The following is a 115343-nucleotide window of genomic DNA, read 5'->3' as shown; positions in this document are numbered from 1 at the left end:
TATATAATCCACAAGAAAATTTAATTGTTGTTCATGGATTAACTTCAAAACTAGGTAGTCGTGGATTAGGAGACTTTATGGCTAATCCTAGCAATGGTTTTAATATCAGCGACACAGCAATACCTATTGCAACAGAAAATTATAAAATCATACAGGTGTATAAAAGCCTGGATGATTATGAAAAAGAAATGCTTTAAACACATTAAATATGTTTAACGATAAGAAAGGTTCAAAAAAAGGACAAATGGAAGCAGGAAAATCGCAAAATAGAATAAGTCACGGTACGGTGATAGAAGGAGATATAACTAGTCAAGGTGGTTTTAGAATTGATGGTACCATCAATGGAACTTTACAAACACCTGCGAAAGTCGTTATCGGTAAAGATGGATCAATTAATGGATCTCTAGAATGTGGAAATGCAGATATAGAAGGAAATTTTAAAGGAAAACTATCAGTTACTGGTCTATTAACTTTAAAATCTAGTGCTGTAATTGACGGTGAAGTAGTAATTTCTAAATTAGCTGTAGAACCAGGCGCAACCTTTAATGCAACCTGTTCTATGAATACTGGAGTAAAAAACTTGAGCGACAGTAATAAAAAAGGTAAAACAGCATAGACTTATATAATAGTCACATCTCATTATAAATGAATTTTTACCTCAAGACCTTTTTGTTGCTGTTATTATTGTCACTTTCCATTTTTGGAATACATTATTTAATAGTAGATCATCCGACTATTCCGTTATGGAAAACTTATAGTTTTCTTGGTGTTGCAGCTTTTATTACAGTTAGCGCATTAAAATACGTCTTCGGATTAGTACCAGATAAGCTAGGATTTGCTTTTTTAGCACTAGTTTTTATAAAGTTTGGAATTGTCCTAATTATGTTTCCAGAATTGATAACTGGACCTAGCTTATCAAAAGTTGAGGTATTAGGCTTTTTAATTCCTTATTTTATCTTTTTGTTTTTAGAAGCGGCAATAGTTATTAAGTGGCTTAATCAGAATTAATTGGCAGCTTTAAAAAACTTTAAAAAGCAGTAAAAAATTAACTTTTAAAAGCTCGCTTTTTACACGTTTTTTTGTCATACATTTGCACCCGAATTAAGAGACCTAACTTTTTAAGGTGATTTACATGTATAGAGCGTACTTTAAAATAGCTTTTTTTGCTTTGATCTTTACGGCTTTTGCGACAGCACAAGCTCAAGAACATAATGGTGATTATGCCTTTGATGATGAAATAGAATCAGATGGCGGTAAAGTGAATACAAAAGAAGAAATCGATTCTTATATCGATCATCACTTAAAAGATTCACATGACTTCCATTTATTCTCATATTCAGATGATGCTGGAGTAAGAAAACATGTTGGTTTTTCTTTGCCTGTTATTGTTTGGTCTAGTGAAGGTTTAAAATTCTTTATGTCTTCAAAGTTTCATCACGATGATGATGGAAAAGTGTTAGTAAAAGCTGGCGACGCCACATTTACAAAACTGCACAGTAAGATATATGAGTTAGATAGTGGTGCTACTGCCATTAATTTTGACGCAGATCATCACCCTACTAATGCTCATAGAGTATTTGATATGTCTATTACGAAGTCTGTTTTTGGACTTCTATTAATAGGCCTGTTAATGCTACTAGTTTTTGGTGCATTAGCAAAGCAGTACAAGACTAAAAAGATCCCTACTGGATTCGGTCGTGTATTAGAGCCGTTAGTGTTATATGTAAGAGATGAGATTGCACGTCCTAATATAGGTGAGACTAAGTATAGAAAATTCATGGGGTATTTATTAACCGTGTTTTTCTTAATCTGGATCAGTAACCTTTTAGGGTTAACACCATTTGGGTTTAACATCACGGGACAAATAGCGGTAACCGTATGTCTTGCTTTATTTACATTTATTATTGTACAATTTAGTGGTAATAAAGATTACTGGATGCACATTTTCTGGATGCCAGGCGTTCCAGTATTAATGAAAATAGCTTTAATACCTATTGAGTTAATAGGTCTGCTTACAAAGCCGTTCTCGCTTCTTGTACGTTTATTTGCAAACATTACAGCTGGTCACGTTGTAGTTATGGGTCTTATTGCCTTAATGATTACGCTTAAAGCACAGTTCGGTATAGTAGGTTCGACAGGACTTTCTATATTCCTTACCTTGTTCTTATCAGTTATAGAATTATTAGTAGCCTTTTTACAGGCATTTATCTTTACAATGTTATCTGCCCTATTTATAGGGATGGCAGTTGCAGAGCATGATCATCACGAGCATGCTGGCACTGAAGAGGACGACATCGACGAGGTAAGAGAACGTTTTATTTAATTTTTTTTGTTTAATTTTTAATACCCATTATCATGGAAACAGCTTATAATTTAATTGGTGCAGGTCTTATCGTTATCGGTGGTGGTATCGGTCTTGGTCAAATTGGTGGAAAAGCAATGGAAGCTATTGCTCGTCAACCAGAAGCAGCTGGAAAGATCCAAACTGCGATGATTATTATCGGTGCACTTCTTGAAGGACTTGCATTTGGAGCTCTTTTATTAGGTAAAAACTAATAAGAGTTCAAAAAACAAACAGTTCTTGCAACGGTTGGTTGTAAGAACTGTTTAACTATTAAATTTTAAACACAACAACATTTTATTATGTTAGATTTAATTAATGATTTTTCGCCAGGCTTGTTTTTCATGCAAGCACTTATCCTTATCATCTTAATTGTATTGATGAGAAAATTTGCATGGAAACCTATTCTTAACGCTCTTTCTGAAAGAGAAGAAGGAATTGCTGAAGCACTAGCTGCTGCAGAAAATGCAAAAATAGAAATGGCTAATCTTGAAGCTTCTAATCAAGCTGCCGCACAAGAGGCTCGTGCTCAAAGAGACGAGATGCTTAAAGATGCACGTGAGATTAAAGAGAAGATGATTGCAGATGCTGCAGGTCAAGCTCAAGAAAAAGCAGATAAAATTATAGCTCAAGCTCAAGAAGCAATTGAAGCAGAGAAGAAAGCAGCACTTGCAGATATCAAATCTCAAGTAGCTGATCTATCTGTAGACATAGCAGAAAAAGTGACACGTAAAGAACTTTCTCAGAAAGATGCACAACATGCACTTATCGAGCAATTACTAGCCGAAGCAAATATCTAAGAACATGAAATTATCTAGAGCTGCATCCCGATACGCAAATGCTATTCTTAGTCTAGCAATAGATAAGAGTGAAGCTGTCGCTGTAAATGAAGAAATGAAGACTATTCTAGTTACTCTTAACGGTAATAAAGAATTACGTGACTTCATGAGCAGTCCGTTAATCAAATCAGAACAGAAACGTGGCGCATTACGTCAGGTTTTTAAAGATGCAGGTGCAATCACAATGGGATCTTTTGATCTATTAGTAGATAATAAGCGTGCAGATATATTAATGGATGTCGCTACAAAGTATATTTTACTTTTTGAAGAAATGAATAAGCGTGAGATTGCTACAGTAACAACTGCTGTTGAAATCACTGCTGATTTAGAACAAAAAGTGCTAGCAAAAGCAAAAGCGCTTGCTGGTAAAGACATTACATTAGAGAAAAAAGTTGATGAATCTATACTAGGAGGATTTATTCTTAGAGTAGGTGATCAAGAAATCAATGCTAGTGTAGCAAACAAATTAGGACAATTAAAAAGAACATTTGCTACTAGATAGTAAATGTGTTTTAAAATTCCGCTTTCGCGAAAGCGTATTTAATTAAGAATAAATGGTCATTACGACCTATTTGATAAGAATAAAAACAAGAACATGGCAGAAGTAAATCCAGCAGAAGTATCTGCAATACTTAAGCAACAATTATCAGGTTTTGATGCAACTGCATCACTTGATGAAGTGGGAACCGTACTTACAGTAGGTGATGGTATCGCACGTGTTTACGGTCTTTCTAACGCCCAATATGGTGAACTAGTTGCGTTTACATCTGGGATTGAAGGTATCGTTCTTAACCTAGAAGAAGATAATGTAGGTGTGGTACTTTTAGGCCCATCAACAGGTATCGCTGAAGGTGACACTGTGAAACGTACACAACGTATCGCATCTCTTAAAGTAGGTGAAGGTATTGTAGGTCGTGTAGTAAATACATTAGGTGAACCTATCGATGGTAAAGGTGCTATTGAAGGTGACTTATATGAAATGCCTCTAGAGCGCAAAGCTCCTGGAGTTGTTTTCCGTCAACCAGTAACTGAGCCATTACAGACAGGTATTAAGTCTATCGACGCGATGATTCCTGTAGGTCGTGGACAACGTGAACTTGTAATTGGTGACCGTCAAACTGGTAAAACTACTGTTTGTATTGACACGATTCTTAACCAAAAAGAATTTTACGATGCTGGTGAGCCAGTATATTGTATATATGTAGCTATCGGACAAAAAGCGTCTACAGTTGCAAACATTGCAAAAGTACTTGAAGAAAAAGGTGCTCTTGCTTATACTACAATTGTTGCAGCAAATGCATCTGATCCAGCAGCAATGCAGGTTTATGCACCATTTGCTGGAGCATCGATAGGTGAGTACTTCCGTGATACTGGTCGTCCTGCACTTATTATTTATGATGATTTATCTAAGCAAGCTGTTGCTTACCGTGAGATCTCTCTACTTTTACGTCGTCCACCAGGACGTGAGGCGTATCCTGGAGATGTATTCTTCCTTCACTCAAGATTGTTGGAGCGTGCAGCAAAGGTTATTGCAGATGATGAAATCGCAAAAAACATGAACGACCTGCCAGATAGTTTGAAACCTATCGTTAAAGGTGGTGGATCTCTTACTGCACTTCCTATTATTGAAACACAAGCTGGTGATGTATCGGCTTATATTCCTACTAACGTAATTTCGATTACAGATGGACAGATTTTCCTAGATGGTGATTTATTCAACTCTGGTGTACGTCCTGCTATTAACGTTGGTATTTCAGTATCACGTGTTGGTGGATCTGCACAGATTAAGTCTATGAAAAAAGTATCTGGTACTTTAAAATTAGACCAGGCAGCTTTCCGTGAACTTGAAGCATTTGCAAAGTTCGGTTCTGACCTTGATGCAACTACACTAGGTGTTATTGAAAAAGGAAAGAGAAACGTTGAGATATTAAAGCAAGCAGAAAATGATCCTTACACTGTTGAAGATCAGATTGCAATTATCTATGCAGGTTCTAAGAACTTGTTGAAAAACGTTCCTGTTGAAAAAGTAAAAGAATTTGAAAGAGACTTTATAGAATTACTTAATGCAAAGCATAGAGGAACTCTAGATACTCTTAAAGCTGGAAAACTTACTGATGAAGTGATTGATACACTTACAGCAGTAGCAAAAGATCTTTCTAGTAGATACTAAGAACTTAGAGATCAGAGATGAGAAACATAGTTTCTTATCTCTGACTTCTAACCTCTAACTTCTAACAAATTATGGCGAATCTTAAAGAAATAAGAAACAGAATTTCATCAGTATCTTCTACCATGCAGATTACATCTGCTATGAAGATGGTGAGTGCAGCAAAGCTTAAAAAAGCACAAGATGCTATTACAGCAATGCGTCCTTATTCTGATAAGCTTACTGAGATTTTACAGAGTCTAAGCTCTACCTTAGAAGGTGAAGCCGGAAGCAAATTTGCAGAGCAACGTGAAGTAAAAAAAGCCTTAGTTGTCGCTATTACTTCTAATCGTGGTCTTGCAGGTGCTTTTAACTCTAATATTATTAAAGAATTGATTCGTTTGAATCAAGAAGATTTGAAAGGTATCGCTGTTTCTTACATGACTATAGGTAAGAAGGCAAACGATTTTGCAAAGAAGACCGATAATATTATCTCAAACAAGAGTGATCTTTTTGATGACATATCCTTTGATAATGTTGCTCTAATTGCTGAAGAGTTGATGGAGCTGTTTGTAACAGGTGAATTTGATAAAATTGTTTTAGTATATAACAGTTTTAAAAATGCTGCTACTCAAATTATAATGACTGAAGATTTCTTGCCGCTTAAACCAGTAGCAAAGGATGAAGCAGCTATTGAAACTCAAAAAGAGCTAGATTACATTTTTGAGCCTTCTAAAGAAGAAATCATTGAAGAGTTAATACCTAAGTCTTTAAAAATGCAATTGTACAAAGGAGTGCGTGATTCTTGGGCTAGTGAGCACGGTGCACGTATGACTGCAATGCATAAAGCAACTGATAATGCAACGGAACTTAGAGATCAGTTGAAGTTAACTTATAATAAAGCACGTCAGGCTGCGATTACTAACGAGATCCTTGAAATCGTAGGTGGAGCAGAAGCGTTGAATAATTAAAATACTATTCAAAGCTGTCATGCTGAATTTATTTCAGCATCTCATTTTATAATATCTAAAAGCCTTTCAGAAATGAAAGGCTTTTTTCATGTGGTAAAGTTTTTTTATTTTAAGATGTAACATTTTTTGACTTCTGCATCTAAAGGGAAACTTTAAATTCTAAATCATGAAAAAAATTATTTCCCTATTTGTTGCACTTTGTCTTTCTATGTTAGTATTGGCTTGTGATGATCAAAAGGCAATTCAGGTAGAAGTATCTGGATCTGGACAGCCTATATTATTTCTTCCTGGTTTTACGGTTCCCGGTGAGATTTGGAATCCAACGGTAGATCAATTAAAAAATAAGTATCAATGTCACGTGGTGACTTTAGCCGGATTTGATTCAATGGAACCTATAGAGTTTCCATGGTTACCTAAAGTAAATGAATCTCTAGAAAACTATATTATTGATAATAAGTTAGAAGATGTCATCGTAATAGGTCATAGTTTAGGTGGTACTATCGCTACCTGGCTTGCTAGCAGAGAAAATTCTAAAATTAGTCAATTAATACTAGTAGATGCGTTGCCTGCAGCTGGTGCTCTTATGTTTCCAGATTTTAATCCAGATAATTTATCTTATGACAGTCCTTTTAATAAACAACAACTAGAGATGAGTCAAGAAAACTTTGAGCAAATGGCAACAGGAATGTCTATGGGAATGAGCACTAATTCTGAAGCTCAAACGCAAATCAAAAACTGGATACTTGCCGCAGACCGTAAAACCTATGTCTATGGATATACCGATTATCTTAAATTAGACATGCGAGAAGATCTTAGTAAAATTAATGTGCCTGTTACAATACTTGCAGCTGCACTACCTTATGGGGAAGACATGTCCAGAAACACCTATGAAACACAATATAAAAACCTTAAAGAGTATCATTTAATAATATCTAAGGATTCCGCTCACTTTATTATGTTAGATCAACCTGATTGGTTTAAGAGTCAAATTTTAAAAGCACTGGCTGAGTAATGATTCATATAGAAAGAGATTTTAAAGAAATTTACAATAAGCACTCAGATAAAGTGTATCGACTTTGTATAGGTTATGCGGCCGGAAATGAAGATCTAGCAAAAGACTGGCATCAAGAGACATTTATTAAAGTCTGGAATCACAGAAAATCATTTAAGGGTGATTCTTCCATCAGTACTTGGATTTATAGAATAGCGGTAAACACTTGTCTCAGTGATTTAAGAACTCCTAAAAGAAAAGTTACAACAGAAAGACTAGTCAGTGATCAAACAGATTCTAATGAGATATCTGAAGATCGTACAGGCATGATTCAAAAGATGTATCACTGCATCAATCAATTAACATCTCAAAATAAAACACTTATTTTAATGGAGTTAGAGGAAATCCCTCAATCTACCATTGCAAATACGACAGGTTTAGAACATGGAGCCCTTAGAACCAGATTAAGTCGTATTAGAAAATCACTTTTAAAATGTATAAAAAATGGATAACGATATATTAAATAAAGTATGGAATGAAAATAAATCATCTCATACGATTCCTGAACCTAGTTCTATTATAGCTATGGCAAATCAGCAGCGACGTAAACAGAATATAGGCTTAATTGTTATGGGAATTACCGTTTTAATTCTGATCACTTATGCTACACTATACTTACCAAATTCATTTAATAGCTTTAGCTTGGGACTTACTTTAATGGTTGCTTCTATGCTAGTGAGAATCATCATTGAGATGTATTCAAAACTTCAAAAGGCTTCAAAACTTGCTTCAATGGATGCCAAAACTTATAAACTATACCTAAAAAGATATTATAAGTGGCGTATGAAAATCAATTACATTCTTACACCAGTATGTTTTGCTATTTATTGCTATGGATTGTATTTATTATTTCCCTATTTTAAGAATGAGTTTTCTAACGGATTTTATATTTATCTAATTGTCTCAGCAGTAATTTCTCTAATCGTTATAGGGGCTATAATTATAAATCAGATTATTAAAGAAACACGTTTTTTAAAGCTATTACAACACTAAATTCATATACGTAATTTTCTATTGGCACCACATTTGGGAATTTTAATGATGTTAAGAGTTATATGTTATCTTTCGATTCATCACATCCTTTTTTTCAAGATTTAGGATTTTACGGAAAAGAAGTTCATACATTAATTCATGCTGGGTATAATTCTAACCCTTTAACTTCAACATTCAATTTATAATATGATAACTGGTTATTACGTAAGCTTACCTAAAAAAATAATATCTAAGGACTCTAGATTTAATCCTAAGAACGATTTGTATTCTATTTTCGCTTTTAAATTGATTAATGACAAAGAAGCTTGGTATACAAATAAAATCGAGCATAAACCATTTATTAGAGATTTTATCTGGGATGGAAATAATTTTGATACTAATAGTAGTTTGGAAAAAATAAAAATAGTGGATAAAAATAAGATGATTTGGATAAATGATTATAAAGGAGGCAAGAATCGAGTTTTCAACCTTTTTAGTTCTTTAACTGAAAATACTAGAATTTGTGAAAACTCTTTAATATTTATTTCTTTCGATAAATTAAAAAATTATTCCAATCATTCTTTTGAAAACACTTTAACTTATGATTTGTTTTTTAAAAATTAATTTTATCTAGGTAAATTCATCAATCAAAAAGCCTTTCAGAAATGAAAGGCTTTTTTGATGCTCAAACTTTTTTAGAATATACATGTAACATTTTTTGACTTCTGCATCTAAAGGGAAACTTTAAATTCAAAATCATAAAAAAAATTCTTTCCCTATTTGTTGCACTATGTCTTTCTATCGTTGTTATGGCTTGTGATGATCAAAAACCCCTTAAGGTAGAGGTATCTGGATCTGGACAACCTATATTATTTCTTATTATACTTCTACGGGATTATATAAATTCGTTGGTAGAAGCGGAAAACTAAGGAAAGCTTTAGGGATGGCGCCATTAGCTGTTGATCCTAGAAAAGCACATCATCTTATTCCACAAGCGAATGATTTTCTGATTCATCCTGTAATACAAAAAGCGGCAGGACAAGGTTTTCATATAGATGAAGCTTTAAATGGTATACCTGTAAGTGATGTTATTCATAATGCTCCGCATATACAATATAGCGCAAAAATCAAACAACTTCTTAATAACTGGAACATTCAATATCCAAATGCAACTGGTTTAGAAGTTTATAGTAAAGTGGTAGAACTAACTACGAATATTAAACATGTTATAGATACAAATCCGGGAGTTCCATTAGATAATTTAATACATTTAATAAACTAAACTAAATGGGGAATTACTTTATCATTTATGAAAATTGTAGAAGGAAAAACTTTGGAAGGTATCCTCAAATAAAAGATTATATATATAAATCAAAAATAAATTCAGGAAAATTTATTGATTTATGGATAGGAAAAGAGGTTCCAAATAATATTATATTGGAAAAAGCGGAGTTATTGCTGAATGATAATTCAAACTTAACTCATGGTTTGGTGCCTCTAGGAGCTATAGGTTTTACTGGAGCCTTAGTCATAAATAATGAATTAAAATTCTTATTTAAAGAGCATTATATTTACGGAATTAACTTTCTTCCATTAAATGTATACCACAAAGGCGTTCTTTTAGATAATTATAACATAAGTCATATTTCTAAATTTGATGATGATTTAATAGATTTTGAAAAAACACAATTTTCAAAAACTCATGGATCTTATCCTAATAGAGTAACCGAAATTATTGACATCAATTCCAAGGCTGAATTTTATAATGAAAAAGCAAAATATTCTAATCCAGCTGATAATACTTATATTCTAATTGATAAATTTAGAATTAATGAAAATTTCAATGATATTGATTTATTCGCTCTGCAACATGTATTTGGTGGTATTAAATTTATTATTTCAGAGAAATTGAAATCAGCTATGGATGAGTTAGGCGTAGTATGTTATAACTATAGACCCATCAACATTGGATATAACGAATGGGAATCAGATCCTAAAGTTAGGTTTGAACGTTATGGAACTAAGTAGATAAAAATTATGAAAAATTATTTTTTGACTTTTAGCATTGTGGCAATTGCAATCTCCTGCACGTCAAAAAAAGCGGTAAATGATTTAAAACCTGAGCCCAATTATTTTCTTTTTGAATATTATGACGAGGAATCAACGGAAGGAGATGTTGAATTTTTTAGATCATTAGCAACATCGATTGACTCTACAGGTTTAAAAGGGTTGGATTCTTTAGTTACAATTTATGAAAATAAAATAGCTCGGGATAGCGTAAAAACAAGGAAGTGGATTCAGAATGATATTGCATTGAAGGTGGAAGAGGACTCCATTTGGCGTTATGAAGAATATAAAGGTGATATGAGAGGAGACTATCAACTCATATCAAAAAGCAATGGAATTCTAAGGTATTATAACAAGGCTAGGAATATTAATTATAAAAATGACACGCTATTTAATACAAACGAAGGTGTTACTTTTAAAATAGATAAAAAAGATGTTAAAACCATTAAGGGTTATAAATGTTATAAAGTTATAATTGAAAAAGAAAATTTAGTACTACGAGATTACAATACGGGCAAAGCAACATATGAATTATATGTTACTGATGAAATTAAATTACCAACCCATTCCGTTTTAAATATACCTACTAATTCAATTGAAGTTTTTCCTTTAGAGGCTGTTGTATCTTTTGAGAATAAGGCATTTTCTAAGTCTTTTTATAACATTAAGGTTATTGAATAGCACTTTTCCTTTAAACGCTTATGGCACCACATTTGAACAACAATCCGTAAATTACACCTATGAAAGCAATCTATATTTTACTAGCCTTGACCATTAGCTCTTGTGGAGCCCAAAAAATGTCAGAAACCTATACCTCTGCAGACTTTCCGGTCTCTCAACAAGCATATGCACAAGCATGGAATGGTGGCGCACCTGGATCTGGTAGTGGGATCACTTTATATTTCCCTACAAAAGTTACTAGTGGTAAAGAGGTTGTTGCGATCTACTTTCGCAATAGCGTTAATAAAACAGTAAACTACACGGCAGATGACCGCATGATGATGGTGTCACGATTCCGCACAGATTTTAATAATCGTCAAGATCTGATCATGGATTTGGATTCTAAAAAAGAGGCGCAAAATGAAGCGCCTAATATTGAGAAATTCCCGTTTGAGTTGAAAGATAATGAAGCCGTTATTGCTTTAAAAGAAATTAATAGTGATTCCATAAGCTATGTAAAGCTGCTTGATATTCAAGAACGCTCGCAATTGGATATGCCTTCTATGCCTCAATAGGTCATTTCACTCAATCAAATATAGTAGGCGCTCATTATAGCTATGAGCGCCTTTTTTATGCGCTTAAGTTTGACTCATAAAATTTACAACTATGAAAAATCTATTGAGAATAACAATTATCGCTTTGACATTTTCGGGACTTGCAAATGCTCAAGGAGCAGAAATTGCTAGAGAAATCCGAAACTACATGAACGCAGAGACCAGTGACGAGATGATAGAAGTAAAAGATAAAGCAGGTAAAACACACTATGTGCGCAGTGCTGCAACGACTACGGCACATCATATAGGTGGACAGAATACTTCTACAAATACAGTCGTTTTTGACGCCTTTAATGCTCATCCAGAGTGGCAAAACATGAATGTAGTCGTAGACTGGACAGGCAGCATGTACAGTTATGTAGGTCAGGTAGTGCGATGGCACCATGTCAATAAAGACAAACAATTGATGAATAGCATGGTGCTTTTTAATGATGGCGATGATAAATTGAGACAAGGACGCAGTGGTAAAACAATAGGTAGTACAGGTGGTATTTATTTTCCTAACCATTTAGATATTGATAGTTTTTTAAATACTGTTGCAACAGCAGTAGATAATGGCGGCGGCGGCGATGGGCCAGAAAATGATGTTGAGGCCATCATAGCAGCACAAGCACATGACCAATCTGGTAGTGACTTTGTTCTCATTGCAGATGCTACTAGTATTAGAGATATTTCTCTAGTACATCAAATTAAGCGACCAGTACATGTCATTCTTTGTGACCATGTTTCACCAGATTACATCACGCTTGCCCGTACTACTGGCGGCAGCATTACATGGCCAGGTGGTTATACAGACTATAGCCAGGTGCAATGCACTACACATCATGTAACCGTTTGCAATCATCACCATAGTCACGATATGGCGTGTCATGTTCATGAATAAATTATAGTAATAAGCAATTATTTTAAATACGCTTTCGCGAAAGCGTTGCATTGTAGAACCTTGTGATTATAACTACCTTTGAGCGGTAATAATTACAAGGTTTTTTTGAGCGCAATTAATCGTCTTTTTAAGCACACATTTGTCTATGGTCTAGCGACCGTACTACCTCGATTATTAACCGTATTACTGACGCCCTTACTAACTAACTACTTACCTAATCCAGAAGATTTTGGGGAAGTCTCCATCATATTCTCTTGGATCATAATCTTTAATGTCTTGTTGACTTATGGTACAGAGACGGCGTTTTTTAGATATTTTACAGAGACTGATGATAAATCTAAGGTTCTAGGAACGGCTATAGGCACTTTGTTAGGTACTACGTTATTATTTGTGATTGTTTCTTACTTAAGTTTAGACCACATCGCTTCATGGACTGATAAATCTGCAAATTACTGGAGATGGGTGATAGGTGTACTGGCTTTTGATACTCTAGCAGTAGTGCCATTTGCATACATGAGAGCACAAGGCAAAGCGGTAAAGTATGCAGTAATTAAAATGATTAACGTAATCATTTCGGTAGGTTGCAGTGCGCTTTTCTTGATATGGCTGCAAGATATTCCAGGTTTACGAGATTGGTTGCCTGGTGATAAGATTGAATTGTATTTCATCGCATTTTTTGGGGCAAGTGCACTCACGTTTTTGGTGATTTGTAAACCATACTTCAGTAAGTGGAAGTTTGATGTCTTGTTATGGAAAAGAATGCTGCGCTATGGCTTTCCTATTTTAATAGCTGGATTAGCATTTGCTATTAATGAAACCTTTGATAAAATATTATTAGAATGGTTGTTGATTGATAATGCTACTGATCAAGTAGGAATCTATACGGCATGTTATAGACTTGCTGTAGGGATGACTTTGTTTTCAACAGCCTTTAAATTAGGAGTCGAACCTTTCTTTTTTAGTGAGGCAAAAAATGAAAAGGCACCACAGCTCTATGCTCAAATTACAAAGATGTTTGTAATCTTGGGCTCGATAGCATTGCTTGCTTATATAGTATTAGTAGATCTGATTAAAGTATTATTAATCAATGAAAAATATTATGATGCGATGGATATCGTACCTATGGTATTGATTGCCTATTTATTTTTTGGGATATATCAGTCCATATCTGTTTGGTATAAGGTAACTGATAAAACTAAATATGGAGCTTATATTTCAGTTCTCGGAGCTGCGTTAACTATAGGATTGAACATTCTATTGATTCCACAAATGGGTTATATAGCCAGCGCAATAACTACATGCGCTGCTTATGGATTAATGATGGTAACTTCTTATGTACTCAGTAGAAAGCATTTTGCAATACCATATGACCTTAAAAATATCTTATTGTATTTAATCGTTTCGATTAGTTTTTCCCTGATATTCTTTTATTTTTTCAGAGAAGAGTTGGGTATAGGCAGTTGGAGTCTTTATCTTGTGGGAATACTAATGACGGCTGTTCTAGCCGGATTAATCTGGATACGAGAGAAAACATTTATTAAAAATTTGATTAAAAAATAATGACCATAAAAATCATCAATAAATCGGCACATGCATTACCTCATTATGAAACTGAGGCTAGTGCAGGAATGGATTTAAGAGCAAACCTAGAAACAGCAGTGATTCTGGAACCTATGGAACGTGCCATTATTAAAACAGGTCTATTTATAGAACTACCTATAGGTTATGAAGCGCAAGTAAGACCTAGAAGTGGTCTCGCTGCAAAAAAAGGTATTACAGTTTTAAACGCACCAGGAACAGTCGATGCAGATTATCGTGGTGAAATAGGCGTGATTCTTGTAAATTTATCAAATGAAGCGTTTACTATTGAAAACGGTGAACGTATTGCACAACTTGTCATTGCAAAGCATGAGCGTGCACAATGGCAAAAAGTAGAAGAATTAAGCAGTACAGATCGCGGTGCAGGCGGTTTTGGAAGTACTGGAGTAAAATAAATTAAACATAACATTAACTGCATAAGCAGTATAATAACGTATCGCATACTATGAAAATAATTGTACCTATGGCTGGCCGTGGTTCTAGATTAAGACCACATACATTAACAGTTCCTAAGCCGTTAATTCCTATTGCAAATAAACCTATCGTTCACAGATTAGTGACAGATATTGCTCGCATATTAGAAGAGCCAGTTACTGAAGTGGCTTTTATATTGGGCGATCCGGCATTTTTTGGCGATGATGTAGTAAAAAGTTTAGAAGAGTTAGCTACCAGTCTAGGAGCAAAAGCTAGTATATACCGTCAAGGTGAACCATTAGGAACAGGACACGCTATTATGAGTGCGGCAGACTCACTTTCAGGACCTGCAGTAGTTGCTTATGCAGACACGTTAATAAGAGCAGATTTTAAACTGGATCCTACAGCAGACGCTGTTATATGGACAAAGCAAGTTGATCAACCAGAAGCATATGGTGTGGTAAAACTTAACGATAAAGAAGAAATTGTTGAGCTAGTTGAAAAGCCAGAAACTTTTGTGTCTGATCAAGCTGTAATAGGAATCTATTACTTTAAAGAAGTTGCAGACCTTAAAAATGAGTTACAGTTTGTATTAGAAAATAACATCATTAATGGTGGAGAATACCAAATTAATGATGGTATCAAACGCATGATGCAAAATGGGAAAGTTTTTAAAACAGGAACCGTAGATGAGTGGATGGACTGTGGTAATAAAGTGGTTACTGTAGAGACCAACACACGCATCATCGAGTTTATGAAAAAGGACGGAAGTGATGAAATCAACACAAATCCTACCTTAGAAAATGCTAAAATCATAGAACCTTGCGTTATAGACCCATCAGTAGTCATTAAAAACTCTACAGTAGGGCCACACGTTTCTATAGGAGCAGGAACTACTATAGAAAACTCAACTATTAAAAATTCATTAATACAGTGTCATTCTGTAATTAAGAACGCTATTTTAGATGAGGCTATGATAGGAAATCACGTAAAGTATAATGCAAACTATAACAAGGTAAGCATCGGTGATTATACAGTAATGGAATAATTATTGAACTTAAAACAGAATGAAAAAACACTTATCAATTATTTTGATAGCTACTGCCCTATCCTGGAGCACGACTACATATGCTCAAGAAGAAGTAGAAGCAGTAGAAGTGAATCAAGATGATCTAGGTGACGTTTCTAATGGTTTTAAAGATGCATTTTTTAACGCTCTTGCAGAAAAAGCTAAAGGGAATCATGATCGAGCCATAGTATTGTTAGAAAACTGTGCAAAAAATGAACCTACTTCTGGAGCAGTACAATTTGAACTAGCAAAAAATCATTTTGCAAATAAGGATTTTAATAAAGCAGAACAATCTGTTAGAAAAGGAATAGAACTATCTGGTAACAATGAGTGGATGCTCGATATGCTTTTTGACATATATGATGAGCAAAAGCAATATGATAAAGCAGTTCCCGTAATGGAACAACTAGTAAAAATCAATGATAACTATGTTGAGTTTTTACCAACCTTATATTACCGTACTGGCCAGTATGATAAAGCTTTAAAATCCCTTAATGATATAGATGCTCGACAAGGTAACGATGATCCACGCAGAAATGCTCTACGTCGCAGTCTCGAAAGTAGACAGCAACAAGAAGTACGTAATGAAAATAATATAGAGTCATTAGAGGCAGAAATCGCAAAGAATCCTAAAAATGAACAAGCCTATATAAACTTAATTTACATGCATAGTCGCAATGGAGATCAGGATGCTGTTTTTGAAGTAGCTCAAGATTTTGAGCGTAATTTACCAGATAGTGATGCTGCCCATTTGGCCCTTTATAAAATATACTTTAAAAACGATCGTATAGAAGAAGGCGAGGCTAGTTTAGAAAAAGTATTGACATCAAATAAGATTGATCGAGAAACTAAAATGAAGGTTCTACAAGACTTCATAAGTATGTCAGACGGTCGTGTAGAACTAGAGAAAGCAGTAAACCAAGCGATCGATTGGTTATCTGATGATATTGAAGACCCTAATGCTTATCGTGCCATGGGTGATTTTTATCTTAAGAAAAAGGACCCTATACAAGCCATTGCTTTTTATGAAAAAGGTCTTGAGCTAGATGGTAATGATATTGATATTATTAAGAGCATAGCTTTATTGAGTATTGATATTAAAGATTATAATAAAACGCTAGCGGTAACAAATACTGCCATAGAAAAATTCCCAGCACAGCCATTATTCTATTTATTAAATGGTGTGGCTCATAATAGTTTAAATACTCCAGATAAGGCTATTGAAATTATAGAATTGGGACAAAGCTATTTACTAGATGAATTTAAATTAGAGCAGGATATGTACCAGCAGCTCGCTATCTCTTATGATAAAAAAGGAGACACAGCTCGTGCTTCTAAAATGAGAGCCAAAGCTCAAGAACTTTCTAAAAAGTTATAAATGAAAGCATACAGAATTATATACATCTTTCTTGCGTTAGTTATTACAAGTTGTGGTAGTGTACAAAAAGCTGCAAATAACGCTAGTGCTACCGCAAAAAAGGCAAGTGTAGTAAAGGCTCATACAGCTGCTCGCACAGACTTTAAAACCATGCAGTCTAGACTTTCTGTAAGTTATAAAGACGAGAAGCAATCGCGTAATGTGACGGTAGATTTACGCATTGAAAAAGGAAAACAAATCTGGATGAGTGCAAAGTTCCTTGGCTTTACAGCAGCAAAAATTTATATTACTCCAGATCGTGTACAGTTTTATGAAAAACTAAAAGGAAGATCCTTTGATGGTGATTTTTCATTAATAAGTGACTTTTTAGGTGAGCCACTAGAATATCAACAGCTGGAGGATCTATTATTAGGCCAGGCAGTTGAATCGTTACAGCCTCATGATTTCTCTATCGTTGATAATCAGTATCAATTTAAACAAGGACAGCTTATTGAAAAGCTATTTAAATTACGTCCATCAGACTTTAAATTAAGCCAGCAATCTATAAGAAAACCTGCAGATGACAGTTTTCTAGTCATTACTTATCCAGACTATCAGATAGTGGACAAGCGCATTATTCCGCTAGAGGTAAAAGTCGATGCAAAACGTGGTAAACGTCTTTCTCAAGTCATATTAGAATTTAAAAATATAGAGTTCAATCAGGACCTATCATTTCCATTTTCAATTCCGTCTAATAGCAAACCCATGAATCTATAATGGGAAGAAAGAGTTTGTTATTTACGATTTTGTTTTTGAGTTTTGCTTTCGCGAAAGCGCAGTCAGAAAAAGCACAGCTTGAAGCTAAAAAGGCAAGGATACAGGCCGAAATCAATCAGTTCTCAAGGTTACTTTCTAATGTTAAGAAAGAAAGTAAAACGATGGTATTGCTCGTGGAGACTATCGACAAAAAAATAGCCAGCACCCAAGAATTAATAAACATTACAAATAAACAGGCTAATTTAATCACGCGCAGTATTAAGAAAAATACGGACGAGAATGCCAAGCTTAAAAAAGAAATCAAAACTCAAAAAGAAGAATATGCTCGCATGATTGTCAAAGCATATAAATCAAAAAATGAGCAAAGTAGATTAATGTTTTTACTATCATCTGAAGATTTTTTACAGGCGTACAAAAGAGTACAGTACTTAAAATCATATGCAGATTATCGTAAAAAGCAGGCAGATGAAATCACTGCTAAATCCATGCGGCTAGAGCAGATTAATAAAGACCTGCAAGAAGAAAAAAAGCAAAAGCAAGAGGTTTTAAAAATTAATAAACAACAACGTATTGCATTACAAAAAGATAAGCAAGAGCAAGAAAATTTACTAGCTGTTGTAAAACAAGACGAGAAGAAATACTCTAAAGAGATAAGAGAAGCCAGTAAAGAACGTGCGATAATTAATAGACAAATTCAAAAGCTGATTGAGGCCGATATCGCAGCGTCTAATAAAGGTAAAACCGGTGCGGTAAAAGGAAAGTTTTATTTATCACCAGAGGCAAAAGTACTCGCAAATAACTTTAAGTCTAACAAGGGAAAATTGCCCTATCCAGTAGATGAATTTATCATCTCAAGAAAATATGGTGATCAACCGCATCCTGTACTTGCCGGAATTAAAATTGCTTCCAATGGATTGCGATTTCAAGCGCCATCTAACTCACCAGCAAAAGCAATTTTTACTGGTGAAGTGGTAAGAGTGCAAAAGGCAGCAAACGGTATTTTATCTGTTTATATAAGACATGGTAATTACACGTCTGTCTATGGTAACTTAAAAAGTGTTGTCGTGCAAAAAGGTAATCAAATTAAAACGCAAGACATTATAGGAACTGTTTTTACAGACAATTCTGGTGTAACAGAGCTACGTTTCGTACTTATGGAAGATAGCCACACAGTTGATCCTGCTGGGTGGTTATTGAGGTTTTAATAACCTGATTTACTACTCAAACAATGCTTTCAATTCCGTAGCGTCTTTTGCCTTCATTTTACCTGCAAGAACTAGACTCAATTGCTTGCGACGCAATGCGGCATCGTATTTTGATTTCTCATCCTCGGTTTCTGGTAATATAGCTGGTACTTGTACTGGACGACCTGTTTCATCCACAGCAACAAAGGTGTATATAGCCTCGTTTGCTTGGGTTTTTTCACCACTCTCACGATCTTCTATCCATACGTTCATATGAACTTCCATAGATGATGTAAAAGCTCTTGAAACCTTAGCCTCTATTGTTACAACACTTCCTAATGGCACCATTCTATTAAACGCGACATGATTTACAGATGCTGTTACAACAATACGTCTAGAATGTCTTCTAGCGGCAATGCTGGCTGCACGGTCCATACGTGCTAGTAACTCACCACCAAATAGATTATTCAATGGGTTGGTCTCACTAGGTAAAACCATATCAGTAACTGTAGTAAATGATTGTGAAGGCGTTTTGGCTTCCATTTTAATAATTTTTTGCAAAGGTAAGGTGTACTATTTCTATTCTAACAAAATGTCACAAATGCTAAGGATAATTTAACGTGAGTGAGGTAATTGTGCTTTACATAGTAAGAATAAAAAATAGATGGAGCTTTATTTATAAACTATTTAATTCTGCTTGAAGATTTTTTTTCGCTTGTTTTTCGTACAATACTTTAAATGTAGATGTAGAATAAATAAAAGGCTTTTCTAAAAAGTGTTTGAGCATCTTTTTACGTCCTTTTTTATAAAGAAACGTGGGTACTTTGCTATATTCTTTTCTTATTAACTGAGAATAAAGATTGTATCGCGCTATTGGACTTCCTAGGATAGCTAGATCAAAATCTATTATCCATTGCGTGTCTTTTAAAAATGCGTTGTGTGTTTTAGTAGCTAATATATGTGACTCTATTGTCGTCAGGTCGTTAACAGAAAGAGCTGTTTTATTAAGTACGTTTAATGCTTTTTCTGCACTATCTTCTTCGTTCTTTTTATTCCAAATGCCGTAGATAATATCATGATAAAAGATAGCAAACGCCACTAAGTCTGGTTTTTCTAGCTCTTTTTTATGGGTGTCGTAATATTCAAATAATTCTTCGAGATGAGTCAGATTATGATAGGTTCTATGAGATTCTGTGTAGTGAGACTCAAGTTCATTCCAAAGAAGTTCAATGGATTGATTCTCGTTTATATATGAAGAAGTTAGATTTATGAATCGCGCTTTTAAAGTCATGATAACCTTATTTGGTTTTTAACCATTCTTTCCTAGATTGACTATAAACGTGAAAACGGTTATCGCCAAAATCAGTAAAAGTTTTTTCTAATGTCATTCCGTTTGCTATAGCTACTTTTTCCGATCCGTGATTATCTATATGAAGCATGGAAACAACAGTATGGTTAAAGTCTAGGTCCATTTTATGTTCAAAGGCATAATTTTTTGCAGCAACAGCAGCCTCAGTAGCATATCCTTTGTTGCGGTGACCTGGCAGTATCGAATAACCTACTTCTAGACGTGGTTCACCATCTATGTGTTGTACAAGAATGCCACACTGACCTATCATTTTACCTGTTGTTTTATCAATAAGCGCATTAAGTCCGCCACGATTTTCTTCATATCGCAACAAGCATTTCTCAAACCAAAATGCACATAATTCAAGTGCCGTTTTATCTGCATCTAAAAAAAGAAAATGCCGATTCAAGTCAGGACTGAAAAAGGGTAGCCATGTTTCAAAATCGCTTTTTGTAATCAAGCGAAATCTCAATCGGTCTGTTTCTAGATTTACAGGAATGTACTTCATGAGATGAAGTTAATGAAAATAGACTTAAGAATATGTTTTCATCTTAGTTCAAAGGATGTGCCTTTAATGCTAGATAAAGTGATGAGATATCAATCTGTGCACTATTTAAAATCATCTAAGATTTTAAAGTCAAACGTTATAAAATGAAATCTTATTTAGAAAGAGAACCAGTAAGTAACCAGGCACCTGTAAAGCCTTGCTTTCTTAAACGATACAATTCGTTAATCGCGTCATTACGATCTGCATGGCTAGAGAAAGCCACATTATGTAACCCATACTTGTTCACACCTATACGTTGTGAATCATAGCCATTGCGTTTAAGTTGTGCTACTTTTTTATCAGCATTTGCAGGATCTCTAAAAGCGCCAGCAACAATATGATAATTTTTAACTACAGGCGCAACTTCTAGCTCTATACTAGGCAACGGATTGCTTATCATAAAGGTAGCTTCTTGAATTTCGCGAGTAAATTCTTCATCTGCCATTTCTTGAACTGCAATATCGTTCTGAGCTTCTTGAGTGGTGTAGGTATCAAAACCTACATAGCTCAATCCTATTAATACTGCTCCTATCGCTGCATAACGCAACCATGGTGTTTTACTTGCCGCAGGAACGTGTAAAGGAACTACTGGAGTTTCTTCAATTTCTTCTTTTTGAACCGGTGGTAATTCTATAGTTGCCGCTGCAGGAACTGGAATCTTAGTTTCTACAGGTGTTCTATCTACTGCATAGGTTTCATGCGCAGTAAGCCCAAAAGCCTCTGGAAGATAATTCACTAAATACATAGGCGTAAACTGTAATGATTGTTCATCATTACGTGTAAAACGGCCTATTTTATGGATCGTTACTACTCCATTGGTATCTAGTTCGTGATCTAAAAATCGCACATAATTGCGCACTTCTTGTACCGCTTGTTGATATGGAATAGATTCTACAGTCGCTACATAATTTACTAATAATCCATCGTTTTGCTGGATTTGAGCATTAAAGCTCAGTCCTTTTTTAGGTGGATAGATGGTATGACTGCTCGCAAAATGTTGGGCTGGTACACGGCGCGATATAAACGCACCATAACCTGGCAGCACTACACACTCGTGGCGATATAATAAGTCTGATATGTAAGTAGCGATTTGCATATGACAAACCTAAAAAAATAATCAAAACCATCAAGCGCTACCGGCAACTAGTTATTAAGAAAATGAATCGTTGATGGCTAAGTGTATAATTTTGAGGAATTACGCTTTCGCGAAAGCGTGTTATTTAAAATCATTACAAATCTGTTAACGGCTATATTGCTGTTTCTACTGGTTAGTTTCCGTACTAAAATAACTAAATTTGCAACCATATAATATACACCATGCTGGACCGAGTTAAGGAACATATTGAGAAAGTAAAAAGTTTTAAGGCAGATTCTAAAGAAGCTATTGAGGCTTTTAGAATTGAATATCTAGGTAAAAAAGGTTTGTTAAATGACTTTTTTGCTGCATTTAGAGAAGTGCCTAATGAGCAAAAGAAAGATTTTGGCCAGGCGATTAATGAGCTCAAGCAAAAAGCGACTGATAAGGTAAATGCCCTAAAGGAATCTATAGAATCCAAGCAAGAAGAAGCTGGTATTTATGGAGACTTAACGCGCACAGGTTATCCTATGGAGATAGGTGCACGCCATCCTATATCGCTGGTTAAGAATCAAATTATAGAGGTGTTTTCACGTATAGGCTTTAATGTGAGTGAAGGTCCAGAAATTGAAGATGACTGGCACAATTTTACCGCATTAAACTTACCAGAACATCATCCAGCACGTGATATGCAAGACACGTTCTTTATACAGACTAATCCAGATGTGTTATTGAGAACGCACACCTCTAGTGTGCAAGTGCGTTATATGGAAAATAATAAACCGCCGATTAGAACGATATCACCAGGTCGCGTTTTCCGTAATGAGGCTATAAGTGCTCGTGCACACTGTATTTTTCATCAAGTAGAAGGTCTTTATATTGATAAGGATGTGAGTTTTGCAGACATGAAACAGACGCTTTTGCATTTTACTCAAGAGATGTTTGGTAAGTCTAAAATCAGATTGCGACCATCATATTTCCCGTTTACAGAGCCTAGTGCAGAGATTGACATTTATTGGGGTCTTGAAAACGAGACGGATTATAGAATTACTAAAGGTACTGGATGGTTAGAGATAGGTGGATGTGGTATGGTAGATCCTGCGGTGCTTACTAACTGTGGAATTGATCCAGAGGAATATAGTGGTTTTGCCTTTGGAATGGGTGTGGAACGTATTGCGATGTTGTTATACGGTATAGGTGATATTCGCATGTTTTTTGAAAACGATGTGCGTTTCTTAAAACAATTTTCTAGTACCATCTAAAAAGTGATTACTAAACTTATTTTTGTGTACAACGCAAACTCTGGTAAAATTAACTCGTTACTAGATGGTGCACATAAAATAGTGAGTCCAGACACCTATGATTGCAAACTGTGCGATCTCACTTATGGCGTTTTTAAAGAAAATGAGAAATGGTCACGCTTCCGCAAAAACTTGCTTGATACGAACCCTAATTTACAATTAGAATTTCTACATAAAGACGAGTTTTCAAAACAATACTGGTCTAAGTGGTTGCCTAAGTACAAGTTCCCGATTGTTTTAAGCATGAGTGATGCTGTGCAAGATTACAATGATGGATTTGGTACAAACTCTGGATTAGATATATTTATAAGTACAGCAGTTTTGAATGAGCAGGAAACTATAGATCAACTTATAGTAACGATTGAAAAACGATTAAAATAGTCATGAAAAAAGACATCATTATACCAGAAGTAAACGACGTTCACATTGCGATAATGAAAGAATGGAATGAGGACTTCTCTTCAAATGATTGGAATATTTACCTCATTAATAATAGTAAAGAAGCTATTGAATCTGTAATGGTCATGAGTCGTGGTAAGCATAGTGATGGGCGCAAGACGACTACCTTTAGGCAAGCTTTTCCTGTAGTGGCTGCAAAAAGCGCCATTAAAGTAGAGCTTATCATGGAAGAGGTTTTTTCATTTACAAATGAAATTATATTGACCTATTTTAAGGACAATAAACTTTATGATAAAACCTTTACCGCTGCACCGCATACTATTAAAGAAGATAATTTTGAAGATGTACCTATAATGGGGCAAAAAGGCATCTTGTTGAATTAAATTACATAGTTTAAAAGCTGGACCTTATCCAGTTGCCTAATTTTCACTGGTTTTCCCAAACTCTCTTAAAATGAGCTGTTTTAGGTTAATACTGAGTTAAAACGCGTTAGTTGAAAAACCAAATCGACACTAACGCAGTATATCAAGCAGTATAACACATTAACTAAAACAAAAAAACTATGAAAAAGTCAAAATTTTTGAGCCTTGCGCTCGTAGCTGTAGCCCTATTTATCGGTCAGAACTCTGTTGCCCAAGACGGAATGATGAAAAAAGAAAAAACGGTAATGGTAGGTGGAGCTGAGATGTATCCTTCTAAAAACATCGTAGAGAATGCAGTAAACTCAAAAGATCACACCACTCTTGTTGCAGCAGTTAAAGCGGCAGACCTTGTAGAAACATTATCTAGTGAAGGACCTTTCACGGTTTTTGCACCTACTAACGCAGCATTTGATGCTTTACCAGCAGGAACAGTAGATACGTTATTGAAGCCAGAAAATAAAAAAGCATTAACAGGCGTGCTTACTTACCATGTAATCGCTGGAAAATTTAGCGCTGCAGATGTAATCGCTTTAATCAAAAAGAATAACGGTAAAGCAGTAGTAACAACTGTAGCTGGAGCTGATCTAACTTTAACCATTAAAGATGGTAAAGTAGTAATCACAGACGCAAATGGTGGAATGGCTACCGTAACGATAGCAGACGTTAACCAATCTAATGGAGTAATCCACGTAGTGGACGCAGTACTACTTCCTAAAATGTAATCCCTAACTACATTTTAAGAATAAAAAACCCCAAGTGCGAGCTTGGGGTTTTTGTTGTTTTAAATATAGTCGCTGGAGATTACCCCACAAATCGCTCATCCATTTCCATAGTAGTGCCACAATTATCGCAAGTGCGCAACTCTTCACTAGTGTAAAACTCTTTAAAGCGTGGCAAGAAGTCCTTCTCTATGTTATCTAGTTTAAAGTATGTCTCATGTAGCTTGTTATTGCAGTTATCACAAAACCATAGTAATCCATCAACATCATCTTTACTAGTACGTTTGCGCTCAATAACTAGCCCTATAGAATTCTCGTGACGTACAGGAGAATGCGGTACTTTACCAGGATGCAAGTACATGTCACCAGGACCTAACTTCATGGTTTTTTTCTCGCCATCTTCTTGTATGTGAACTTCTATGTTTCCTTCTAGTTGATAGAAAAGTTCTTCAGTCTCGTTGTAGTGATAATCTTTGCGAGCATTAGGTCCAGCAACGATCATGACTATATAATCACCAGCATCTTTATATAAATTCTTATTCCCTACAGGTGGTTTTAAAGAGTCTCTATTTTCTTCAATCCACTGGTTAAGGTTAAAAGGTTTTGCAATTGCCATGTCAGTTTATTTTAAAGTATAAAGTTACAGTTTTAAGGTCGGCTTTACAATCAGTACCGGACTACATTCAACAAATTCTTAACTACCTACATCACGGCTTTTTCAGTAACTTGTAACTCAAATTATAAATCATGAAAAAAATCTTTTTTTTAATAGTAGCTATAGTTTTAATTGCCTGTCAAGAAACAGCAACAAAATCTGAAGAAGTTGCAATTCCTGAAACCCAAAAACAAACTAGTGAATTTGCCATAGTGATTCATGGTGGTGCAGGAACGATTAAAAAAGAGAACATGACACCAGAGCTGGAAAGACAGTATAACGATAAACTCACAGAAGCTGTAAAAGCAGGACATGATATTCTTAAAAATGGAGGCGATGCTATGGATGCTGTTGAGGCGAGCATACGTATCATGGAGGACTCGCCGTTATTCAACTCTGGAAAAGGAGCGGTATTTACGCACGATGGTATCAACTCACTTGACGCTAGTTTTATGGATGGAAAAACACTTAATGCTGGTGCGGTCGCAGGTATTACTACGGTTAAAAACCCTATTTCACTAGCCCGTAAAGTGATGACAGATTCTGAGCATGTGTTACTAAGTGGTAGTGGTGGAGACGCTTTCGCGAAAGCGTTACAAGATCCCAACATAGAGATTGTACCTAACAGTTATTTCTATACCGAGAACCGTTACCAGTCCTTGCAACGTGTTCTAAAAAGAGAAGCCGAAAAGGATGCGCAAAATGATAAAAAAGTAGCTCAGTTAGAACTAGAAGATCCATTTATCAAGGATTCTAAATACGGAACCGTAGGTTGTGTAGCGCTTGATAAAAATGGCAATATCGCTGCTGGAACTAGTACTGGCGGAATGACCAATAAGAAATATGGCCGCATAGGCGATTCACCCATTATAGGTAGTGGAACTTATGCAAATAATGCTACCTGTGGAGTCTCAAGCACTGGACATGGTGAGTATTTTATACGAGTGCAAGTCGCTTATGACATCAGCGCCATGATGGAATATAAAGGCATGACATTGAAAGAAGCAACTGATGCTGTGATCCAGAAAAAGCTTGTCGATTTAGGCGGTACTGGCGGAATCGTTGCCTTAGATCATCTTGGGAACGTATCCATGGAATTCAACACCGCAGGAATGTATCGTGCCACGATGAATGATCAGGACGAGCTTGTGGTTGGAATGTATAAGGAGTAAGGTTTTAGCCCTTTAGTCTGTTAGTCTTCAGTCCACAGTCCCAAATGATTTTTTTAATTGTCATTCCGCTGCAGAGCGGAATCGGCTGATAGTACTGCAATGCTTATCTTCGTGTTCTACTAAAATTACCCTATGAAAATCATATTTCTTGCTCTTTTCTTTTCTGGTATTTCTTTTGGGCAACAGATCATTACTGGAAAAGTGATTGACTTAACGGGTGAACCTATTTTAGGAGCTACTGTGCTAGAAAAAGGAACAGATAACTATACTGAGACGAATTTTGATGGTGAATTTAGTTTGACAACAAAAAGACCAAATACCACGATTGTAATATCTTATGCAGGATATGAAGCTATAGAAATCAATGTTGATATAAAAAAAACTAATCAAGGAGTTATCAAATTACAAGGGTATGGTTGCAATCTACCTATAAGACCACAATTCACAATTTTTTCAGATTATGGTGTTTTAAATAATCCTTACGGTATCAATCTAGATTTTTGGAATAACTTGAATCAACTTAAAAATACAACTAGGATAAATGCTAATTTGACTTATCAGACCAATTTAGATTCAGACTATTATTTTCGTGCAAGTGCACAATTATATGAGATTCAATCATACTCGAATTTTTCAATGAGTATTGATGGATCTTTTGAAAAAATAAATTTTCAGGAATCTTTTAAACCTACCATATATAGTGTAAAAGGAATTTTTAAAACCACCGATAATTTAGGAGTAATAGCAGGTGGTAAACTGATGCGTTTAAATACCACTAGTTTTTTAGCGCCTACTATTGGATTGACTTATGATGAATATTTGTGGACAGGTTTCAGTACTTCGACTACCGTATCTTTTTTCAATGGAAACACTCAATATGTCGGGAGAATCGCTAAGGATTTTGGTCGAATCGCTACCTTTATCAATTATTATAAATTGCATCAATTTGATGAGCTAAGCATTGGCTTAGGTTATAAATTCTATTATTAAATACCTATGAAAATCATATCCTATAACGTCAACGGAATCCGTGCGGCGATGAAAAAAGATTTTATCACTTGGCTTAAAGCTGCAAATCCAGACGTGTTATGCTTGCAAGAAATAAAAGCCAATGAGGATCAAGTAGATACGGAGGCTTTTAAAGAAGCTGGATATGAATATCAATACTATTATAGTGCTCAAAAAAAGGGTTATAGTGGTGTGGCTATTATTTCTAAAACAAAACCAGATCATGTGGAATATGGAACTGGTATAGAGTCTATGGACTTTGAAGGAAGAAATTTACGAGTAGATTTTGGCGATGTGTCTATCATGAGTATGTACTTACCTAGTGGTACAAATGATGATCGACTTAGTTTTAAGTTCAAGTACATGGAAGAGTTTCTAGAATATTCTAAAGAACTGCGTAAAGAACGACCGAACCTTATTGTTTGTGGCGATTATAATATCTGTCACAAAGCTATCGATATTCATAACCCAAAAGGACTTAAAAACACCTCTGGTTTCTTACCAGAAGAACGTGAGTGGATGGATCGATTTGTTGCTAGTGGTTTTATAGATACGTTTAGAATGTTCAACGATGAGCCAGATCAGTACAGTTGGTGGAGTTACCGTGGTGGTTCTCGCGCACGTAATAAAGGATGGCGATTAGACTATCACATGGCTAGTGAACCATTACGTGACCGTATTCAACGAGCAGTAATTCTTCAAAGTGCAGTGCATAGTGATCACTGTCCTGTTGTGGTGGAAGTTGATTAAAAGAGATTGTAGGTAATAAACGCAACCTTTTAAAGTAATGAGCATCTACTTTAAAAGCAATATTATGAAATCAATAAATACAATACTTTTAATTTTATGTGTGACTTTGTTGTCATGCGATGTAGGTGATGAAGATATTAATACTAATCAGCAGGTTTGTATTAATGCATCAGACGTGATTATAGATGCCAGTAGATACGGTAACCTTAATGAAAATGTATCTATTACAGGATTATCACTTTCAGGTGATTGTTTAACCATAATAATTAGTGGTAGTGGATGTGATGGATCGTCATGGACACTAGATCTTGTAGATTCTGATGTGGTCTCTTTTTCTAGTCCGCCAGAAAGAAATCTAATTCTTGAGTTTACTAATACAGAACTGTGTACCGCAGTTTTTGAGAAGAGTTTTACTTTTGATATTTCCAGTTTACAAGTTTCAGGAAATGAAGTCCAGTTGAATTTTAATAATTCTAGTACCTCATTAACGACCATAAATTACATGTATTAAAAAACGACCTCTTTTTCAAAAGGCCGTTTCCCAAACATCAAAACAGGCTTGTGCAACTGCATAAGCCTGTTTTGTTAGTTAATAAGATTAAGAATTAATAAAGCAACTGTTAAATAAAATAGTATTACAGAGGAACTAAATACGAGTCCTAGGATTGTATTAATAAGGAAAGTTCTTTGCTTTTTCTCGAGTTCATAAATGGTGAACGCAAGACATGTCATACTAATTACTAAGTGAACAGAGAAAGCGACAATCATATATGAATCGTCGATGATATTTAATAACCGCCAACCTCTTTCAAATTGTAGTAAAAGCCTCATTGCTAGTATCATCATAGGGCTTATGCATAGAATCCCTAATAATAATAAATAACCTTTTTTTTCAGTGAACCATTTCATAATTAAAAGTGTTTTTATTTAGAAATTCATCAATACTAGAGCAGATATAAAAGACAAAACAATTACACCTATACCATTTAGGATAAATAATTGAATCTCAATCTTTTTCCTAAAAAAGAACATTATTATGGCTAAGGTTAGTCCAGCTAACGATAAGGTTATTAGTTCTTTATCAAAAATGAGAGGTAAAATCGTGGGCAACACTATTTGACATGTAACTCCAATTATTATGGCAATTTTTATTCTTTTTATCTTCTCTATTCTGTTTAAAGTACTTGCTATAGCGGTCATCATAAAAGGAATAAATAGTATCAAAGTTAAAAGCGCATAAAAGGGCGCCATTCTTCCAATATCATAGGTAGTCTTGGTAATGAAAAGTTGAGATATAATTATTCCCACTATTAATATCCAGCCTATCCTTATATTTATTTTTATTAGATTTTTCAACTCCTTCTATTTTTCTTGATCATCTATAAATTTCACATCTCTGGTGTTTTTCTGTACCGCGATGGCAGCAAATAAACTAAGCGCAAAGGACATCCCGTAAAAACCTTTCTCACTCAATAGTAAGTCTGCATTCCATAGTCCTATGACTAGTAATACTAACGAGGCTATGGTTACAAACCATGCAATTCCATAATACATATCTGTTACAGCCACGCCTTCTTGCTTATCTCTCACAGCCTTTTGCACTGATATGACAGAGAATAGACCGAAGAGTAAGATGACAAAATAATAGCCTTTCTCATTAAGAAGCATGTCTGCGTTCCATAACCCTATACAATAGGATACCATTCCTATAAGCAATGCGCTCCACGATGCAGCAATAAATGCTGGTGTAGGTTTACCGTTAAAAACTTCTTTTTCTTTCTTTTCAGTCTTTACGTTTACTGGATTAAATGTTTGATTTTCCATATTGTTTGTTTTGATTGTTTGATGGTACAAATGTGCGATATATGTTCAATCGATATGAGTCAATATATTTTATTTTATTATGATTAAGAATATTAATTTAAAATATAATACATTTATTTACTGTATATTGGATTTATATATTCTTACGATATGAAAGAGCTTATTTTGCTAATTGATAGTATGACTAATGAAGAAAGGTTGGCTTTCTACGCTTTCGCGAAAGCGAGAAATAGAAGATCTGACGTTAAAAACATTAAGCTTTTTCAGCTTATAGAAAATGGCGTGACTACTGATCTGGCAACCCGATTATATGGTGACGAGAATCAAAATGCACTCTATGCATTAACTAAAAGACTGCGTGACAATCTGATAGATTTTACTGCGTCGCACGGTCTAGAAACAGAAAGCGATGAAGAGATGCAACTGTTAAAAAATCTACTAGCTTCAAGAATATTTTTTGAGAAAGGCCTGCATAAATTAGGCTTTAAAATTCTAAAAAAGGCAATTCAAAAGGCCCATAAACTTGAGCTATATGCGTTACTTAATGAAATGTATCACACCTTATTACAACATGCTCATAAGAATCCATCAGTCCAGTTAGATCTAGTGATTGAAGAGTACCAGAGTAACTTGAAAAACCAACTTGCAGAGGCGCATTTGATGACGGCCTATGCGTTTATAAAAGAAGATTTACAGACTGGTGATCAAGATGTAGAAGAAGTGATAGATCGTCATTTAAAAACCTATGGAATTAAGCTAAATGCCGCTTTTGGGTTTAAGTCTTTGTATACGTTAATGACCATCGCGGTAGAGACAGCTACTATAAAAAGTGATTATTACAGCGCAGCACACTTTATGGAAGAGGCCTATCATATTGTAAATACTAAGAAAGATCTCGCTACACGTCATTTGTATTATCACATAGCTATTTTAAAGTTGATGAGTATGACATATTTCAGAAACAAAAACTTTGACAAAGCACAAGAGTTTTTAAGTTTAATGGGATCGCAATTAAAATTAGAGAATGGGAAATACATGAAAACGATGGGTGATGATTATTATCATCTAAAAGCATTAATAGAGATTTATACTGGTGAGTTGGTAAATGGTATGAAGACTTTAAGTCATATCAATCACTCAACTCCAGAGAGCGAATTGACTTCTATAATGGCGTATTTTCAAAAAGAAGATTATGCGAAGTGCAGTTTAATCATGCGCGGCCTTTCTCATAGCGATGACTTTTATGAAAAACGAGCAGGATTCAATTGGGTGATAAAACGCAATATCATAGAAATTCTCATTCTTATAGAACGTAATCAGCCTGATTTAGTAGAATCCAGAATGCGTAGTTTCAATAAAAGATATCGCAAGAGATTAATAGAGAAGAAGGAAAAGCGAGTGCTTTCTTATCTCAAATTACTACGTTTATACTATGACACACCACATCAAGTAACTACAGAAGCTTTCTATAACAAGGTAGAGAAATCATTTGACTGGATAGGAGCAGACAGAGAAGATATTTTTGTCATGAGTTTCTATGCATGGCTCAAAGCAAAGATGCAATCCAGGCCGCTATATAAAGTCACACTAGAGTTGACTAATCTATAATTATTGTTCTACTAACACACTTTTATGCATATAGCCGCTTAAACCGGCTGAGGTTCTAACATGATACCAGTTTCCAGTATTACCTATTATGGTTACAGGTGCTGTTTTTAAATCTTGAAGAATGTCACTAGAGCTTGATGGTTCAGTACGTAGATTTGCGGCAAAACCGTTTGCACGTGGATTGATGAGTTGAGGTAAGGAAATCGCGTTTGCTGGAACTTGGGTTTTCCAAATAAATGGTTTTGGATCTACAGCACTACCGTTTTTATAGATCCCAAAATGTAGGTGTGGTGGTGTGTTTTTTGCATTTCCTGTATTCCCTACATATCCTAGTGTGTCGCCAGACCAGACCATGTCGCCTTCATTTACTATCCAATCGTCTAGGTGAGCATAATAATGTAAATAACCATTATCATAATCTTTAACCCAAACCTGTTTACCGCCTAATCCACGATTTCTGATACTAGAAATTGTTCCATAAGTAATAGCAACTACTGGATGACCTTTAGATGCAAAAATATCATTTCCTTCATGACTACGACTGCCGCCACCTCTTGAAGCACCCCAGAAACTTTGTATAGCAGTATTATCTTTTCCTGCTACTGGAAAATCATATTGTGGTAAAGTATAAATTTTAAAATCTGTTGTGGATTCTGTTTCTAGTTTTGCCTGAAGAATGATACGGACTTTAATATTTTTATTTGGTTTATAATTTAAGGACAGATGATTTTTTTTCAATTGAGCATCTTGAAGTAAATCACCGCTTAGATTTCTAGCTTCAAGTATCCAAGAGCTTTTTGAGGCGATAGTACTTACTAGTACTTCTCCCAATTGAAGGTCAATCAAATAACTAGCAGTAAATGATTTTTGAGGAGTGGTCACAACACGTTCTGCAGTAGACTCATTAATGGTTACTTGATCTTTTGAAGCAATAGATAAAAGATTATTCCAGCGTTTTAGTTTTTCCGGATTATCGTTAAAATTGCGCTCGTAAATAGTTCGTTGTGATGGTTTTAATATAAAATCAAACAATGCTGGCTTTACTGCATAGGTAATTATTAGAGCGATTATTGCAATAAGGATACTTGTATAAAGCCAGTATTTTTTAATGAACTGCAAACTATAAAGATAGTAAACCGTCTATTGCAGTTATAAGATTTGGCTGTACGGGACGCATAGCGTTATCATCTATCATACGGCCGTTTTTATCATATAACATATATCTAGGGATGCTACTTACATTTCTAAGTTGAAATATTTTTGCTTTAGGATAATTAGTAGCAATGTAACTATGCTCAGTAAATCCTTCTTCTTGATTTGCTTTTTCCCAGGCATTTCTTTTTGTGTCAATAGATATGTAAAGAAATACGACATCTTTACCTTTATAACGCTCTTTTAGTTTTACAGATGCTGGCATCATGACGCGACATGGTTTACACCAGCTAGCCCAATAGTCCACATAGACTACCTTTCCCTTATGCTCTTCTAGTAATGCAGCAAGATTAGTATAGGTCCCATCAGGTGACTCAAGATGTAAAATATCGTTGTCAGTTTTATCAACCTCGGTTGTTTTTACTGTTTCAACTTCCTTATCGGCAGATTTACAAGATGCAAAACTGACTAGTGTGATTAAACATAAAATTCTTAAAAACATATACTTATAATTAATTATGAAAATAAATATTTAATTAAATCTTCAATTTTTGAAAAAGCTTGTACATCGGTACCTACTTCTTTAAACTTTTGTTTTGCCGGTGCAATAAACACTTTCTCAAATCCTAGTTTTGCGGCTTCATTAACACGCTGTTCCATGCGTGAAACAGGTCTTATTTCTCCACCTAGACCTACCTCTGCACTGAAACAATGTTGTGAAGAAAGTTCAATGTCAAAGTTAGATGAAAGAATAGCGGCCACTACAGCAAGATCAATCGCTGGATCGTCTACAGTGATACCACCCGTTATATTTAAGAATACATCTTTTTGGCCTAGTTTAAAGCCAGCTCTTTTTTCTAATACGGCTAGAATCATGTTGAGACGCTTTAAGTTATATCCTGTAGCACTACGTTGAGGTGTTCCATATACAGCCGTACTCACTAATGCTTGAACTTCTATCATTAAAGGACGCATACCTTCCATAGTGGCAGCGATTGCAGTACCACTCAAACTAGTACCGCGTTGTGATATTAAGATTTCGCTAGGGTTGATAACTTCACGTAAACCGTGACCCAACATTTCATAAATACCGATTTCATGTGTGCTTCCAAAGCGGTTTTTTAACGCGCGTAAAATTCTATAAGTATGATTGCGATCGCCTTCAAATTGCAATACTGTATCTACCATGTGCTCTAGTATTTTAGGTCCAGCGATGTTACCATCTTTAGTAATATGACCTATCAAAAGCACTGGTGTATTGGTCTCTTTGGCAAATTTTATAAGCTCGCTAGTACATTCCCTGATTTGAGATACGCTACCAGCGGTACTTTCTATAATCTCGGTTTGCAGAGTTTGTATAGAATCTATAATAAGTACCTCAGGTTGCATTTCTGTAATCTGACGGAAAATATTTTGAGTCTTAGTTTCAGTTAAAATGTAGCAGTTGGTCGCATCTTGTTTGATACGATCTGCTCTCATTTTTATTTGCTGTGCACTTTCTTCTCCACTTACATATAACGTCTTGTAAGGTAAATTAAGGCAAACTTGAAGCAATAAAGTTGATTTACCTATTCCAGGTTCACCACCTAATAAGGTTACAGAGCCAGGTACTAGTCCACCACCTAATACTCTATTAAACTCTGCATTTGTTGTGTCTAAACGTGGCGTTTCAGTCACATCTATTTGAGTGATAAGTTGTGGTTGTGGAGTACGCTTTCGCGAAAGCGAATCGCCGCTAGCAGCATCCCAAGAAGGTTTCTTTTCTTTTTGAACAACCTCTTCAACTAGTGTGTTCCATTCCTTACACGTAGTACATTGTCCTTGCCAGCGTGCGTGTTGAGCGCCACAATTCTGGCAAAACCATGTTGTCTTTACTTTGGCCATTTATTTTTTTTCCTGAAGCATTTCTACCTTGTCCAGCACATCATCTTTTGTAATTCCTACAGCAGGTTCTAATGCATATGCTGCATTATATGATTTTATGGCGCGCTCTGGTCTACCTATTCCTTCATAACCGATTCCTTCTATAAATCGACCATAAAGTTTTTCTGGATATTCTTTCATAGCAAGGTCTGCTACATCTATTAGTTCATCGTACTTCTTGTTGTCTATAAGGTGTTCTGCTACAGTTACGATATCTATTAGTCTGACTCTCATGTCGATACCGTAGACTTCCTTAATGTATTTGTATTTTTCAATTAGTGTTTCTATAGCGTTTGCAGCGTCTTTATTTTCTTTACCTTCTGCAGCCATATCAGCCGCTACAGCTGTATTTACTAAGGCGTCTTCATCGATAAGTTTATACTCTTCAAAAATATAATTCAGCCCGCGTGGTATGGCATGTGCGCCTAGTCCGTATTTATCAACGCCTTCTATCTTCTCATATAGCAAATGCACGTTTTTACGGTTTTCTAGTAATGAGTCCACTTGTGTGGTAAACATATTATCAGTTGTGCTTAGCTTTTCTGGTGTGGCAACATAGTAGTAATTATAGCTTTCTAATTGTGAAATTTTACTCACCAGATTATCTGTTATTAAAGTTGAGTAATCTGGATCTATATTGAGGTAAGCGTCAAAAGCAACTTTTTTACGCATTAAAAAATAGGTAGCTAGATTTGCAGTGACATCTTTACCTATAATTACTGTAAATGGTGCGATACGATATTCTTCTTTCATAGTTTCAACAACCTCCATGATAAAGTCCATAAAGTCTGCGCTTTGTGATTCTGGCAAGCCGCTTTCACGATTGATTGAGGTTTCATCATAACGACTTTTACGCTGGTTAATTCCTAAAACAAAACTTTCTGGTATTTGATCCCAATAGGATAGGTAATCTACATTACCTGCAACAGGTTCAAAAAGATAATCACCATCTAGGACCACAATTAATGGATACGTTTTTTCAGGATTCTCAGCATAGTTACGTGGTTTAAGCACCTTAATATTGCGTTCCGTACCTAACACATCGCTAGGGTATGCTCTATAAAAAGCTTGTGAGAATAGAGTATTACAGGTAAATAATAATATGATGAAAGCGATAAAATGTTTCATTGTAAGAAAATTTTTGGAACGGAATTTACAATTATTTAGCCGAAACACTATTTTTTATAGAAAGCATTACAAATGATACTATACCGTAAACTAGAACTAGTACTGTTTGTGAGGTCCACAGGATCCAACCTAGTGACGTTCCTAAGGTGTCTGCCACGTCAAATAGCAAAAGGACCTGTGCTATAAAATAGGGATAAGCACCAAAACCGCCGTTTGTAAACGCGACGGCAAAACTACCTGCTACAAATGCACTTAAAATTCCGCTAATAGGTATAGAGGTTGTGCCTGGAATGGCAAAAATACTGACGTAAAACATTAATAAATACATGGTCCATATAAATAATGTATGAGCTAGGTAAAGCCATTTTTGCTGCATGGTCCATATCGTATTAAAACCATCTTTAAGACCGCTGATAAAGTTTTTTAGTTTTTGAAATGGTTTTATGTATCTAAATAATACAACTGCAATAACGGTAAAGATTAGCGCAATTATTCCATAGATAATAATTGTTGAAGAATCTGCTTTCGCGAAAGCAGTATTTAAACGTTCTTTAAAGAAGTCAATGATAACAGTGCCTGACACTAATAAAGCGGTAGCTGTGATGATTAATAGAATAATAAAATCGAGAACACGCTCTGCTATTATAGTACCTATAGCTTTATCTACTGGTACGTTATCTACTCTGTTTACAACAACTGCACGAGCTACTTCACCACTGCGAGGTATTATTAAATTCATAGCATAGCCTGTGCCAATAGCCATCACATTAGTAAGAAAAGCTGGTTGATGCCCTATTGCTTTAAGCATATAGTTCCATCGCCATGCTCTAGAAAGGTGACTCAAAAAGGACAGTGAAACTCCTAGAACAATCCAGCTATAGTTTGCATCAATCAAATAAGATTTTATCTCTTCAATTTGATTTTCAGTAAACTGAGTGTAAGAGATATAAATTAAAAATATACCTAGCGCAAGCGGTAATACTATTTTTAATGCTTTGAGAGATGCTTTTTTCAAGCTGATTTATGATAAGGTGTTATCCTCTTCATTAGGGAAAAGTAGTGTTGGTTTAAAAGCACGAGCTTCTTCCATCGTCATTTGAGCATAACAGATAAGGATAAGCACATCACCAGGAGCTACTTTTCTTGCTGCTGCTCCATTAAGAGTGATTTCTCCGCTACCTCTCGGCCCAGGAATGGCATAGGTCTCTAAGCGGTTACCGTTATTATTATTAACAATTTGAACTTTTTCACCTTCAACTATATTTGCACCATCCATTAGATCTTCATCAATGGTGATACTGCCTATGTAATTTAGGTCTGCACCGGTTACTTTAACTCGGTGAATTTTGGATTTTACTACTGTAATTAACATGTTGCAAAGATACGATTTGTAATTATTTAAAAATCATTATTATGATAAACGCATATTATCAATTAATCTTACACCTTCTAAATGGGCAACTATAAAAGCTCTATAGGTGTGTTTATGGTATTTACGTTTTACAGGGACTAGAGTTTCTTCACTTGCGATAGTAAAATATTCTAATTCTAGATTTTCATTTTCTGTATACAACTTTTGTACCATTTCAACAGTATCATTAATACTGTGGTTTTTGAAATGTTCTTTAGCTTTTTCTAGAGATTGTATAATGAAAATTGCTTCTTTTCTGGCTTTAGGACTTAATCTTTCATTGCGAGAACTCATTGCTAGTCCGTTCATTTCTCTTTTTATGGGGCAGCCTATGATTTGAATAGGTAAATGGAGTTTTTCTACTAGTTTCTTGACTATTTGTAACTGTTGAAAGTCTTTCTCGCCAAAATAAGCATGATCTGGTTGTACTTTTTGAAATAAGAATTCTAGAATAGTTCCTACTCCATCAAAATGACCTGGTCTATTAGCACCTTCCATTACCTGCTCTAATCCATCATATTTATAAGATTTTGCGACTGTGCTATTACCATATATATCCTCAACGTGAGGAGTGTATATAATTACCTTGGATTTATCAAAATGTTTATAGATTAGATCGATATCATTATCTACCGTTCTAGGATACTTACTTAAATCGCTGGCATTATCAAACTGGGTAGGGTTTACAAAAATAGACACAACGAGAACGTCGTTAGATTTCATTGCTTCCTGCATTAAAGAAATATGTCCAGCATGAAGAGCTCCCATGGTAGGAACAAATCCGATTCTAAGACTTTCATTTTTAAGGCTTTCAATCTGTAAGCTTAATTCTTTATGGGTTTGAAGTACCATAGGGATATAGGTTTGGGCAATGCTACAAACATAAGGTTAAACCATGAAAGTGCAAGAAATTGTGTATTTTTGCAACTTGCTAAAAGTTAGGCATCAATAAAACAATTTATGAAGGAAAAAAGAGTCCTGTACGTATCCTCAGAAGTTATCCCTTATTTACCAGAAACTGAAGCATCCTCGATGTCCTATTTTAGTCCTAAAATGGTGAATGATCGTGGAGGTCAGATCAGAATATTTACGCCTCGTTTCGGGAATATTAACGAGCGCAGACACCAATTGCATGAAGTAATCCGTTTAAGTGGAATGAATCTAATCATTAATGATTTAGATATGCCACTAATCATTAAAGTGGCTTCTATTCCTAAGGAAAGAATGCAGGTTTACTTTATAGATAATGAAGATTATTTTAAGCGTAAGGCGACGCTTACAGATGAGGATGGTAACATGTTTGATGATAATGATGAGCGCGCTATCTTTTTTGCCAAAGGAGTCATTGAAACAGTTAAGAAATTAAATTGGGCGCCAGATATTATTCATGTGCACGGATGGTTGGCTGGACTACTGCCATTGTACATAAAGAATTATTATGGTAATGATCCATTATTTGAAGATAGTAAAATAGTTACCTCGGTATATAATCAATCCTTTGAAGGAACGTTAGATACTGAAATGATAGATAAACTAAGATTTGATGCATTAGATGATGATGCTGTAACTGAGTTTGAGGAGCCTTCATATGTTAATTTAATGAAGAATGCTGTTAGGTTTAGTGATGGGATTATTAAAGCTAGTGAGGATTTAGGCGAGGAGTTAGATTCTTATATCGACTCTGTTGATAAGCCTGTTTTGGAATTCCATTCTCATGAAGAATTTGCAGATGCTTATGAAGGATTCTATCTTAACGATATTTTAAATGAAAAAGAAAATGATGAGTAAAATGAAACGTGTTGCTATGAACGTTTCAATTGTTGCAGGTTTAATTTTAGGATTAGCTGCGTGTGATAATGAGTTAAATACAATCGGGAGTGACATCCTAGGAGCAGATCAGTTAAATGATCGAATCAAAAAACAAGAATTTGATGTAGTTGCATTTAATGAGTTATTAGGTCCTGTACAGACTAATAATTTTAATTCGATGCCATTAGGGTCGTATACTGATCCAGTATATGGCAGGACTGATTATGGATTTGTGAGTCAATTAAGTCTAGCAACAACTGATCCTGATTTTGGAATTAATCCTGTGTTGGATAGTGTCGTCATAACTATACCATATTTCTCAACTCCAATTGATTTTGAAGATGAAACTACTATCTATGAGTTAGATTCTATTTATGGTAATGGAAGTTATGATTTACAAATTTATCGAAATAATTATTTTTTAAATGACTTTGATCCCGATAATATAGAAGATCCGGCGATTTATTATTCAGATTTAGCAGCCACCATAGATTCTCAAAAAGGAGCTTTGATTTTTGAGAAAGTTAGTTTTAAGCCCAGTGAGAAGGAAGTGGTTCTAACTGATTTTGATACTGATGAAAGCGAAACGGTTGTTTTAGATAGATTAACTCCCAGGTTTAGAGAAACGATAGGTAAAAGAACAGGTACTACAGAACAAGTGGCTCAAATCAACTTTTGGGAAAACTTAATAGTTTCACAGGAGGGGACAATTAACCTGGAAAGCAATAATAACTTTAGAAATTACTTTAGAGGATTGTTTTTTAATGTTAGTAATGCTAATGGCACGGATAATCTCGTTCATCTAGATCTTGCGGATGCAACTATTGAGCTCTTTTTATCTATTAATATTACGGATACAAGTGATTTAGACGAGGATGGAGATACGACAGATTTAATACCGCTGAATAGTACTTTTACAATTAATTTTGGGGAAAACTCGGTAGGGTTGATTGATACGACAGGTTATAATCAATCTATATTTACAGATATACAGATGGCTAATAATGATGTGGTAGGAGAAGAGCGTTTGTATTTAAAAGGTGGTCCTGGATCAATGGTGTTGTTAGATTTGTTTGGGCCAGACTTGGACATGAATGGAGAAGCAGATGATTTAACTCAATTGATATCAAACAACTGGTTAATTAATGAAGCTTCAATTACATTTTTTGTAGATCAAGCTGCAGTAGTAGCAGGAGAAACAGAACCAGAAAGAATTATTATTTATAATTTTGATGATAATACCATTTTAGCGGATTTTGCAATTGGGTCAACGGGCACAGGTTTGTCTTCTAATTTAACTCATTTAGGCAGGTTAGAAAGGGTTGATGATGAAGATGAGAGTAGTCAAGGAATAAAGTATAAAATGATTTTGACCAATCATGTCAATAGTATTGTCAATGGTGATATAGAGAACGTTAGGTTAGGCTTATCCGTTACCCAAAATGTCAATATAATTTCTAACGCTCAAATTAAAAATCCTAATATAACGAGTCAAATTACAACAGGCTCAGCCGTATCTCATGAAGGGACAATTCTACACGGTAATCGCTCGACAGATCTTGAGAAACGATTGAAGCTAGAGATTTTTTATACAGAGGTAAACTAATAATAAATTATGTGTGGAATCGTAGGTTACATAGGACATCGTGACGCTTATCCTATTGTTTTAAATGGTCTTAAAAGACTTGAATATAGAGGTTATGATAGTGCTGGGATTGCTATTTATGATGGTACAGATCTTAAGTTTTCAAAAACCAAAGGTAAAGTTGCTGATCTAGAGGCAAAGTTAGAATCAGAGGTTAGTACTAATGGTACTATCGCAATAGGTCATACACGATGGGCTACACATGGTGTGCCTAATGATGTCAATTCTCATCCTCATTTTTCTAATAGTGGTGACCTTGTAATTATACACAATGGTATAATTGAAAACTATCAACCTCTTAAGACAGAGTTGATGAATAGAGGATTTACTTTTCAATCAGATACAGATACAGAGGTATTAGTAAATCTAATAGAGGATGTAAAGACTAAAGAAAAAGTAAAATTAGGTAAGGCGGTTCAAATAGCTTTAAATCAGACTATAGGAGCTTATGCAATTGCCGTGTTTGATCGTAATAAGCCTAATGAGATTGTAGTAGCTCGCTTAGGGTCTCCTCTTGCAATAGGAGTCGGTGAAAACGAATTCTTCATAGCTAGTGACGCGTCTCCTTTTATTGAGTTTACTAAAGAAGCTATTTATTTAGAAGACGGTGAGATGGCTGTTGTGCGTACTCACAAGGATATGAAAATCCGTAAAATACATGATGACTCATTAGTAGATCCGTACATACAGGAATTACAAATGAATCTTGAGCAGATTGAAAAAGGTGGTTACGATCACTTTATGCTTAAAGAAATTTATGAGCAACCTCAGGCTATTAGAGATACCTTCAGAGGTAGAATGTTAGTAGATCAAGGCCTAATTAAGATGGCTGGTATTGATGATCATATAGATAAGTTTTTAAATGCTAGGCGTGTATTGATTGTAGCTTGTGGTACATCATGGCACGCAGGTCTTGTGGCAGAATATATCTTTGAAGATCTTGCAAGAATACCTGTAGAAGTAGAATACGCGTCAGAGTTTAGGTATAGGAATCCTGTTATTGATAAGGATGATATATTAATTGCTATTTCTCAAAGTGGAGAAACAGCAGATACAATGGCTGCTATAAAGATGGCTAAAGATAAGGGAGCTTTCGTTTTTGGAGTTTGTAATGTGGTAGGTAGTTCCATCTCTCGTGAGGCGCATGCAGGAGCTTATACTCATGCAGGACCAGAAATAGGTGTTGCTTCTACTAAGGCTTTTACAACTCAAATTACTGTCCTAACACTTATCGCATTACAGTTAGCAAAGAAAAAAGGTAAGATTTCGACTAGTGACTTCCATAGATATCTACAAGAATTAGATACAATTCCTGAAAAAGTAGAAAAAGCTCTCGGTTCTAACGATCACATCGAGAAAATAGCTGCGATATATAAAGATGCACCTAATTGTTTATACTTAGGACGTGGATTTAACTTTCCAGTTGCGCTAGAAGGAGCTCTTAAGCTTAAAGAGATCAGTTATATTCATGCAGAAGGTTATCCAGCTGCAGAGATGAAACATGGGCCTATTGCTTTGATTGATGAGCAAATGCCAGTTGTTGTAATCGCGACCCGTAAAGGGCATTATGAAAAGGTGGTCAGTAATATTCAGGAAATTAAATCTCGTAGCGGTAAGATAATAGGTATCGTTACAGAAGGAGATGTTGATGTGCGTGATCTTGCAGATCACGTAATAGAGGTACCTGATACTATAGAGTTTATGACACCTTTATTAACCACTATACCATTACAGTTATTATCTTATCATATAGCAGTAATGTTAGATAAAAACGTGGATCAACCGCGTAATCTAGCAAAATCTGTTACGGTAGAGTAGTAGGTAGATGACCAAAGATATAAGTAGAAACCACCTAGGAGATTAGGTGGTTTTTTATTACGCTTTCGCGTAAGCGTGATTCAACAATCCTAGTTGTAATCCAATAGATTTTTGAGCTTATAAAAAAATTGAAAATTCTGATGTCTATATAATTAGGAAAGCAGTATCTTTGCGCCACTGAAAAAAGGCTTTTTGAAGCCGTATCTTTTTAAGTTTAAAAACATTATATAATGTCTCAAATTACAGGTAGCGTTTCACAAATCATCGGTCCGGTGGTTGACGTAACATTTGACAGTGCACAAGGGGCACTTCCTAAAATTTATGATTCTCTTGAAGTAGAACTTAATGGTAACCTTCTAGTTTTAGAAGTGCAGTCTCATATCGGTGAGAATACTGTAAGAACCATTTCTATGGATTCAACAGATGGTCTTTCACGTGGAACCGCTGTTAAATCTACAGGGAACCCTATTAAAATGCCTATTGGAGATGACGTTTATGGTCGTCTTTTTAATGTTATCGGTGATGCGATTGATGGTTTAGGTAACCTTCCTAAAACAGGAGATGATGGTTTATCTATCCACAGATCAGCGCCAGCATTTGAGGATCTTTCAACATCTACAGAAGTACTTTTTACTGGTATTAAAGTAATCGATCTTATTGAGCCTTATGCAAAAGGTGGTAAAATTGGACTGTTCGGTGGAGCTGGAGTAGGTAAAACAGTATTGATTCAAGAATTGATTAATAACATTGCAAAAGGTCACGGTGGACTTTCAGTATTTGCTGGAGTTGGTGAGCGTACACGTGAAGGGAATGACCTTCTACGTGAGATGTTAGAATCTGGAATTATAAAATATGGAGATGCATTCATGCACTCTATGGAAGAAGGTGGATGGGATTTACAAAAGGTAGATAAGGAAATCATGAAAGATTCAAAAGCGACATTCGTTTTTGGTCAGATGAATGAGCCGCCAGGAGCACGTGCACGTGTTGCACTTTCTGGACTTACTATTGCTGAGTATTTCCGTGATGGAGCTGGAGATGGACAAGGGAAAGACGTACTTTTCTTCGTTGATAACATTTTCCGTTTTACTCAAGCAGGTTCTGAGGTATCTGCACTTCTAGGTCGTATGCCATCTGCGGTAGGATATCAGCCTACACTAGCAACTGAGATGGGAGCGATGCAAGAACGTATTACTTCAACAAAGAAAGGATCTATTACATCTGTACAAGCGGTATACGTACCTGCAGATGACCTTACAGATCCAGCACCAGCAACAACATTTGCTCACCTTGATGCGACTACAGTATTATCACGTAAAATTGCAGAATTAGGTATTTACCCAGCGGTAGATCCACTAGACTCTACATCTCGTATTCTTACTGCAGACATCTTAGGAAAAGAGCACTATGAGTGCGCACAAAACGTAAAAGAATTATTACAGCGTTATAAAGAACTTCAAGATATCATTGCTATCTTAGGTATGGAAGAGTTATCTGAAGAAGATAAACTTGCAGTAAGCCGTGCACGTCGTGTACAACGTTTCTTATCTCAGCCATTCCACGTAGCAGAGCAGTTTACTGGTCTTAAAGGTGTGTTAGTTGACATTAAAGATACTATCAAAGGATTTAATATGATTATGGACGGTGAGTTAGATCACTTACCAGAAAGTGCATTTAACCTTAAAGGTACTATTGAAGAAGCAATTGAAGCAGGAGAAAAAATGCTTGCTGAGGTATCATAAATCAAACAATGGCAGTCGCGGTAATTAAAGGATTATCGCGACTGTTTTATTGTAATTGAAAAGTAAACAAAGATGATTTTAGAAATAGTAACACCAGAGCAAACTCTTTTTAGCGGTACTGTTGAATCTGTATCGGTTCCTGGTATAAGTGGACAATTCCAAATGCTGGATAATCACGCACCTGTTGTTTCATTATTAGTAAAAGGAGCTGTAAAGATTTTTGGTAAAGTAGAACTAGAAGAGACGGTTGCGTCTTTATTTACCAAAGAAGATGGAACTACTAATTTTCACATCACTGGTGGAGTTATAGAAATGAAAGATAATAAAGCAATCGTATTAGCCGACTAATATACTTTACTTTATAAGATATTAAAAAAGCCTCGATTCTTATGAATCGAGGCTTTTTTTAGTTTAACACCAGTAAGTAAGTATTAAACTTTTTATTTCAAAAGCTTTTGTATAGCTGCTGCGTTATTTCCAGTTGCATAATCCATTGCAGTTTTTCCGTCTAATTTTAAAGACTTATCAGCTCCAGCGTCTAATAACATAGACACTAAGTGTGGACGTCCCATTTGAACAGCGGTCATTAAGGGCGTCATATTATTACATGTATTGTTAATATCGATATTCTTTTGAGTAATTAAAAACTGTAAAACATCTGCACTGTCCATTTGAATGGCTAGTTGAGCAAGTGAAGAAGTGGATTTACCAACCTCATAACAAGTATCCTTGTTACTGTCTGTAACTAAGCTATTAATGGCTGTGGTGTCGTCGTTCTTAAGAGCTTTGGTAAGATCCATGCTCAATGTTTGTGCACTTGCTAGAGTTCCTAAACATAATGCCACTATAAATATTGCTTTTTTCATCGTGTTGTTATTAATGTGATGCTAATATAAGATTTTTTTAAAGGACACAAAATCAATTAGCTCTGTACTCAAGATTATCAATAGGTTCAAATGTATAGCATTGAATAGCTAGACTAGTGCAGTTAAGTAATGTCTAGAAAAAAGATGGACTGTCTATAGTTCATATTCCATAATAACTATGATTCGATAACAGATTACTCCTTACTTTTGCCACATGCTACCAGATAAACTCTTACGCAAACTAGGCATGCGACACTTCTCAGGAAATATGCGCAGACTTAAATCGCACAACAATCTTATAGATTTTGCATCTAATGATTACCTGGGTTTTTCAAAAATCCCTATGGTTGAGGAGTCTACCTTACTACATGGCGCCACCGGTTCTAGATTGTTATCTGGACATAGTAAAGCATTTGATACATTAGAAAATCGTATCGCTCATTTTCATAAATCAGAAAATGCACTCATTTTTAACTCTGGTTATGACGCAAATCTAGGTTTAATAAGTAGTGTTGCGCAGCGTGGCGATTTAATTTTATATGATGAGTTAGTACATGCCAGTATTAGGGATGGTATTCAACTTTCGATGGCACGTTCCCTTAAATTTCGACATAATGATATTGATCACTTAAAAATATTACTAGATAAATTCGGAAAAGGTGAACAACTAGAGGTTTATGTGATCACTGAATCTGTTTTTTCAATGGATGGTGATCAAGCACCACTAGTAGAATTAGCTCAGCTTACTACAAAAATGAATAATGCTTATCTTATTGTTGATGAGGCACACGCTTTAGGTGTTATAGGTCATAATGGTGAAGGTCTCGTACAGTATTTAGGATTAGAAGATCAAGTTTTTGCTAGGGTTGTAACATATGGTAAGGCGTTAGGTTGTCATGGTGCTTCCATATTAGGTAGTAGTGATTTAGTACAATACTTGATTAATTTTTGTCGCACATTCATTTATACCACAGCATTACCGCCACATGCTCTTTTAACTATTAATGCTGGTTATGAGCATCTCGAGAATCAGCATGTACATATAAAAAAATTACAAATTTTAATACAGCAGTTCAATAAACTAGTGGTGCAAAGTGGATTGCGATTACGCTTTCGCGAAAGCGAGACCGCCATACAAGTTTGTATTATACCAGGTAACAAGAATGTAAGAAAAGTGGCTGGTCAATTGCAACACAAAGGATATGATGTAAGAGCCATTTTATCACCTACTGTACCAGAAGGTCAAGAGCGATTAAGGTTATGTCTACATAGTTATAACACTATTGATGACTGTGAATTTGTCCTTCAAACCATTGCAAAATCTCTGAAAAAGAAATGAGCAAATTTAGAACAATAGCTGTATTTGCTTATCCTGCAGAGGCTGCAGTCATTAAATCTAAACTAGAAAGCGAAAATATCTCAGTTTTTTTAAGAGATGAGTTTACCATTGCTACAGATCCGTTTGCCACTAATGCGATAGGTGGTGTAAAAATGGATGTATACAAAGAAGATTATATTAAAGCTATAGGGCTTATTGAGAAATCAAACCCTGAAATTACACAACGTATTACTCATCTGGTAATATGTCCTAAATGTAAAAAAAGAGCCGTAAGAGAACAAGGTGATGTGATGACAGCAACTACCTTTGCAGAACGATTAAAAGCAGTACTCTTAAGCATTTTTCCTTTCTCAAGCGATAAGCATTATAAATGTATGAACTGCTCCCATAAATTTGATCTTAATGAATAGTTATTTTATAACAGGAATAAGTACAGATGTAGGTAAAACGCTGGCGGCGGCTGCAATTACTCAAGCGTTAGAGGCAGACTACTGGAAACCTATACAAAGCGGTGGAATAGAGCATTCGGACCGTATGGAAGTGCAGCGATTGATCTCAAATAATGATACTGTGTTTCATAAAGAGCGGTATTTTTTAGAAACACCTATGAGTCCGCATGAAGCTGCTGCTATTGATGGGATAACGATAGAATTAGAAGAGATTAAAAGACCGCAAACGGAAAACAATCTGGTCATAGAAGGCGCTGGCGGACTGTTAGTTCCTTTAAATGATAAACACACGATTATAGATTTAATTCAGCCAACGGATAAGGTAATTCTAGTTAGTTCTGGTTATCTAGGTAGTATCAATCATACCTTATTGAGTATTGAAGTCTTAAGGTCTCGTGGTCTATCGTGTGCTGGTATGATTTATAATCAGGTTGAGTTATCAGGAACTATAGAGATTATTGAAAAAATGACTGGTGTTCCTACTATAGCTCATTTATCTTATATAGACTCATTAAATAATGATAGTGTTGCAGCAGTTGCCCGTACGATGAGAGAAAAGCTATTAGCAATATGACATTAAAAGAGCTTCAAAAACTAGATGCCCAGCATATATGGCATCCATTAACACAGCACAAAACTGCAAATAGTCCTCTTGCGATAAAAAAGGCGCAAGGGAACTATCTGTTTGATATGGCTGGTAAGACCTATTTTGATGCGATTTCAAGTTGGTATACTTGTAGCTATGGTCATACTAATCCGGTGCTAACTCAAGCAATTAAAAAACAAGTTGATGAATTACATCATGTTGTATTTGCAGGAATGACTCACGAACCTGCTGCGCGGTTATCTAAGAAACTGATCGGTATCTTGCCGGATAACCAACAGAAATTATTCTTTTCAGAGAATGGTTCTACTAGTGTAGAGATTGCTCTAAAGATGGCTTTTCAATATCATTTCAACCGTGGAGAAAAACGTAATGTAGTAATTGCCTTAGAAAATGGCTTTCACGGCGATACTTTTGGAGCTATGAGTGCCAGTGGCCTATCTGTTTATAATGGACCATTTGAAGATTTTTTTATAGATGTTAAACGCATTCCTGTTCCTACAGAGGAAAATTTAAGCGAAGTTCTCTACCTAATTGATGAACTGACAACTCAAAATCAAGTGGCCTCTTTTATATATGAACCATTAGTACAAGGTGCTGCTGCCATGCAAATGCACCGGCCAGAACATCTTTGTCAAGTCTTAAAATGTTTCCAAGAAAAAGGAGTTTTAACAATTGCAGATGAAGTGATGACTGGTTTTGGTAAAACAGGCTACAATTTTGCAAGTGAAGCGATGCTTAACAAGCCAGACATGATGTGCCTTTCAAAAGCACTAACTGGCGGTATTATGCCTATGGCTATTACCACTTGTACAAAAAAGGTTTATGATGCCTTTTATGATGATGAGCTAGCGCGTGGTTTTTTTCATGGGCATACCTATTCAGGGAATCCTCTGGGATGTGCTGTTGCAGCCGCCGCTATCGACCTCTTAACATCTGATGCTATTCAAGAGAACATTCAATTAATCACTCAATCTCATAAAAAACATATTAAGGTTTATCAATCACATAACGCAGTTGATTCAGTACGTTCATGTGGTGTTATTTTAGCAATTGATCTTGCTATAGAAATGGAACGTTATGGGAGTAAACGTAATGAGATTTTTCAATGGTTTATGAATCATGGAGTTTTTTTGAGGCCATTAGGGAAGACCATTTACATTGTGCCTCCATTTACAACATCACCGCAAGAGTTAGAGTTACTTTATAAAGCCCTACTGGTATTCCTGGATGAAATGACTTCAAAAAAAGCCCAATTTTTATAGCCTTTTACTCGGTTTTAAACTTAAGTATGGGCATTTTTGCAATAGAATAAAATAAGATTGAAAAACCCAATTTATATTAACGGATCTGGTGTGGTATCACCATTATCTTCCGCAGGTTTTAGTAGTGATTCTTCTGCTATTTTAGTTTCCGGTAATGATCTTGTTGCGCCCATTAGCGATTTACATGATGTTAGAATAAAAGAACTTCAGGCAGAATCTAAATGGTATAGTCAATTAGATCGATCTGTTTTATTGGCCATTTTAGCCGCTAGAGAAATTAAAGTTCCTGCAGGTAAGACAGGAATCAATATAGGTTCTTCTCGCGGTGCTACTCGTGTCTGGGAAGAAAGTTATACACGCTTTCGCGAAAGCGGAATAGCAACAACACAATCCTCTCCATTAACCACATTAGGCAATATATCTACATGGATAGCACAGGACCTAGGAGTGGACGCTACTGCGTTTTCACATTCTATAACCTGTGCTACGGCATCACATGCAGTACTTAATGCTATCGCATGGATAGAAAGTGATATGGTAGATCAATTTATAGTAGGTGGATCAGAAGCTCCTTTAACGCCGTTTACCATAGCGCAAATGAAAGCGTTACGTATTTATGCCACTCAAGAAAGTACTTATCCTTGTAAAGCATTAGATTTAGACAAGACTGGTAATACTATGGTATTGGGAGAAGCTGCTGCTTGTTATTTGCTTTCTGGAAAAGTTACTGAAAATACACAGGCAAAAATAATAGGTTATGGGGCTGCTATTGAAAAATTGAGTAGTGCAACATCAGTTTCTATGAATGGTCAGTGTTTACAAGAGTCCATGAAACGAGCGATGGGTGATATAGCATTAGAAGAAGTTGATGCAATTGTCACGCACTCACCAGGTACCATAAAGGGTGATATGGCTGAGTTTGCTGCAATACAAGAGGTTTTTGGAGATGATTATCCAACATTGTGTAATAATAAATGGCAGTTAGGTCATTCACTAGGTGCTAGTAGTGCTTTAAGTATAGCTATGGCGCTTGAAATGTTTGATAAATCAACCTTATTTACTATTCCTTACTTAGAATCTACCTTTACAAATCCTAGAGGCAAAGAGGTGAATCCACAAAAAATATTGATTAATGCAACAGGTTTTGGCGGTAATGCAGTGAGCCTATTGTTAGAAAAACATATATAAATAAAAGGCGTTGAGTAGGTAAGTAAGATTGACTTTTCTATTTTTACGCTGTATATAGAACGATTATGAGACACGACTGGACTAAAGAAGAAGTTTTAGAAATATATAACAAGCCATTAATGCACCTTTTATATGAGGCGGCAACAATTCATAGGGAATCACATAACCCTAACCAGGTACAGGTCTCTACATTATTATCTATAAAAACGGGTGGATGTCCTGAAGATTGTGGTTATTGCCCACAAGCAGCTCGTTATCATACTGATGTAGAGGGAAATGACTTGATGTCTGTTCAACAGGTAAAAGCACAAGCTTTACGCGCTAAATCTAGTGGTAGTTCTCGTGTATGTATGGGAGCAGCATGGAGAAATGTAAAGGATGGACCAGAATTTGACCAAGTATTGGAAATGGTGCGTACAATTAACAAACTAGACATGGAAGTTTGTTGTACACTAGGAATGATTACAGAAAATCAAGCTCACAGACTTGCTGAGGCTGGATTATATGCATATAATCACAACTTAGATAGTAGTGAAGAGTATTATAAAGAAGTGATCTCTACACGCGGTTATCAAGATCGTCTAGATACTATCGATAACGTGCGTAAAACTAACGTAACGGTTTGTAGTGGTGGAATTATAGGGATGGGAGAAAGTGCTGAAGATCGTGCAGGAATGTTAGTGGCATTAGCAAGCTTAAGTCCGCAACCAGAAAGTACTCCTATCAATGCATTAGTCGCTGTAGAAGGAACGCCGCTAGAAGAACAACAACCAGTTTCTATATGGGATATGGTACGCATGGTAGCTACTACTCGTATTGTAATGCCGCAAACGCAGGTTCGTTTAAGCGCTGGACGTACACAAATGACTAGAGAAGGACAGGCAATGTGTTTCTTTGCAGGTGCTAACTCCATATTTGCTGGTGATAAATTATTAACGACGCCTAATCCTGATGTAAATGAGGATATGGAAATGTTTAAGCTTCTAGGTTTAGAACCTATGAAACCTTTTGTGAAAAAAGCACAACCAGAAACAGTGGAAGCTCAATATTCTGAATATAAAGCATTAGGTGAAAAGCCTAAATGGACGCGCCCAGATCATAAAATAGAGCGTAATGAAGAGGCAAAACTCGCTGCAAAAGCAGCAAAAAGCTAGTTCTGCCAGTATTTTAAGTGCTATTTCCATAAACTGGATAGATTAATTTTACGTTATATCTTCTATGCAGCAATTGAATTTGAAAGACATACCTCGAGTTAGGACAATGAGTAAAGAAGATTTTGTTAAAAATCATCTCAAGCCTCAGCGTCCTGTTGTCATAGAAAAACTAACAGAAGACTGGCCAGCTTATCAAAAATGGAATCTAGAATATATCAAGGAAGTTGCAGGAGATAAAACAGTGCCGCTGTATGATGACAGACCAGTAAAGCATGATGAAGGTTTTAATCAGGCTCATGCAGAAATGAAAATGGCAGATTATGTGGACCTGCTTAAAAGCAAGCCTACTAACTTCAGGATTTTCTTGTATAATATATTAAGTGAGGTTCCTATTCTTCAAGGTGATTTTAAGTTCCCAAAACTAGGCATGAGGTTAATTAAAGGCTTGCCTATGATGTTCTTTGGTGGTACAGATTCAAGAGTCTTTATGCACTATGATATTGATTTTACTAACATATTGCATTTTCACTTTCATGGTAAAAAGCGCTGTATCATTTTTCCACCAGATCAGAGTAAGTTTCTTTATCGAGTGCCACACTCATTAATAGCACGAGAAGATATAAATTTTACTAATCCAGATTTTGAAAAGTGGCCTGCTTTAAAACAAGCACAAGGTTATGTATGTGAATTAAATCATGGTGAAATGCTCTATATGCCAGAAGGTTACTGGCATTTTATGCATTATCTAACGCCAGGTTTTTCTATAAGTTTGCGCAGCTATCCACGCAAGTTAAAAAATCTAGGGAAGGCATTATATAATTTAGGATTCATGAGGTATTATGATAACTACATGCGTCGTAAAAAAGGACAAGACTGGATTGATTATAAAAATCAGCAAGCTGTAACACGTACTCATAAAAAGCTAAATATTAAGAAATAAGCTCTTTTACCTTATCATACACTAAATCTCCTTCCCAACCTCTGTATAAAAGATAGTCGGCTAGTTTCTTACGTTTGCGATATTTATCTTTTTCACTATGTAGTTGTTCATACCGCTTTCGCGAAAGCGTATCAAATGAAACCTCATATTCTTCAGGAGTGATTTCTTGTAAAGCAATTTTGATGTTACGTTCTCCTATTTTGCGCAATTTGAGTTCGCGTATAATTCTATTACGTCCCCAATGTTTATAGCGAAATTTTCCTCTCGCATAGCTTTGAGAGAAACGAGTTTCGTTTAAAAAATTATGCTGTATCAGATGTGGTATGATTTCATCTATCGCGAGTTGAATCATTCCCATCTTACGCAATTTATCTTCTACCTCTTTATGACAGCGTTCTTGATAGACACAATAGCGTTCTATAGCACGAGTAGCTTGTTCAACGGTAAAAGTTTCTTGTTGCATATTGCAAAGATAGTATTATGTAAATAGTATCTAAGTAGCTGTGTTATATAAAAAAACGCCTATAAACTTGCGTCTATAGGCGTTTTCAAAAGGTTTAGAGTACTTTACCATCCTTATCTGTGAAATTGTATTCTAGATAAGTGTAAGCATCTCTAGGCGATACTTTAATCCATTTTTTGTGATTCATAAACCACTTAGAACGTATGGAAGGATAGCCTTTAGTTATAAATGCCGCAACAAAAGGATGCGCATTAAGCGTCACTTTTTTGTGTCCATTTTTTAAATGTTTTTCTAACTCTTCTTTTATCTTATCGATAACAAGAATGGGAGCTTGAATTTCATTTCCATTGCCATCAGGATTCTCTTCACGAGTCTTGATATTCATTTCTTGCCTTACACGTTGTCTAGTGATTTGAATTAATCCAAATTTACTAGGAGGAAGTATTTTGTGTTTAGCACGATCTTCAGACATTTCATCTCGCATGTGTTCATAGAGTTTTTTTCTATTTTCTGCCTGGCGCATGTCTATAAAGTCAACAACTATAATACCACCCATGTCTCTTAATCTTAATTGTCGCGCTATTTCACTAGCGGCGATAAGATTAGTTTCTAGAGCAGTGTCTTCTTGACTATTTGCTTTGTTAGATCTATTTCCAGAGTTAACATCAATAACGTGCATAGCCTCAGTATGTTCAATGATAAGGTAAGCACCTTTGCTCATTGAAACCGTACGGCCAAATGACGTTTTTATTTGTCTCTCAATACCATATTTTTCAAAAACAGGTGTGCGAGGATTGTGATATTTAACGATGGACTCCTTGTGAGGAGCGATAGTTTTAAGGTAATCTTTGATTTCAGAACATACTTCTTCATCGTCTACAACAATAGACGTGTAGGTGTCATTAAAAACATCTCTCATAATTGAATTAGTACGACTGACTTCAGTCATTACTTTAGAAGGAAAATTTGCTTTGTGCAATTTAGCACACATATTTTCCCATTTTGTGATAAGGTTCTGTAAGTCCTGATCCAGTTCTGCTACTAGTTTACCTTTTGCAACGGTACGTACTATTACGCCGAAGCCTGCAGGCTTAATACTTTTAACAAGTCTTTTAAGTCGGCTCTTTTCTTCACGATCTTCTATTTTTTGAGAAATAGAAATACGATCTGAGAAAGGAACGAGAACTACATATCTACCAGGGATAGAAAGCTCTGCGCTTAGTCTAGGTCCTTTTGTGGAGATAGGTTCTTTAACTACTTGTACTAGAATAGGTTGGTTAGGTGCAACTACATCTGTAATGCTGCCTGATTTTTCTAATTCCTTTTCTAGTTTAATATCTTTTAATGCATAATTCTTGCGTCTACCGCTCAGAATTTGCTTCGTGAATTTAAATTGGGTAAGGTATTGTGGTCCTAGATCATGATAGTGTAAAAAACCATCTTTTTCATAACCTACATTTACAAATGAGGCATTAAGACCAGATAAGACCTTGCGAGATTTGGCAATAAATATATCGCTTACCGCAAATTTATTTTCATCTTCATCTTGGTGTAGCTCGACTAACCTACCATTTTTAGTAAGTGCATAGTCGACCTTAGTAGAACCGGAACGGATAATAATTTCTTTATCCATGATTCCAATTGTTAGTTCTATAATCACGTAAGGATTATAGAAAAAGTTATACTTTAAATAATGTTATAGATATCATACCTATAACGATACGAGTTATATCCCTATAACTCTATGTCAATGAACTTAAGGTTGTGTTTATATCAAAAGGTAAAGTGGCTCCTCATATAGTACAAGGTACCAACACGACTTTTCTTAAAGTGTGCAATTTAAAAGGTGACAACTGTACCAGACTTTGATATAAAAAGAAAAAGTAGTGAAATACTACTTTTTCTTCTTGTGACGGTTAGCGCGACGACGCTTTTTACGTTTGTGGGTTGCTACCTTATGTCTTTTTCTTTTTTTACCGCTTGGCATATCTCTTATATTTTTACTTAACTTTTACTCTTGTTTTCACACCTTCTACAAATACTTTAGCAGGTTTAAATGCTGGTATATTGTGAGCTGGTATTTTAATCGTTGTATTCTTGGAAATATTACGTCCAGTTTTCTCAGCTCTTGTCTTAACGATAAAGCTTCCGAAACCACGTAGATATACATTCTCTCCAGATTCTAAGGAACCTTTTACTTCATTCATGAAAGATTCTACAGCTGCCTGTACATCAGTCTTTTCCATTCCCAACTTATCTGAAATTTTAGATACGATATCTGCTTTAGTCATGTTTAAATTGAATAATTAATTAATAGGGTTTGTTAAACAGGGCGCAAATATACGGTAATAATACAAATACAATTCTCTAATTGATTAAAATTTAAGAAGATATATCTTGCGCTCTCTTAAATAAATATGCAATGAGTTTTCACCAACTACTTATAAAATGGTATGAAATACATAAAAGAGACTTACCATGGCGCGCTACTCAAGACCCTTATCGCATCTGGCTTAGCGAGGTTATATTACAGCAAACTCGTGTAAATCAAGGCTTACCATATTACGATAATTTTGTTAATACCTATCCTACGGTTTATCAATTAGCCGCTGCTCCACAAGAAAATGTACTTAAATTATGGCAAGGATTGGGCTATTATTCTCGGGCTAGGAATTTACATATGGCAGCTCAACAGGTAGTTGATATGGGTGGTTTGTTCCCAGATTCTTATAAAGAGCTATTGAAATTAAAAGGTGTGGGCGATTATACAGCAGCAGCTATTGCAAGTTTTGCATATAAAGAGGTCGTCCCAGTGGTAGATGGTAATGTGTATAGGGTCTTATCTAGAATATATGGTATAAGTACTCCTATTAATGAGAGTGCTGGTATAAAAGAGTTTAAAAAACTAGCGTCTCAGTTGATAGATCATAATCAGCCAGATGTATATAATCAGGCAATTATGGAATTTGGTGCATTACAATGTTTACCTAGAAATCCTGACTGTGCTACTTGTCCATTTAGCGATGATTGTATCGCTTTAAGTGATAATCGTATTGATGAATTGCCTGTAAAAATTAAAAAGGCAAAAGTAAAAAATTTACATCACCATTATATAGTACTACAAACACCTCAGGATAATACGATGCTTCAAGAGCGTCCGCAATCCGGTATCTGGGCAGGTTTGTTTGAGTTTCCCTTTATAGAAAGCGATGGAGCTCTATTATCAGTAGAATTTAGAGATAAACTACAACAACAGGAATGGTGGTCAGGATTCCGCTTTCGCGAAAGCGTATATAATCAAGATCCCATTATCCACAAGCTATCGCATCGCAAGATTCATGCTTATTTCTGGATTGTTGAAATAGATCAAGAAATTGAAAATGGGATTACTATTCAACAAGCATTTCAAAAACCACTACATATTTTAATGCATCGTTTTATAAGTTCGTTCTGGAATTCTTATCTTTAAGATTAATTATCTTTACACGCTTGATATTAATCAAAAAAGTATAAAATGGCAGGAACAGTAAACAAAGTGATTCTTATAGGACACACCGGTGATGAAGTGAAAATGAAGTATTTTGAAGGTGGTAACTGTATAGGTCGTTTCCCGCTGGCAACTAATGAAGAGTATGTTAATAGAAATACTGGTGAGCGTGTTTCTAACACAGAGTGGCACAATTGCGTAGTACGTAACAAAGCTGCCGAAGTTTGTGAAAAATACCTCAAAAAAGGAGATAAGGTCTATATTGAAGGTCGCATTAAAAACAGACAGTGGACTGGCGAGGATGGACAACAACGTTACACGACTGAAATACAAGTTCAAGAATTCACGTTTTTAACTCCTAAAGGTGAGAACGCAGCACCTACTCAACAACAATCACAAAGACCAGTTCAACCACAACAGGTTAGTCGCCCAGCACAGCCACAACAGCAAGCTAACCAGAGTTATCAAGGTGCGCCAGCTCCTGCATCTAGCGATGACGATGATGATTTACCATTTTAATTACAAATAGTGGATCCCGACTCATCGCATTTATTGTTTGCAATACTTTCTGGCTCTAGTGAGCTGGTTTATTTTTTAGTCTTTATAATATTATTAATCTTAAGCGCCATGGTCAGTGGTGCAGAGGTTGCTTTATTCTCGCTAGAAACTATAGATTTAGAAGATGAACATGTAGATTTCCCTAGACGTGAATTAGTAGCAAAACTTCTTGCTAGACCTAAAAAATTGCTTGCAACCATACTGATCGCAAATAATGCAATCAATATTACGACAGTTCTTATTTTTAGTATACTAGCAGATAGTTGGTTAGACTCTATAGATACAGAGTGGTTAAGATTTGTTCTAGAGGTTGTTATTGCAACGTTTTTGATATTGTTGTTTGGTGAGATTTTACCTAAGGTTTATGCAAACCGTAATGCCATGCAGTTTGCAAATTTTATGGCTATACCACTTAATATACTAGATAAGATATTCAGCTTTTTAAGTCTACCCATGCGTTATGTGACCATTCAAATCCATGAACGATTAGGAAATAAAAAATCAAGTATTACAGTATCTCAATTATCACAGGCATTAGAGCTAACAGATCATCATGATACTACTGATGAAGAACAGCAATTGCTTCAAGGTATTGTAAGTTTTGGTAATACAGACACTAAAACGGTGATGCGCAATAGAACAGATGTTTTTGCGCTCGATGAAAGCCTGTCGTTTAAAGATATTATTACAGAGGTTATATCTAATGGTTATTCTAGAATACCTGTTTTTAAAGAAAGTATAGATCAGATTACAGGTGTGCTTTATGTAAAAGACTTACTACCTTACATAGAACGTAAAAATTTTGAATGGACTAAACTTTTGCGCGAGGTTTACTTTGTGCCAGAGAATAAAAAACTTGATGACTTACTTCAAGAATTTCAAGAGCAAAAAAAGCATCTTGCTATTGTAGTAGATGAATATGGAGGTACCAGTGGTTTAATCTCACTTGAAGATATTATTGAGGAGATTGTAGGTGATATTAGTGATGAGTTTGATGATGAGAACCTAGTGTATTCAAAATTAGATGATAAGAATTTTGTTTTTGAGGGAAAAACACCTTTAAAAGATTTTTATCGCATAACAGAATTAGAAGAGTCAGAACAAGAGCTATTTGATAATTCAAAAGGAGAATCAGAAACCGTTGCTGGATTTTTATTAGAGCAAACGGGATACTTTCCTCGCAAATTAGATAAAATAACCTTTGAAGGGTTTACGTTTGTAGTAGAGTCCATGGATAAGAAACGCATTAAACAAGTCAAATGTACCAAGCCTTAAAATTCCTTTTTATATTAATTACAATTATTGCTCTTGCTAGTTGTGGTAATGATGCGCTCCAGCCCAAGCCAGAAGCAAAGCTAGCTCTACAGTATCCATCACCTGAATATCAAAGACTTGATAAGGGTAATTGCCCTTTTACTTTTGAGGTGAATTCTTTTGCAAGAGTACTTTCTAAAGGCGATTGTGCTATGAAAATAGAATATCCTTTTATGGATGCTACGGTATATATGGACTATGCGCCAGTTAAGGATAATATTAGAGAGTTATTAATAGATGGTCAGAAGCTATCATTCTCCCATAATCGTATGGCAGATGTTATAGACGATAAAATTTATCTTAATCCAGATAAATCTGTTTACGGAATGATGTATGCCATTGAAGGTAATGCTGCTTCAAACGTTCAATTCTACTTAACAGACAGCGTTCAAAACTTTATAACAGCATCTCTTTATTTTGACCGTACACCTAATTATGATTCTATTTATCCAGCCGTTGATTATATCAAACTTGATATGCGTAAGATGATGGAGTCCATGGATTGGAAATAGTATAAACACATAATTGTATTCCATTTAAGAAATAACTTTGATTTAGTTTCTTAAAAAGAATGACCTTTGAGCTTTCAGCAATCACATGGATAATTCTAAGCTCAAGTACGTTTACCTCATCATTCTTAGTTTAATATGGGGAACCTCATTTATACTTATAAAAAAAGCATTAGGAGATGACGGAACCGGTAATCTAGTACTACAACCGTTGCAACTAGGTGCTGGTAGAACTATTATATCTGGATGTATTTTAATAGCTATAGGTTGGAAATCATTTGCAGCTACAGATCGCAAGGATTGGAAATGGCTTTTTATCTCAGGACTTTTAGGTACTTTTTTTCCAGCGTTTCTTTTTGCATATGCACAGACAGAAATAGATAGTGCTATAAGTGCGATTCTCAATTCTACAGTACCGTTAATTACTTTAATTATGGGTGCGGTTATATTTGGTATTGCTTTTTCTCGCACCCAATTATTAGGCGTTATCATCGGGCTTGCTGGAGCGATTGCTCTTGTCTTCTCAGGAATGAAAAATAATCCAGAACAGAACTACCTTTTTGCTGGGCTAGTCTTTATAGCATGTACTTGTTATGCAAGTAATGTGAATATTATTAAAAGATATTTACAAAACATAAAGCCGCTCGCTATTGCAACAGGGAATTTTATCTTTATACTGCCTCTAGCGATAATCGTATTTTTTAGTGCAGATGGCGCTTCTCTAGAGTTTACTAGTGAGCCAGTACTTAAAAGTCTAGGCTACATAATTGTGCTTTGTATTTTTGGTACTGTTGCTGCAAAAATTATGTTCAACAAACTTGTTCAGATCACTTCTCCTGTATTTGCTAGTTCTGTCACGTACCTAATGCCTGTGGTAGGATTAACATGGGGAATGATGGATGGAGAGACTTTTAGTATCTGGCAAGTACTAGCCACTATGGTCATCATATTTGCTGTTGTACTTGTTACTAGAGATAAAAAAAAACCAGCAACTAAATAGTTACTGGTTTTTATAATAAAATTTATGTTTTACACGCTTTCGCGAAAGCGTAGTAATCATACTCTTTCTAGAAATCAGAATCTTTTAATCCTGGATTTACTTTAAGGTCTTTTAATTCAAATGTGATTTCCTGTCCCATCATAGGAATTACCATAGAAGTAGGGAATTTTACACCTGAATAATCTTTATAATCTGAAAACTGTGTCACTGACATAGTAGGTCCTTGTGGTGTCATAGTCATTCTCTCTAAACCTACAAGAAGACCAGTTTCTGTGTCATAGAATGATTTTCTCATATCAGTCCATTTAATAACAAAAACATTATGATTACCAAGACGCTCAGCGCCTACTAGTTCAGCCATGTCTGCATGATATAATTCTGGAAAGAACAACGCTTCAGATTTGACCGCTTCAAGTTGCTCACCACTTAATTCTTGTGATTGCCCTTGAGCTTTTACCATTCCTTTACCATCTTTATAGACTTGCTTGCTCATCTCACGTCCACCCATTTTCATAGTTAGCGCCCAGCTGTCACCTTTTTGGATTTTAGTGGCCATAATTATCTCACCCATAGGAGAAGTAAACACAGAGAATTGAGAGATGTCATTAATTTTCATAACAGCATCTTTTCCACCTATAGCTTTGATATAGTTATCTAATACTGTTTGAGCTGTTAGACCTGCTGGGATTTCAATAGTAGAAGGACGCTCAGTTTCATTTGCATTTTTATCATAGAATTTGATAGGTACTGGTTGCCCGTTAAGAGTCATTTTTTCAAGCGGTTCAAGAATATCTCCAGCTTTACCTACAACAACTATACGTATGTTATCTGGGCTCAAAAATCTGTTTGCAACACGTTTTATGTCTTCTTTAGTTACTTTATTGATATTAGCAATAAAATTCTTGTAGAAGTCATTGTCTAGTTCATTTTTCTGAATTCTTATAGAGCGATCTGCAACTACAGATTTATCTTCTGAAGACATAATAAAGTTTCCTAAGAATTTAGCCTTGGCAGTTGCTAGCATCTCATCTTCTACAAACTCAGTACGTATTCTATTTAACTCTTTAAAAGTTTCTACAATGGCGCTATCAGTTACTTCATTACGGATTTTTGCACTTGCGGTAAAAGTACCTTTGTAATTTCTACCAGTACCTATATTTGAGCGTGCTCCATAAGTGTATCCATTCTTTTCACGCAAGTTCATATTTAAATAAGAGCCAAAAGAACCACCGAAAACATAGTTTGTTACTAAAGCCGCATAGTAATCTGGATCACTCATCTTCAAATCTGAAAGGCTGTAAATTGCCAGTTCTGTTTGAACCGCGTTAGGTACGTCAACTAAGTTAATTTGAGTTTGATCTACGTCGCTTAAAGTAGGTAATGTAGCTTTTGGAGCCATTCCTTTTTCCCATTTGCCAAAGTATTTCTTAACCAGCTTTTTTGCTTCTTTTTTCTCAATATCTCCTGTGATTATTAAGTACCCGTTTGAAGGTTTGAAGTAAGCGGCATAGAAATTCTTAACATCATCAAGTGTTACGTTGTTTACTGTTTCTTCGGTTGCAAATTCACCTGCTGGGTGATCTTTTCCATAAACTAATGCGCTACGTACTTTACCGGCTATAGCAGCAGCACTGTTCTCACCAGATTTTAATCCTTCTAATAATTGAGATTTTTCAAAATCTAATTCTTCTTGAGTAAAATTAGGTTTAAAAGCAGCCTCTGCAAAAAGTCCAAAAACGTCGTTCTTATACTTAGATAAACTAGCGGCAAAACCACCACCAGTTCCCACACTAATTCTTGCGCCTAAGAAATCTACTTGCTCGTTAAATTTCTCTTTAGCAGTTTCAGTAGATCCTTTTCCCATGATAGCTCCGGTTAAGGACTGTACACCAGCCTTATCACCTTCAAACACTGGTGGATTATTTAGGTCTAAACTCATACTGAAAGTAGGTAGCTTCTTGTCAGTTACTACAAGTACTTTTAAACCGTTTTTAAGTTCAAATGTATATGGCTTACCTAGGTTTATTTCTGGTGTTGGGCCAGAAGTAGGCATTTGAGATCGGTCTATTTGTGCAATGGCACCTGCTCCTGTAAGGAGTAATACCATTAAAAATATAAATTGCTTTTTCATTGTTATATTATTTTTTAGTAATGGTAAATTCAGTTCTTCTAGACTGCTCATATTCTTCATCAGAACATGTTTTGCTTTCGCAATCTACTACTGGGTTTTCTTCTCCACGTCCTACAGCCTTTACTCTATTAGCAGTAACACCTTTTGAGATTAAGTATCCTTTAACTGCATCTGCACGTTTTTGAGATAAGGTTTTGTTGTAACTATCGCTGCCTCTTGTGTCAGTGTAAGTTTCTGCAAGAATTTCCATGGTAGAATTCTTCATCATCATATTAACGATGCGATCTAGCTCTTTTGCAGCACTTTCAGTAATTGCTGCTTTATCGTTGTCAAAATAGATTTTGTTGATTTGTAGTTTATTGTCTACAACCTTTACCTCATCTGTTGCGGCAGCCATTTCTTCTTCTGTCGGTGCGCTACCAGCTAGATAATCTAACTCTAGTCTTTGATTAGGTTTCAAATACTTATTTGCAACTCTCTTAATGTCTTCACGTGTAATGCTTCTATAGATGTCTAATTCTTTATTGATTAAACCAGTATCGCCTTTTAACATATTGTAAGTGGCAAGTGAAGCTGCAATTCCTTCTACTCTAGAGTTTGAGCTTACAAATCTAGTTTCGAATTGATTTTGAAGTTTTTGATATTCTCTTTCAGAGATTAATTCTGTCTGAAGTTTTACGATTTCTTCATCCATCACTTTTGCAAGTTGGTCTAAAGAAACATCACCTTTAGAAAGAGCTCCCATTGTATAAGTACCATAATCTTGGTTAGACTGTGCAAATGCTAATACTTGTAAAGCTATTTGCTCTTCTTCAACCATTCTTTTTTGCATTCTTGAGCTCGCTCCACCAGTTAAAACAGAAGAGATGTAATCAAGTACATATGCATCACGATCTATAGATTTAGGAGTAATGTAAGAGAAGATTTTTACCGGAATCTGAATGTTAGCATCATACTCAGTTGCATAACGAGTTTCAGTTATAGGTGCCTCAACGATTGTCTTACGGACATTTCTTGGTGCTTTATTAGGAATAGGACCAAAATAGTCCTCAATCATTTTCTTAGTTTGATCGATATTGATATCACCAGCAACTACAAGAGTAGCATTATTAGGGTTATAGTATTTATCATTAAAATCTTGAAATTCAGAAAGCTTTGCAGCATTTAAATCTTTCATAGATCCTATAACACTTTGTCCATATGGGTGTGTTTTGAATAAGTGCTTATCAATACCAGTTCTATAAAGAATTGCTCCATATGGTGCATTATCGATACGCTGGCGCTTCTCTTCTTTCACGACTTCATTTTGAGTATCTACACCTATTTGCTCAATTTTAGGATGCAACATACGCTCGCTTTCCATCCATAGACCCATTTCTAAATTGTTAGAAGGGAACGTCTCGTAGTAGTAAGTACGATCTTGAGTTGTGTTAGCATTATTGCTTCCACCATTTGCGCTTACAATGTCAAACCATTTCCCACGCTCAATGTTCTCTGTTCCTTCAAATAAAAGGTGTTCAAAAAAGTGAGCAAATCCTGTTCTACCTGGGTCCTCGTCTTTTGCACCTACTTGATACATAACTCCAGTTGTTACAACTGGCGCACTATTTTCTTGATGCAAGATTACATGCAATCCGTTAGGTAGATCATACTCAACGTACTCCACTTCTTGTGCAAATCCCGACACAGCCATAAAAGCTGCTGCAAGACTTAAAACAATTTTTTTCATTTTGTGATTTTTACGATTGTTACTTTTAGTTAGTGTTTTTTCTATATGAAACGTTACAGGTTTCTTATAGAATTCTCAAAATTAGCCGTTAACTACCTATTTATGAGTTAAAGAAAGGTCAAATAGGCTGAGATATCTATGGAGTAGCCGTAATTTAAAATCAATCAAAATTTAATAACATGTTATTTTCAAAAAACACACTCAAAATATCCCTCAGTATTATCTTTCTTTTAATTGCATATTTCTTACTCATCGCCTCTATAGGTGTTGCAGATAAGGTCTATTTAAGTTTCCTTAACGCGCCCATCATGGCGATAGGTTTGTATTTTATAATAAGGAGCGTTTTTAAGTCACAGCCAAATGATTTTAAATACATGGATGGTTTTTTATCTGGTCTAGCAAGTGGTTTTTTAATTTCTGTTGTATTCACAGTTTTTATGGCGATTTATCTTTTTGAGATTAATCCAGATTTAGTTCAAGAGATGAGCGCTTCAATACCTTTAGCTTCAGGAACTGATGAAGTGGGATTGTTACTATTTATCTTTTTATCAGGCGTCTCTACCGCTATTGTGAGTTCTTTACTTATTATACCTATTTTTAAGCAATCGTGGAATACAAGAGGAATGAGGAATTCTCAAAAGCCTCTAAATCAGAATTCTTAGTTAAATACTTGTGAGATTTACGCTTTCGCGAAAGCGAATTTTAAAAAAGTTTGCTAATTACCAGAATAGCAGTATATTTGCGTCCATTTTTTAACAAAGTTAAATTACAATTATGTACGCAATCGTAGAGATAGCAGGGCAACAATTCAAGATCGAGAAAGATCAGAAGTTGTTTGTACATCGTTTACAAGAAGACGAAGGAGCAACAGTTTCCATCGATAAAGTTCTTCTTTTAGGCAATGACAACGACATCACTCTCGGCGCCCCAGCTATAGAAGGAGCATTTGCTGAAGCAAAAGTTCTGGGACACCTTAAAGGTGACAAAGTAATCGTTTTTAAGAAAAAACGTAGAAAAGGATACCGTAAGAAAAACGGACACCGTCAATCATTAACTGAAATTCAGATCTCTAGCATTTCTGCTACAGGTGGTAAGAAATCTGCTCCAAAAGCAGAAAAGAAAGCACCTGCAAAGAAAGCAGCTCCTGCAAAAGAAGCGGCTCCTGCAGCAGCTCCTAAGGCAGCAAAGAAGGCAACTTCTAAAGCAGATGATCTTAAGAAAGTTGAAGGTATTGGACCTAAGATTGCAAGCACTCTTAATGAGGCAGGTATAACAACCTTTGCAGAACTTGCAAAAACTGACGCTGCAAAGATTTCTGAAATCATAGCAGATGTACGTGGTAATCATATCACAGACTCATGGCCTATGCAGGCTCAAATGGCTGCAGATGGTAAGTGGGACGAATTAAAAAAATGGCAAGACGAAGCTAACGGCGGAGTTATGCCAAGCTAATTAAAGTAGAACACGATATTTTTATAAATATCCTTAAAATTTATAACCATGGCTCACAAAAAAGGAGTAGGTAGTTCGAAAAACGGAAGAGAATCTCATTCAAAACGCTTAGGTGTTAAGATTTTTGGTGGACAAGCAGCAATTGCTGGTAACATTCTTATTCGTCAGCGCGGTATGGAGCACCATCCAGGTGAAAACGTATATGCTGGTAAGGACTTTACATTACATGCAAAAGTAGACGGATTAGTGAAGTTTACTAAGAAAAGAAATAATAGATCTTACGTTTCTATCGTTCAGGCAGAAGCTTAAAAACTATTTTTTTTACATTAAAAAATCCCAAGTTGCTTAAAGTGACTTGGGATTTTTATGTTCAATAAGTTTTTAAAAACCGTTGCTTCGTCTATTTTATTAAGTCTTGTTTATTTAAAACAACAACTAATGAGTCGATAAATTCACGTTGTTTTAATAATCCTTTATTTTCAATTTGTATGGTGTAAAAATCAGTAAGACTAGTTTTGTCTATCAAAGTAGTGTCTAATAAAGCATTAAGGCTCGTGGTTAATCTAGATACAGGCCAGTCTGTCATTTGTATGGAGTCCTTAGTGATTTTAAGTCCGGCATCTCCATATATTCCGCCAGCATTACCACCTTCTATAAAGCCCGATAGATTTGCCGTTTCAATCTCCTGACGCGGAAAATCTGTTGAACATGAAGTTACAACTATTGATATAAGCAATATTGATAAATAGATACTTAAGTTTTTCATAAGTAAAAGAGTTTAAATATAAACGATATGATTAATGGTAAAGTGTTTAATGAAAACAGCCAGTAAAAACACACTCTTTAAGGAGTATACTTTACTGGCTGCTATTTTATTGTCTAATAGGCCTTATGGTCTACCTTTCAATCTTTTCTCAATCTTCTGCTTTTTGGCAGTGAGACGTTTCATAAGATCCATGATCTCTTCGTCTTTGTTTTCCTTGTAAATATCATTTAAACCTAAGATTAGATCCTTTGCTCTTCTTGATGCGTGGACTCTATCGCTGGTTGACATATTACTCATTGTTTCAGTTTCAAAAGCTAATGCTTCTTCGATAATCTTCATAAATTGTTATTAATACGCTTTCGCAAAAGCGTAGTTACAATATCCGCGCCATTTGCAAAAAGTGTTAAGTTAAAAAATAAAACTTAATACCCAAGCAAAAGGTTAAATATTAATATCTGTAATATTCTGGCTTGAAAGGTCCTTCAACCTCTACTCCTATATAATCTGCCTGATCTTTCTTAAGAACTGTAAGCTCTGCGCCCATTCTTGATAGGTGTAATGCTGCTACTTTTTCATCAAGATGTTTAGGTAACATATAAACTTCATTTTTATATGCATCTGCGTTAGTCCATAATTCGATTTGAGCAAGAGTCTGATTTGTAAAAGAGTTGCTCATTACAAAACTAGGGTGACCTGTTGCACAACCTAAGTTTACCAAACGACCTTCAGCTAGTAAGATGATATCTTTACCATCAATCGTATACTTATCAACTTGTGGTTTGATTTCTACCTTAGAACTACCGTAGTTCTCATTTAAGAAAGCAACGTCTATTTCATTATCAAAGTGACCGATGTTACAAACGATTACTTTATCACGCATGCTTTTGAAATGCTCACCGCGTATAATATCTTTATTTCCTGTAGTTGTGATAACGATATCTGCGTTTCCTACTACATTCTCTAATTGTTTTACTTCAAAACCATCCATTACGGCTTGTAATGCACAAATAGGATCGATTTCAGTTACTGTTACAATAGATCCTGCACCACGGAAAGAAGCTGCGGTACCTTTACCTACATCACCATATCCACAAACTACAACGCGCTTTCCAGCAAGCATCGTATCAGTTGCACGTCGTACAGCGTCTACAGCACTCTCGCGACAACCGTATTTATTATCAAACTTAGACTTCGTTACAGAGTCATTTACATTGATAGCAGGCATAACCAGAGTACCATTCTTCATACGCTCATATAGTCTATGAACTCCAGTGGTTGTTTCCTCAGATAAACCATTAATTCCAGCTGCTAGTTCTGGGAATTCATCAAATACCATATTAGTTAAATCGCCACCATCATCTAGTATCATGTTTAGTGGCTTTCTATCTTCACCAAAGAATAGCGTTTGTTCAATACACCAGTTGAATTCTTCTTCACTCATTCCTTTCCAAGCATATACTGGTATACCAGCAGCAGCAATTGCAGCAGCAGCATGATCTTGAGTTGAGAATATGTTACATGATGACCATGTTACGTCTGCGCCTAATGCAACTAGAGTCTCAATTAGTACAGCAGTCTGTATAGTCATGTGTAAACATCCAGCGATACGTGACCCTTTAAGTGGTTGTGATTCTTTATACTCTTCACGTAATGCCATAAGACCTGGCATTTCAGCTTCTGCAAGCTCTATTTCTAATCTTCCGTACTCAGCAAGAGTGATATCTTTTACTTTGTATGGAACGTATGGAATTGTGTTTGTACTCATAATGAATTTTAATATGTTAGCTTTATGTCGTTGATATGTTTAAAAATCAACAAATTAAAAGCTGTTATTTGCTTAAATTGCGGCTGCAAATTTACAAAAAACTAATCGATTCTCGTGCCTCTTTACAAAACCCTAACAAATAGAGAAAATACTACCGTATATGTCTGGAAGATAACTGAGTCTGAGGCGTGGTTGCGTACTGGACTGGAACTCTCTGAGAACTCTATTAATAGATTATTTACTATGAGTTCTGAGTTGCACAGGCGTGGCTTCTTGAGTATAAGACATCTTTTGAGAGAAGCTGGTTACACAGATCAAAATCTGTATTACAATGTAGATGGTAAACCACACCTAGATGACGGTATGAATATATCCATCACGCATAGTTATGAATTCACGGCAATTATCATAAGTAATGAACTTGTAGGGATAGATATTGAGAAGTTACGAGATAAAATTAAGCGTATCGCTCCAAAGTTTATAGGCTATGAAAAAGAGTTTGTTACAGAACTAGAGGACGCTATAGAACCATTAACGGTAATTTGGGGTGCAAAAGAATCAATGTATAAACTTTATGGGACAAAAGGTCTTGGTTTTAAAGCGCATTGTTATGTAGAGCCCTTTGAAATGGATTTAAACCACACGATATCTAGAATAGTCTATAACGGAGATAATTTTAAGTATGATGTATATTTCCAACGATTAGAAAACTTTATGATGGCATATATACTTCCTGCTCATAATGCATAATGTTTTAAGAACGATAAAGGAAAGCCAGCGTACTATGGCGTTCTTGTTAGATCCAGAAAAAACAAGGATTGAAGATTTAATAGAGACTTTTGATCACATTAATAATCTCAGAATTCTAATACAGACAGAGTTAAGTGTAGAGTACTTTGTACTTTTTGTAGGTGGTAGCACGATGATAAATGTAGATCTCGATAAATGGATACTCGCCGCAAAGGAAATTATAAAGATACCGATTGTTATCTTTCCTGGTTCACATCACCAACTCACCGAAAATGCTGATGGCTTGTTGTTTCTCAATTTAATTTCTGGAGACAATCCTGATTATTTAATAAGACAACAACGGCAGGCTGCTGCCCAATTATTAAGAAGTCAGTTGGAAATCGTGCCCACAGGATATTTGTTAATCGATGGCGGTCATGAAAGTGCAGTACAACGCGTTTCTCAAACTCTGCCATTATCTCAACATGATGCTGATTCTATAACTCATACAGCATTTGCTGGCCAGTTAATGGGTAATCAATTAATTTATTTAGAAGCCGGTAGTGGTGCTATTACACCAGTAAATCCAGAAATCATAAAATCTGTAAAAAATCAGCTGGAGATTCCTTTAATAGTTGGCGGTGGCTTGCGATCTTTACAACAATTAGAATCTAGCTATTTAGCTGGCGCTGATATGCTCGTTATCGGTACAGCAATTGAGCAAAAAATTAATTGGAATTAAAAACAAATCATGAAAGCATCTATTGAATTAACTATGTCGCCATTACAAGACGATTATGAACAGCACATCATTGATTTCATAAAAACCCTACGCGAGTCTGAATTTACGGTATTAGAAAATCCGCTGGCGACTCAAATTTATGGGGATTTTGTGCCATTAATGCAGTTTTTAACTCGAGAAATGTCGAAAAGTATGGAACAAACTAAAGCTGTTTTATTCTATATGAAAGTAGTAAAGACAGATCGTAGTGATTATGAACCGTTTTTTTAGATGAGTGAGGTTATAGAATTTCTTTTTGGTCAGTATAGGGACTATAAAGTTTCTCATATACTGTTAGAGGTAGTTGCCATAATAGCTTCTATTATCAGTGTGATTTATTCTTTTAAGAATAAAATATGGGTGTTTCCTTTTGGTATTTTAAGCACTTTAATTTTTGTCTATTTATTGCTTCAATGGAATTTATTAGGCGATATGCTTATCAATGCTTACTATTTTATCATGAGTGTTTATGGCTGGTACATTTGGACACGCAAGATAGATGCGACTCATGAAACACCTATAACTATTACTAGTGATAAAGAATGGATTCATAGCTTTCTATTATTACTGTCTACGGCTGTAGGTGTTTATGTGTTATATTTTGTAACGAATCGTTTAGAAAGTATAGTATCCTACATCGATATGTTGACCACTGGGATATTTTTTGCTGGTATGTGGTTGATGGCTCGTCGTAAACTAGAACATTGGCTAGTTTTAATGGTAGGTAACGTTATTTCAGTACCGTTATATTTTTATAAAGGATACAGTTTCAGTGCACTACTTTATTTATTTCTCGCTATTATTGCTTACTACGGTTATTTAGAATGGAAAAAATACCTCAACAAGCAGCCTATTCTGGGAAAAGAATAGTTTTATATGGACCAGAAAGCACTGGTAAGAGTACGCTTTCGCGAAAGCTAGCTCAACATTACAATACTGTCTTAATAGAAGAATTTGCTAGAGAATATCTGCAGGATAAATTTAACCATACTGGAGAAGTTTGCAGTTATGACGATATCTTACCTATTGCAATAGGTCAAAGAAATCTAGAAAACAATGCAGTAAATAAAGCTCAGGATTATCTTTTTTGTGATACAGATGTGTTAGAAACCTATGTGTATTGCATGGCATATTTCAATCAGGCGCCGCAAGAACTTATAAATGCTGTGGAAGAATCATCATATGAGTTATATTTACTATTACAAGTAGACGTTCCATGGACTCCAGATGATTTGCGAGACCGGCCAGAACGTCGAGAAGAAATGTTTGAGTTGTTTCTAGCGGCACTCAATAAGTTTAATAAGCCTTATAAAATCGTGGATGGGTTAGATTCTCAAAGATTTGAAAATGCAATAAAGGCGATAGAAAATGAGTCTAAATGATCAAGTTTACTAAACAACAACTAGCGCAACTGGAAAGTAAAAATATCACTACAGATACGATCTTAAAGCAAATTGAGCGTTTTAAGATAGGATTTCCCGTTGTAAAGTTAGATCGACCAGCAGTGGTGTCAGATGGTATATTAAAACTTCATAATTCAGATCACTCTCGATATCAACGTTTGTATGAAGAAAGGCTTGATCATTTACAAATTCTCAAATTTGTTCCAGCTAGTGGTGCAGCAACTAGAATGTTTAAGTTTTTACACGAGTTTTTAAAGGATTTTGATCCGTGTGAGGATTCTATCAATTCTTTCATTAATAAAAATAGAGCACAAGAATTATTTACATTTTTTATTGCTATAGAAAAATTCCCGTTTTATGATGAGGTAATGGCTTCATTAAGAACAACCTATAATGAGTGGCATGCAAAAGCAGATCGAGAGAAGAAAATTTTGTTTGTGAAACAAATGCTAGAAATAGATGGCCTTAATTATGGGAACATGCCTAAAGGTCTCGTACCATTTCACAGATACAAGGACCACAACACAACTGCATTTGAAGAGCATTTGTTTGAAGCTAGTATCTATGCATCAACAAATAAACAGGCAAGACTGCACTTTACAATTGCCGAGGACTTTAAAGACCATTTCAACGCCGAATTTGACCGGATTGAAAAAATAGTAGAATCTAAAACAGGTACAGAATTTGAAATTGAGTTTTCGCATCAAAAGTCCTCTACAGATACCATAGCTGTAGATTATAATAATCAACCTATAGTTACTGAAACTGGTGATCTTTTCTTCAGGCCGTCTGGGCATGGAGCTTTATTAATGAACCTCAATGAACTTGATGCTGACATTATTTTTATAAAGAATATAGATAATGTTACTGTGTCATCGCTGGAGCAAGAGGTAGGCGATTATAAGAAATCACTAGCTGGTCTTTTATTAACCTTACAAGAGCAATGTTTTAAATATTTAAGACTAATCGATGAGAATAAAGTCGATGAAATTCTTAAAGCTGAGATAGAAGAGTTTTTAATGATACAATTAAGTGCTGTATTACCACCAGATTATAAAAAATATGCTAGAGAGTTTCAGCTTGAATATTTATTTAATCGTCTTAATCGACCATTAAGGGTTTGTGGGATGGTAAAAAATGAAGGTGAGCCTGGTGGTGGGCCTTTTTGGGTATATAATCAGAAAGGCGAACTTTCTATAGAGATTATAGAAGGTGCGCAAATAGACAAAAGCAATACGCAGCAAGTAGTCATAGTAAATAAAAGTACGCACTTTAATCCAGTAGATTTAGTATGTGCCGTACGTGATTATAAAGGAGAGAAATTTAATCTGTTAGATTTTTGTGATGAGCAGACTGGCTTTATAACACATAAATCTAGATTAGGTATGGATATTAAAGCACAAGAACTTCCTGGTTTATGGAATGGAGGAATGGCTTATTGGAACAGTGTTTTTGTTGAAGTTCCTTTAATTACTTTCAATCCCGTTAAAACAGTTAATGACTTATTGAAACCGGCACACCAAAATTAGATGGATCTAGGTCAGCTACATAGAGAAGTAAATTACAAAGCTGTGGCGAGCAGTGGACCTGGTGGGCAACACGCTAATAAGGTTGCGACTAAAGTCTTGCTAGAATGGGATGCTGGTAAAAGCATTGCATTTACAGATGTAGAACATGAGCGTGTTTTATTAAAATTACAAAACCGATTGACAAAGGATGGTATATTGCAATTGAGTTGTCAAGATTCTAGAAGTCAATCTAGTAACAAAGAATTAGTTTTTAAACGTTTTATCGGGTTGCTTAATGGAGCTTTAGTAGTGCAAAAACTAAGAAAGAAAAGAACCACACCTAAATCCGTAAAGCGTAAGCGTTTAAACGATAAGAAAAAGCATAGTGAAAAGAAAGAAAGTAGACGCTTTAAATATTAGGGAATAATTTCACATAACCAGTGACATTTGTCATTTTATAGACCTTGTAAGCTGACTTACATTTGTATTATGGAATTACAACAGATAATAAAAGATGCCGCAGATAAGTCTATATCTTATGAGCAGTATAGAGCCTTTGTAGAGGCGCATACAGTTAATGGAACCAATAGTGGTAGTGAGGTAACTGAAGCGCTCGCAGAGTATACTAAGCTTAACAACCAGCGTATGAAACGGTTGGATAAGACTTTAAAAATCTTACCAGAAAATCAAGAGTTGCTAAATTCTTTTGATAAAGATGTTTACTTTTTAATTATCACCGAAAGCTGGTGTGGTGATGCAGCCCAAACTATGCCCATGATGAATAAGGTAGCGCAAACTGCTGGTGTGGATTTTAAGGTGGTATTGCGTGACGAAAACCCGTTATTAATGGATCAGTTTTTAACAAATGGTGGTCGTGCTATTGCAAAACTTATTCTTGTAGATAAAAATACTGGCCTACCGGTGACAACCTGGGGTCCTAGACCTACTAAAGCGACTCAACTTGTTGCAGATGAAAAAGCTGCAAAAGGGGCACTTTCTCCTGAGTTTAAACAGGAACTTCAAAACTGGTATAATAAAGACAAAGGAAAGGATACTGAGAACGACTTGATAAACATGTTAAGAGAAGTGTTGTAGTCCTGCCTTTTTATTATAAACCTATCTAAATTCTCATTATTTTAACAACTTAGCTGTTTACCTTTGAGTAAAACCAGCTACATGTTTATTAAACACTTTTATTTATTACTGTTATTTCCAGTTTTTTTATGGGGTCAACAATATGATGATGAAAAAATAACGAGCCTCATAGATACTTATAGGAATTTAGATCGTGGTCCCTATAAAGAGATTAATTGGTTTTGCGAAGACGGAACAATTAGAGATGCAAAAGATCCATGTCCTGATGCCATAGGTGGTGGAATTCAACATGCTAGTTATAAATCAGATATCATAAACCTAGCCAAAACTAGACACCTTTATTTAGGTGAAATACTAGCCTCAAACGATGTATGGGACTTTTGGGATGCTCCTTTCAACCACAGTAGAATAAAGCAATATCAATTACAGCGTTATTTAGAAAGCGTAGATAATGGATGGATTCAAGAAAAATCAAAATTTTATCGTGGTGCCAGGCAAATCGAAGACGAAGAAGAATGGGGACGCAAGTTTTACTATACTATTCTCTCTAGTAACCAGATTTTAGATCAAGATTTTTTTTTAATTAGAGAAAGCCTAAGAGATATACCACATGATGGAGATACTAATCTAGCTCAAGAGATCAGAAGCACTAGTAAAGTAATAGCAGACAAGTATCCTAAATTTATGGATATCAGGATTAAAATACATGGTAATCCAGAGTCTAGAGATATCCAACAGGTTCAAGAGTGGTATGATGCTAATAAATCTGACTTGAATGAGCAAACGCTGGCTGATTTCCAAAAACTTATAACTGACATGAAAGAGTTTTTTGAACCAGTAAGCATTAGTGAACTTGCACAAATGGTTTCTGATTGGGATAATGACAGTTATATTAAAATGCAAACAGATTGGTTCTCTATGACCTATGCCCAAGAGACAGATCCTTCTATAATCATACCAGCAGCATCAGGATTGATGTGCGATATACGCTATAATATTCAAGAAGATAGAAGAGGAACCAGACGTACCAGTGCATTAGAACTTAGTTTACGACTAGAAGAATTGATATTTCAGAAGTCATCACAATGGATTCCTGCAACGATAAGAGAACATATAGATAAAGTACATGCGCTCAGCGAGGCATTGGCTAGCTCTGGTTATGTAGAGAAATGGGAATGGGATGCCGTTGAGGATCAGTTACTGTTAAGTACTGATGCAACTATGACAGCAAACCAGTTGATGGATTTCATAAACGTAGCTCGCAATCAGGTCGCTTGGGGAACAGGTATGGTCAACAGTATTTATGGAGATGTTGTAGAGGAATATACCGGTTTTGAACCATTATCTTATGGATTTTATGATGACCGTATACGTAGTTCATTACTATTACCTCTAGGTTCCTCAATAGGTGAGTTTTCTGGTTTAATCTCAAGACAGTTAGGTAGTTCAACTTACATTCCAGTACTGAGTAATATTAGTACTGTAAGAGGTCTTAATCCAGGATATACTCAAGGAGAATTAGTAGTCGTAACAGGTAATGCAGAAGGAATGACTGTAGACCCTAAAAAAATATATGTGTTTGACCATCCACCTAGCGACTTAAAACCAGTTGCTGGTATCGCTACAGTATCAGAAGGTAATCTAGTTTCTCACGTTCAATTACTAGCGCGCAACTTGGGAATTCCTAATAGTGCCATCAGTGCAGATAATCTTTCAGACCTTAAGGATTATAATGGTAAACAGGTGTTTTATGCCGTAAGTGATCGTGGTGCAGTGGTTATAAAACCTGCAAACGAGATGGATAACGAAGAGCAATCATTATTCAATAAGAATCAACAGAAAGAGAAGAAAACCATCCGCATCTCTGAAGAAAAATTGAAGCTGGACATCGTTGAGCCCGTAGATATGGCTAGTGTTAATAGCGCAGACAGTGGAGTTTTATGTGGTCCTAAAGCTGCTAATCTTGGTCAATTGAAGCAGTTATTTCCTGACCATGTCGTAAATGGTGTTATAATTCCTTTTGGAGTTTTTAGAAATCACATGTCTCAAAATATGCCTGAAACAGATGGTAGTTATTGGGCTTTTCTGGAGTCCGCTTTCGCGAAAGCGAGACAATTAAAAGATAGTGGGTCCTCTACAGCAGATGTAGAAAAGTATCAATTGGATCAACTTGCGATTCTGAGGGAAGCCATAGCTAGAATGCCTATTAAAGCAGAATTTATAAAAGAGTTAAAAAAGGATTTCAAAGGAATTCTAGGGAACGATATGGGTAAAGTTCCAGTTTTTTTAAGGAGTGATACAAACATGGAGGATCTCGAGGAATTTACTGGTGCAGGTTTAAACCTGACCGTTTTTAATGTGGTGAGCGAAGAAAAAATATTAAAAGGAATAAGAGATGTGTGGGCTAGTCCTTATACAGATCGTAGTTTTAAATGGCGACAGGCATATCTAGAAAATCCAGAAAATGTATATCCATCTATTTTAATAATCCCTACAGTAGATGTGGATTATAGTGGTGTGTTGATTACGAAAGATTTTGTTCATCAAAATGCTGATGGTGTCACGATTGCAATGAGTCGTGGTGCTGGTGGAGCAGTAGATGGTCAAAGTGCAGAAACTTTTATAGTCGATGGACAAGGAAATAGTCAACTAGTTGCACCGGCAAGAGAACGCTTGCAGCGTAAATTACCGGTTCAAGGTGGTTCTAAAATGGAATTTGTCAACTTTAATAATCCTATTATTACTGAAGATAATCTTAAGGAAATACGGCAGTTTGCTTTAAAGGCACATCAAACCATGCCTAGTTCTAAAGATGGGTCCTATAATGGGGCATGGGATATTGAGTTAGGCTTTAAGGATAATAAATTATACCTATTTCAAATACGTCCATTTGTGGAGAATAGTAATGCTATAACTAACTCTTATTTATTGAAATTGGATCAGAAAACAGACTATAATACTGAGTTACTTATTAATAAACAAATCGCATTATAATGGATATTCTTAGGTATAGTATTTCAGTGTCTGCAGTATTAGTTTTAGCGATGTTTTATCCTATTGATGGTTATCAATCTACAGGGATTAAACGTCTTAAACGATTAGAGAAAACCATAGACAGTACTCTGGTAGAACGGTATTTAAAACCTGGCTCTTTTAAAAAAAGTGATGAAGTGAATTTATGGCTTTGTGAGGACACAAAATCAGTAGATTCTTTAATGGTTGTAGATAAAGATTTTCAATCTAAAATGCGCAAACTATTTCCTAATAGTTCAGGTTACGGTATTGCGGTTATGGATATCAGTAATCTTAATAACCCCAAGTATGCACAGCTTAATGAGAATTCAGGTTTTCAACCAGGTAGTGTAGGTAAAATAGCTGTAGCGACTGCTTTTTTTAATGAATTACGCAATTTATGTCCTGAGGATTGGTCTGTGAGGCAACGATTATTAAAAAATAAAGTAGTGAAATCTGGTAATTGGGGTCTCTATGATCACCATACTATACCAGTAGTAAATCTCGAAAATGATAAGCTAGTAAAACGTACTGTAGTATTTAATGATCAGTTTAGTCTTTATGAATGGTTAGATCATATGTTGAGCGTTAGTAATAATGGTGCAGCAAGTATCGTCTGGCGTGAGGCTTTATTGATGCATGTTTTTGGAGACGCATATTTTGGTTTAACTCAAGAAGAGGCAGATGCCTATTTTAATAATGCTGACAAATCTGAATTAACCGATATCGCTATTAACTTAGTAAATCAACCATTAAGAAATATAGGTATTACCCATGATGAATGGCGATTAGGTAGCTTTTTTACTAATGGGCCTGATCAATATGTAGGCAGTAAAGGTGGTAGTATAGGTACACCTAAAGGTCTCATGAAATTTATGGTACAATTAGAACAAGGTTGTGTTATTGATGAGGTGAGTAGTCTAGAAATAAAAAAACTACTCTATATGACCGATCGAAGAATAAGATACGCCTACAGTCCACAACTAGATACTGCAGCCGTATACTTTAAATCAGGTAGTTTATATAGTTGTGATCAATCTAAGTCTACACCTTGCGGTAAATACATGGGCAACAGGTATAATTACATGAATAGTATTATAACCGTAGAACATGAAGATGGGACTAATTATATGGTCTGTTTAATGAGTAATATACTTAGTAAAAACTCTGCTGGTGATCATATGTATTTAGCTAGTGCTATAGATAAAACTATCAGATCTATCAATAATACTAACCATGATTCCCAAGCAGTAACTACTGATAATTCAGATGATATTTGATTAAGCAGTTTTAGTTTTACCATTGTCCTTAGAAAGTAAAATATTTTTGATTTCTAAAGCTTTTGATGTAGGCAGATGTGATAATATACTGGTGATTAAATGCTCACCCTGCAAGTCGAGTAATTTAATACTCGTTGAATGCACTTTTTTTTCTTGAATAAGAAGAAGTTTTTCTAGCATTTTACTGCGATCATATAGTTGTATTCGTTCTTGAAATTCAAAAGTTTCGCTGGATAAGGTATGTGATTCTAATTCAAATAGTGGAAAGAGCATATTTTTTAAGTCCCTACTCAATATACCATTAAGATATTCCATAGAATGAAGCCTTGAAACAGTTTCTTTACTTATCATTCCCTTATAGGCTACATAGACATCCTCTGGATTATAACGTTGTGATAACAGGTTAAAAATGATTTCTAGTTGATCAGAAATGCACTGATCAACATTAGTGATAAGTTGCTCTATTGTATTCTTTTCAAGTAAAGAGATAACACCATTAGTTCTTTTATCAGAGCGCTGGCTTATTTTTAATGACCAATATAATCTTACTAATTCTTTATACTTAGCAGACTCTTTATCTATAAATCTTATCAATTCCTTCTTTTTTAAAATTGATTTTCCTCCATCTATCCTAGATTTAAATAATAGTTCAAAAGCTCTTTTCTTAACAGAAATGTCGCTTCGATGGGTTAGTTGAATAATTAAACGGTGTGATTTTTTAGTTTTTATATGATATAATACATGAAGCAATTTTTTTCTGAAATCATTCTCTGTTTTTTTTCTAGAATAAATCTGACTTATGATTTTTAAAGATTTATTACCCATTTTTTGAATGGAAGAAATAATCGATTTTTTTAATTCATCGTCTATGAGTCCTTCAAGAAGAGTGTTTAAGAAATAAACATCCTTAGTATGACCAGTAGCTTTAATCGCTGCAATTCTTAAAGTTTTATTATTGTGATTCAAATAGTTGTCAATTATTGAATAGTAGTTAGTCGTAGCAGCATATCCCAATGTTTCTATAAGTCGAGCAAGTTCTGCTATTTGCATGTTCTGGTCACCTATTTCACTAGAGAATAGTTCTATACGTAACTTCAGATTATACTTTTCGGCTAGTAAAGGGTTTTCTTGAGAAATCGCAGCTAGAGCTAGCAGTGCAGCTGTTGCTATCATATCATCTTCGTCATCTAGATAATTTTCATAGAATTGATAAGAAATATGCTCGTGGCTCAATAAATAATTCATTGCTGCATTAATCAATTCACTGTCATCTGTATATATAAAATCTTGTACCTGTGCGACTGGTTCATTGATTACATAATCTAAATTATTAATTACCGCTGTAACGACCTTATTATTTTCATGATTAAGAAGTTGCAGAACTGGATCTCTTAAACTGGAATGACTTATTTCTGGTAGTTTTTGCAGCATCAATAATATATCTTCAGTTCCACCATTTTCAAAAATGATTTTCATATTACCGATAAGAGTTCCAACATTATTTTTTTCTTTTCTTAACTTTTCTCTTTTTACAATACTTTGTTTAAAGATACTTAGATAGCTGTCTTTAACTTTAAAAATTAAATAAATCCAGAAAATAGAAAGAATTGCAATCGATGCGGTAATAATGTGATTGGGAAGATTCAGTCCTTTTACAACAAAAATTATAACTAATCCAGCTAGTCCGGTAGCAACACTGTCCACAACCACATCTATAAAGGTTTTTGTTTTATTTTTTATGTCACTAGGTATAGGTATCGCAAGAAGTTCTAATGCACTTTTATGTAAGGACTGTTTAAGGCTACCATCAAAGCCTTTTAAGATAATTACAAGCCATAATTCTGGCATTACAAAAAGTAATAGAGCACAAGCAATTACCGCAGCTGGCAGAAAAAATAAATTGGTCTCAATATTAAAGTTTTCTAATAATCGCTTTGTAATCAATAATTGTAAAATCAAAGAGATTATATTAAAAGTACTAAACCAAAACCCAAAAAAGGACGCGAGTTCCATCGGGTCTGCTATCTGCTGGCTGGCGAGATAGCTAAATTCATAGTCTACAAGTTTTGCTACTAAGACACCTATACCTATGACACCTGCTAGATGAGTTAAATGTCTAGAATTAAATATTAATTTGATAGAAGGTTCTTTAGAAACACTTTCTCTTTTTTTGAATTCTAATTTCATTTTACCCTTATAACTATGGGATTTAATTCTTTGATAGATATATGGGCAGCAAGCAATCATTAAACTTGCTAAGATGATTAAAGCACCATTACCTGTAAATGGTACTAGGATGGAAGTAACATATCCACCAGCAATTCCACCAGCAATTCCGCCAGCTCCTATAAATCCAAATAACCTTTTAGCTTCTCTAATATTAAAAATAACGTTTGCCAAAACCCAAAACTGAGAAGTAACCAATAAGGCATATATTCCTACAAATAGGTAAAAAGCATAAACTAAAAAAAGGTTGGTTACTTCAAACATCACGAGCAGTCCGATAATAAAGAATGCAGCCGAAAATATCCACAGCGTAGATTTAATAATATATCTAAGATTAAATCGCTCTAATAGTTTGTGATATGAAAAAGAGATCACTACTGCAATGATAGCTGTTAGTATAAACGCTATCGAAAGAGAATCTGCACCAGCTGTAGATAAAAAAAGTGCATTGATAGTAGGTTTAACTACTAGCAATGCACCTATAATAAGAAAAAGATATAACTGCATCCATAAGGCTATGGAGAGTTCCTTTTTCTTAATATCAAATAGATTAGATATGAGCTGGTTTAATGGTTTCACCTGATTGGATGTCTTGAAGCAAGATAGGTGTTTTGTTTAATGCAGCTTCTGCAGGTCGTACTAAACTTCTAATAATTTTTTCTCCATCTGGCGACTCTACCATAGCAACAAGAATATAATGCTTCTTGCGCTCATCATCCCATACGATTACACTATCGCAGTGCCAGTTTTTCCAAGATCCACTTTTTCTATAGACATCTGCTTCAGGAGCAATTTGATCTAGAGTATTTACAAACTTGTGATGTAAACTTGGGTCTTTTAGATATTGTAGCATTTCACTACTACGTTCATTGTTAATTAGCTGGCCGGTAGCTAATTGATAATATAGTTTTGCTACAGCTTCCGTTGTAGCAGCATGACTTAAACCTTTAATAGGTTCAGGATGACGTCTTCCTTGTGCGGCATATCTTTTACCTACCCATAAACCACCATTACTATATTGATCATAAAAAGGATTTGCTGGATTGCACATCACGTCTTCTATACGTTGAAAACCTACACGATCAATCATTCTAGTAGAAGCAGCATTATTAGATTTTGAAATCATCAACCACATATCAGTCTTTACTTCATCAGTATATTCTAAATCACCTTTCTCAATAGCATCCATAGCAGTATATAAAACAGCAATTTTAGGCATGCTAGCAGCATACATCATATTATCACCATTAACACTAGCATATCGAACACCATCGTTTGATAAATCAACAAGACTTACAGACAGCCTTTTGTTATTGATTAAACTTTGCCATCGCTTGTTTGAGTATAATTGTTCTTGTAAACTTAATTGTAATGTAGCGTCTTGATAAGCACTAACCTCTTGATTTGCATTTTCCAGCAGCAATAAAGGTTTGTCAGTGGCGTGAACTAGACTAGTAAACATCACTAATAATAAAGCAGACACTTTTAATAACATATAATTTTTAATTTTTTAAGTTCAGAATAATATGAACAAATACAACGCCGAAACTACATATTTTATTGTCTTTAACAATTTAAAACCAGTACTTTAACAGTTTTTCACTTACTGTTAATATTGCATCAAGATTTTAGTGCTCTAAGTCAATTATTATAGCTGAAAACGAATTTCAAAAGACTGTTTTTTTTGAAGATTAACGTTTGTTTTTACTTAGACAATCCTTTCTTCAACACCTCTTTAATACCTTCTAGATTCTCGGTAAAATCCATCATTTGACTCAAGACTTGAGACATCTGATTTTGTCCGCCTAGACCACTAAGCTTATTGTTTTTGGCAAAAATTCCTTTGATGTCTTCCCATCGTTGTTGCTCTTCTGGAGTGATGGTGTTGATGAGTTCTTTATACTTCAACAGGTTGGCTTCAGCAGCACTAGTTAAGGTTTGTGATTCACTTTCATAGTGCGATAATAAGAGCGTTTGCAACTCTTTATCGTCCATTATAGGAACTACCTTAGCGACCAGTTTATTCATATCACGGTAAGAACCTTGTAGTTTAAAACTAGGCTCAGTACGGTAAGTGTCTTCCATTCCTGCGCTTGCGATGTAGGTCTGGTTCACTTTAAGAACGGTATCACGTATTTTTAATACTTTCTCAAGCACAGCAACATAATCGGCTATTTCTTGATTGCTGTGATTTCCTTTTAACTCATTATCACTTGCTCCGTTTTGAACACGATCAATCAATGCATAAACATCATCAAAATGCTTGTTACTTAACTGTTGCAATACGGGATTACTAGTCAGTGCATTTTCTACCAGACTCAATTCAAATAAATGAGCTGTATCACCTATAATATCACCTAGATTATAAATATCGGCACGGTTGGCAAGCATGTCTGGAATCTGGAACTTATCTCCACTTTCAGTATATGGGTTACCAGCCATAATCACGCAAAACTTCTTGCTGCGTAAATCATAGGTCTTCGGCTTTCCATTATAGACTCCTTCTATTTTACGAGTACCATCAGACAGGCTGATGAACTTCTGTAAAAACTCAGGATTACAGTGCTGGATATCATCTAGATATAACATCACATTATCACCCATTTCAAAAGCAAGATTCAGCTTTTTAAGCTCTTCTCTCGTTGCTGCATTAGTTGCTGCTTCAGGATCCACTGATGTAATCTCATGACCTATCGCTGGACCATTTATTTTCATAAATATCAAGCCTAATCGGTTTGCCACATATTCCATCAAGGTTGTTTTACCATAACCTGGTGGTGATATAAGTAGCAATAATCCCATGCGATCGGTACGTTTTGTATCACCTACCGTACCTAATTGTTTGGCAAGATTATCACCTATTAGTGGGAAATATACTTGATCGATCAACTTGTTACGGACAAAAGAACTCAATACACGTGGTTTAAATTCTTCTAATCGCAAGGACTCTTTTAACTCTTCAGTTACCTCTTGCTTTGCTTTTCTAAAGGTTTCATAAGCAGGTACTTTTATCGTTGTAAAGTGCTCTAGTGTATGTACAAACTCATGGTAATTAAACACAAACACACCTTCTTCAATCGTCTGGTGCGACCCTTTTAATCCATTGATGTTTTCACTAGGTGAGATGGCAACTGTTTTATCAGCTGTCAGCTCTCCATAAAGTATGTTTGCCACACATTCGTTTACATATGTCAGTAAAGATTGTTTTGAGTCCGCTTTCGCGAAAGCGGAAACCCAATGTCTCACCAGTTCCACTTTAGACTTCTCGTCCTCACAAGCTTCTAGACTTTTCTTAAATTTCAAATCGGCATTTTGAGATTTTATTTTCTTTTCAAAAGCTTCTTTTAATTGAATAGCGCTCGTGCTTACTGTGAAATGATCATTGTCTTTAAGTTCATTGAATAAGTAACTTGCGATAGATAAACTATTAGCAGACTCAGAAGTTTTAAAAATATCATCAGCCAGTTCTTCTATTATAAAGTCGTACTCCTTACTATCTGGAAAAACAGATAATACCTCACCAGCACTTTTCAAAATACGGTTGAGGTTGGATTGATGTTTGGTATCTAGTGCATTCCAGTAAAACTGTGCTTGCGCTCTCGTATTTGGGTCATAAGTGAGTAAGCCCAGATCATGGTGTTTATGTAATAAAACACTTAAATATTGAGCAGCGTCATGGTCATGAACACCTTTTACATAACCACCAGAATAGTTACCACTCGCGATTTCTTGAACGGTTGTCAGCAAATCTGCCGGACTCATTATTCTTAAAGCTTCTTTATCTCCAGATTTAAAAATAGAGTAGGCGAGGTAGGCAGATCTATAGACTTGGTTATTTTCAGACACCAAATCTTGATTCCATATTCCTTGAGATTGTGTGAGAATCTCATTATGCAATTCTTGATAAAAGTCAGTTCCTGTTAAATGATAGAACAGCCCATTATCCTTAAATACAATGGTCAGGTCTAGCTGCTGTTTATTAACACCGAATTTATGTTTCCCTAGCTTGATGATGTTATCACCATCTTCATACAACTCGTTCTTATCCTTGAGTTTTCTCAAAGCATCTTCACGAGCCACTTTAAGCGCTGTTTCAATTGCTTCGGCTTTTCCGGCATCATCGAGATCTTTTAATTGCACGACAATGTCGCGCACTTTATTGATCATTAAATCACTAGCAAAATAACCGTTGATTTCGGTAACGCTATCTAATGATTGTGCTCTTTTTTGAACACCTTTTAGAATACGCTCGGCAGCATTTTGAAATGCCATCGCCTTTTTATTGCGCGCTTCTACCAGACTACTTTTACGATTATCAAAAGCAGCGTAAACCTCTTCACGCTTGCCTATAATCTCTGTAATGTACTCCTCATAATCGGCAAATTTCCCTTCCAACTCTTCTAGTTGTATAGAAACTTTGGTAAGAAACTCATCACACTTTTCTGGTGTGTTTGCAATGTCCAGATAATTGATAATACTCTGGTCAATCAGCTTTAACTGTGCGGCAAAATCTGCTTGCGCTTCTTTTTTACCTACGGTTTTCACTTTATTCTTGATCGCCGCTTTTACCTGATTTATGGTAGCAAAAATCAACGATATGTTCTCAATAATCTTAGTAGAGTGAGAAGTGTCTTCTATCTCTAGATTAGAAACGATGTCTATTAAAAGCTCGAGATCTTCAGCAATTTGATTCACTTCTTTCTCAAGATTTTTAATCTCGATCACTTTTTTTGTGTCGTCTAGTGCTTTTTGTTTTTCGGCAACAGCATCGTGATAAGGAGCGAGTGCTTTATCATCGAGTAAAAAAGTAACCGCACGACGTGAGATCACTTCATTTTGTTCTACGATTTGCTCCTCGATTCCTTTGATGAAATCGGTATCTACATAACGTATTTCATAAAGACCTATGGCTTCACCTCGCAAACTGCGCAGCTGAGTCAGTAGCTCTACAAAATCATTGATAGACTTAAATGAGGTGCTTTTAATTTTACTAAAAAGCTCATCTGCCTTTTTAGAAATATCTCTAGTATCTGCAGCTGCTTGTTTGCGCAGCTGTTTTACTTTCTCAAACTCGTCAATTGCTGCGTTAGACGCTTTGTTGATCTCGTTAAGAGGTAGATTAATTTGTTTAGTTTCTTCTTCAGGCAACCAGTAATAGGCATCTAGAATATCTTTTGAAGAACGTGCAATGTCATCATATAAACCACCATAACTATCTTCTTTATTAAGAAGCGTGAGCAGCTCATTTGCTTGCGCCATGGCTTTAACAATATCCTTGTTACCTATCTTAAATAACATCGTGTCTTGATGCTCAGACGGCATGATATTACCTTTTAAATAAGGTGTTTGCCATATTTGCATCATGTGATGCTTGGTCTGTTCATCTTCGGTGCGGAAATAACACAACTCACCTTGTTCTAAAATCGTAAATCCATTACAAACGATAGGTGTTTTTACCGTTTGATCAATCACATTGTAAGACATCAAAACATACAATCCCTGCGCAGCATTATAAAACACATACAAATGATCTTCACCATTAGGTGATGCGATTCTTTGCTGAAATTTTAATTTACCAGCATCGCTAGGGAATACGTTATACTCTCCAGTTTGCAAGTAATAACCACTCGGGAAAATAATACCTTGATCATCTGGTAGCAATACTGCAGCCTCTGCAATACTATTGATGCGTTCTACTTCCTTAATCTTGTGGTTGTACACAAAATAACGAGGCTCTTCTTGAAACGGTTTTATTTCTAGAACAATCAGATTGCCTAAATCGGCATAACGATATTGCCCGTCGTCTAGTGTCTGGTCGCGGTGTTCTACATCTTCACGGTAAATTCCCTGACCATCGTCGGTATTATCTTCAACCTTTATGGTTAAATCACCACCTATAGTTTCTACAAAAACCTTGTCTAGAATCGATACATGTCCATGCACACCAGCACGTTGATTATCGCGTCCAGCTTCTTTCCACTGGAAACCATATTGCGCTGGAAAACGATATTCATGCTCACTACGATTGTCTACATATTGTAAACCATCATCAGTTATCAACCACTTAAAAGTCTTGATATCCGTAACAGAATCACTAAGTTGAAATACCATATGCAGGTAATTCCCCATAATCGCAAACTTGGAAAAAATCGTGTTGCGATAGTATTTGTACAGATTTTCAAAATCAGTCTGAAAAATAGGATCTGTGATGAGGTTTAATTTGTTCCCGCTTTCGCGAAAGCGTAACGCATCACCATCCACACCATCACGATCAAACTCATAGATACTAAAAACATCACTCAATTGCATCTCAGTGCGCAATCCTAGATGCACGTTGTAACCAAAGATGCTGTATTTACCGATGGTCACAATATCACGGGCGATACAGTTATTTTCTGTATTCACGCGGTCGTTTGCAATCAGTCGTGTTTCTAGAGAACCGAAGACCTTTTTACGTTCTTCATTAAGCTCATTAAGTCGTTGCTGCAAGTCATTCTTTTGCTTGAGCAAACGGCTCTGGATGATCTCGTAAGTTCCTGAGTCTAGTTGTGTAGTGTTATTGGTGTTTTTTTCTGCCATTGAAAGTAAAGTCGAGGTTGATGGTTAATAATACCTCACAGATTTTCAAAATCCGTGAGGTATTCAATAGGTATTGCGAATAGTCCTTTACTATTATTTACTGAGAAAGAATAGAGTAGCATTCAAAAAATATCCTTAGATATCTCCCAGCTTTTTACCAGAAAGTCCCATACCTTTTGCCATGTTCAACAAGTTGCTCAGCATGTTTTTCTCATCACCATCATTTGATTTACCGTGTAGGTTGTTCAAAATGTTTGCGATACTCAGGTTCTTGATGTCCTCAGAGCTGATGTTATACTTGTCTGCAAAGTCCTTTACTTTATCCAACAAATTACCTTTTACGTCATCACTTCCTAGAATGGCATCTTTTACTTCAGATACAGTTTCAGAATGATTTACGAGTCTGTCATAACCTTTGGCCTTAGTGATCTGACCAATGATTTGTTCAAAGAACATAGTCTCACCACCTACGATATCAATCTTAGCAGCTTTTAATGCATCTCCTATTACTTGTGCTTGCGCATCGGCAATATCTTTTTGGATATTGATTTGTGCTAGATCTACTTGAAGTTCCTTATCTAGACGTAGTTTGAACTCTTCATGTTCTTTACCTACACCATCAAGTTTCTTCATTGCTTCAGCTTTCTCTTCGATACCGGCAGCATCTGCAAGGGCTTTTTCTTTGATTACCTCAGCCTCTGCAAGTCCGTCCTTACGTTTAGCCTCAGCTTTTGCAGCGATACCGCTTGCTTCAGCCTCAGCCTTTTTCTGGATGATTAGAGCATCTACGATTCCTTGACGTTCGCTAGCCTCAGCTTTTGCATGCATTACTTGTGCTTCAGATAAACCTACAGTTGCTTCTTCTTTAGCTTGTGCTTCAGCAAGAATCTTACGAGCGTCTGCTTCTTTTTCACTAGCTTCTTTATGAGCAAGTGCTTCTATGTTGATTTCTTCAGCTTTTTGAACTGCAGCTTGTTTAGAAGCCTCGGCAGCCTTAGTTACCTTAATTAAATCATCTTGAGCTTTTGCTTCAGCATTTGTGATAGCAACTTGTTTAGCACGATCTGCAGTTTTGAAAGCCTCGATGTCCTTCATGTTTTCTTGTTCTTCCACCACGCCTTTTTCAAGCACCACGCGATCTCTAATCACATCCTGAATGTTCTTTTTCTCAACCTCTACTACTTTTTCTTTCTCGATTTGAGCTAGAGTCACGACTCTTTCTCTCTCGGTAAGTTCCAGCATGCGGTCTTTTTCCACACGTTCTGTTTCTACAGCGTTAGTACGTTGCTTATTTTTCTCTGCAATGATGATCTGACGTTGCATGTTTTCTTCAGCAACCTGAACTTTTTCTGTAGTAGCGATACGAGCTGTTTCTGACTTAAGTCTTTCTTCTTCAGCTACTTTTAGTGTTTCAGCATCTTCACGAGACTTGATGTTTGCAATCTCACGTTTTTGTTGCTCTTCTTTTTCGGCCAGTTGCTTATCTAGTTCTAGAATCGCTTCACGAGCTTCAACATCTTGCTTGCGTATTACCTTTTCCTCATCACGCTTAATCAGGTTTGCTTTAATGTTTTGTGCAGCAGTAAGATCTGTAATCTTCTTGATACCTTCAGCATCTAAGATGTTGTCAGCTTTTAAATGAGAAACGCTGGTTTGCTCTAAGAAGTCAATCGCACAATCCTCAAGCGTATAACCATTTAAGTCTGTACCGATAATATCTACGATCTCATCACGAAACTCGCGACGTGCTTCATACAAATCGATAAATTCAAATTTCTTACCTACGGTTTTTAATGCTTCAGAGAACTTTGCTTCAAAAAGATCTTCTAGTGTCTCTTTACGAGATGCACGAGCTACACCTATGGTTTGAGCTACTTTTTTAATGTATTCTACTTCATTATTGACACGCACGAAAAACGCTACTTTAATATCGGCTCTCATGTTGTCTTTACAAATAAGACCTTCTACGCCCATACGCTCAATTTGGATTTTCTTTACAGAAATATCCATAGTTTCTACACGGTGAAATACCGGTACGACATAAAGTCCTTTATCCGTAGCGACTTTTGTACCTCCAAAACCAGTACGCACTAGTGCCTGTCCTTGATGTACTTTCTTGTAAAACATCGCAATGATTGCGAAGTAAACAATTACAAGGAATAGAAAGATTCCTACTCCTGTTACAATGATTCCTAATGTTCCGTCCATAGTTTTTGTTTGGTTTATTGTTTTTGGTTTATTGTTTTTTCTATATAATCAATGGCGCAATCTGATAATATAAAGCCATGTAAGTCTGTTCCTGTAATGTCTATAACATTATCGCGGAACTCACTGCGAGAGTCTAATAATTCTTTAAACTCATATTTTCTTGCCACTGTTTTAAGAGCTTCTGAAAATTTAGCTGAAAATAATTCTTTTAAATGTTCTTCATTTGAAGCATTTGTAACTCCTATAGTTTCACTTACTCGTTTAATTTGTTTTAGTTCATTATTAACGTGCATCATAAAAGAAGCTTTGATATCAATTCTTACATTGTCTTTTGTTATCAGGTTATTATCATCTAATAGTTCTACTCTTATACTTTTTGAAGAGAGGTCTAGAATCTCATAAGTATGAAATGATGGAATCACATACATACCTTTAGAAATAGCAACTTTGGTACCGCCAAATCCATTGCGAACGATAGCTTTTGCAGTTGGTACTTTTTTGTAAAATATGAAAATCAACAAAAAATTGATTATCATCAAAAATGTTATGAATGCTATAGCGGTAATGACAATGGGTAACATTCCTTCCATAATTCCTTTTTAATTGATAGTGTGCTCTATAGTTATGCTTTACTCACTAAAAAATAGTTCTTATCATCTGATTGTTTGATGATGAGCACGCTTTCGCGAAAGCGTAATTCTGATCCATCTAAGGATTTTACATAGATACTCATTAAGTTACCATCTGCCATGACCTCTGCATTTCCTAATTTATCTCCAGAAATGGAAGATAAAAGTAAGGCTTCACGACCTAAAAAGTCTACTGCTTTGTCTCCATCTTTATTCAAATTTTTGAAAAATGATTTGAAAGGCGTGGTGATTACTTTAGTCAGAATTAATGCTGGTATAAACGCTGCAAGTACGATTACAAATCCGAATGTGTTGTCATAACTGCCAGTGATTGATGTTGTAAGAACAGAAATCATCCACCAAAGGAAAATCCAAAATGTAAACGTGAACATGAATGGCAGCCCTACAAAGTTGAAATAGATCAAAAAGACTTGCCACCACTTGAGTTTACGAGTGCGTTTGTTCACTACGTGTTCACGATCAACTTCAGCATTTGCAACGTCCTGGAAATCCATATTTCCTCCTTCAATACCAGTGTCTAGATCAACATCTGCATCGATATCTACGTCTATGTCTACATCCACGTCTAGGTCAAAATCTATTCCCGTAATCATCGTGGCAAGCCAGTAGAGTATAAGAATGATTAACAACACGGTAAGTGTGATGTTTACTTCAGAGAATAATATGTTGAAATAGTTTTCCAAGGTTGGTTAGTGTTTAATGGTTAAAAGCTAATGTCACACTGAGCTTGTCGAAGTGGGACGCTAACAAAGTCAATTAACGATAAATCGTCTTCGACAGGCTCAGACTGACAATTTAACTCGTAAAAAAGTCAAAGATGTTACTCAATGCTCCTGTGCTGGCTTTATAAAACTCTGTGTATTTGCAACGAGTGCAAGCTACGTAAGAGAATTTCTTGTTCTGTACGTCAAAAATTTTTGAAAGCGTGCCGCCAGTAGCTCGCATTTCTCCAGTTTCATAATCGTGATGACCGCATTTGACACATTTATAATTTATGTTGCTCATCCTTATGCTTCATCTTTTTTGATTCCCAACTGCTCTTTGAGCTTTGCTAGATCATCGTCAAGTTTAGATTCCGTCATATCTGCAGCAGCATCGATTTCATCGTCTACAGATTTTGTCGTCTTTGCTAGATCTCCATAAGCCTCTGCAAGAGCTTCGTCTTGTGCGACTTTTTCTTTCATACGCTCGAGCATGCTTACTGTTCCTGCGCTATCAAGTTCTGCCATTTGTTTATTGACATTTTTAGTGGCATCACTTACTTTAACACGTGCTTTCAACGTTTTAAGTTCGTTTTCCCAGTTGGTGATGTTTCCTTTGATGGTCTCAATGGTATCTTTTAATTGAGAAACATTTTTATCAAACTTTTCTGTGTCTGCAGCGGCGCGATTTGCGTGTTGTTGTGCTTCTTCCTTTTTTGCAAGTGCTTCTTTAGCCAGACGATCTGCTTCTTCTACTGCCATGTCGCCAGAATGTGCTTTTTTGAGAATCAACATAGCTTTGGATTCATAGTCTTTAGCTTTGGATTCGTGTTCATCTCGCTCATTTTTAGAACGTATGGCTAGTGCTTTTACTTGGGCCATAGCCTCTACACTTTTATTAAGATCTGCTTTCATGTCACGTATACCTTGCTCGGTCATGGTGATAGGATCTTCTAGGTTGTCAACTGCTTTGTTAGCTTGTGCTTCTCCTATTTTGAAAATTCTTTTAAATATGTTCATGATATTAGTTTTTTATGGCAGATGCAATCTGCCGTTACTTTTAGATGCATTGTATGCATCTAGTATTTTGAAAATTTGATAATTTGGTCAGAGTACTCACTCATTAATAAACTTAATGAGTTAAGAGTACCTTCTAACTCGTTAAGGTCTAGGTTTTCTATTTGTAAGGTATCTCTAAAGATGACTTTAGATCCACTTTCGTCTAGCACAAATGCGCCGTGAATGATATCGCGGTTTTTTTGTAAAAGACTTTTGAAAACTTCTTCATTCTTGTTATTGATTTTAAAAATGTATTGCTCCATGATTAAAATGGGTGGTGCTATTCCTAAAATCATATTTTTAACACCAGCGCTTTCTTTTTCAATCACTAGGATTCCGTCTTGCGGATTTTCTCTAATGATGTCAAAATCTAGCTGTAATAGGTATTCTTTAATAGTGCTGAAGTAATTATTCATAGGTTTTTATTGGTAGGTTTAATATTACGAAAAAGGAACTTCTTATCCCACTAAAATATGCAGTGCGATATCTGCAACGTAAATCATTAAGAGTATCATAATTAAAAGTTTTTATAGTTATTGGTTTTAAATGGTCTTGATACATTATATGACAACGGCCTACTGTTTTATAATGCTCAAATTTTGAGTAAACTAGGTTATAACTGGTTAGATTACTGAAGTATTACTCAAAATATTAGCTTAATAGAAACTATTTTGCTAATATTGTTAGTGTAAATATACATAATTATTTTTAATTGCAAATAAAATTAGCAAAATAATGTCGTTTTTCGGTAAAAACATCAAAAAGATACGTGGAATTAAAAGCTTAAGTCAGCAGGCTTTTGCAGACCTATTCGACTTAAAAAGAGGTACTTTAGGTGCTTATGAAGAAGGTCGTAGCGAACCAAAAATAGAAACCATAATTAAGATTGCTAATTATTTTAGCATTTCTATAGATGATATACTTACTGCAGAGTTAACGGTTAATCAGTTATTAAAATTTAATGATCGCTTAACCTTAACGCCAGAAGAATTAGAGCGAGAGCAATTTGCTCAAGTGCCATGTATTACCGAAAAGTTAGCTGATGATTATCTTGAATATTACGATAATCAATCTTTTATAGATGATATGCCTCGTCTGACCTTGCCTATCAATACTGAGAAAGACTTTAGAGCTTATACGGTTACTAATTTAGAAATGACCAGTCACGATAAAGGTTTGTATCCCAAAGATGTTATAGTTGGGGAAAAAGTACCTCATAAAGTGGTGAAGAAGCTTAATAATGGTACTATAGTTCTTGCGGTTACTGAAAACGAACTTATATTAAGAAGGTTATACGTCACTGCCGATGGTCTTGTGCTCAGAGCTGATCATAAAAATATAGACGATCAGACTATTACTGTTAATGATCTCAAAGAGTTATGGCGTGTACGTTACGTGTTTTTCCGTCGTATTCCAGATTTTTCAGATAGTATGGAAGATAAAATGGCATTTTTAGAAGCACAGATGAAAGAGTTGAGGAATTCAATATAGTTTCAATTAAAAAAGCCAAGTGTTCTACTTGGCTTTTTTATTATCAGTTAAGTTACGTCGGTTACTCCTTTATCCACTTAAAAGTTTTGCTAGCTCCATTTTGAGAAACGGTTACCATATATAAACCATTTGCTATAGTAGGTTGAATGGTTTGAGAATCGTTTAATGAAGCCGATAATAATTCCTTGCCAGATATAGTATAAATAGAAATAACAGCTTCTTGATCAATCGCTCCTTTAAAGCTTAAGAATTGTGATGGGTTTTGAGATAATACTAGATTATTTAATTGAAATGACTCTTCACCTAAAGTAGTTACTTCCACACATTCAGAAACCTGTGTACACCCATTAAATGTAATTTCACCAGCATAAAATCCTGTTGCCGTAGGTGTAAAAGTCATAGCAGTTTCACCAGAAATAACAACGCCATCTGAACATCTAATCCATCTGTAACTAGCACCTGACTGCTGAGCAGTTAAAACTCCATTACTTTCAGTTACTTCATCATCTAAAATAGCAGTTACCATAGATGGTCCTGCTACCCAATTTGAGCTAGTTCCTGATAAAGCAAAATTAGTCAAAGTCCCATCTGTAGAAGCAACTATATTAGGAAGAGTGGTGACTGAAGTGTTTGTTCCTCCAGCAGCTCCTTCATTAAATTGATAATAACCCAATAACCCAGTTGCATCAGGACAAAGTTCAGTATTCATATTGGCACCTATTTCAGTTGTAGATAATGCTCTGTTCCAAATTCTAACTTCGTCAATTTCTCCTGAAAAATATAAATTTCCTCCAGGAACACGTCTACCTATTCTTACACTGTTCCCTGTTGATGGAGTATTAACACCAGATAAATTTCCAGTACCAACTTGAACACCGTCTACGTAAAGAAAACCTGTGCCACTAGATAAAACAAAGGCAACATGAACCCATTGCCCTGCTGTTATGACTCCAGTAGTTGAAGATAAATTACCATTAGTTCCGCCTGAAAAGAAAGATAAACCTTGATTGGTATTAACCATAAAGGTATTTCTAGATCCAGAGGCGCCAGTACCGTAATCTAAAATACATAAATTGTTACTGGGAGCACTAGTGCTAACTTTAATATGAGCTTCAAAAGTCCTGTCAGCAGTAATAGCTACACCTGCGAATGTGGTTTGGACAAAGTCGTTAGTTCCGTCAAAACTAAGTGCATTTTGCGTTTGTGCAAATAGAGTTGTTGATCCGATAAGTAAAAAGGATAAGAGTAGAGTTTTTTTCATGATGGTTGGGTTAAGTTTTTACAAGTTAGAAAGTTAGCAAAAAATATGTTGTTTCAATACGCTTTCGCGAAAGCATAACTACTACTATCTTTACCACAAATTCAATGCTATGCGTGCTTTACTGCTCTTATGTTCTATTCTTATTGCGATGACGTCGTGTCAAGATGCTTATGAAGAGGTCGTTTTTATAGAGATAAAAAATGTAAAAATCAACAATGCTACATCAGATAATGTGCAGCTTAGTGGTGATTGTGTACTTTTTAATCCTAATCCTGTAGGGCTAGACTTGACTAAAGCAAAGTTTGATGTCTATGTAAATGGTCGTAAAACGGCAGAGATTAATCAGGATTTAGATGTTGAGATGCCTGCAAGTGACGAGTTTATCTTACCATTAAAGGCTACCATGTCGCCTAAGGATTTTTATGGAGAAAAAGGGCGAGGTTTGCTGGATGCCACATTGCAAATATTAGTAAATCAAAAGGTGGATATTAAATACAATGGTAGTATACGTGCTGGAAAAGGCATGGTTAATTTTGAAGTACCTATTATAGACAGTCTAGAGGTTCCTGTAAAGGTGTTTTAAGATTCTATATTCTTAAAATCTGCTTCAAATTCTTCTAGAGTCATGGAGTTTTCCACTCGGTAATTACCTATTGCGGTGCGTCTCAATGCGCTTAAATGGCCGCCATTATTTAATGCTTTACCATAATCATGTGCCATGGATCTAATATAGGTTCCTTTACTACACTCAATTCTAAAGTCAACTTTAGGCAGCTTAATTTTAGTCAATTCAAATGCCTGAACATTTACCTGACGTTCTTTGATTTCTGTAGTTTCACCTGCACGTGCTAGTTCATATAGTCTTTTGCCATCCTTCTTAATGGCTGAATATATAGGTGGTTTTTGCATAATATCACCAGTAAATTGTGAAGTTGTCTTTACTAATAATTCTTCTGTAATATCATTCAACGGGAAACGGTTGTCTATTTCAGTTTCTAGATCATAGCTAGGTGTAGTGGCTCCTAGAGTTATGGTGCCTGTATATTCTTTTTCTTGCGCTTGATACACATGAATATTCTTAGTCTCTTTACCTGTACATATGATAAGAAGGCCACTAGCTAATGGATCTAGAGTTCCTGCGTGGCCAACTTTAATTTTCTTAATTCCATATTCTTGTTTGATCAACCATCTTATTTTATTCACCACTTGAAAAGATGACCAACCTAGAGGTTTATCAATTAAAAGTACCTGACCTATTTGATAAGGATTAGTAACGGGTTTTTGATTAGGATCCATATTAATTTAACCGTTAAAAACTCCAGCTGCGATTGCTATGAGACCTACTGCAAAACAATAGTATGAGAAGTAATGCAGTTTTGCTTTGCGTACTAAAGAAATCATCCAGGTACAAGCAATTAATCCAGTAATAAATGCTGCTATAAATCCTATAAGAAGTGGCATGCTCGCACTGCTTTCCATCGATATGTCGCCACTCATAATGTCTTTGGCTATCTTACCAAAGATCAACGGCACAACCATTAGAAAAGAGAAACGAGCAGCCTTTGTACGATCATTACCTAATAGGACACTAGTTGAAATGGTAGCACCACTACGTGATATACCAGGCAACATAGCGATTGCTTGAGAAACACCTATTAGTAAAGCGTCTTTCCACCCTATGTTTTTACCAGTATTTTTGGCTCTACCGGCTAGAAATAATAATAAACCTGTTACAATAAGCATACAGCCTACTAAAACAATATTACCATTAAACAAGGCCTCTAATTGTTCTTCAAAAAATAGCCCTACGATTACCGCTGGAATCATGGATAAGATAATCTTACCCGCAAAAATCATATCGTCCATCTGACCAGAAAAAATACCAGCAATCAAATTGAAAATATCTTTTCTAAAAACAATAATAGTGCTCAATGCGGTAGCAAAGTGAAGTACGACCGTAAAGAGAAGACTCTCTTCAGGAACAGAGTTGTCACCTAAAATGGCTTTACCTAATTCTAAATGACCGCTTGATGAAACAGGTAGAAATTCTGTAAGGCCTTGTATAACTCCTAAAATTAATGCGTCTAACCACTCCATTATTTATCTGGATTTAATAGTATAGCATACATCTCTATACCGAATCCTATAAGAACTAATGTAGGAGCAAGTCTTATTCTGCGCCATGAAAAAATGGCTTCATTAAACACCTCTGGATTATCACTGCCACCACCTGCCATCAAAGCAAATCCAGTAACAATAACTATTAGACCTATAATCATCCACATGTAATTTTTCTTTTTAAAGATAAATTCAAAACGTGGTTTTATATTTTCATTGTCATATTCTTCACCGCGATGTAATGGTTCTCCTTTAGATTCTTTTATTGTTCCTTTTTTCATGTTTATTTCTTTATGGTCACACTATCTTGACGAAGTGCGACTAAACTATATTTTATAAACTGTTCTCGACTGCGCTCGAACTGACATTTTTTAATTTCAACTACAACTTCCTAGATAACCAATCACCCCAAAATCCAACAACCTAATTTAATAATAAAGCTCATCAGTCCTTAGGTTCAAGTAACGCGTTGTTGCAAAAAATGTACTTAATAAACTAATTAAAACTCCAAACACTAATACACCTACAAAAAGGATTGCAAGCATTTCATAATTTTTTAATATTTCTAATTCTGGAATCAATCCATTCATCCAGTAAACCACACCTGCCAGTGCAATTAAAGCGAGGATAGCACCTATCAATCCTAGTTTTACACTAGTCCATATAAATGGTTTGCGTATAAAACCTTTAGTTGCACCTACCATTTGCATGGTTTTAATAGTAAATCGTTTTGCATAAACCGATAGCCTGATGGAGCTGTTAATCAATAAGAAAGATATTAAAACAAATATACCTGCGATAACCAGCATCCAAAAGGTGATTCTTTTCACGTTTTCATTCAATAAAGAAACCAGTGGTTTGTCATACTGCACTTCTTGCACATAATCTTTGGCTGCTAGATCTTGGGCGATTTGTTCAATCTCTCCATCGGTAACAAAATTTGCATTAAGTCGCACATCTATAGAATTCGGTAATGGATTAAAACCATCTAGGTTTGCAATAAAATCTTCTCCTAGATCATCTACCAGTTTTTTTGCACCTTCTTCTGCAGGGACATAAATGGCGCTTTTAGTATAATCTGCCATTTGTAATGTTTTCTCTAACTGTCGCATTTCTACTTCTTTTGCAGTATCCTTGAAGTAAATAGACATAGGTACTTGCTCACGGAAGTGGTCTGCAATCTGCTGGCTGTTTAAAAGGAAAAAGCCCATGATCCCTAGTAAAAACAATACTAGAAATACACTAATCACCACCCAAAAGTAGGAGCTGAATAATCGTCTTTTTTGATATCTCTCGTGTGATGCCATGCAGTAAATAACAGAATTTATCGTGTCACAAAAATAATAAAGTAAATGAGCTACTGACGATTACAACGCTATAAGTTTCGGCATTGTTGTAAACACCCTATTTTTGCTCTTTCATAAGACTATAAAATGACGCATTACGATCACAAATCTATAGAAGCAAAATGGCAAAAACATTGGGCTGCTAATAAGACTTTTAAAGCTACAAATAACTCAGATAAACCTAAATTCTATGCACTCGATATGTTTCCATATCCTAGTGGTGCTGGGCTACACGTAGGGCATCCGTTAGGTTATATTGCTAGTGATATCGTGTCTCGTTATAAGCGTCACAAGGGTTTTAATGTCTTGCACCCTATGGGTTATGATAGTTTTGGATTGCCTGCAGAGCAGTATGCGATACAGACAGGTCAACATCCTGCAGAGACTACTAAAACTAACATAGAAGGTGGAACAGATAAGTCTGGAAACAAAATTGCCGGATACCGCAATCAGATGGATCGCATCGGTTTTAGTTTTGATTGGGATCGTGAGGTAAGAACTTCTTCACCAGATTATTATAAATATACACAAGAGATTTTTATCATGCTATTTGATAGTTGGTATGATAATGATGCAGATAAGGCGCAACCTATTAGTTTGTTAGAATCTCGCTTTCGCGAAAGCGGAAACAGCAACATCAACGCTGCCACAGACGAAGATTTGAGACAGTTCACCGCTGCAGAGTGGAACGCGTTTACAGATAAAGAGCAACAGGAGATATTGCTTGATTATAGATTAACTTTTCTTGCAGATACGGAAGTAAACTGGTGTCCAGCATTAGGAACCGTACTAGCAAATGATGAGATTGTTAATGGCGTTTCAGAACGTGGTGGACATCCTGTAGTGCGCAAGAAAATGCGTCAGTGGATGATGAGAATTAGCGCGTTTGCAGAGCGTTTATTAACAGGTCTAGAAGGATTAGACTGGGCAGAATCTATCAAAGAAATACAACGCAACTGGATCGGGAAATCGGTAGGTGCGATGGTGTCTTTTCAACTAGATGACCATAAAATAGATGTTTTTACCACTAGACCAGATACCATCTACGGAGTGACATTCATGACACTTGCTCCAGAGCATGAGCTAGTAGATCAAATTACTACTGCGGCACAAAAAGACGCGGTAGAAGCTTATAAAAAAGCAACAGCTGCACGTTCAGAAAGAGAACGCATGGCCGATGTGAAGACTATTTCTGGAGTATTCACAGGAGCATATGCTACGCATCCATTAAGTGGTGAGCCAGTACCAGTATGGATCGGTGATTATGTTTTGGCTGGTTATGGAACTGGCGCTGTAATGGCAGTACCGTGTGGTGATGAGCGTGATTATGCATTTGCCAATTACTTTGCAGGTCAGGAAGGAATGCCAGCGATCAAGAATATTTTTGATGGTGTGGATATATCTGAAGAGGCTTATGGAGCAAAAGATAAGACGCCGCTTTGTAACAGTGATTTCTTAAACGGAATAAGTTACAAACAAGCGATGTACGCAGCGATTCAAAAACTTGAAGAAATAGGTGCAGGAAAAGGAAAAACCAATTACAGATTGCGTGATGCGGTATTTTCTAGACAGCGTTATTGGGGTGAGCCATTCCCAGTATATTATAAGGACGGATTGCCACAAATGATAGATAGCAAGCACTTGCCTATCGCATTACCAGAGGTAGATGAATATTTACCAACTGAAGATGGTGCGCCACCTTTGGGACGTGCGACAACGTGGAGCTGGTGTACTCAAGAAAATAAAGTCGTTTCTAACGATGACGATCGCGATTGTGTATATCCACTAGAATTGAACACCATGCCAGGTTGGGCAGGTAGTTCATGGTATATGTTCAGATACATGGATGCCAATAATGAAAACGAAATGTTTTCTAAGGAAGCACAAGAATACTGGAATAACGTAGATCTATATATAGGAGGTAGCGAGCACGCGACAGGTCACTTATTGTACAGTAGATTTTGGGTAAAATTATTACACGATCTAGGTAAAGTCACGGTAGAAGAACCGTTCCAAAAGATGATTAATCAAGGGATGATTCTTGGTGAGAGTGCTTTTGTGAAGGAGTTAGAGGTTGAAGTTGATGGTAGGGTTGAAAAACGATTTATTTCTCAAGGTGTAAAAGCTAAGGATTTAAATATCAAGTCAGGAAGAAAGCTTCATGCAGACGTTTCTTTAGTTAATCTTCAGAATGAATTGGATATGGAAGCTTTTAAAGTTTGGCGTCCAGATTATGCATCTACAGAATTCATTACTGCTGTAGACGGAACATTCAAAGTCTCTCGCGAAGTAGAAAAAATGTCTAAGTCTAAATACAACGTCGTTAGCCCAGATGATATTTGTGATCAGTATGGAGCAGATACTTTGCGTTTGTACGAGATGTTTTTAGGTCCGCTAGAGCAGGCAAAACCATGGAATACAGCAGGAATTACAGGAGTTTATGGGTTTATGAAAAAGCTGTGGAAACTATATCATAATGATAATGGATTTGCTGTAAGTGAAGAGAAAGCATCACCAGATAGCATGAAAACCTTGCACAAGACCATTAAAAAGGTGCAGGATGATATTGAGAACTTTTCATTTAATACCAGCGTTAGTAGTTTTATGATTGCCGTAAATGAGTTGACTGCTCAAAAATGTAATAGTCGCGAGGTGTTAGAACCACTTGCTGTTCTTGTATCGCCATATGCACCACACATCGCTGAAGAATTATGGTCATTGTTAGGTCATAACGAGTCGATAAGTGAAGCGCCTTTTCCAGTGTTTGATGAAAAGCACTTGGTAGAAAGCAGCAAGACCTACCCTATTTCTTTTAATGGTAAGATGAAATTTACGCTGGATTTACCAGTAGATGTTTCAAAAGACGAGTTAGAGAAAATGGTGCTTGCAAATGAGAAAGTACAGCAACAATTAGAAGGAAGACAAATACGTAAAACGATTATTGTACCAGGTAAGATTGTGAATTTTGTGGTGGGATAATTAAAGGAAAATAAAACAAAATCGATGTAAAGATTACCTTAACGTTATGATTATGAGGTTTCATGTGATAAATCTTTGATAAGCGTTGAGCTGTTTTATTGAAAAGTGTATATTTGTTTCAAGTCCATTTGTTAATATATGTTAAATTAGCGATTGTTCTTAACTATAGTTCCCTTTAATATTATTAATACAGAAGTAATGAAAAACATAAAATCAATAGCTTTAATTGCCTTTTTAACTTTATCCATGACAGCTATGGCTCAAGTAGGATTTGTAGAAGATGTTCCAGATGCAGCACCAGCACCTATACCAGGTATTGCGCTTGCTATAGCGGCTGCTGTAGGTATAGGCTTTGTAAAGTTGAAGCGCAAAAAGTAAACTTGTCTTCTTATCATATAAAAAAAAGGAACCCGTTTTAGGTTCCTTTTTTGCGTTTGAGAAGTACGCTTTCGCGAAAGCGTAGAGACGCAAATCTTCATAAATCATAAATATCTTTGAAAGCATTTAAATTCCTTTGCCACAAAGCTGTTGTAAGGTATCTTTGCAAACCTTTAAAATCAACTATTTAAAACAGTTTTTTGACAGAAGTAAATGCCATAGAAAAATCACCGAGCATGGTGAGAAACTTGATAGAAATTACAAAGCCACGATTATCTGTAGTTGTGGTGTTTTCTTCTATTGCAGGTTATTTTTTAGGCGCTGAGGTGTATGATTGGAAGGTTATTTTGATGCTCATAGTAGGCGGCTATTTTTTAGTAGGTTCTTCAAACGTTTTTAATCAAATTATAGAGAAGGATCTAGATGCGCTTATGAAAAGAACGCGCAATAGACCACTTCCTACAGGTCGCATAAGTGTTTCCACGGCATGGGTCTATGGTTTAATCATGGCATTCAGTGGAATTTATATACTATATCTTATCAATTTTGCAACGGCCTTTTTTGGTGCGTTAAGTATTATCCTTTATGCGGCAGTCTACACGCCACTAAAGACTAGGACGCCACTTTGTGTGTTTGTAGGCGCTTTTCCAGGTGCGATTCCCTACATGCTAGGTTGGGTTGCAGCGAGTGGTAATTTTGGGATAGAACCAGGTACTTTGTTTATGCTGCAGTTTTTTTGGCAATTTCCTCACTTTTGGGCGATAGGATGGATGCTAGAAGACGACTATAAAGCAGGTGGCTTTAAAATGTTGCCTACTGGTGGAGCAAATAAAGGTACTGCTGTGCAGATAATCTGGTATACGGTTTGGACAATATCCATATCGCTGATTCCGGCATTTGGTGTAACAGGTAGCTTATACATGACTTGGATAAGTGCTGTGTTAGTAGGTTTATTGGGTTTATGGTTTTTATATTATGCCATAAAACTTTTTAAAGAGCGCACTAATCAGGTTGCAAGAAAATTAATGCTAGTTAGTGTTAGTTATATCACATTGATTCAAATCATCTATGTGGTTGATAAATTTTTAAGATAAACGATGGAAGAGATAGAATTAACGCACGATGAGAAAATTGCACGTTCCAAAAAACAAATGATGTGGTTTGGTATTGTAAGTCTAATTATGATGTTTGCAGGACTTACAAGTGCTTATGTTGTAAGTCGTGGTCGTAAGGATTGGGTTGAGATAGAATTACCTGAAGAGTTTTTCTGGAGTACTGGAGTTATTTTGTTGAGTAGTCTAACCTTATTTTTTGCAAAAAAAGCTATTCTTAATAACAACAAAAAAGGAGCAACTATACTTACAGTTATTACTTTTATACTGGGAAGCACCTTTGTTTTTATGCAATTTGCAGGCTTTGATAGTCTAGTAAATGAAAAAATATTTTTAACCGGAGAAGGAAGTAGTGTGAATGCATCATTCATTTATGTGATTGTTGTAGCCCATTTAGCTCACATCGCTGCAGGGCTTATTGCGTTGCTAGTCATGACTATACGTGTGTTGCAAGGAAAATATTCTCCAACAAAAATTTTAGGTTTCGAATTAGGTGCCGTATTTTGGCACTTTGTAGATGTGTTATGGATATATCTACTATTATTTTTAGTGTTTGCTAAAGACATTTTTTAGAGTACTTTTGCAGCACATTATTTTTAATTAAAGATTATGGATACAACAGTAGCTCCTACTGGTACCGAAGGGCAAACTTGGGGTGGTGGATCAAATCCTCTCAAGGCTAGTTATGGTAAAATGATGATGTGGTTTTTCATCCTATCGGATGCATTGACCTTTTCAGGATTTCTTGCCGCTTACGGTTTCTCAAGATTTAAATTTATAGAAGAATGGCCTATCGCAGATGAGGTGTTTAATCACTTCCCGTTTATGCATGGGACTGATGCACCTATGTTCTATGTTGCCTTAATGACCTTTATCCTTATTGGTTCATCGGTGACGATGGTTCTAGCTGTAGATGCTGGTCACCACATGGATAGGAAAAAAGTATCTTTCTATTTATTACTTACCGTTATCGGTGGTTTAATATTCGTAGGTTCTCAAGCTTGGGAATGGAAAAACTTTATTAATGGAGAATATGGTGCCGTAAAAACTAAAGGAGGAAAGATTCTTCAATTTACTGATGCCGAAGGTTCTCGTGTAGCCTTAAACGAATTTGTGACTGTAGGAGAACGTCCTGTAGAGGCATTAGGTAATAATGAAGGTATCTGGTATCAATCAGATGATCCGATAGGTTCTACTTACACAATTGATGAGGTGAGAAAAGGGTTTGCTGCAAATCCTGATTTAAGAATCAGAACACAACAACTTATTGTTAATGAGGAGACAGGTGCCTCAGAGAAGTTACTTTTATCTAGAGAAGAGTCTTTGTTTAAACTAAATAATCAAGCAGTAGGTGTGGTAGAGGGAGCAAATCTTTCTGAAAACGAATATGGAGCACCTCTATTTGCAGATTTCTTTTTCTTTATCACTGGATTCCACGGTTTCCACGTATTCTCTGGTGTTCTTTTTAATCTAATTATTTTCTTCAATGTACTATTAGGTACTTATGAAAGAAGAGGTAGTTATGAAATGGTAGAGAAAGTTGGTCTTTACTGGCACTTTGTAGATTTAGTTTGGGTATTTGTATTTACATTCTTCTACCTAGTATAATTTTTTAAGACATTAAAATGGCAGATCACGCAGCACATACTGACGGACACGCAGAACACAAATTAGAGATCTTTAGAGGTCTTGTAAAGTTCAAATCTAACACTCAAAAAATTTGGGGTGTACTTATATTTCTTTCTTTAATAACAATCGTTGAGGTTGCTTTAGGTTATATTAAACCTGACTCTTTAAACGGTCATATATTAGGATTGAAAATATTAAACTGGATATTCATCATTCTTACTTTAGTAAAAGCGTATTACATTACTTGGGATTTCATGCACATGAGAGATGAAGTAAGTGGATTGCGTCGCGCAGTAGTATGGACAGGAGTATTCTTAATAATATACCTTATTGCAATTTTACTTGTAGAAGGAGAATATATTTACCAAGTTTATAAAAATGCAGCTGTAAGTTTTGACTTCTAATGCATACTAATTGAATAAATTATTAAGGACGGTTTTTCCGTCCTTTTTTATACCTTAATATGTCAGATTTTCCAAAGGCCGAAGGAATTAAACAAACCAGCGAGTTTTCTAAAAAATTCGTTATTGTGGTTTTGTTTGCTCTGCCCTTAGTAGCATACCTCTTCTTTCTTAATGGTGAGCATCACTTTGAGACATTACCTGTTGTTACAGAAAATGTGCAGGAAATCGATCAATTTGAAATAATTCAAGGAACGGCAACACAACTTAAGGATAGTGTTACAATCATTACTTTTTTAGGAGATAATCCTTATGAGCGTTTAGGTTACGTCTCTAACCTTAATGAGAAAATATACAAGAAATTCCACGGCTTCAATACTTTTCAAATGATCAGTATAATTCCAGAATCTGGTGTGGATGATATAGAGCAAATTGTAGAGCAAATGGGTGAAACAACCGATCTGCAGGATTGGCACTTTTTAAAAGGTAACCATCAACAAGTTCAGGCTCTTTATAACAGTTTTAAAACAGATGATGTTTTAAATAAAGATTTATCATCAGACTATGCTTTTGTTATCGACTTAGATAGGAATTTAAGAGGTCGTGATGATGATGATATTGAAGAAGATGGTGTTGTTTATGGTTATAATACAAGAACAGCAGCACAACTCAATAAAAGAATGATAGACGATATGCGTGTATTACTTGCAGAATATCGATTTGCTTTCAAAAAAAATAGAGATCAAAAAATTCAAGAAGATGAGTAAGTCTAAGGATACTCCATATTACATAGGGCTAGGGATAATCATCCTCATATTTGGTTATTTTGCGGTAACTAACGTAGTACACTACATCAATAAAGATAAAGTCGTGGATAGTAACCGCTCTGAAGATCGAGCGCCAGTGGCAGATAAATTTCTTAAAAAATTTAATACAGTTCCTGATTTTGAATTTGTAGATCAAAATGGTGATACCATTACCAATGAATCCTTGAAAGGAAAAGTTTATATAGTAGATTTTTTCTTTACATCTTGTCCTACTATTTGTGCACCTATGAGTCATAATTTAAAAACGGTTCAAGATGAATTGAAAAGCCATCCCGATTTCAAGATTTTGTCCGTGAGCATAGATCCAGATTATGATAAACAACCAGTCCTTAAAAATTATGCAGATCGTCATGATGCTATAGACGGATTATGGCACTTTGCTCGTGGAGATAAAGAGGCTACTTTTAAGCTCGCAAGAGAAGGCTTCAGTGCCTATGTGGGAGAAAGTCAAGACAGCCTAATAAAATTTGAGCATAGCGGTAATTTTGCTTTAGTAGATAGAGAAGGTAAAATACGCTCTCGCAAAGACGCCTATGGCAATTGGATGATGGTATATAATGGTGTTGAAGAAAATGGTATTGCACCACAATTGAAAGAAATTATACAAGACGCACAAACTCTTTTAAATAAGTAATTATGAGTACGCTAGAAAAGAACGGACCGGCAATTATAATAACCATATCAATATTAGTACCTCTTGTGGTGGTGCTATTGATGTTAATGCCAGAGAGGTATAACTTCCTAGGTGTTGAGTCAGGATTATTTCCTCTATTTCACGCAGTGATTAATGGAATGACTGCACTATTATTATTTACGGGTTTTAGGTTAATTAAAATTGGAAACAAAACGGCACATAGAAAAGTGATGACTACAGCTTTTGTTCTATCTGCGATATTTTTAGTGAGCTATGTGATTTCCAAAATCAGTAATGAGCCAGTGCCATATCCAGAAGATGCGTCGTTCAGGTTTGTTTACTTATTTATCTTATTAACACACATCGTGCTGTCAGGTATCATTTTACCCTTAGTGTTATATACCATGTATTTTGCCTGGACTCAAAAATTTGAAAAACATAAGAAAATTGCTCGTTGGACATTTCCTATATGGATGTATGTTGCAATTACAGGTGTTTTGGTTTATTTATTCATGTATCCATATTATTAGAGATGAAAAAAATATTATTATTTCTTATCGTCCTTTTTTATTCCGCTTTCGCGAAAGCGCAATGTGCTATGTGTCGTGCAGTAATTGAAAGTGGTGGAGATACTAAAGCTGCTGAAGGCTTGAATAATGGAATCACGTATTTAATGATTTTCCCGTATATCTTAGTAGGTGGGATCATTTATCTCGTTTATCGTTCAACGACTAAAAAAAGTTGAATTAACATTTAATTATCATTTATTGCTGTAACATCTTATGAAATTTAGGGTCTTAGTAATTAAGCTTGCTTTATAGCTCGTTTAGAAACACTAGCCATGATTGAAATAAAGGACCTGCATAAATCCTACAGCACAGGAAATAACTCACTTCACGTACTTAAGGGAATTAATTTTTCTGTAAAAGAAGGTGAGTTAGTATCTATAATGGGTTCCTCAGGATCTGGTAAATCTACCTTACTTAATATTTTAGGTATGCTGGATGAAGCAGATCATGGAAGTTATACATTAGATGGAGTCCCTATTAAAAACCTTAATGAAAAGCTTGCGGCACAGTATCGCAATAAATTCTTAGGTTTTATTTTTCAATCGTTTAATCTAATTAATTATAAGAACGCTATAGATAATGTGGCCTTACCGTTGTATTATCAGAAAGTAGGTCGTAAAGAACGTGATGAGCGTGCCATGCATTACCTTGAAAAGGTAGGTCTAGCAGACTGGGCTAATCACTTACCTAATCAATTGTCTGGTGGTCAGAAACAACGTGTGGCAATTGCGAGAGCACTGGCCAGTGATCCTAAAGTATTACTAGCAGATGAGCCTACAGGAGCCTTAGACACTAAAACTTCTTACGAGGTCATGGACCTTATTCAAGGTATTAATGAAGAAGGTCGTACTATTCTTATCGTAACGCATGAGCCTGACATCGCTCAAATGACTAAGCGTATTGTAAATCTTAAAGATGGTTTAATCATAGATGATACTATGGTTGATCAGGTTAAAGCACTGTCGCATGTTTAATATCGAACGCTGGCAAGAGATTTTTGAAACCATACGTAAGAATAAATTGCGTACATTTTTAACGAGCCTTTCTGTCGCATCTGGGATATTCATTTTAGTCATTTTACTAGGGTTTTCATCTGGTATACAGAATGGTGTGAAATCACAATTTGAAAGTGATGCAACAAACCGTATTCAGGTAAGTACTAGAGTAACTACAAAAGGGTTTAAGGGTCTTAATCCTGGTCGTCGTCTTCAAATGACTAATAAGGATTATGAAAATTTGAATCAAAAATATGAGGATCAGATTGAATATAAAACGAGTTTATATAACACATGGGGTGGACAGATAAATTATAAAGAAAAGCAAGGAAGCTATCGTATTGAAGGAGCTTTCCCAGATCAACAATTTATTGAAAATGCCACATTAGTAAGCGGGCGATTTATAAATAATTCAGATATCGATGGTTCGCGTAAAGTAGGTCTACTAGGATATCAGATGAAACAAGATTTGTTTGGAGACGAAGAGGCTGTAGGAGAAACTATTATACTCAATAATAATATTAATTTTACGGTAGTTGGTGTTTATACAGATCCAGGTGGTACACGAGAGGAGACACGATTGTTCATTCCTATGACCACCGCTCAAAAAGTATTTAACGCTGGAGAAAATATCAACCGCATTGCTTATACAGTTAAAATGAGTGATAGTTTTGATGAAGCGGTTGCGTTGAGCGCTGCAATGTCTCAAAGCATTGATCAAGATTTGCGCACTAGATTTAGTGTTGCACCAGATGATCGAATCGCTGTGAGAGTTAACGATACACTTGAAGAAGCTAAGAAAATTTATGGTTTAATAGATACCATAAGAGCGGTGTTCTGGTTTATTGGTATAGGAACTATTATTGCAGGTGTGGTAGGAGTAGGTAACATAATGCTTATTATAGTCAAAGAGCGTACCAAAGAAATAGGAATCAGAAAAGCTTTAGGAGCATTGCCTTCAGAAATTATATGGATGGTATTACAAGAGGCTATTTTTATAACGAGTCTTGCGGGATTAATAGGATTGTTTTTTGGTGTTGGTTTACTGGAGTTAGTAGGTCCTCAAATTGAAGCAGACTTCATTAAATATCCTAAAGTTGATTTTGTAACATCCATAACCACGGTCATTATATTAATAGTTGCTGGTGCTTTAGCAGGTTTTATACCAGCTAGAAGAGCTGCAAATATTAAACCTATAGAAGCCTTAAGAGACGAGTAATATGTTTAGTAGAGATCGATGGAATGAAATACTTGAAGCACTTAATGCTAATAAGCTACGTACATTTTTAACTGCGTTTGGAGTATTTTGGGGAATATTCATTTTAGTAGCGTTGTTAGCACTAACAAATGGCTTAAGGACAGGTGTAACCACCGGTTTTGCAAACGGAGCGACAAACTCTATGTTCATGTGGGGACAAAGTACCTCAATGGCTTATAAAGGCCTTAATAAAGGTCGTCCTGTACAATTTAAATTAGAAGATGTTGAAGCGCTCAAACAAAATATTCCTGCATTACAATATGTTTCACCTAGATTACAATTGGGCGGTTTCCGTGGTGCTAACAATGTAACCAGAAATGAAAAAACTGGCGCCTTTGGAATCTATGGAGATTATCCAGAATATATTCACCAAGAGTACATGGATATTATTAAAGGTAGATGGCTCAACTACTCTGATATCAATGCAAAAATGAAAACCGCAGTGATAGGAACTGATGTTGTTAAATCTTTATACGATATCGGTGAAGAGCCTATAGGGACCTATATTAAAATTAATGGAGTCAACTTTAAAGTAGTCGGTGTATTTCAAAATCCCAATACACAAGGTGATAGTGAAGAAGAGGCAAACAATATATTTATACCATTCACCAGCTTTGCAAACGCATTTAATACTGGGAATAATGTAGGTTGGATGGCTATCACGGCATATGATCACACAAGTATCACCTCATTAAAGCCTCAGGTTTTATCTATCATGAGAGAACAACGAGGTGTTCATCCAGATGATCAAAGAGCGATTGGGAACTTTGATAAAGCAGAGATTTTTGCTCGCTTTACTGGGCTTTTCGATATTTTAGGTTTTGTAGGCTATTTTGTGGGCGCACTGGTTTTACTTTCTGGAGGAATAGGTATCAGTAATATCATGCTTATAGTGGTAAAAGAACGTACTAATGAGATAGGTGTACGCCGTGCCTTAGGCGCATCGCCATGGGATATCAAATCACAAATCTTACAAGAATCACTAGTGTTAACCATTGTCTCTGGATTAGCAGGTATTGCTGCTGCTGCAGGATTAATTTGGGTCATGAATTATATATTAGATCAAAGTGGACCCGTAGAAAACTTTGCAAATCCTAGTGTAAATATTACCGTGATTATCATCGCGCTTATCATTTTAATCATCGCAGGATTACTCGCTGGATTTATACCAGCATCACGTGCTACTCAAATGAAACCAGTAGACGCTTTAAGAACCGACTAATAACTAAGTAACCATAATGAAACGTACAGGAACCGTAATTACATTGATCATCATACTGCTACTTGCAACAGCAGGGATTTTTTACATCTATCAAAAAGATTTAGAAGATCCTATCACTTATACCACTGAGCAGCCTACTAAGGAGACGATCATCAAAGAAACAGTCGCTACAGGTAGTATTGTACCTAAAGAAGAGGTGAATATTAAACCTAATATTTCTGGAGTGATCGATAAAATCCATGTAGAGGCAGGTGACTTTGTTAAGGCAGGAGATTTAATAGCAGACATTAAAGTCGTGCCTAATGTTTCATCTTTAACTAATGCAAAAAACAATATCTCTGGAGCTAGAACTGCTGTAGAAACTGCAAAACTTGCTTTAGATAATCAAAAAGCTATCTATAACAGACAGAAAACTCTTTTTGATAAAGGAGTTATCGCCGCAAATGAATTTGACCTGGCACAGAATGCTTACAATAACGCACTTCAACGTTTAAAGCAAGAACAAGTAAATCTTACCAGTTCACAGCAAAACTATGATATCATTAGAACAGGAACAACCGCAGGATTGGGTAATTATGCACAAACCGCTATACGTGCTACTGTATCTGGTATGGTGCTAGATGTACCGGTAAAAGAAGGTAATCAAGTTATCGAGGCAAACAACTTTAATGAAGGAACATCTATCGCAGTAATTGCAGACGTTAATAAAATGATATTTGAAGGTAAGGTAGATGAAAGTGAAGTAGGTAAAATTAAAGAAGGTCTGCCATTAGAGATTACCGTGGGAGCTTTTGATAATAAGAAATTTGATGCCGTGCTAGATTATGTTGCCCCTAAAGGTATCGCAGAGAATGGAGCCATTCAATTTGCGATAAAAGGAACTCTTAAAGCAGCCCGAGACTCCACCTTTATTAGAGCAGGTTTAAGTGCAAATGCGAGTATAATACTGGATAAAAGAGATCAGGTTTTAAGTATTAAAGAAGCTCTAGTTCAATATGATCCAGAAACTAAAAAACCTTTTGTAGAAGTGGCAGTCGGTGATCAAGAATTTGAAAGACGTGATATAGAACTAGGATTAAGTAACGGTATCGATGTTGAAGTCCTTTCTGGAGTAAATGAAGGTGATAACATTAAAGTTTGGAATGCTCTTAAAGCACCTACCGGTCGTGGTGGATACGGCGGATAAACTTTTTTGTAACATTTTAATAGAAACACATACATATCATATAGGAAGTTATGAGAATGAAAAAAATTATCATCTGTAGTATTGCAGTTTTAAGTTTCGCTTTCGCGAAAGCGCAACAAACAAAATCATGGACTCTTCAAGAGTGCGTGAATTATGCAATAGAAAACAACATCAATATAAAGCAGGCAGATTTAAATATCGAGCAAGCACAACTAGATAAAAAGGATGCCTTAGGTGCTTTCTTACCTAGTCTTAATGCGAGCGCTAGTAATTCATGGAATACAGGTCTTACACAAAACGTAGTTACTGGTGTTTTACAAACGCAAACAACACGTAACTCGTCCTATGGAATTAATTCTGGTGTAACGTTATTCAATGGTATGCGTAACGCTTATCGTCATCAACGTGCAAAAATGAATATTCTAGCCACTCAATACAGTGCAGAGCAGTTAGAGGACAATATTTTATTGAACGTAGCTAACAGTTATTTAAACGTTCTTTTCAATAAAGAAAATTTAAAGCAATTAGAAACACAACACCAGTTAACTGCAAAGCAATTAGAGCAAACACAACAGCTAGTAGATGCAGGTTCACTTCCACGAGGAGATGTATTAGAAGTGCAAGCTACATTTGCAAATGAGGAACAGCAAATCCTTGCAGCCCAAAATAATGTGGTTATCTCTCGCATCACTCTTGCACAAATTTTAAACTTAGATGACTTTAAAAACTTTGACGTTGCAGATCCTGATTTGAGTGATCCTTCGGCACTAATTTTAGATCAAGGTGCAGATGGTATTTATGACGCAGCTACTAAAAATCGTTTTGAAATTAAAATAGCAGAGCAAAATACCGCTCTTGCAGAACAAGACTTGAAAATTGCTAAAGGTGCGAGACTTCCAACAGTTAATGCCTTTTTCAACTACAATACTCGTGAGAGCGATCGATTAAATCTAGCATTCTTTGATCAGTTATCATTAAACGATGGTATATCATACGGACTAAGTTTAAACCTTCCTATATTCAATGGTTGGTCGGTTTCTAATAATGTTAAACGCAGTAAGCTCAATGTAGAGAATAACCGTTTACAAGAAACTCAAGCAAAACTAGATTTAAAACAAAATATTTATCAAGCATATAACGATGCTCAAGGTTCAAGACTGACTTATCAAAGTGCTCAAAAAGCATTAGAAGCAAGAGAGCTAGCATATGAATATGCACAAGAACGCTATAATGTTGGGTTAATGAATGCCTTTGACTTTAACCAGTCGCAAACACAATTGACTAATGCGCAAAGCAGTCTACTGCGCAGTAAATACGACTACATCTTTAAACTTAAAGTTCTTGAATTATTTACAGGAATTGCACCAGAAGATTTAAAACTCTAAAACCATGAAAAAACCATTACTTATTATATTAATCCTTATTGGAATAGCTGTCATCGGGTACTTTGGACTCAAAGCTGTTGGTGTAATAGGTGGTAAGGATAAAGGGAAAACGGTAGAAGTAATGTCCATTGAAAAAATGGACATCATAGAAACCGTAAGTGCGACTGGTAAAATTAAGCCAGAGATTGAAGTAAGTATCTCTCCAGAAGTTCCTGGTGAGATTATTGAATTACCTATAAGAGAAGGACAAGCTGTTAAAAAAGGAGATCTTCTAGCACGTATCAATCCAGATTTATTACAATCTAGTGTTAGTCGTTCTCGAGCTGGACTCGCAAATGCTAAAGCTGGTTTTGAACAGGCAAAAGCATCACTGGTTGAGGCAAAAGCAAATTATGGTCGTAGTGCTACCTTATTTGAGAAAGGTGTGATCTCACAATCAGATTTTGACGCGGCTATCGCTGCATATGATAGGGCAAAAGCATCTGAAAGATCTGCTTATTTTACGGTACAAAGTGCAGGAGCAACTGTAAATGAAGCATCAGATAATCTAGGTCGTACAAGTATATATGCACCCATGACAGGTACCATATCGTTACTTGCCGTTGAGTTAGGTGAGCGTGTGGTAGGAACTCAACAAATGGCTGGTACAGAGTTACTACGTGTTGCAGATCTTTCGCAAATGGAAGTTGAAGTAGATGTTAATGAAAATGACATCGTTAAAATTGCTGTAGGCGATAAAGCTATTGTAGAAGTAGATGCTTATTTAAAGAAAAAGTTTGAAGGTGAAGTAACTGAAATTGCAAACACGGCTACAGGCCAGCTGTCTGCAGATCAGGTTACTAATTTTAAAGTTAAAGTACGTATCCTTCCAAAATCCTATACAGATCTTACAGAAGGTAAGCCAGAGAATTACAGTCCGTTTAAACCTGGAATGACAGCTACCGTTGATATTATCACACGAGAAAAGAAAGACGCTATTGCGGTGCCTATAAGTTCTATCGTTGTGAAAAATGATACTACTGAAAATAAAAGACGCTCAGATATTGAGTTAGATGCTGAAAAGTATGAGTGTGTTTATGTAAAGTCTGGTGATAAAGCAAAACTGCGCGTGGTTACTACAGGTATACAAGATGATAAAAACATCGTAATCCTTACCGGTCTTAAAGAAGGCGAAGAAATTATTACGGGACCATATCGTACCGTTACTAAAGAGCTTAAGACTGGTGATCTCATCAATACTGAGAAGAGTAAGGAAGAAACTGTAGAGAAAGAATAATATGGCGCTCATTCTTTGTGTAGAGACTTCTTCTACAAATTGTTCAGTAGCACTGGCTAGTGATGATACTAGTGTCACAAACGCAAATTCATATCAGGTAGCACATTGTGCTGATTTTATAGAAGATAATAGCTCTAGTTATTCTCATGGAGAACGTTTACATGTTTTTATAGATGACTTACTTAAGCGCAATAACTTAACCGTTCAAGATCTAGACGCCATAGCCGTTAGTGAAGGACCAGGTTCCTATACCGGTCTACGTATCGGTGTTGCTAGTGTAAAAGGCATGTGTTATGCTTTAGATATTCCTATGATTGCGATCAATACTTTAGAGTCTTTAAGCTTGCAAAATACGTTACCAAGTGATTATACTATCGCCATGTTAGATGCAAGACGTATGGAGGTTTACGCTTCAGTGTATCAAGGTAAAGAGCTTGTAGAAACTACTAAAGCGGTTGTATTAGATGAAGATTCTTTTTCTCGCTTTCGCGAAAGCGGAACCATTACTTTCATAGGTACTGGTGTAGAGAAATTTGAGGATCTGATTAAAGAACCTGCACATCGATATGTAACTTCTAATCCTACAGCAATAACGATGTGCGATACTGCTCTTTTAAAGTATAAAAAAAGCGACACTGTTGATGTCGCTTATTTTGAACCTTTTTACCTTAAAGAGTTTAAGGCAGGATAGATTAAAGATTATAATAATAAGATAGAACTTTCAATAGAGACTTACCATCTTCATTAAAATCTAAATCTTCTGTTTTAATAAATGACTTAACTAATTTTTCATTTTTTTTATCAGAAATAGATCTAAGAATACGCTTTTTATGGTTTTCTACCTCAGTTAAATGATTCTCCTTATTTAAAATAAAATAAGCAGTGGTAGTTATTAACTTAGGTTTGTCCGCTTTAGCATAACCAGTGTTGTACGCTTGTTGAGGTTCAATAAGAGTTTTACCATGCTTAATCAATAATTTTTTATCGGAATCAATGTCGCCAACAATTTCATAATATCCATCATGCTCATTGCCAAAGTCAAAATATTGAAATGTTTTACCATTTAATTTAATGACTAATTCTGGATTACGGGTAAGGTACTTATCATCTACAGTTGTCTTTGATGTAGAAAAAAGAAATGAGTCTGAATAGATGTCATATTTGAGAAAAAATCCTTGAGATTGTCCATCAATTTCTAAAGAACCCATAACATATTCATCATTGAGATATCTAGTTCCTTTAATTTCATTATCAAAGTTTCCAGCTTTTAATTGAACACCACTTTGAAAAACTTCAAAGTTAATTCCGGTAGTATAAGCATCTCCAACTTGTGCATCAATTAAAAGTGAACAAAGAATGAATAGAGCTAAAAATGTATGTTTCATAGTTTTTGATTTTACATTGTTTGAACAATAATTATACCAATAGAGTCGTATTATTACTTTGAATTAAGACTTATAATATTTAATAAGGTTTAATCTATATTTTTGAAATATTTTACTTTACTTCAAAAGTAATTTTTACATTCACTCTGTATTCAGATACTTTTCCGTCTTTTACTTGAGCGCTTTGCTCATTTACATAGACAGATCTTATATTTTTAACACTCTTTGAGGCTTGTTCTACCGCTTTATTAGTTGCGTCTTCCCAACTGCTATCACTATTTGCTAATACTTCAATTACTTTTAAAATTGCCATAATTATATCTTTTTAAATTAATTAGATTCAAAAGATAAGTAAAATTTTAAAATCGATTTTAAAATCAGCTAGCTAAAAACATAACTGGATTAATAACAAATTTTAAAGATGATTGACAGATTTATTAGCCATTTATAGCCATCACTCGATCTACCTTACCAGGTAACATATCACGCAACATTGTTTCTATACCGCTTTTCAAAGTCATGGTAGATGATGGGCAACCGCTACAGGCACCTTGTAAAATAACCTTTACCTCTTTAGTGTTTTCATCATAACTGTCAAAGACGATGTTACCACCATCACTCGCTACAGCAGGTTTGATGTACTCATCTAGTATTTCTACCACTTTTTTAGAGACATCATCTAGATTTTCGAATTTAGGTAGCTCTATGTTTTCACCTTCTTTTTTAACTGTTCCGGCTTCATGTTTTGAAGATCCTATCTCAGCACCATTTTCTATAGCTTCTTTAATAAAAGAACGTATTTCAAAGGTTACTTCATCCCAAGATGCAATATCATGTTTCTGAATGGATACATAATTCTCATCGGCATAGATTTCTTTTACAAAAGGGAAATTATATAATTGACGCGCCAGTGTGTTGTCTGCCGTGTCAGCAATGGATTTAAATTCTGTGCTATTCACTACTAGCTTCTTATTAGCCACAAACTTCATTACTGAAGGATTAGGAGTAGCCTCAGCATACACGGTTACCGGAACTTTCTTTTGTGTACTTTCTATATTTAAAAGCGGTGCATCACTATTCAAGTAATTTTCTATTTGCTCTTTTACTTCATCTTGTACGTCGCTCCATTCAATAATGTCATAGCGCTCTATAGCTATAAAATTTTGAGTGATATAAACGGTTTTTACAAACGGTAAATAGAATAATTGCTGCGCTAGCGGTGATGGTTTTGCGTCATCAATGTTCTTAAATTCATAGCTTTCATTTTTAACTAGAAAATGA

Annotated in this window: 121 protein-coding genes (2 of these 121 cut by a window edge); 82 read left to right on the top strand and 39 right to left on the bottom strand. The window is 35.6% G+C overall.

Features of this window, described 5'->3' with window-relative positions:
• The 24 genes from ACJJVI_RS05350 to ACJJVI_RS05235 form a co-directional block, all read left to right on the top strand.
• Window positions 1-197, top strand: partial view of a tetratricopeptide repeat protein gene (locus ACJJVI_RS05350; protein WP_405350870.1) — the 3' portion only. Its footprint begins 2419 nt before the window's first position; only the last 197 of its 2616 coding nucleotides appear in the window; its start codon lies beyond the left edge, outside the window; the stop codon is at window positions 195-197.
• A gap of 11 nt (window positions 198-208) precedes the next feature.
• Window positions 209-616 carry a polymer-forming cytoskeletal protein gene (locus ACJJVI_RS05345; protein WP_036583460.1) on the top strand — a complete coding sequence of 136 codons (408 nt, stop codon included), beginning with the start codon at window positions 209-211 and terminating at the stop codon, window positions 614-616.
• A 29-nt stretch (window positions 617-645) separates the two neighbouring features.
• Window positions 646-1008, top strand: a complete 363-nt coding sequence (locus ACJJVI_RS05340; protein WP_036583462.1) for a hypothetical protein — start codon at window positions 646-648, stop codon at window positions 1006-1008.
• A 124-nt stretch (window positions 1009-1132) separates the two neighbouring features.
• Window positions 1133-2323 carry a F0F1 ATP synthase subunit A gene (atpB, locus tag ACJJVI_RS05335; RefSeq protein WP_348022108.1) on the top strand — a complete coding sequence of 397 codons (1191 nt, stop codon included), beginning with the start codon at window positions 1133-1135 and terminating at the stop codon, window positions 2321-2323.
• A 32-nt stretch (window positions 2324-2355) separates the two neighbouring features.
• A complete protein-coding gene (gene atpE / locus ACJJVI_RS05330; RefSeq protein ID WP_036583467.1) occupies window positions 2356-2556 on the top strand; it encodes an ATP synthase F0 subunit C in 201 nt (66 codons plus the stop codon).
• A gap of 87 nt (window positions 2557-2643) precedes the next feature.
• Window positions 2644-3141 (top strand): F0F1 ATP synthase subunit B, encoded by a 498-nt coding sequence (locus tag ACJJVI_RS05325; protein WP_036583470.1) that lies wholly within the window; start codon window positions 2644-2646, stop codon window positions 3139-3141.
• A 4-nt stretch (window positions 3142-3145) separates the two neighbouring features.
• Window positions 3146-3682 carry an ATP synthase F1 subunit delta gene (gene atpH, locus ACJJVI_RS05320; RefSeq protein WP_036583471.1) on the top strand — a complete coding sequence of 179 codons (537 nt, stop codon included), beginning with the start codon at window positions 3146-3148 and terminating at the stop codon, window positions 3680-3682.
• 93 nt (window positions 3683-3775) lie between these two features.
• On the top strand, window positions 3776-5350 hold the full coding sequence (gene atpA, locus ACJJVI_RS05315) for a F0F1 ATP synthase subunit alpha (RefSeq protein WP_036583473.1): 1575 nt from the start codon (window positions 3776-3778) through the stop codon (window positions 5348-5350).
• Between the two features lie 71 nt (window positions 5351-5421).
• On the top strand, window positions 5422-6297 hold the full coding sequence (gene atpG, locus ACJJVI_RS05310; protein ID WP_036583475.1) for an ATP synthase F1 subunit gamma: 876 nt from the start codon (window positions 5422-5424) through the stop codon (window positions 6295-6297).
• 166 nt (window positions 6298-6463) lie between these two features.
• On the top strand, window positions 6464-7309 hold the full coding sequence (locus ACJJVI_RS05305) for an alpha/beta fold hydrolase (protein ID WP_405350865.1): 846 nt from the start codon (window positions 6464-6466) through the stop codon (window positions 7307-7309).
• On the top strand, window positions 7309-7800 hold the full coding sequence (locus tag ACJJVI_RS05300; RefSeq protein WP_405350863.1) for an RNA polymerase sigma factor: 492 nt from the start codon (window positions 7309-7311) through the stop codon (window positions 7798-7800). The genes ACJJVI_RS05305 and ACJJVI_RS05300 overlap by 1 nt, the downstream gene beginning before the upstream one ends.
• Window positions 7793-8341 (top strand): hypothetical protein, encoded by a 549-nt coding sequence (locus ACJJVI_RS05295; RefSeq protein WP_405350861.1) that lies wholly within the window; start codon window positions 7793-7795, stop codon window positions 8339-8341. The genes ACJJVI_RS05300 and ACJJVI_RS05295 overlap by 8 nt, the downstream gene beginning before the upstream one ends.
• A gap of 186 nt (window positions 8342-8527) precedes the next feature.
• The gene (locus tag ACJJVI_RS05290; protein ID WP_405350859.1) at window positions 8528-8944 is read left to right on the top strand and encodes a hypothetical protein; all 417 of its coding nucleotides are present in this window, start codon (window positions 8528-8530) and stop codon (window positions 8942-8944) included.
• A 319-nt stretch (window positions 8945-9263) separates the two neighbouring features.
• Window positions 9264-9602, top strand: a complete 339-nt coding sequence (locus ACJJVI_RS05285) for an AHH domain-containing protein (RefSeq protein ID WP_405350857.1) — start codon at window positions 9264-9266, stop codon at window positions 9600-9602.
• 5 nt (window positions 9603-9607) lie between these two features.
• Window positions 9608-10348 carry a hypothetical protein gene (locus ACJJVI_RS05280; protein WP_042295052.1) on the top strand — a complete coding sequence of 247 codons (741 nt, stop codon included), beginning with the start codon at window positions 9608-9610 and terminating at the stop codon, window positions 10346-10348.
• A 9-nt stretch (window positions 10349-10357) separates the two neighbouring features.
• Complete coding sequence (locus ACJJVI_RS05275; RefSeq protein ID WP_348022113.1) at window positions 10358-11068, top strand: hypothetical protein; 711 nt, start codon at window positions 10358-10360, stop codon at window positions 11066-11068.
• A 59-nt stretch (window positions 11069-11127) separates the two neighbouring features.
• Window positions 11128-11622 carry a hypothetical protein gene (locus ACJJVI_RS05270; RefSeq protein WP_405350854.1) on the top strand — a complete coding sequence of 165 codons (495 nt, stop codon included), beginning with the start codon at window positions 11128-11130 and terminating at the stop codon, window positions 11620-11622.
• Window positions 11623-11713: 91 nt separating this feature from the next.
• On the top strand, window positions 11714-12544 hold the full coding sequence (locus ACJJVI_RS05265; RefSeq protein ID WP_042244976.1) for a hypothetical protein: 831 nt from the start codon (window positions 11714-11716) through the stop codon (window positions 12542-12544).
• Between the two features lie 105 nt (window positions 12545-12649).
• Window positions 12650-14104 (top strand): lipopolysaccharide biosynthesis protein, encoded by a 1455-nt coding sequence (locus ACJJVI_RS05260; protein ID WP_405350852.1) that lies wholly within the window; start codon window positions 12650-12652, stop codon window positions 14102-14104.
• The gene (gene dut / locus ACJJVI_RS05255; protein WP_042244971.1) at window positions 14104-14538 is read left to right on the top strand and encodes a dUTP diphosphatase; all 435 of its coding nucleotides are present in this window, start codon (window positions 14104-14106) and stop codon (window positions 14536-14538) included. Before ACJJVI_RS05260 ends, dut begins: the two co-directional genes overlap by 1 nt.
• A 50-nt stretch (window positions 14539-14588) precedes the next feature.
• Window positions 14589-15605 carry a sugar phosphate nucleotidyltransferase gene (locus ACJJVI_RS05250; RefSeq protein WP_405350850.1) on the top strand — a complete coding sequence of 339 codons (1017 nt, stop codon included), beginning with the start codon at window positions 14589-14591 and terminating at the stop codon, window positions 15603-15605.
• Window positions 15606-15624: 19 nt separating this feature from the next.
• Window positions 15625-17004, top strand: coding sequence for a tetratricopeptide repeat protein (locus ACJJVI_RS05245; protein WP_405350848.1), 1380 nt, complete (start codon window positions 15625-15627; stop codon window positions 17002-17004).
• Entirely contained in the window at window positions 17005-17760 is a 756-nt protein-coding gene (locus ACJJVI_RS05240; protein ID WP_405350846.1) for a DUF4292 domain-containing protein, read from the top strand.
• A complete protein-coding gene (locus ACJJVI_RS05235; protein ID WP_405350844.1) occupies window positions 17760-18965 on the top strand; it encodes a murein hydrolase activator EnvC family protein in 1206 nt (401 codons plus the stop codon). Before ACJJVI_RS05240 ends, ACJJVI_RS05235 begins: the two co-directional genes overlap by 1 nt.
• 12 nt (window positions 18966-18977) lie before the next feature.
• On the opposite strand, the gene ACJJVI_RS05230 is transcribed toward ACJJVI_RS05235, so the two are convergent.
• From ACJJVI_RS05230 to ACJJVI_RS05215, 4 genes are all read right to left on the bottom strand, one after another.
• Window positions 18978-19487, bottom strand: a complete 510-nt coding sequence (locus tag ACJJVI_RS05230) for an acyl-CoA thioesterase (protein WP_036585250.1) — start codon at window positions 19485-19487, stop codon at window positions 18978-18980.
• A 133-nt stretch (window positions 19488-19620) separates the two neighbouring features.
• Window positions 19621-20235: a hypothetical protein gene (locus ACJJVI_RS05225; RefSeq protein ID WP_405350842.1), complete on the bottom strand. Its 615-nt coding sequence runs from the start codon at window positions 20233-20235 to the stop codon at window positions 19621-19623.
• 7 nt (window positions 20236-20242) lie between these two features.
• A complete protein-coding gene (locus ACJJVI_RS05220) occupies window positions 20243-20800 on the bottom strand; it encodes a GNAT family N-acetyltransferase (protein ID WP_405350840.1) in 558 nt (185 codons plus the stop codon).
• A gap of 151 nt (window positions 20801-20951) precedes the next feature.
• The gene (locus ACJJVI_RS05215; RefSeq protein ID WP_042269129.1) at window positions 20952-21935 is read right to left on the bottom strand and encodes an SPOR domain-containing protein; all 984 of its coding nucleotides are present in this window, start codon (window positions 21933-21935) and stop codon (window positions 20952-20954) included.
• Between the two features lie 221 nt (window positions 21936-22156).
• Here ACJJVI_RS05215 and pheS point away from each other — a divergent pair, with 221 nt between their 5' ends.
• From pheS to ACJJVI_RS05195, 4 genes are all read left to right on the top strand, one after another.
• Window positions 22157-23176, top strand: coding sequence for a phenylalanine--tRNA ligase subunit alpha (pheS, locus tag ACJJVI_RS05210; protein WP_348022122.1), 1020 nt, complete (start codon window positions 22157-22159; stop codon window positions 23174-23176).
• 24 nt (window positions 23177-23200) lie between these two features.
• Window positions 23201-23596, top strand: a complete 396-nt coding sequence (locus ACJJVI_RS05205; RefSeq protein WP_405350837.1) for a GTPase — start codon at window positions 23201-23203, stop codon at window positions 23594-23596.
• A 2-nt stretch (window positions 23597-23598) separates the two neighbouring features.
• Complete coding sequence (locus tag ACJJVI_RS05200; protein ID WP_036583515.1) at window positions 23599-23997, top strand: hypothetical protein; 399 nt, start codon at window positions 23599-23601, stop codon at window positions 23995-23997.
• 179 nt (window positions 23998-24176) lie between these two features.
• The gene (locus ACJJVI_RS05195; protein WP_042244952.1) at window positions 24177-24758 is read left to right on the top strand and encodes a fasciclin domain-containing protein; all 582 of its coding nucleotides are present in this window, start codon (window positions 24177-24179) and stop codon (window positions 24756-24758) included.
• A gap of 79 nt (window positions 24759-24837) precedes the next feature.
• Here ACJJVI_RS05195 and ACJJVI_RS05190 read toward each other — a convergent pair whose 3' ends face one another.
• Window positions 24838-25371, bottom strand: a complete 534-nt coding sequence (locus ACJJVI_RS05190; RefSeq protein WP_042244947.1) for a 3-hydroxyanthranilate 3,4-dioxygenase — start codon at window positions 25369-25371, stop codon at window positions 24838-24840.
• Window positions 25372-25502: 131 nt separating this feature from the next.
• On the opposite strand from ACJJVI_RS05190, the gene ACJJVI_RS05185 reads away from it, so the two are divergent.
• From ACJJVI_RS05185 to ACJJVI_RS05170, 4 genes are all read left to right on the top strand, one after another.
• The gene (locus ACJJVI_RS05185; protein WP_405350834.1) at window positions 25503-26582 is read left to right on the top strand and encodes an isoaspartyl peptidase/L-asparaginase family protein; all 1080 of its coding nucleotides are present in this window, start codon (window positions 25503-25505) and stop codon (window positions 26580-26582) included.
• Window positions 26583-26714: 132 nt separating this feature from the next.
• The gene (locus ACJJVI_RS05180) at window positions 26715-27572 is read left to right on the top strand and encodes a carboxypeptidase-like regulatory domain-containing protein (RefSeq protein WP_405350832.1); all 858 of its coding nucleotides are present in this window, start codon (window positions 26715-26717) and stop codon (window positions 27570-27572) included.
• A 6-nt stretch (window positions 27573-27578) separates the two neighbouring features.
• Complete coding sequence (locus tag ACJJVI_RS05175; protein ID WP_042269121.1) at window positions 27579-28340, top strand: exodeoxyribonuclease III; 762 nt, start codon at window positions 27579-27581, stop codon at window positions 28338-28340.
• 64 nt (window positions 28341-28404) lie between these two features.
• Window positions 28405-28851 (top strand): hypothetical protein, encoded by a 447-nt coding sequence (locus tag ACJJVI_RS05170; protein ID WP_152556209.1) that lies wholly within the window; start codon window positions 28405-28407, stop codon window positions 28849-28851.
• An 851-nt stretch (window positions 28852-29702) separates the two neighbouring features.
• Here ACJJVI_RS05170 and yiaA read toward each other — a convergent pair.
• Window positions 29703-30164, bottom strand: coding sequence for an inner membrane protein YiaA (yiaA, locus tag ACJJVI_RS05165; RefSeq protein ID WP_042244933.1), 462 nt, complete (start codon window positions 30162-30164; stop codon window positions 29703-29705).
• 150 nt (window positions 30165-30314) lie between these two features.
• Between yiaA and ACJJVI_RS05160 the strand changes: the two genes are divergently transcribed.
• Complete coding sequence (locus tag ACJJVI_RS05160) at window positions 30315-31772, top strand: hypothetical protein (protein ID WP_405350830.1); 1458 nt, start codon at window positions 30315-30317, stop codon at window positions 31770-31772.
• Here ACJJVI_RS05160 and ACJJVI_RS05155 read toward each other — a convergent pair whose 3' ends face one another.
• From ACJJVI_RS05155 to panC, 7 genes are read right to left on the bottom strand one after another with little or no spacing between them, the layout of a single operon-like run.
• Entirely contained in the window at window positions 31773-32891 is a 1119-nt protein-coding gene (locus ACJJVI_RS05155; RefSeq protein WP_405350828.1) for a peptidoglycan DD-metalloendopeptidase family protein, read from the bottom strand.
• Between the two features lies 1 nt (window position 32892).
• Window positions 32893-33426: a TlpA family protein disulfide reductase gene (locus tag ACJJVI_RS05150; RefSeq protein ID WP_397302137.1), complete on the bottom strand. Its 534-nt coding sequence runs from the start codon at window positions 33424-33426 to the stop codon at window positions 32893-32895.
• A gap of 14 nt (window positions 33427-33440) precedes the next feature.
• Window positions 33441-34808 carry a DNA repair protein RadA gene (radA, locus tag ACJJVI_RS05145; protein ID WP_042244924.1) on the bottom strand — a complete coding sequence of 456 codons (1368 nt, stop codon included), beginning with the start codon at window positions 34806-34808 and terminating at the stop codon, window positions 33441-33443.
• The gene (locus ACJJVI_RS05140) at window positions 34809-35975 is read right to left on the bottom strand and encodes an alpha/beta hydrolase (RefSeq protein ID WP_042244921.1); all 1167 of its coding nucleotides are present in this window, start codon (window positions 35973-35975) and stop codon (window positions 34809-34811) included. It abuts the gene before it with no gap.
• Between the two features lie 31 nt (window positions 35976-36006).
• Window positions 36007-36990: a lysylphosphatidylglycerol synthase transmembrane domain-containing protein gene (locus tag ACJJVI_RS05135; RefSeq protein WP_042295029.1), complete on the bottom strand. Its 984-nt coding sequence runs from the start codon at window positions 36988-36990 to the stop codon at window positions 36007-36009.
• A 6-nt stretch (window positions 36991-36996) separates the two neighbouring features.
• Window positions 36997-37347 (bottom strand): aspartate 1-decarboxylase, encoded by a 351-nt coding sequence (gene panD, locus ACJJVI_RS05130; protein ID WP_036583545.1) that lies wholly within the window; start codon window positions 37345-37347, stop codon window positions 36997-36999.
• 39 nt (window positions 37348-37386) lie between these two features.
• Window positions 37387-38238, bottom strand: coding sequence for a pantoate--beta-alanine ligase (panC, locus tag ACJJVI_RS05125; RefSeq protein ID WP_405350824.1), 852 nt, complete (start codon window positions 38236-38238; stop codon window positions 37387-37389).
• A 108-nt stretch (window positions 38239-38346) separates the two neighbouring features.
• On the opposite strand from panC, the gene ACJJVI_RS05120 reads away from it, so the two are divergent.
• The 5 genes from ACJJVI_RS05120 to ACJJVI_RS05100 all read left to right on the top strand — a co-directional run bounded on the left by ACJJVI_RS05120 (window position 38347) and on the right by ACJJVI_RS05100 (window position 44748).
• Window positions 38347-39174, top strand: coding sequence for a glycogen/starch synthase (locus tag ACJJVI_RS05120; RefSeq protein WP_042244915.1), 828 nt, complete (start codon window positions 38347-38349; stop codon window positions 39172-39174).
• Window positions 39152-40801, top strand: coding sequence for a DUF4270 domain-containing protein (locus ACJJVI_RS05115; RefSeq protein ID WP_405350822.1), 1650 nt, complete (start codon window positions 39152-39154; stop codon window positions 40799-40801). Before ACJJVI_RS05120 ends, ACJJVI_RS05115 begins: the two co-directional genes overlap by 23 nt.
• A 9-nt stretch (window positions 40802-40810) precedes the next feature.
• Window positions 40811-42658 (top strand): glutamine--fructose-6-phosphate transaminase (isomerizing), encoded by a 1848-nt coding sequence (gene glmS / locus ACJJVI_RS05110; RefSeq protein ID WP_405350820.1) that lies wholly within the window; start codon window positions 40811-40813, stop codon window positions 42656-42658.
• A 230-nt stretch (window positions 42659-42888) separates the two neighbouring features.
• Window positions 42889-44400, top strand: a complete 1512-nt coding sequence (gene atpD / locus ACJJVI_RS05105; RefSeq protein WP_036583555.1) for a F0F1 ATP synthase subunit beta — start codon at window positions 42889-42891, stop codon at window positions 44398-44400.
• A 72-nt stretch (window positions 44401-44472) separates the two neighbouring features.
• Entirely contained in the window at window positions 44473-44748 is a 276-nt protein-coding gene (locus ACJJVI_RS05100) for a F0F1 ATP synthase subunit epsilon (RefSeq protein WP_036583558.1), read from the top strand.
• A gap of 92 nt (window positions 44749-44840) precedes the next feature.
• Here the strand turns inward: ACJJVI_RS05100 and ACJJVI_RS05095 are convergent, their stop codons facing one another.
• Window positions 44841-45266 (bottom strand): ankyrin repeat domain-containing protein, encoded by a 426-nt coding sequence (locus tag ACJJVI_RS05095; RefSeq protein ID WP_036583560.1) that lies wholly within the window; start codon window positions 45264-45266, stop codon window positions 44841-44843.
• Window positions 45267-45480: 214 nt separating this feature from the next.
• On the opposite strand from ACJJVI_RS05095, the gene ACJJVI_RS05090 reads away from it, so the two are divergent.
• From ACJJVI_RS05090 to ACJJVI_RS05060, 7 genes are all read left to right on the top strand, one after another.
• On the top strand, window positions 45481-46605 hold the full coding sequence (locus ACJJVI_RS05090) for an aminotransferase class I/II-fold pyridoxal phosphate-dependent enzyme (protein WP_405350817.1): 1125 nt from the start codon (window positions 45481-45483) through the stop codon (window positions 46603-46605).
• Window positions 46602-47015, top strand: a complete 414-nt coding sequence (locus tag ACJJVI_RS05085) for a hypothetical protein (RefSeq protein ID WP_036583564.1) — start codon at window positions 46602-46604, stop codon at window positions 47013-47015. Before ACJJVI_RS05090 ends, ACJJVI_RS05085 begins: the two co-directional genes overlap by 4 nt.
• Window positions 47008-47628 carry a dethiobiotin synthase gene (gene bioD / locus ACJJVI_RS05080; protein ID WP_405350814.1) on the top strand — a complete coding sequence of 207 codons (621 nt, stop codon included), beginning with the start codon at window positions 47008-47010 and terminating at the stop codon, window positions 47626-47628. The genes ACJJVI_RS05085 and bioD overlap by 8 nt, the downstream gene beginning before the upstream one ends.
• On the top strand, window positions 47625-48923 hold the full coding sequence (gene bioA / locus ACJJVI_RS05075) for an adenosylmethionine--8-amino-7-oxononanoate transaminase (RefSeq protein WP_405350812.1): 1299 nt from the start codon (window positions 47625-47627) through the stop codon (window positions 48921-48923). The genes bioD and bioA overlap by 4 nt, the downstream gene beginning before the upstream one ends.
• 57 nt (window positions 48924-48980) lie before the next feature.
• Window positions 48981-50111, top strand: coding sequence for a beta-ketoacyl synthase N-terminal-like domain-containing protein (locus ACJJVI_RS05070; protein ID WP_317290382.1), 1131 nt, complete (start codon window positions 48981-48983; stop codon window positions 50109-50111).
• A 65-nt stretch (window positions 50112-50176) separates the two neighbouring features.
• A complete protein-coding gene (bioB, locus tag ACJJVI_RS05065) occupies window positions 50177-51265 on the top strand; it encodes a biotin synthase BioB (RefSeq protein WP_036583571.1) in 1089 nt (362 codons plus the stop codon).
• A 64-nt stretch (window positions 51266-51329) separates the two neighbouring features.
• Window positions 51330-52205 (top strand): cupin-like domain-containing protein, encoded by an 876-nt coding sequence (locus tag ACJJVI_RS05060; RefSeq protein WP_042244891.1) that lies wholly within the window; start codon window positions 51330-51332, stop codon window positions 52203-52205.
• Here ACJJVI_RS05060 and ACJJVI_RS05055 read toward each other — a convergent pair.
• The 3 genes from ACJJVI_RS05055 to ACJJVI_RS05045 form a co-directional block, all read right to left on the bottom strand.
• A complete protein-coding gene (locus tag ACJJVI_RS05055) occupies window positions 52195-52668 on the bottom strand; it encodes a regulatory protein RecX (RefSeq protein WP_036583576.1) in 474 nt (157 codons plus the stop codon). The two genes, ACJJVI_RS05060 and ACJJVI_RS05055, sit on opposite strands and share 11 nt — an antisense overlap.
• A gap of 94 nt (window positions 52669-52762) precedes the next feature.
• Window positions 52763-54301, bottom strand: a complete 1539-nt coding sequence (locus ACJJVI_RS05050) for a ribonuclease E/G (protein WP_036583578.1) — start codon at window positions 54299-54301, stop codon at window positions 52763-52765.
• 367 nt (window positions 54302-54668) lie between these two features.
• On the bottom strand, window positions 54669-54959 hold the full coding sequence (locus ACJJVI_RS05045) for an HU family DNA-binding protein (RefSeq protein WP_036583580.1): 291 nt from the start codon (window positions 54957-54959) through the stop codon (window positions 54669-54671).
• A gap of 131 nt (window positions 54960-55090) precedes the next feature.
• On the opposite strand from ACJJVI_RS05045, the gene mutY reads away from it, so the two are divergent.
• The 5 genes from mutY (at window position 55091) to ACJJVI_RS05020 (ending at window position 59536) form a co-directional block, all read left to right on the top strand.
• Entirely contained in the window at window positions 55091-56137 is a 1047-nt protein-coding gene (mutY, locus tag ACJJVI_RS05040; RefSeq protein WP_405350808.1) for an A/G-specific adenine glycosylase, read from the top strand.
• A gap of 45 nt (window positions 56138-56182) precedes the next feature.
• Window positions 56183-56674, top strand: coding sequence for a single-stranded DNA-binding protein (locus ACJJVI_RS05035; RefSeq protein WP_042269108.1), 492 nt, complete (start codon window positions 56183-56185; stop codon window positions 56672-56674).
• 9 nt (window positions 56675-56683) lie between these two features.
• Window positions 56684-57988 (top strand): gliding motility-associated protein GldE, encoded by a 1305-nt coding sequence (locus ACJJVI_RS05030; protein ID WP_405350805.1) that lies wholly within the window; start codon window positions 56684-56686, stop codon window positions 57986-57988.
• Complete coding sequence (gene gldD, locus ACJJVI_RS05025) at window positions 57973-58539, top strand: gliding motility lipoprotein GldD (protein ID WP_405350803.1); 567 nt, start codon at window positions 57973-57975, stop codon at window positions 58537-58539. Before ACJJVI_RS05030 ends, gldD begins: the two co-directional genes overlap by 16 nt.
• 85 nt (window positions 58540-58624) lie before the next feature.
• Window positions 58625-59536: an EamA family transporter gene (locus tag ACJJVI_RS05020; RefSeq protein ID WP_317290376.1), complete on the top strand. Its 912-nt coding sequence runs from the start codon at window positions 58625-58627 to the stop codon at window positions 59534-59536.
• Between the two features lie 67 nt (window positions 59537-59603).
• Here ACJJVI_RS05020 and ACJJVI_RS05015 read toward each other — a convergent pair whose 3' ends face one another.
• The gene (locus tag ACJJVI_RS05015) at window positions 59604-61667 is read right to left on the bottom strand and encodes an insulinase family protein (protein ID WP_405350800.1); all 2064 of its coding nucleotides are present in this window, start codon (window positions 61665-61667) and stop codon (window positions 59604-59606) included.
• A 7-nt stretch (window positions 61668-61674) separates the two neighbouring features.
• Window positions 61675-63396 carry an insulinase family protein gene (locus ACJJVI_RS05010; RefSeq protein WP_042269105.1) on the bottom strand — a complete coding sequence of 574 codons (1722 nt, stop codon included), beginning with the start codon at window positions 63394-63396 and terminating at the stop codon, window positions 61675-61677.
• 179 nt (window positions 63397-63575) lie between these two features.
• Between ACJJVI_RS05010 and ACJJVI_RS05005 the strand changes: the two genes are divergently transcribed.
• The 3 genes from ACJJVI_RS05005 (at window position 63576) to rpmA (ending at window position 65157) form a co-directional block, all read left to right on the top strand.
• The gene (locus ACJJVI_RS05005; protein WP_036583597.1) at window positions 63576-64058 is read left to right on the top strand and encodes a DUF4199 family protein; all 483 of its coding nucleotides are present in this window, start codon (window positions 63576-63578) and stop codon (window positions 64056-64058) included.
• A gap of 112 nt (window positions 64059-64170) precedes the next feature.
• Window positions 64171-64848 (top strand): 50S ribosomal protein L21, encoded by a 678-nt coding sequence (rplU, locus tag ACJJVI_RS05000; RefSeq protein ID WP_042269104.1) that lies wholly within the window; start codon window positions 64171-64173, stop codon window positions 64846-64848.
• Between the two features lie 48 nt (window positions 64849-64896).
• The gene (gene rpmA, locus ACJJVI_RS04995) at window positions 64897-65157 is read left to right on the top strand and encodes a 50S ribosomal protein L27 (RefSeq protein ID WP_036583603.1); all 261 of its coding nucleotides are present in this window, start codon (window positions 64897-64899) and stop codon (window positions 65155-65157) included.
• Window positions 65158-65248: 91 nt separating this feature from the next.
• On the opposite strand, the gene ACJJVI_RS04990 is transcribed toward rpmA, so the two are convergent.
• From ACJJVI_RS04990 to ahcY, 3 genes are all read right to left on the bottom strand, one after another.
• The gene (locus ACJJVI_RS04990) at window positions 65249-65614 is read right to left on the bottom strand and encodes a hypothetical protein (RefSeq protein WP_042244877.1); all 366 of its coding nucleotides are present in this window, start codon (window positions 65612-65614) and stop codon (window positions 65249-65251) included.
• A 123-nt stretch (window positions 65615-65737) separates the two neighbouring features.
• Window positions 65738-65953: a hypothetical protein gene (locus ACJJVI_RS04985; protein WP_036583607.1), complete on the bottom strand. Its 216-nt coding sequence runs from the start codon at window positions 65951-65953 to the stop codon at window positions 65738-65740.
• Between the two features lie 109 nt (window positions 65954-66062).
• On the bottom strand, window positions 66063-67379 hold the full coding sequence (gene ahcY / locus ACJJVI_RS04980) for an adenosylhomocysteinase (protein WP_036583610.1): 1317 nt from the start codon (window positions 67377-67379) through the stop codon (window positions 66063-66065).
• Window positions 67380-67493: 114 nt separating this feature from the next.
• Between ahcY and ACJJVI_RS04975 the strand changes: the two genes are divergently transcribed.
• From ACJJVI_RS04975 to ACJJVI_RS04930, 10 genes are all read left to right on the top strand, one after another.
• Window positions 67494-68129 carry a 4'-phosphopantetheinyl transferase superfamily protein gene (locus tag ACJJVI_RS04975; protein WP_348022142.1) on the top strand — a complete coding sequence of 212 codons (636 nt, stop codon included), beginning with the start codon at window positions 67494-67496 and terminating at the stop codon, window positions 68127-68129.
• Window positions 68122-68850 (top strand): geranylgeranylglyceryl/heptaprenylglyceryl phosphate synthase, encoded by a 729-nt coding sequence (locus ACJJVI_RS04970; protein ID WP_405350796.1) that lies wholly within the window; start codon window positions 68122-68124, stop codon window positions 68848-68850. Before ACJJVI_RS04975 ends, ACJJVI_RS04970 begins: the two co-directional genes overlap by 8 nt.
• Window positions 68851-68859: 9 nt before the next feature.
• Window positions 68860-69120, top strand: coding sequence for a hypothetical protein (locus ACJJVI_RS04965; RefSeq protein WP_036583616.1), 261 nt, complete (start codon window positions 68860-68862; stop codon window positions 69118-69120).
• Complete coding sequence (gene pnuC, locus ACJJVI_RS04960) at window positions 69121-69759, top strand: nicotinamide riboside transporter PnuC (protein ID WP_405350794.1); 639 nt, start codon at window positions 69121-69123, stop codon at window positions 69757-69759.
• On the top strand, window positions 69714-70271 hold the full coding sequence (locus tag ACJJVI_RS04955; RefSeq protein WP_042244864.1) for an AAA family ATPase: 558 nt from the start codon (window positions 69714-69716) through the stop codon (window positions 70269-70271). Before pnuC ends, ACJJVI_RS04955 begins: the two co-directional genes overlap by 46 nt.
• Entirely contained in the window at window positions 70268-71821 is a 1554-nt protein-coding gene (locus ACJJVI_RS04950; RefSeq protein WP_405350791.1) for a DUF4301 family protein, read from the top strand. The genes ACJJVI_RS04955 and ACJJVI_RS04950 overlap by 4 nt, the downstream gene beginning before the upstream one ends.
• A complete protein-coding gene (arfB, locus tag ACJJVI_RS04945; RefSeq protein ID WP_036583627.1) occupies window positions 71822-72220 on the top strand; it encodes an alternative ribosome rescue aminoacyl-tRNA hydrolase ArfB in 399 nt (132 codons plus the stop codon).
• 69 nt (window positions 72221-72289) lie between these two features.
• Window positions 72290-72895, top strand: coding sequence for a thioredoxin family protein (locus tag ACJJVI_RS04940; RefSeq protein ID WP_405350789.1), 606 nt, complete (start codon window positions 72290-72292; stop codon window positions 72893-72895).
• A gap of 81 nt (window positions 72896-72976) precedes the next feature.
• Entirely contained in the window at window positions 72977-75889 is a 2913-nt protein-coding gene (locus ACJJVI_RS04935; RefSeq protein WP_405350787.1) for a PEP/pyruvate-binding domain-containing protein, read from the top strand.
• Window positions 75889-77187, top strand: a complete 1299-nt coding sequence (locus tag ACJJVI_RS04930) for a hypothetical protein (protein WP_348022147.1) — start codon at window positions 75889-75891, stop codon at window positions 77185-77187. Before ACJJVI_RS04935 ends, ACJJVI_RS04930 begins: the two co-directional genes overlap by 1 nt.
• Here the strand turns inward: ACJJVI_RS04930 and ACJJVI_RS04925 are convergent, their stop codons facing one another.
• The 9 genes from ACJJVI_RS04925 to ACJJVI_RS04885 form a co-directional block, all read right to left on the bottom strand.
• The gene (locus ACJJVI_RS04925) at window positions 77188-79992 is read right to left on the bottom strand and encodes an NTP/NDP exchange transporter (RefSeq protein ID WP_405350784.1); all 2805 of its coding nucleotides are present in this window, start codon (window positions 79990-79992) and stop codon (window positions 77188-77190) included.
• Window positions 79964-80908, bottom strand: a complete 945-nt coding sequence (locus ACJJVI_RS04920; protein WP_405350782.1) for a serine hydrolase — start codon at window positions 80906-80908, stop codon at window positions 79964-79966. Before ACJJVI_RS04920 ends, ACJJVI_RS04925 begins: the two co-directional genes overlap by 29 nt.
• A 209-nt stretch (window positions 80909-81117) precedes the next feature.
• Window positions 81118-85992, bottom strand: a complete 4875-nt coding sequence (locus ACJJVI_RS04915) for a DNA repair ATPase (protein ID WP_405350780.1) — start codon at window positions 85990-85992, stop codon at window positions 81118-81120.
• A gap of 135 nt (window positions 85993-86127) precedes the next feature.
• Entirely contained in the window at window positions 86128-88200 is a 2073-nt protein-coding gene (locus tag ACJJVI_RS04910) for a flotillin family protein (protein ID WP_042294990.1), read from the bottom strand.
• Window positions 88201-88214: 14 nt separating this feature from the next.
• The gene (locus ACJJVI_RS04905; RefSeq protein ID WP_405350778.1) at window positions 88215-88790 is read right to left on the bottom strand and encodes an SPFH domain-containing protein; all 576 of its coding nucleotides are present in this window, start codon (window positions 88788-88790) and stop codon (window positions 88215-88217) included.
• Between the two features lie 32 nt (window positions 88791-88822).
• A complete protein-coding gene (locus tag ACJJVI_RS04900; RefSeq protein ID WP_405350776.1) occupies window positions 88823-89533 on the bottom strand; it encodes a hypothetical protein in 711 nt (236 codons plus the stop codon).
• Window positions 89534-89645: 112 nt separating this feature from the next.
• A complete protein-coding gene (locus ACJJVI_RS04895; protein ID WP_081866592.1) occupies window positions 89646-89855 on the bottom strand; it encodes a zinc ribbon domain-containing protein in 210 nt (69 codons plus the stop codon).
• Between the two features lie 2 nt (window positions 89856-89857).
• Entirely contained in the window at window positions 89858-90571 is a 714-nt protein-coding gene (locus ACJJVI_RS04890; RefSeq protein WP_036583652.1) for a PspA/IM30 family protein, read from the bottom strand.
• Between the two features lie 59 nt (window positions 90572-90630).
• The gene (locus tag ACJJVI_RS04885; RefSeq protein ID WP_036583655.1) at window positions 90631-91026 is read right to left on the bottom strand and encodes a hypothetical protein; all 396 of its coding nucleotides are present in this window, start codon (window positions 91024-91026) and stop codon (window positions 90631-90633) included.
• Window positions 91027-91345: 319 nt separating this feature from the next.
• Here ACJJVI_RS04885 and ACJJVI_RS04880 point away from each other — a divergent pair, with 319 nt between their 5' ends.
• Window positions 91346-92101 (top strand): helix-turn-helix domain-containing protein, encoded by a 756-nt coding sequence (locus tag ACJJVI_RS04880; RefSeq protein WP_036583657.1) that lies wholly within the window; start codon window positions 91346-91348, stop codon window positions 92099-92101.
• Window positions 92102-92162: 61 nt separating this feature from the next.
• On the opposite strand, the gene ACJJVI_RS04875 is transcribed toward ACJJVI_RS04880, so the two are convergent.
• Window positions 92163-93362, bottom strand: a complete 1200-nt coding sequence (locus ACJJVI_RS04875) for a LamG-like jellyroll fold domain-containing protein (protein ID WP_317290359.1) — start codon at window positions 93360-93362, stop codon at window positions 92163-92165.
• A 109-nt stretch (window positions 93363-93471) separates the two neighbouring features.
• Between ACJJVI_RS04875 and ACJJVI_RS04870 the strand changes: the two genes are divergently transcribed.
• Window positions 93472-93945, top strand: a complete 474-nt coding sequence (locus ACJJVI_RS04870; protein ID WP_317290358.1) for an LEA type 2 family protein — start codon at window positions 93472-93474, stop codon at window positions 93943-93945.
• Here the strand turns inward: ACJJVI_RS04870 and truB are convergent.
• The 4 genes from truB to ACJJVI_RS04850 all read right to left on the bottom strand — a co-directional run bounded on the left by truB (window position 93942) and on the right by ACJJVI_RS04850 (window position 96787).
• A complete protein-coding gene (gene truB / locus ACJJVI_RS04865) occupies window positions 93942-94658 on the bottom strand; it encodes a tRNA pseudouridine(55) synthase TruB (protein ID WP_405350772.1) in 717 nt (238 codons plus the stop codon). The two genes, ACJJVI_RS04870 and truB, sit on opposite strands and share 4 nt — an antisense overlap.
• A 6-nt stretch (window positions 94659-94664) precedes the next feature.
• On the bottom strand, window positions 94665-95459 hold the full coding sequence (locus ACJJVI_RS04860) for an undecaprenyl-diphosphate phosphatase (RefSeq protein ID WP_036583666.1): 795 nt from the start codon (window positions 95457-95459) through the stop codon (window positions 94665-94667).
• On the bottom strand, window positions 95459-95761 hold the full coding sequence (locus tag ACJJVI_RS04855; RefSeq protein WP_405350770.1) for a DUF3098 domain-containing protein: 303 nt from the start codon (window positions 95759-95761) through the stop codon (window positions 95459-95461). The genes ACJJVI_RS04860 and ACJJVI_RS04855 overlap by 1 nt, the downstream gene beginning before the upstream one ends.
• A gap of 147 nt (window positions 95762-95908) precedes the next feature.
• Window positions 95909-96787, bottom strand: coding sequence for an ABC transporter permease (locus ACJJVI_RS04850; RefSeq protein ID WP_042244830.1), 879 nt, complete (start codon window positions 96785-96787; stop codon window positions 95909-95911).
• Between the two features lie 126 nt (window positions 96788-96913).
• Between ACJJVI_RS04850 and leuS the strand changes: the two genes are divergently transcribed.
• The 17 genes from leuS to tsaB all read left to right on the top strand — a co-directional run bounded on the left by leuS (window position 96914) and on the right by tsaB (window position 113368).
• Entirely contained in the window at window positions 96914-99805 is a 2892-nt protein-coding gene (leuS, locus tag ACJJVI_RS04845) for a leucine--tRNA ligase (RefSeq protein ID WP_405350768.1), read from the top strand.
• A 198-nt stretch (window positions 99806-100003) separates the two neighbouring features.
• Window positions 100004-100183, top strand: coding sequence for a hypothetical protein (locus tag ACJJVI_RS04840; RefSeq protein ID WP_042294974.1), 180 nt, complete (start codon window positions 100004-100006; stop codon window positions 100181-100183).
• A gap of 200 nt (window positions 100184-100383) precedes the next feature.
• Complete coding sequence (cyoE, locus tag ACJJVI_RS04835) at window positions 100384-101277, top strand: heme o synthase (protein WP_036583675.1); 894 nt, start codon at window positions 100384-100386, stop codon at window positions 101275-101277.
• A 3-nt stretch (window positions 101278-101280) separates the two neighbouring features.
• A complete protein-coding gene (locus ACJJVI_RS04830; protein ID WP_317290353.1) occupies window positions 101281-101868 on the top strand; it encodes a cytochrome c oxidase subunit 3 in 588 nt (195 codons plus the stop codon).
• Between the two features lie 36 nt (window positions 101869-101904).
• Window positions 101905-102903 (top strand): cytochrome c oxidase subunit 3, encoded by a 999-nt coding sequence (locus ACJJVI_RS04825; protein ID WP_036583680.1) that lies wholly within the window; start codon window positions 101905-101907, stop codon window positions 102901-102903.
• Window positions 102904-102920: 17 nt separating this feature from the next.
• Window positions 102921-103328, top strand: a complete 408-nt coding sequence (locus ACJJVI_RS04820) for a cytochrome C oxidase subunit IV family protein (RefSeq protein ID WP_036583682.1) — start codon at window positions 102921-102923, stop codon at window positions 103326-103328.
• A 59-nt stretch (window positions 103329-103387) separates the two neighbouring features.
• Complete coding sequence (locus ACJJVI_RS04815; protein WP_397302026.1) at window positions 103388-104092, top strand: membrane or secreted protein; 705 nt, start codon at window positions 103388-103390, stop codon at window positions 104090-104092.
• The gene (locus ACJJVI_RS04810; protein ID WP_405350763.1) at window positions 104085-104786 is read left to right on the top strand and encodes an SCO family protein; all 702 of its coding nucleotides are present in this window, start codon (window positions 104085-104087) and stop codon (window positions 104784-104786) included. Before ACJJVI_RS04815 ends, ACJJVI_RS04810 begins: the two co-directional genes overlap by 8 nt.
• Window positions 104787-104788: 2 nt before the next feature.
• Entirely contained in the window at window positions 104789-105316 is a 528-nt protein-coding gene (locus tag ACJJVI_RS04805; protein WP_405350761.1) for a DUF420 domain-containing protein, read from the top strand.
• A gap of 2 nt (window positions 105317-105318) precedes the next feature.
• Window positions 105319-105531 carry a hypothetical protein gene (locus tag ACJJVI_RS04800; protein ID WP_042244814.1) on the top strand — a complete coding sequence of 71 codons (213 nt, stop codon included), beginning with the start codon at window positions 105319-105321 and terminating at the stop codon, window positions 105529-105531.
• A gap of 96 nt (window positions 105532-105627) precedes the next feature.
• Entirely contained in the window at window positions 105628-106329 is a 702-nt protein-coding gene (locus ACJJVI_RS04795) for an ABC transporter ATP-binding protein (protein ID WP_036583693.1), read from the top strand.
• On the top strand, window positions 106322-107569 hold the full coding sequence (locus ACJJVI_RS04790; protein ID WP_036583695.1) for an ABC transporter permease: 1248 nt from the start codon (window positions 106322-106324) through the stop codon (window positions 107567-107569). The genes ACJJVI_RS04795 and ACJJVI_RS04790 overlap by 8 nt, the downstream gene beginning before the upstream one ends.
• Window position 107570: 1 nt before the next feature.
• Window positions 107571-108830: an ABC transporter permease gene (locus ACJJVI_RS04785; protein WP_405350756.1), complete on the top strand. Its 1260-nt coding sequence runs from the start codon at window positions 107571-107573 to the stop codon at window positions 108828-108830.
• Between the two features lie 16 nt (window positions 108831-108846).
• Window positions 108847-110016, top strand: coding sequence for an efflux RND transporter periplasmic adaptor subunit (locus ACJJVI_RS04780; protein ID WP_405350753.1), 1170 nt, complete (start codon window positions 108847-108849; stop codon window positions 110014-110016).
• 56 nt (window positions 110017-110072) lie between these two features.
• Entirely contained in the window at window positions 110073-111401 is a 1329-nt protein-coding gene (locus tag ACJJVI_RS04775) for a TolC family protein (RefSeq protein ID WP_036585263.1), read from the top strand.
• 4 nt (window positions 111402-111405) lie between these two features.
• Window positions 111406-112677, top strand: a complete 1272-nt coding sequence (locus tag ACJJVI_RS04770) for an efflux RND transporter periplasmic adaptor subunit (RefSeq protein WP_036583703.1) — start codon at window positions 111406-111408, stop codon at window positions 112675-112677.
• Between the two features lies 1 nt (window position 112678).
• Window positions 112679-113368, top strand: coding sequence for a tRNA (adenosine(37)-N6)-threonylcarbamoyltransferase complex dimerization subunit type 1 TsaB (gene tsaB / locus ACJJVI_RS04765; RefSeq protein WP_042269058.1), 690 nt, complete (start codon window positions 112679-112681; stop codon window positions 113366-113368).
• Between the two features lies 1 nt (window position 113369).
• Here tsaB and ACJJVI_RS04760 read toward each other — a convergent pair whose 3' ends face one another.
• The 3 genes from ACJJVI_RS04760 to ACJJVI_RS04750 form a co-directional block, all read right to left on the bottom strand.
• Window positions 113370-114062, bottom strand: coding sequence for a hypothetical protein (locus tag ACJJVI_RS04760; RefSeq protein WP_042244800.1), 693 nt, complete (start codon window positions 114060-114062; stop codon window positions 113370-113372).
• 112 nt (window positions 114063-114174) lie between these two features.
• The gene (locus ACJJVI_RS04755) at window positions 114175-114375 is read right to left on the bottom strand and encodes a dodecin family protein (RefSeq protein ID WP_036583709.1); all 201 of its coding nucleotides are present in this window, start codon (window positions 114373-114375) and stop codon (window positions 114175-114177) included.
• Window positions 114376-114499: 124 nt separating this feature from the next.
• Window positions 114500-115343 carry the 3' portion of a NifU family protein gene (locus tag ACJJVI_RS04750; protein ID WP_042269056.1) on the bottom strand. The gene runs 65 nt beyond the window's last position, so only the last 844 of its 909 coding nucleotides appear in the window; the start codon falls outside the window, past its right edge; it ends in the stop codon at window positions 114500-114502.

Source organism: Nonlabens sp. Asnod3-H03 (genome assembly GCF_045063665.1).
Taxonomy (GTDB): domain Bacteria; phylum Bacteroidota; class Bacteroidia; order Flavobacteriales; family Flavobacteriaceae; genus Nonlabens; species Nonlabens ulvanivorans.
Note: the sequence above shows the minus strand (reverse complement) of the source record. Positions and strands in the feature narration are given on the sequence as shown.

Bases quoted from the DNA above. Each gene is read 5' to 3' on its own strand.
- rplU (WP_042269104.1), top strand. From the start codon at position 64,171: ATGTACGCAATCGTAGAGATAGCAGGGCAACAATTCAAGATCGAGAAA.
- ACJJVI_RS05240 (WP_405350846.1), top strand. From the start codon at position 17,005: ATGAAAGCATACAGAATTATATACATCTTTCTTGCGTTAGTTATTACA.
- ACJJVI_RS05150 (WP_397302137.1), bottom strand. From the start codon at position 33,426: ATGTTTTTAAGAATTTTATGTTTAATCACACTAGTCAGTTTTGCATCT.
- ACJJVI_RS05345 (WP_036583460.1), top strand. From the start codon at position 209: ATGTTTAACGATAAGAAAGGTTCAAAAAAAGGACAAATGGAAGCAGGA.
- bioB (WP_036583571.1), top strand. From the start codon at position 50,177: ATGAGACACGACTGGACTAAAGAAGAAGTTTTAGAAATATATAACAAG.
- ACJJVI_RS05325 (WP_036583470.1), top strand. From the start codon at position 2,644: ATGTTAGATTTAATTAATGATTTTTCGCCAGGCTTGTTTTTCATGCAA.
- ACJJVI_RS04840 (WP_042294974.1), top strand. From the start codon at position 100,004: ATGAAAAACATAAAATCAATAGCTTTAATTGCCTTTTTAACTTTATCC.
- ACJJVI_RS04985 (WP_036583607.1), bottom strand. From the start codon at position 65,953: ATGAAGATTATCGAAGAAGCATTAGCTTTTGAAACTGAAACAATGAGT.
- ACJJVI_RS05275 (WP_348022113.1), top strand. From the start codon at position 10,358: ATGAAAAATTATTTTTTGACTTTTAGCATTGTGGCAATTGCAATCTCC.
- ACJJVI_RS05265 (WP_042244976.1), top strand. From the start codon at position 11,714: ATGAAAAATCTATTGAGAATAACAATTATCGCTTTGACATTTTCGGGA.
- ACJJVI_RS05305 (WP_405350865.1), top strand. From the start codon at position 6,464: ATGAAAAAAATTATTTCCCTATTTGTTGCACTTTGTCTTTCTATGTTA.
- ACJJVI_RS05290 (WP_405350859.1), top strand. From the start codon at position 8,528: ATGATAACTGGTTATTACGTAAGCTTACCTAAAAAAATAATATCTAAG.
- ahcY (WP_036583610.1), bottom strand. From the start codon at position 67,379: ATGAGTACAAACACAATTCCATACGTTCCATACAAAGTAAAAGATATC.
- ACJJVI_RS04855 (WP_405350770.1), bottom strand. From the start codon at position 95,761: ATGAAAAAAGGAACAATAAAAGAATCTAAAGGAGAACCATTACATCGC.
- ACJJVI_RS05015 (WP_405350800.1), bottom strand. From the start codon at position 61,667: ATGAAAAAGCAATTTATATTTTTAATGGTATTACTCCTTACAGGAGCA.
- pheS (WP_348022122.1), top strand. From the start codon at position 22,157: ATGCTGGACCGAGTTAAGGAACATATTGAGAAAGTAAAAAGTTTTAAG.
- ACJJVI_RS04810 (WP_405350763.1), top strand. From the start codon at position 104,085: ATGAGTAAGTCTAAGGATACTCCATATTACATAGGGCTAGGGATAATC.
- ACJJVI_RS04800 (WP_042244814.1), top strand. From the start codon at position 105,319: ATGAAAAAAATATTATTATTTCTTATCGTCCTTTTTTATTCCGCTTTC.
- bioD (WP_405350814.1), top strand. From the start codon at position 47,008: ATGAATAGTTATTTTATAACAGGAATAAGTACAGATGTAGGTAAAACG.
- ACJJVI_RS05170 (WP_152556209.1), top strand. From the start codon at position 28,405: ATGAAATCAATAAATACAATACTTTTAATTTTATGTGTGACTTTGTTG.
- ACJJVI_RS05115 (WP_405350822.1), top strand. From the start codon at position 39,152: ATGAAAAAGAAAATGATGAGTAAAATGAAACGTGTTGCTATGAACGTT.
- ACJJVI_RS05340 (WP_036583462.1), top strand. From the start codon at position 646: ATGAATTTTTACCTCAAGACCTTTTTGTTGCTGTTATTATTGTCACTT.
- ACJJVI_RS05285 (WP_405350857.1), top strand. From the start codon at position 9,264: ATGGCGCCATTAGCTGTTGATCCTAGAAAAGCACATCATCTTATTCCA.
- ACJJVI_RS05060 (WP_042244891.1), top strand. From the start codon at position 51,330: ATGCAGCAATTGAATTTGAAAGACATACCTCGAGTTAGGACAATGAGT.
- ACJJVI_RS05140 (WP_042244921.1), bottom strand. From the start codon at position 35,975: ATGAAACATTTTATCGCTTTCATCATATTATTATTTACCTGTAATACT.
- ACJJVI_RS05270 (WP_405350854.1), top strand. From the start codon at position 11,128: ATGAAAGCAATCTATATTTTACTAGCCTTGACCATTAGCTCTTGTGGA.
- radA (WP_042244924.1), bottom strand. From the start codon at position 34,808: ATGGCCAAAGTAAAGACAACATGGTTTTGCCAGAATTGTGGCGCTCAA.
- atpE (WP_036583467.1), top strand. From the start codon at position 2,356: ATGGAAACAGCTTATAATTTAATTGGTGCAGGTCTTATCGTTATCGGT.
- ACJJVI_RS05295 (WP_405350861.1), top strand. From the start codon at position 7,793: ATGGATAACGATATATTAAATAAAGTATGGAATGAAAATAAATCATCT.
- ACJJVI_RS04930 (WP_348022147.1), top strand. From the start codon at position 75,889: ATGGATATTCTTAGGTATAGTATTTCAGTGTCTGCAGTATTAGTTTTA.
- ACJJVI_RS05220 (WP_405350840.1), bottom strand. From the start codon at position 20,800: ATGAAGTACATTCCTGTAAATCTAGAAACAGACCGATTGAGATTTCGC.
- glmS (WP_405350820.1), top strand. From the start codon at position 40,811: ATGTGTGGAATCGTAGGTTACATAGGACATCGTGACGCTTATCCTATT.
- ACJJVI_RS04755 (WP_036583709.1), bottom strand. From the start codon at position 114,375: ATGGCAATTTTAAAAGTAATTGAAGTATTAGCAAATAGTGATAGCAGT.
- bioA (WP_405350812.1), top strand. From the start codon at position 47,625: ATGACATTAAAAGAGCTTCAAAAACTAGATGCCCAGCATATATGGCAT.
- ACJJVI_RS05010 (WP_042269105.1), bottom strand. From the start codon at position 63,396: ATGAAAAAAATTGTTTTAAGTCTTGCAGCAGCTTTTATGGCTGTGTCG.
- ACJJVI_RS04940 (WP_405350789.1), top strand. From the start codon at position 72,290: ATGGAATTACAACAGATAATAAAAGATGCCGCAGATAAGTCTATATCT.
- ACJJVI_RS05300 (WP_405350863.1), top strand. From the start codon at position 7,309: ATGATTCATATAGAAAGAGATTTTAAAGAAATTTACAATAAGCACTCA.
- ACJJVI_RS04885 (WP_036583655.1), bottom strand. From the start codon at position 91,026: ATGAATAATTACTTCAGCACTATTAAAGAATACCTATTACAGCTAGAT.
- panC (WP_405350824.1), bottom strand. From the start codon at position 38,238: ATGGTACTTCAAACCCATAAAGAATTAAGCTTACAGATTGAAAGCCTT.
- ACJJVI_RS04955 (WP_042244864.1), top strand. From the start codon at position 69,714: ATGGAAAAAATACCTCAACAAGCAGCCTATTCTGGGAAAAGAATAGTT.
- ACJJVI_RS04950 (WP_405350791.1), top strand. From the start codon at position 70,268: ATGATCAAGTTTACTAAACAACAACTAGCGCAACTGGAAAGTAAAAAT.
- ACJJVI_RS04965 (WP_036583616.1), top strand. From the start codon at position 68,860: ATGAAAGCATCTATTGAATTAACTATGTCGCCATTACAAGACGATTAT.
- ACJJVI_RS05175 (WP_042269121.1), top strand. From the start codon at position 27,579: ATGAAAATCATATCCTATAACGTCAACGGAATCCGTGCGGCGATGAAA.
- ACJJVI_RS05245 (WP_405350848.1), top strand. From the start codon at position 15,625: ATGAAAAAACACTTATCAATTATTTTGATAGCTACTGCCCTATCCTGG.
- ACJJVI_RS04805 (WP_405350761.1), top strand. From the start codon at position 104,789: ATGAGTACGCTAGAAAAGAACGGACCGGCAATTATAATAACCATATCA.
- ACJJVI_RS04830 (WP_317290353.1), top strand. From the start codon at position 101,281: ATGGAAGAGATAGAATTAACGCACGATGAGAAAATTGCACGTTCCAAA.
- pnuC (WP_405350794.1), top strand. From the start codon at position 69,121: ATGAGTGAGGTTATAGAATTTCTTTTTGGTCAGTATAGGGACTATAAA.
- atpA (WP_036583473.1), top strand. From the start codon at position 3,776: ATGGCAGAAGTAAATCCAGCAGAAGTATCTGCAATACTTAAGCAACAA.
- ACJJVI_RS05225 (WP_405350842.1), bottom strand. From the start codon at position 20,235: ATGACTTTAAAAGCGCGATTCATAAATCTAACTTCTTCATATATAAAC.
- ACJJVI_RS05190 (WP_042244947.1), bottom strand. From the start codon at position 25,371: ATGGCAATTGCAAAACCTTTTAACCTTAACCAGTGGATTGAAGAAAAT.
- ACJJVI_RS05120 (WP_042244915.1), top strand. From the start codon at position 38,347: ATGAAGGAAAAAAGAGTCCTGTACGTATCCTCAGAAGTTATCCCTTAT.
- rpmA (WP_036583603.1), top strand. From the start codon at position 64,897: ATGGCTCACAAAAAAGGAGTAGGTAGTTCGAAAAACGGAAGAGAATCT.
- ACJJVI_RS05055 (WP_036583576.1), bottom strand. From the start codon at position 52,668: ATGCAACAAGAAACTTTTACCGTTGAACAAGCTACTCGTGCTATAGAA.
- atpD (WP_036583555.1), top strand. From the start codon at position 42,889: ATGTCTCAAATTACAGGTAGCGTTTCACAAATCATCGGTCCGGTGGTT.
- ACJJVI_RS04890 (WP_036583652.1), bottom strand. From the start codon at position 90,571: ATGAACATATTTAAAAGAATTTTCAAAATAGGAGAAGCACAAGCTAAC.
- tsaB (WP_042269058.1), top strand. From the start codon at position 112,679: ATGGCGCTCATTCTTTGTGTAGAGACTTCTTCTACAAATTGTTCAGTA.
- atpB (WP_348022108.1), top strand. From the start codon at position 1,133: ATGTATAGAGCGTACTTTAAAATAGCTTTTTTTGCTTTGATCTTTACG.
- ACJJVI_RS05195 (WP_042244952.1), top strand. From the start codon at position 24,177: ATGAAAAAGTCAAAATTTTTGAGCCTTGCGCTCGTAGCTGTAGCCCTA.
- ACJJVI_RS05005 (WP_036583597.1), top strand. From the start codon at position 63,576: ATGTTATTTTCAAAAAACACACTCAAAATATCCCTCAGTATTATCTTT.
- ACJJVI_RS05050 (WP_036583578.1), bottom strand. From the start codon at position 54,301: ATGGATAAAGAAATTATTATCCGTTCCGGTTCTACTAAGGTCGACTAT.
- ACJJVI_RS04910 (WP_042294990.1), bottom strand. From the start codon at position 88,200: ATGGACGGAACATTAGGAATCATTGTAACAGGAGTAGGAATCTTTCTA.
- ACJJVI_RS05230 (WP_036585250.1), bottom strand. From the start codon at position 19,487: ATGGAAGCCAAAACGCCTTCACAATCATTTACTACAGTTACTGATATG.
- ACJJVI_RS05185 (WP_405350834.1), top strand. From the start codon at position 25,503: ATGAAAAAAATCTTTTTTTTAATAGTAGCTATAGTTTTAATTGCCTGT.
- ACJJVI_RS04850 (WP_042244830.1), bottom strand. From the start codon at position 96,787: ATGGCATCACACGAGAGATATCAAAAAAGACGATTATTCAGCTCCTAC.
- atpG (WP_036583475.1), top strand. From the start codon at position 5,422: ATGGCGAATCTTAAAGAAATAAGAAACAGAATTTCATCAGTATCTTCT.
- ACJJVI_RS05180 (WP_405350832.1), top strand. From the start codon at position 26,715: ATGAAAATCATATTTCTTGCTCTTTTCTTTTCTGGTATTTCTTTTGGG.
- ACJJVI_RS04860 (WP_036583666.1), bottom strand. From the start codon at position 95,459: ATGGAGTGGTTAGACGCATTAATTTTAGGAGTTATACAAGGCCTTACA.
- ACJJVI_RS04775 (WP_036585263.1), top strand. From the start codon at position 110,073: ATGAAAAAAATTATCATCTGTAGTATTGCAGTTTTAAGTTTCGCTTTC.
- ACJJVI_RS05200 (WP_036583515.1), top strand. From the start codon at position 23,599: ATGAAAAAAGACATCATTATACCAGAAGTAAACGACGTTCACATTGCG.
- ACJJVI_RS04875 (WP_317290359.1), bottom strand. From the start codon at position 93,362: ATGAAAAAAACTCTACTCTTATCCTTTTTACTTATCGGATCAACAACT.
- leuS (WP_405350768.1), top strand. From the start codon at position 96,914: ATGACGCATTACGATCACAAATCTATAGAAGCAAAATGGCAAAAACAT.
- arfB (WP_036583627.1), top strand. From the start codon at position 71,822: ATGGATCTAGGTCAGCTACATAGAGAAGTAAATTACAAAGCTGTGGCG.
- ACJJVI_RS05095 (WP_036583560.1), bottom strand. From the start codon at position 45,266: ATGAAAAAAGCAATATTTATAGTGGCATTATGTTTAGGAACTCTAGCA.
- ACJJVI_RS05235 (WP_405350844.1), top strand. From the start codon at position 17,760: ATGGGAAGAAAGAGTTTGTTATTTACGATTTTGTTTTTGAGTTTTGCT.
- ACJJVI_RS04905 (WP_405350778.1), bottom strand. From the start codon at position 88,790: ATGGAAGGAATGTTACCCATTGTCATTACCGCTATAGCATTCATAACA.
- ACJJVI_RS04990 (WP_042244877.1), bottom strand. From the start codon at position 65,614: ATGAAAAACTTAAGTATCTATTTATCAATATTGCTTATATCAATAGTT.
- ACJJVI_RS05090 (WP_405350817.1), top strand. From the start codon at position 45,481: ATGCTACCAGATAAACTCTTACGCAAACTAGGCATGCGACACTTCTCA.
- ACJJVI_RS04820 (WP_036583682.1), top strand. From the start codon at position 102,921: ATGGCAGATCACGCAGCACATACTGACGGACACGCAGAACACAAATTA.
- ACJJVI_RS05035 (WP_042269108.1), top strand. From the start codon at position 56,183: ATGGCAGGAACAGTAAACAAAGTGATTCTTATAGGACACACCGGTGAT.
- ACJJVI_RS04780 (WP_405350753.1), top strand. From the start codon at position 108,847: ATGAAACGTACAGGAACCGTAATTACATTGATCATCATACTGCTACTT.
- ACJJVI_RS04970 (WP_405350796.1), top strand. From the start codon at position 68,122: ATGCATAATGTTTTAAGAACGATAAAGGAAAGCCAGCGTACTATGGCG.
- ACJJVI_RS04870 (WP_317290358.1), top strand. From the start codon at position 93,472: ATGCGTGCTTTACTGCTCTTATGTTCTATTCTTATTGCGATGACGTCG.
- ACJJVI_RS04790 (WP_036583695.1), top strand. From the start codon at position 106,322: ATGTTTAATATCGAACGCTGGCAAGAGATTTTTGAAACCATACGTAAG.
- gldD (WP_405350803.1), top strand. From the start codon at position 57,973: ATGTACCAAGCCTTAAAATTCCTTTTTATATTAATTACAATTATTGCT.
- ACJJVI_RS04825 (WP_036583680.1), top strand. From the start codon at position 101,905: ATGGATACAACAGTAGCTCCTACTGGTACCGAAGGGCAAACTTGGGGT.
- ACJJVI_RS05085 (WP_036583564.1), top strand. From the start codon at position 46,602: ATGAGCAAATTTAGAACAATAGCTGTATTTGCTTATCCTGCAGAGGCT.
- ACJJVI_RS04935 (WP_405350787.1), top strand. From the start codon at position 72,977: ATGTTTATTAAACACTTTTATTTATTACTGTTATTTCCAGTTTTTTTA.
- ACJJVI_RS04815 (WP_397302026.1), top strand. From the start codon at position 103,388: ATGTCAGATTTTCCAAAGGCCGAAGGAATTAAACAAACCAGCGAGTTT.
- ACJJVI_RS04880 (WP_036583657.1), top strand. From the start codon at position 91,346: ATGTCGTTTTTCGGTAAAAACATCAAAAAGATACGTGGAATTAAAAGC.
- ACJJVI_RS05100 (WP_036583558.1), top strand. From the start codon at position 44,473: ATGATTTTAGAAATAGTAACACCAGAGCAAACTCTTTTTAGCGGTACT.
- ACJJVI_RS04770 (WP_036583703.1), top strand. From the start codon at position 111,406: ATGAAAAAACCATTACTTATTATATTAATCCTTATTGGAATAGCTGTC.
- ACJJVI_RS05250 (WP_405350850.1), top strand. From the start codon at position 14,589: ATGAAAATAATTGTACCTATGGCTGGCCGTGGTTCTAGATTAAGACCA.
- mutY (WP_405350808.1), top strand. From the start codon at position 55,091: ATGAGTTTTCACCAACTACTTATAAAATGGTATGAAATACATAAAAGA.
- panD (WP_036583545.1), bottom strand. From the start codon at position 37,347: ATGTTAATTACAGTAGTAAAATCCAAAATTCACCGAGTTAAAGTAACC.
- truB (WP_405350772.1), bottom strand. From the start codon at position 94,658: ATGGATCCTAATCAAAAACCCGTTACTAATCCTTATCAAATAGGTCAG.
- ACJJVI_RS04785 (WP_405350756.1), top strand. From the start codon at position 107,571: ATGTTTAGTAGAGATCGATGGAATGAAATACTTGAAGCACTTAATGCT.
- ACJJVI_RS05045 (WP_036583580.1), bottom strand. From the start codon at position 54,959: ATGACTAAAGCAGATATCGTATCTAAAATTTCAGATAAGTTGGGAATG.
- ACJJVI_RS05215 (WP_042269129.1), bottom strand. From the start codon at position 21,935: ATGCAAATCGCTACTTACATATCAGACTTATTATATCGCCACGAGTGT.
- ACJJVI_RS04915 (WP_405350780.1), bottom strand. From the start codon at position 85,992: ATGGCAGAAAAAAACACCAATAACACTACACAACTAGACTCAGGAACT.
- ACJJVI_RS04895 (WP_081866592.1), bottom strand. From the start codon at position 89,855: ATGAGCAACATAAATTATAAATGTGTCAAATGCGGTCATCACGATTAT.
- ACJJVI_RS04760 (WP_042244800.1), bottom strand. From the start codon at position 114,062: ATGAAACATACATTTTTAGCTCTATTCATTCTTTGTTCACTTTTAATT.
- dut (WP_042244971.1), top strand. From the start codon at position 14,104: ATGACCATAAAAATCATCAATAAATCGGCACATGCATTACCTCATTAT.
- ACJJVI_RS05020 (WP_317290376.1), top strand. From the start codon at position 58,625: ATGGATAATTCTAAGCTCAAGTACGTTTACCTCATCATTCTTAGTTTA.
- ACJJVI_RS05280 (WP_042295052.1), top strand. From the start codon at position 9,608: ATGGGGAATTACTTTATCATTTATGAAAATTGTAGAAGGAAAAACTTT.
- ACJJVI_RS05160 (WP_405350830.1), top strand. From the start codon at position 30,315: ATGAAAGAGCTTATTTTGCTAATTGATAGTATGACTAATGAAGAAAGG.
- atpH (WP_036583471.1), top strand. From the start codon at position 3,146: ATGAAATTATCTAGAGCTGCATCCCGATACGCAAATGCTATTCTTAGT.
- yiaA (WP_042244933.1), bottom strand. From the start codon at position 30,164: ATGGAAAATCAAACATTTAATCCAGTAAACGTAAAGACTGAAAAGAAA.
- ACJJVI_RS04920 (WP_405350782.1), bottom strand. From the start codon at position 80,908: ATGTTATTAAAAGTGTCTGCTTTATTATTAGTGATGTTTACTAGTCTA.
- ACJJVI_RS04795 (WP_036583693.1), top strand. From the start codon at position 105,628: ATGATTGAAATAAAGGACCTGCATAAATCCTACAGCACAGGAAATAAC.